This is a genomic window from Pseudomonas sp. R1-6, assembly GCF_051132115.1.
Classification (GTDB): Bacteria; Pseudomonadota; Gammaproteobacteria; order Pseudomonadales; family Pseudomonadaceae; genus Aquipseudomonas.
The window spans coordinates 57,672-173,014 of the sequence record NZ_CP071662.1 but is presented as its reverse complement, the minus strand read 5'-3'; the positions used below and the strand labels follow the sequence as shown (position 1 = coordinate 173,014).

Below are 115,343 nucleotides of genomic sequence, written 5' to 3'. Positions count from 1 at the left end.
GTGGAAGCAGCAGCCAGCATGCTGGCCAGGAATATTTTTTTCATGATTACTTACCTATGGAATGGGAGGGAGTGAAGTCATGCGATGGCTATCAGGGAAGGAAACCAGCCACCGGCAGCAATGCCTGCGTATCGTTGCCTACCAGATGGGATTTTTCTGTAGGAAAAGGCTCCTCGACGCGCCATGTTTTTCAGCAAAACGCGTGGCTCTCTTGGCCTTGGAGGCGGTGTCCCACACCCAAGGGGCACCGCATCTCGCAGGCATGACGGATCAAAAAGTCGTGCCATACTCCTTCGCAACGACCCGGGATGATTCGACTTGAAACCCCACGTTCCCCTGACTTTCGCTCTGTTGCTCGCCACGACTCTCTGCGGCTGCGCGAGCCTGGATATCACTCGCGAGCCCAGCCAGGCGCTAGCGGCGGAGCATTCGACCTTCGGTCGCTCAGTCCAGGCCCAAGCCGCTCTTCACGAGGGCCGCTCGGGCTTTCGTCTACTGTCGGACAGCTCCGAGGCCTTCACCGCCCGTGCCGAATTGATCCGCAACGCTCAAAGCAGCCTGGACTTGCAGTACTACATCGTCCATGACGGGATCAGCACGCGAATGCTGGTGGACGAGTTGCTCAAGGCCGCCGACCGGGGCGTACGCGTGCGCATCTTGCTGGATGACACCACCAGCGACGGGCAAGAGGAGACCATCGCGACGCTCGCTGCCCACCCCAACGTCCAGATCCGCCTGTTCAACCCTTTGCATCTTGGCCGCGCCACCGGCGTGACCCGCGGCCTCGGGCGGCTGTTCAACCTGTCGTTGCAGCATCGAAGGATGCACAACAAGCTTTGGCTGGCGGACAACAGCATGGCGATCGTCGGGGGCCGAAACCTGGGGGATGAGTATTTCGATGCCGAACCCAACCTGAATTTCACCGACATTGACCTGCTCGGTGTCGGGCCGGTGGCCGAGCAGCTGGGACATAGCTTCGACCAGTATTGGAACAGCGCCCTGAGCAAGCCCATCGAGCAGTTCATGTCCCATCGGCCCACTGCCCAGGACTTGGCCGACAGCCGCTTGCGCCTGCAAGCGTCCCTTGATCAGACGCACAAGGAAAACCAGGCGCTGTATCAGCAGCTGACCACCTACAAGACCCAGCCACGCCTGGACACCTGGCGCAGTCAATTGATCTGGGCCTGGAACCAGGCATTGTGGGACGCGCCGAGCAAAGTACTGTCAAGGGATGAGCCTGACCCCCAATTGCTGCTGACAACGCAACTGGGGCCGGAGCTGACCGGAGTGAGCAAGGAATTGATCATGATCTCGGCCTACTTCGTCCCCGGCCAGCCGGGCCTGGTGTACCTGACCAGTCGCGCCGATGCCGGCGTATCGGTGAGCCTGCTGACCAACTCCCTGGAAGCCACTGATGTGCCCGCTGTTCACGGCGGCTACGCGCCGTATCGCAAGGCCCTGTTGCAGCACGGCGTGCGCCTGTTCGAACTGCGACGCCAGCCGGGCGACAATGGCAGCAGCCCACATCTGTTCTATAGCAAGTCCTACGGCGAGTCGGACTCCAGCCTGCACAGCAAGGCGATCATCTTCGACCGGCAGAAGTCCTTCATCGGCTCGTTCAACTTCGACCCGCGTTCGGTCCTGTGGAACACCGAGGTCGGTGTCCTGGTGGACAGCCCGGAGCTTGCCGACCAGGTGCGCGAGCTGGCGTTACAGGGGATGGCGCCGACCCTGAGTTATCAAGCCCGGCTTGAAGAGGGAAGGATGGTATGGACCACCGAAGACAACGGCAAGCTACACGACTTGGACCGCGAGCCAGGCAGTTGGTGGCGCCGGTTCAATGCCTGGTTCGCCACGACGATCGGGCTTGAGAGCATGCTCTGAGGGTTGACTGCTTTTCTGGCAGTCCGCCTTTGTGGCGAGGGAGCAAGCTCCCTCGTCGCCGGCCTCTTCTAACTTCAGGCGGGCTGTGTCGCTCCGAACGCGCCTTGTCGCAACAACAGAATCACCAACCCGAACGCCCCCGCAGCCATGAACAGGGGCAGCGCGTGCCCGCTGATCCATTGGCTGCCCGCCCCCGCCAACAAAGGTCCAACCAGGCATCCAATGCCCCAAAGCTGGGCAATATGAGCGTTGGCCCGGACCAACGCATCGTCGCGATAACGCTCGCCGATCAAAATCAGCGACAAGGTGAACAGCCCTCCCGCGCTGGCACCAAACAGCACCCACAGCGGCCAGATGAAGAGCGTGTCGATCAGCAGCGGCACTGCCAGGCTGGACAACATCAAGACCACCGCGCAGCCAGTGAACAGCGAGCGACGCGAAAGGCGATCGGCCAGGGCACCGATGGGCAATTGCAGCAAGGCATCGCCGACCACCACTGTGCTGACCATCGCCAGCGCGACATCGGCGCTGAAGCCCTGGCGCAAGCAATAGACGGGCAGCAACGTCAGGATCATGGCTTCAAAGGCGGCGAACAACGACACGGCCCAACCAATCGCCGGCAAGCCCCGGCAAAAGCCCCAGAGATCCTTGAAGGTGACACTGCTGGCTTCACTGCTGGGCGCCCCGCTACGGCCAAGCAACAATAAGGGCGAGACCAGCAGCAGGCCGACGCCCACCCAGAAGCCATAGTCGTGGTCGGTCCCAAGGGCGCCGAGCAGCAACGGACCGGACAGTTGGCTCAACGCATAGCTGCTGCCGTACAGCGCGACCAACCGGCCGCGCCATTGTTCGACGACCAATTGGTTGATCCAGCTCTCGCCAAGGATGAATACCAGCGTCAGGACCACGCCGATCAACAGCCGCAGCAGCAACCACACCGGATAACTGGGCAACAGCGCCAGCAACCCGATGGACAGCGCCCCGCCCCAAAGGCACAGGCGCATCAATGCCGCCGTGCCGAAGCGCGCCGCCAGTCGGCTCGATACCTTGGCCCCGACCAGCACCCCAACGGCCGGCATGGCGGCCATAACGCCGATGGCGAACGAACCGTAACCCCAGCCCTCCAGGCGCAGCGACACCAGCGGCATGCTCACGCCCAGGGCCAGGCCGACACTCAGGACAGACGCCAACACGGCGAAATAAGTCGCCCAACGCATTTCCCTGCTCCTGTAGCAATCACTCAAAACCAATGCGGGAGCGAGCTTGCTCGCGATGGCGGCGCGACATTCAACGATGTCGTCGACTGTCATACCGCTGATCGCGAGCAAGCTCGCTCCCACAGGGGACTAGCGCTACTTGAGGGCCCGAACCGGATCCGGAGCCGTCATTTCATCATAGCTTGATCCAGGTCGCCTTCAGCTCTGTGTATTTGTCGAACGCATGCAACGACTTGTCCCGGCCGTTACCCGACTGCTTGAAGCCACCGAACGGCGCGGTCATGTCACCGCCGTCGTACTGGTTGACCCAGACGCTGCCGGCGCGCAGCGCCTTGGCGGTCAGGTGGGCCTTGGAGATGTCCTTGGTCCACACCGCGGCAGCCAAGCCGTATGGCGTGTCGTTGGCGATCTGGATGGCCTCTTCGGCGCTGTCGAAGGCGATGACGGACAATACCGGGCCGAAGATTTCTTCCTGGGCGATCTTCATTGCGTTGCTCACGCCATCGAAGATCGTCGGTTCAACGTAAGTGCCGCCGGTCTCTTCGAGGATCCGCTTGCCGCCCGCCACCAGCGTGGCGCCGTCGCTGTGACCGGCCTCGATGTAGGACAACACGGTATTCATCTGCTGGGTATCGACCAGGGCACCGACATTGGTGGCCGGGTCCAGCGGGTTGCCAGGCTTCCAGCCCTTGAGGGCCTCGATCACCAGCGGCAGGAAGGTGTCCTTGATGGAACGCTCCACCAGCAGGCGCGAGCCGGCGGTGCAGACTTCGCCCTGGTTGAAGGCAATGGCACTGGCGGCGGATTCGGCGGCGGCTTGCAGGTCCGGGGCATCGGCAAACACGATGTTCGGGCTCTTGCCGCCGGCTTCCAGCCAGACGCGCTTCATGTTGGACTCTCCGGAATAGACCATCAGTTGCTTGGCGATCCGGGTCGAGCCGGTGAATACCAGCGTATCGACATCCATGTGCAAGGCCAGCGCCTTGCCAACGGTATGGCCGTAGCCCGGCAGAACGTTCAGCACACCTTTGGGAATACCCGCCTCAATTGCCAGGGCGGCGATACGGATCGCGGTCAGCGGGGATTTTTCCGATGGTTTCAGCACCACGGAGTTACCGGTGGACAACGCAGGGCCGAGCTTCCAGCAAGCCATCATCAGCGGGAAGTTCCACGGCACGATGGCGCCGACCACGCCGACGGGTTCGCGGGTCACCAGGCCTAACTGATCGTGGGGCGTCGCGGCCACTTCGTCGTAGATCTTGTCGATGGCTTCACCGCTCCAGCTCAGCGCCTGGGCGGCCCCGGGCACGTCGATATTCAGCGAATCGCTGATCGGCTTGCCCATGTCCAGGGTTTCCAGCAGGGCCAGCTCCTCGGCGTTCTGCTTGAGCAGCCCGGCGAAGCGAATCATGGCGGCTTTGCGCTTGCTCGGCGCCAGGCGCGACCAGACGCCGGAATCGAACGTGGCACGAGCATTTTCGACGGCGCGTTGGGCATCGGCCACGTCACAGCTGGCGACCTTGCCCAGCAGGCGGCCATCGACCGGGCTGAGGCAATCGAAGGTTTCGCCGGACACCGCATCGGTGTATTCGCCGTTGATGAAAGCGCGGCCTTCGATCTTCAGGTCGCGGGCGCGCTGTTCCCAGTCGGCACGAGTCAGGGTGGTCATGCGAGTGTCCTCCTCTTATTGGGTAGGAACGCCGCGGCACCCGCAGCGCTCAAGAATTCTGCCCGGCCAGCCCGTTTTCGGCGCTGTTATCGGCACGGAACATCCGCCACCCTAAACCAGCCGCTGCTAATGTTTCAATATATTTGACATAACGCTGGCAAACGGCCTTGCGATGTTCGTTTTAATAAACATAGACTCGAGGCCTTCCACGCTATCTCCGGGGATCACTTGCATGAATATTCAGGACATCGTCGATTTCAGCCAGGCCAACACTACCCCCGAACGCTATCGCCCGGACCCCACCAAAATACTCAAGGGTGATCCTGAACAGGCGGTGTTCAATCATTACAACAGCCCATGCGGCCAGATGAATGCCGGGGTCTGGGAAGGTGCGGTCGGCCAGTGGACGGTCAACTATACGGAACACGAATACTGCGAAATCGTTCAGGGCGTATCGGTGCTGCGGGATGCCGAAGGCAATGCCAAGACACTTCGGGCGGGCGATCGCTTCGTGATTCCGGCCGGGTTCAAGGGCACCTGGGAAGTGCTGGAGCCTTGCCGCAAGATTTATGTGGTGTTCGAGCAGAAGGCCTGAGGGTTTTGTGCTGTCTGGGCTTGCTCGCGATGGCGCCCTGACAGACAAGACACCGGTAACAAAAAAGGCCCGTATCTCGCGATACGGGCCCTTTTCGTAAAGAAGAAAAATCAATTACTTGATTTTGCCTTCCTTGTAGATCACGTGCTTGCGAACAACCGGATCATATTTCTTGATCTCGATTTTGTCCGGAGTAGTACGCTTGTTCTTGTCGGTAGTGTAGAAGTGACCAGTACCGGCGCTCGAGATCAAACGAATCAATTCACGCATGATTAGCTCCCTTAAACCTTGCCATCGCGACGAAGTTCGGCCAGCACGACACTGATGCCACGCTTGTCGATGATGCGCATGCCCTTGGCAGATACGCGCAGACGTACAAAACGTTTCTCTTCTTCAACCCAGAAGCGGTGATGCTGCAGGTTCGGCAGGAAACGACGACGGGTTTTGTTGTTTGCGTGGGAAATGTTATTCCCAGTCACCGGACCCTTACCGGTAACTTGACAGACTCTCGACATGCCTCAGCCCTCTAAAACCACATGCCCAACCCGGCATGGGTTGGCCGCTTAATCTCTCAGTCATTTGGCGCCAGGCGCCGCGTTTCTTTAAGGGTCTTACCGGCTACACCTACAGTGAAGGAACCGGGCCCCTAGAAAAGAGCGCTGCTTTATACCAGAAAGACCCCAGCACAACAACAGCCGGTGTGATTTGTCTTCGTTGGAAATCATCAATCGGCAGCCCCGGGCGGCTGGGGCAAGGGCCGGCGATGGCCTTACCGCTCGTCGCGGCGCGCAGGTTTTTTTCAATCGATGCCGGGTTCCAACCCAGGGCACCTCCTGCGAAGCGCAGGAAAGAGTGCCGGAAAATGCAAAATGGGGATAGTCATTTGCAGGCGAGCCCACTAGGGTAGACCTTTTCCAGACTGCACTCGCAGATGGGCCTCCGACCTGCACAGGAAATCAAATCATGCGCCTCGCTGCCCTACCACTGATGCTCGCCCCTCTGCTGATCAGCCCGCTGGCCCAGGCCGCCGCCCTGAGCGTATGTACCGAGGCCAGCCCGGAAGGGTTCGATGTCGTTCAATACAACTCGTTGACCACCACCAATGCTTCGGCCGACGTGCTGATGAACCGCCTGGTGGACTTCGATACGGCCAGCGGGAAAGTGGTCCCGAGCCTGGCCGACAGCTGGGAAGTGTCGCCCGATGGACTGACCTATGTGTTCAAGCTGCGTCCTCGGGTCAAGTTCCACCACACCGACTATTTCACACCGCACCGCGACTTGACCGCCGAAGACGTCAAGTTCAGCTTCGACCGCATGCTGGATCCCGCCAACCCTTGGCATAAAGTGGCGCAGAGTGGCTTCCCACACGCTCAATCCATGCAATTGCCGTCGCTGATCACAAAAATCGACGCCCTGGACCCGCTAACGGTGCGATTCACACTGGACCATGCCGACTCGACCTTCCTGGCGACGCTGAGCATGGGCTTTGCGTCAATCTATTCAGCCGAATACGCAGACCAGTTGCTGAAGGCCGGCAAGCCGGAACAACTCAACAGCCAGCCCATTGGCACCGGCCCGTTCATTTTCAGCCGTTTCCAGAAAGACGCCTCGATCCGCTACAAGGCCAACAGCGAATACTTTGGCGGCAAGCCTCAGGTCGACCCCCTGATTTTCGCCATCACCCCGGACGCCAACGTTCGCCTGCAGAAACTGCGGCGCAATGAATGCCAGATCGCGTTGTCGCCCAAGCCGTTGGACGTACAGGCCGCCAAGCAAGAGCCTACGTTGAAAGTGGAACAGACTGACGCCTTCATGACCGCCTTCCTGGCGATTAATAGCCAGCATCCCCCCTTGGACAAACCTGAAGTCCGTCAGGCTATCAATCTCGCGTTTGACAAGCCCAGCTACCTCAAGACCGTTTTCGAAGGCACCGCCGAAGCGGCCAACGGTCCTTACCCCCCAAACACCTGGAGCTACGCCAAAAACCTGCCCGGCTATGCCCATGATCCGGCCAAAGCTCGGGACCTGCTGGCCAAGGCCGGGTTGAAAGAGGGCTTCAAGACCACCATCTGGACTCGCCCTTCCGGCAGCCTGCTCAACCCCAACCCGAGCCTTGGCGCCCAACTGCTGCAATCGGACCTGGCGGAAATCGGCATCCAGGCGGAAATCCGCGTGATCGAATGGGGCGAGCTGATCCGCCGCGCCAAGGCTGGCGAGCATGACCTGCTGTTCATGGGCTGGGCCGGTGATAACGGCGATCCGGACAATTTCCTCACGCCGCAATTTTCCTGCGCGGCGGTCAAGTCCGGCACCAACTTTGCCCGTTATTGCAACCCGGACCTGGACAAGCTGATCAGTGCTGGCAAGACCACTGGCGAGCAAGGTGTCCGCACCAAGCTCTACGAACAGGCACAGGCTCAGATCCAGCAGCAGGCCCTTTGGTTGCCGTTGGCGCACCCGACCGCCTTCGCATTGACCCGCAAGGATGTGCAGGGGTATGCGGTGAGCCCGTTTGGGCGCCAGGATTACTCCAAGGTCAGCTTCAAGTAACCCCAGCCCCACAGCCCCCCTGTGGGAGCGAGCTTGCTCGCGATAGCCGCGCATCAGACACATCAATGCTGACTGAGCAACCGCTATCGCGAGCAAGCTCGCTCCCACAAAGGGTCTTGTTCGTCAGATCGAACCTACATCCACCCATACTCCGCCATGGACAGTGGCTCCCCATCGCCAACGATGAAATGATCGAGCACCCGCACATCGATCAGCTCCAGCGCCTCCTGAAGCCGCTCGGTGAGCATTCGGTCGGCCTGGCTGGGCTCGGTGTTGCCGGAGGGGTGGTTGTGGCACAGGATCACGGCAGCGCAATTGTGGGCCAGGGCCCGCTTGACCACTTGCCGAGGGTGAACGGTGGCCGTGGCGATCGAGCCGCGAAACAGTGCTTCAAACGCCAGCACTTGGTGCCGTGAATCAAGGAACAGACAACCAAAAACCTCATGAGGCTCGTGGCGCAGCATTGACTTCAGATAGTCACGAACAGCCTGCGGATCCTCAAGCATTGATTTTTGCCGCATCCGCTCTGCCAGATGTCGCCGGCCCATTTCGAGAACTGCCCGTAACTGTGCGAATTTCGCCGGGCCCAGGCCCATCTGACTGCTGAACGTAACCTGGTCCGCTTCAAGCAGCGCGCGCAGGCAGCCAAATTGACTCAATAGGTGTCGCGCCAGATCCACCGCGCTTCTGCCCGCCACTCCCGTGCGCAAGAAAATCGCCAGCAACTCGGCGTCCGAAAGACTCTCCGCTCCCGATGCCAGTAACCTTTCCCGCGGCCGCTCGGCCACGGGCCAATCCCGAATACTCATGGCATCTCCCTGATAGTGGGCGCCGCTGTTCCATAGCGGACGCTGTGATATCTTAGCCCATCTTTTTTGCAGGCGATTTTCACCCAGGCAGCTCACGCCAAGGGTTTCGCTCTGCGCTGACCACTGAAATCGAAAGGCAGGCCTATGCAGCGGCTGTATCGGAAACGCATCGTTCTGGGCGTCGGCGGCGGCATTGCCGCCTATAAGAGCGCCGAGCTGGTTCGCAGGCTTATCGACCAGGGCGCGGAAGTGCGGGTCGTCATGACCCGTGGCGGCAGTGAATTCATCACGCCGCTGACCATGCAGGCCCTGTCCGGCCACCCGGTCCACCTGGATCTGCTCGACCCGGCGGCTGAAGCCGCCATGGGCCATATCGAACTGGCCAAGTGGGCCGACCTGGTGTTGATCGCCCCGGCCACGGCCGACCTCATCGCCCGCCTGGCCCAGGGCATCGCCAATGACCTGTTGACCACCCTGGTGCTCGCCACCGACGCGGTGGTCGCCGTGGCACCGGCCATGAACCAGGCCATGTGGCGCGACCCGGCCACCCAGGCCAATCTGGAACTGCTTGAAAGTCGCAACCTGAAAGTCTTCGGTCCAGCTTCCGGCAGCCAGGCCTGCGGCGATGTCGGGATGGGCCGCATGCTAGAAGCCACCGACCTGGCCCAATGCGCCGCCGACTGCTTCAAGCGCGAAGCCCTGACGGGCAAGCACGTATTGATCACCGCCGGGCCGACCCAGGAAAACATCGACCCGGTGCGCTACATCACCAACCACAGCTCAGGGAAAATGGGCTTCGCCCTGGCCGAAGCCGCCGTAGAGGCTGGCGCCCGGGTGACGCTGATTACCGGCCCCGTGCACCTGCCGACCCCAGACCGGGTTACGCGCATCGACGTCGTCAGCGCCCGGGACATGCTTGCCGCCTGCGAAGCGGCCATCCCGTGCGACCTCTTCATCGCCTCGGCGGCAGTGGCGGACTACCGGCCTGAAGTCGTCGCCCCGCAAAAATTGAAGAAAGACCCTACGAGCGGCGACGGCCTGCTCCTGCAAATGGTGCGCAATCCTGACATTCTGGCCACCATCGCCACCCGCCCCGACCGTCCGTTCAGCGTGGGTTTCGCCGCCGAGACCGAACACCTCCTCGATTACGCCGCGCGCAAGCTCAAGGACAAGAATCTGGACCTGATTGTCGCCAACGACGTCGCCAACCCGAGCATTGGGTTCAACAGCGAGGAAAACGCCTGCAGCGTGATCGACCGCCAGTTGCACGCCACGCTTTTCGCCCAGACCAGCAAGGGCAAGATCGCCCGCCAACTGATCACTTTCATCGCCGAACGGCTGAACCAGGTTTAATTTCAATGCACGCTCTACAAGCCAAGATCCTCGACCCACGCATCGGCAACGAATTTCCATTGCCGCAGTACGCCACACCGGGCTCCGCCGGCCTCGACCTGCGGGCCATGCTCAAGCAAGACACCGTCCTGGAGCCGGGCCAGACCCTGCTGATTCCGACCGGCCTGTCGGTCTATATCGGTGACCCGGGCCTTGCCGCGCTGATCCTGCCACGCTCGGGCCTGGGCCATAAGCACGGCATCGTGCTGGGCAACCTGGTCGGCCTGATCGATTCGGACTACCAGGGCGAACTGATGGTGTCCTGCTGGAACCGTGGCCAGACCGCTTTCAACATCGCAGTGGGCGAACGCATCGCTCAGCTTGTGCTGGTGCCAGTGGTCCAGGCCCACTTCGAACTGGTCCAGGAATTCGATGAAAGCCAACGTGGCGCCGGCGGCTTCGGGCATTCCGGCAGTCATTGATACTGCGTTGCAGCCGGGCACCTTGCCTGGCTGCTTTATTAAGCTTCTGTTTCAGGACGAAAAATGCGCAACGGCTGGCGACAAGGTTTCCCACCGGGAATCAAGGTTTTAGACGGTTCAGACCGGGATACCGCTGTCTCATGGCACGCTCCCACCGCGAACTCTCTGCCAAAAACGCCGTCATACCCTTCAGCTTGAGCCTGCCGACGCCCCTGTCGGCGTGTCCAGTCACTTTCCTGATAGAGCGCCCGCCCATGAACACCCCAGCCGCAATCGCCCCGATCTTTCCTGACAGTATCTTCCGCGCCTACGACATCCGTGGCGTCGTGCCGGAAACCCTGACGGCTGAAACCGCTTACTGGATTGGCCGCGCCATTGGTTCCCAGAGCCTGGCCCAGGGCGAACCGAACGTGAACGTCGGCCGCGATGGTCGTTTGTCCGGCCCGGAACTGGTCGAGCAATTGATCAAGGGCATTGCCGACAGTGGTTGCCATGTCAGCGACGTCGGCCTGGTGCCAACACCGGCGCTGTACTACGCCGCCAACGTGCTGGCTGGTAAATCCGGCGTGATGCTCACCGGCAGCCACAACCCGTCGAACTACAACGGCTTCAAGATCGTCATCGCCGGCGACACCCTCGCCAACGAGCAGATCCAGGCCCTGCACACCCGCCTCAAGACCAATGACTTGAGCAGCGGCCAGGGCAGCGTGACCAAGGTCGACATCCTCCCGCGCTACAACGATGAGATCGTCAAGGACGTGAAGCTCGCTCGCCGCCTGAAAGTGGTGGTCGATTGCGGCAACGGCGCGGCTGGCGTGATCGCCCCTCAACTGATCGAAGCCCTGAACTGCGAAGTTATCCCGCTGTTCTGCGAAGTCGACGGCAACTTCCCGAACCACCACCCGGACCCGGGCAAGCTGGAAAACCTGCAAGACCTGATCGCAAAGGTCAAGGAAACCAATGCCGACCTGGGCCTGGCCTTCGACGGCGACGGCGACCGCGTGGGCGTGGTGACCGAGACCGGTAGCGTCGTGTTCCCGGACCGCCTGCTGATGCTGTTCGCCAAGGACGTCGTGGCACGCAACCCCGATGCGGAAATCATCTTCGACGTGAAGTGCACCCGTCGCCTGGTGCCGCTGATCAAGGAATACGGCGGCCGTCCGCTGATGTGGAAAACCGGCCATTCGTTGATCAAAAAGAAAATGAAACAGAGCGGTGCCCTGCTGGCCGGCGAAATGAGCGGCCACATCTTCTTCAAGGAGCGTTGGTTCGGTTTTGATGACGGCATCTACAGCGCGGCACGCCTGCTGGAGATTCTGAGCAAGGAAAAATCCACTGCGGAAGAACTGTTCGCAACCTTCCCGAACGATATTTCTACGCCGGAAATCAATATCCATGTGACCGAAGAGAGCAAATTCAGCATCATTGATGCACTGCACGATGCCCAGTGGGGCGAAGGCGCCGAACTGACCACCATCGACGGTGTGCGGGTCGACTACCCACAAGGCTGGGGCCTGGTTCGCGCCTCCAACACCACGCCGGTGCTGGTGCTGCGCTTCGAGGCCGACAACGAGGCCGAACTGCAGCGCATCAAGGACGTGTTCCACACCCAACTCAAACGTGTTGCACCCGATCTCCAACTACCGTTCTGATTTTTGAATCACCACCGGAGCCCTGAATGACCCTCGAACGCGAAGCCGCCGCCAACACCGCCAAGGTCCTGTCCGAAGCGTTGCCTTATATCCGACGCTATGTCGGCAAGACCCTGGTGATCAAGTACGGCGGCAACGCGATGGAAAGCGAGGAGCTGAAAACCGGCTTTGCCCGCGACATCGTGCTGATGAAGGCCGTGGGCATCAACCCGGTGGTGGTGCACGGTGGTGGCCCGCAGATCGGCGACCTGCTCAAGCGCCTCTCCATCGAGAGCCATTTCATCGACGGCATGCGCGTCACTGACGCACAGACCATGGATGTAGTGGAAATGGTGCTCGGCGGCCAGGTCAACAAGGACATCGTCAACCTGATCAACCGTCACGGCGGCAGCGCCATCGGCCTGACCGGCAAGGACGCCGAGCTGATCCGCGCGAAGAAGCTCACCGTTACGCGCCAGACCCCGGAGATGACCCAGCCGGAAATCATCGACATCGGCCAGGTGGGCGAAGTGGTCGGCATCAACACCGACCTGCTGAATTTGCTGGTCAAGGGCGACTTCATCCCGGTCATCGCGCCAATCGGCGTGGGCGCCAACGGTGAGTCGTACAACATCAACGCCGACCTGGTGGCCGGTAAGGTCGCCGAGGCGCTGAAGGCCGAGAAGCTGATGCTGCTCACCAACATTGCCGGCCTGATGGACAAGACCGGCAAGGTCCTGACCGGCTTGTCGACCCAGCAAGTCGACGACTTGATCGCCGACGGCACCATCTACGGCGGCATGCTGCCGAAGATTCGTTGCGCGCTGGAAGCGGTACAGGGCGGTGTGGGAAGTTCGTTGATCATCGACGGTCGCGTGCCGAATGCGATCCTGCTGGAGATCTTCACCGATACCGGCGTGGGTACGTTGATCAGCAATCGCAAGCGTCCTTAAGCGATACCTGCAAAAAAAAGACCCCGCTCAACCTGGTTGAGCGGGGTCTTTTTTTACACCACTTTTTCAGATGATGCTTTTGTGGCGAGGGAGCTTGCTCCCGCTCGGTTGCGCAGCGACCGTAAAGATATTAGGGCCGCTGCGCAGCCCAGCGGGAGCAAGCTCCCTCGCCACAAGATCAAAATCATCCGGGCTTCTTAGACGCCGAACTGGGCGCGGTAGGCTTCCACCGCCGGCAGATGCTGCTTGAGCTGCGGATCATCGGCCAAGAATTCCAGCACCTGGTTCAGCGAGACAATGCTGATCACCGGGATGCCGAAGTCGCGCTCAACTTCCTGAATTGCCGAAAGCTCACCATTGCCGCGCTCCTGGCGGTTCAGGGCGATCAGCACGCCGGCGGCCTTGGCGCCTTCTTGCGAGGCGATGATCTGCATCACTTCGCGAATGGCGGTGCCGGCGGTGATGACGTCATCGATGATAAGCACATCGCCGGTCAGCGGCGCGCCGACCAGGCTACCGCCCTCGCCATGGGCCTTGGCTTCCTTGCGGTTGAAGCACCAGGGCAGGTCGCGGCCATGGTGTTCGGCCAGGGCGACGGCGGTGGTGGCGGCCAGCGGGATGCCTTTGTAGGCGGGCCCGAACAATACGTCGAACGGGATGCCGCTCTCGACGATGGCCGCGGCATAGAACCGACCCAACTGCGCCAGGGCGGTGCCGCTGTTGAACAGGCCGGCGTTGAAGAAGTACGGACTGGTGCGCCCGGACTTGAGAGTGAACTCACCGAAGCGCAGAACACCGCGATCGATGGCAAAGCGAATGAAATCGCGCTGATACGCCTGCATGAAAAAAAGCCTCAAATACCGCGGATTTAGCTAAATAGGTACACGGCGTGTATCATACACGCACGTGATTTTTGGGGCCATTTATGCGGATCATCAGTGTGAACGTCAATGGTATTCAGGCTGCAGTGGAGCGTGGTTTGCTCAGTTGGCTGCAAGCACAGAATGCCGACGTCATCTGCCTGCAGGACACCCGCGCCTCCGCCTTTGAACTGGACGATGCAGCCTTCCAACTGGATGGTTACTTCCTTTATGCCTGCGATGCCGAAGTCCCCGCCCAGGGTGGCGTGGCTTTGTACTCGCGGCTGCAACCGAAGGCTGTCATCAACGGTCTCGGTTTCGAGACGGCGGACCGCTACGGGCGCTACCTGCAAGCCGATTTCGACAAGGTCAGCATCGCGACCTTGCTGCTCCCTTCGGGGCAGAACGGCGATGAAGATTTGAATCAGAAATTCAAGTTGATGGACGACTTCGCCCGTTACCTTGATAAACAGCGGCGCAAACGTCGCGAGTACATTTATTGTGGCTCGCTGTACGTGGCGCAACAGAAGCTGGATATCAAGAACTGGCGCGACAGCCAGCAATCTCCTGGTTTCCTGGCGCCGGAACGGGCCTGGATGGACGAGATCATTGGCAACATGGGCTATGTCGACGCCCTGCGTGAAGTCAGCCGCGAAGGCGACCAGTACAGCTGGTGGCCGGACAACGAGCAGGCCGAGATGCTCAATCTCGGCTGGCGTTTCGACTACCAGTTGCTGACGCCTGGGCTGCGCCGCTTCGTACGCAGCGCCCGCCTGCCGCGCCAGCCACGGTTCTCGCAGCACGCGCCGCTGATCGTGGACTACGATTGGACGCTGACGATCTAAGCGTATCGACGAGCTGCTTCAGGCCGACCGGTCATAAAAAATACCCGTATCGCGAGATACGGGTATTTTTTTTGGAGCATGTTTCCGCTTCAGGCTTCAAGCCGCAGCAAATAACGGCAGGGCAAGGTACAGCTTGATGACGATGACGTTGACGATATCGATGAAGAACGCTCCCACCATGGGTACCACCAGAAACGCTATCTGCGAGGGTCCGTAGCGCTGGGTCACCGCCTGCATGTTGGCAATCGCCGTCGGCGTAGCCCCCAGCCCGAAACCGCAATGCCCTGCCGACAGGACCGCGGCGTCGTAGTGGCTACCCATCAGCCTGAACGTCACGAAAATCGCAAACAAAGCCATGATCAACGTCTGGACTGCCAAAATGATGAAGATTGGCAAGGCCAGTGACGCCAGGTCCCACAACTTGAGCGACATGAGTGCGATCGCCAGGAACAGCGACAAGCTGACGTTGCCAAGCACAGACACTTCACGCTCGAAAACCTGATACAAGCCAAGCGCCGAAAGACCGTTGCGCAAGATTACCCCCACGAACAGGACGCAAACGAACGTCGGCAACTCGAATGCAGTACCGTGGAGCTGCCCGTTCAGGAGCGTGCCAGCCAACAGGCTGACAGCGATAAGAGCAAGTGTCTCGATGAACGAGAACGGCGTGATCGAGCGTTCTTCGTTCGGCTGCTCGAACCCCTTGGGCGCGCGAGGGTTTTGCGACTCAAGGCAACCGGGCACTTGGACACGCTTGATGAGCAGGCGAGCAACCGGACCACCGATCAAACCGCCCAACACCAAGCCAAACGTCGCAGAAGCCATCGCGAGTTCGGAAGCGGAAGCCAGGCCGTATTTCTCACTGAACACCGTTCCCCACGCTGCGCCTGTTCCATGGCCGCCCGCCAAGCTAATCGAGCCGGTCAGCAATCCCATCAAGGGGTCGAGCCCCAGCGCTTTTGCCAGCCCGATGCCCATGGCGTTCTGGACCACCAGCAAGCCGGTCACCGCCAACAGGAAAATCCCCACCACGCGCCCGCCTCTTCTCAGGCTGGCGAAATCCGCACTCAGGCCGATCGTGGCGAAAAAAGCCAGCATCAATGGCGTTTGCAACGAAGTATCAAACCGGACTTCAATATCAAGTGCGCGCAAAGCCAAAAGAACCAAAGCCACTACCAGCCCGCCTGCTACAGGCTCGGGGATATTGTAGACACGCAGAAAACCAACACGGCCCACAAGCCCACGTCCCAGTAAAAGTACCAGGGAGGCGGCGACAAGCGTGCCGTAGAAATCGAGCTGAAACATGAATATCCATCTTTTCTGTATCTATTCAAGGGCGGACTTTTTACCTGGACACGCCACTTGAGCAGGTTGAATGCTCAACACTGATTGATCTTTAATTCAAATGCCTTCAATGGCTTGAATATATCGAAATATTTCACGGAGAATATTGCTTGGGGGGACTCTATCAACCGAAGACTATCGATGCCAAGCATATGGGCCACGCGAGCATCGCTCAGTTGTGACTAAAAGTTTAAGAGCGGCAATATACCGACAAGAGACAATGCGCAGCTGGACACGACGGCCGTTGCAATGAACGGTTTTGTGACATCAATCTCTGAGCTCTCAACTTCTTGTTTCGATACTTCCTTCAGTGATGGAATCACATCAAGCAAGAATCCATTTCTACGAAGCGTTATCAGACTTTTCCGATTGTTTTTATAGAAACACCAAGTTTCGCACCCCTAATAAAAATGCCCCGACAACCGGGGCATTTTTATATCGCAGCGCTGTTCGCTATTTAACCAACCGCCAGGTAAAGGGATATCGGTACGGCTGCCCCTCATTGGCTTTCACACCGCCAATAATGGTCAGCACCAGCGCACCGATGGCGACCAGGCCAAACAGGAAGAAACCGATCACCACGATCATCAGCAGCAAGCTGATCGCCGCAGCGATCGCCACAGTGATTTGGAAGTTCAGCGCTTCCTTGCCCTGGGCATCGATGAACGGGTCGGACTCACGCTTGAGCTGCCAGATGACCAGCGGCCCGATCAGCGAACCGAACGGAATGAAAATTCCCAACAGTGCAGACAGGTGACAAAACATTGCCCATTGCCGCGCTTCTTTGCTCGGTTGGGGCAACAGGACTTGCTCATCACTCATGACATTCTCCTTGTCTGAAGCGCACAACAATCAGTCGGCCAACGCGGCCTTTTGCAATTCGAAGATTTCGGTCATGCCTTTCTTCGCCAGCTCCAGCATAGCGTTCAATTCTTGCGGCTGGAACGGCGCGCCTTCGGCAGTGCCCTGGACTTCGATGAAGCCGCCAGCGCTGGTCATGACCACGTTCAGGTCGGTCTCGGCGGCGGAGTCTTCGAGGTAGTCCAGGTCCAGCACCGGCTCGCCCTGGTACATGCCCACCGACACCGCGGCGATCATTTGCTTGAGCGGGTCACCACCCTTGAGGCCACCGCGTTTCTTGATCACTTTCAAGGCGTCGACCAACGCAACCATCGCGCCGGTGATGGAAGCGGTGCGGGTGCCGCCGTCAGCCTGGATCACATCGCAATCGACATACAGCGTCACATCACCAAGCTTGGACATGTCCAGCGCAGCGCGCAGGGAACGGCCGATCAATCGCTGGATTTCCAGGGTCCGGCCGCCCTGCTTGCCACGGCTGGCCTCGCGCTGGTTCCGCTCGCCGGTGGCGCGCGGCAGCATGCCGTATTCGGCGGTCAACCAGCCTTGCCCCTGGCCCTTCAGGAAGCGAGGCACGCCGTTTTCGACGCTGACGGTGCAGATGACCTTGGTATCACCGAATTCGACCAGTACAGATCCCTCGGCGTGTTTGGTGTAGTTGCGGGTAATGCGGATCGAGCGAAGCTGATCGGCAGCGCGACCACTTGGACGTTTCATAGGGAACACCTGTACAGGGGACGGAAAACTGCTGGGCATTATAAAGCCGTGCGCTGCCATAAGGCAGGTCTAAAAATCCAACGCGACGGACGAACGCGCTCAAAGCCCCGGCCGACGGGCTGCAGCGCTTTGTTACCGGAGCTGTTTGGGCGCTTGCGTCGCACTGCGCTACAATCCTGCGCCTTTGCTGTCCTTCAGCATCAACCCACAGACCCCAGGCCCCACGACGACCGATTGTGGCCGGCTTGCATTGCGAGGAATCCCCATGGTGCACAGCATGACCGCCTTCGCCCGAGTCGAAAAGGCCGGCGCCCAAGGCACGCTGAGCTGGGAATTGCGCTCGGTCAACAGCCGCTACCTGGAGCCGCATCTGCGCCTGCCCGAATCCTTCCGCGATCTGGAAGGCAGCGTGCGCGAAGCGCTGCGCCAGGGCTTGTCCCGGGGCAAGTTGGAATGCACCCTGCGCTTCACCGAAGAAAGCAGTGGCAAGACGCTGCAGGTCGATCGCGAACGCGCTGCGCAACTGGTCGCGGCCGCAGAAACCGTCGCAGGCTTGATCAAGAACCCCGCCGCCCTCAATCCGCTGGAAATACTGGCCTGGCCAGGCGTACTGGTCGGCGATGCGAGCGATCCCCAAGCGCTGAATGCCGAGGCGCTGGCACTCTTCACTCAAGGGCTGAAGGAACTCAAGGCGGGTCGCGAGCGTGAAGGCGCGGAGCTGGCCCGTCTGATCAACGAGCGCCTGACTTCTATTGAAGAAGATGTCGTCACCCTGCGCGAACTGGTCCCGCAAATGCTCGCCACCCAACGCCAGAAAGTCCTCGACCGCTTCGCCGACATGCAGGCCGAGCTGGACCCGCAGCGCCTGGAACAGGAAATGGTCATGCTCGCGCAAAAAAGCGACGTGGCCGAAGAACTGGATCGCCTGAGCACCCACATCATCGAAGTTCGCCGGGTGCTCAAGTCCGGCGGCGCGGCCGGTCGCCGCCTCGACTTCCTGATGCAGGAGCTCAACCGCGAAGCCAATACACTGGGCTCCAAAGCCTTCGACCCGCGCAGCACGCAGGCGGCGGTCAACCTCAAGGTGTTGATCGAGCAAATGCGCGAACAAGTGCAGAACATTGAGTAAGGCTAACCCGACATGACCCACAGCACCGGCACTCTCTACATCATTTCCGCGCCCTCGGGCGCTGGCAAGACCAGCCTGGTCAAGGCATTGATCGATGCCGAGCCGCAGATCCGCGTCTCGGTCTCGCACACCACCCGCGCCATGCGCCCGGGCGAAGTGAATGGCGTGAACTATCACTTCGTTGACCGTGAAGAGTTCGTGAGGATGGCCGAGCACGGCGATTTCCTCGAGCGCGCCGAAGTCTTCGGCAACCTCTACGGCACTTCGCAGAGCTACCTCCAGCAAACCCTCGATGAAGGCCACGACCTGATCCTGGAGATCGACTGGCAAGGCGCCGAACAAGTTCGCAAGCTGATGCCCCAGGCCCGCTCCATCTTCATCCTGCCGCCGAGCCAGCAAGCCTTGCGCCAACGCCTGACCAACCGCGGCCAGGACAGCGATGAAATCATCGAAGGCCGGATGCGTGAAGCGGTCAGCGAAATGAGCCATTACGTCGATTACGATTATCTGATCATCAATGACGATTTTGCCCACGCGCTGGACGACCTGAAGGCGATTTTCCGCGCCAGCCAGCTGCAACAGAAGCGCCAGCAGCAACGTTTCGGCAAGCTTTTGGCCGAACTGCTGGGCTGAACAGCCCTTCCCAAAACCGCTGCGACGGCTTTACATTGGTACTCGCAGCGCGCCGAGGGGTTTGATCAAAAAATCAGCGCTTCCCTAAACGCTGGTGTTTTTTTAAACTGTTGAGTCCGCTCGCCCAACCGGGCAGCGCGCATATTGCATTCGCTCCGAGGAATACCATGGCCCGCGTAACCGTTGAAGACTGCCTAGAACACGTGGAAAACCGCTTTGAGCTGGTCATGCTCTCTACCAAGCGTGCCCGTCAACTGGCCACCGGCGGCAAAGAGCCATTGGTCCAGTGGGAAAACGACAAGCCTACCGTGGTAGCGCTGCGTGAAATCGCCGAAGGCCTGATGAGCTACGAGTTCATCGCCAACGCTGAAATCGTTGAAGACGAACCGCTGTTCGCAGCGTTCGAGGACGAGTCCAACGAGGCGGTCTAAGCCTATGCCTGGTCGACGTAGCACGGCGCGGGGTCACAGCAGACGGCAGGAGTCACTATCATGCCGAGCATAGACGCCCTCGCCGATCGCTTATCGGCCTACCTCGGCACGGACCAGGTCAACCTGGTCCGCCGAGCCTATTTCTACGCCGAACAAGCCCACGACGGCCAGCGCCGCCGCAGCGGCGAGGCGTACGTCACGCACCCGCTCGCGGTGGCGAATATTCTTGCCGACATGCACATGGACCATCAGAGCCTGATGGCGGCCATGCTGCACGACGTGATCGAAGACACCGGCATTGCCAAGGAAGCGCTGCAAGCGCAGTTCGGCGAAACCGTGGCCGAACTGGTCGACGGGGTCAGCAAGCTGACCCAGATGAATTTCGAGACCAAGGCCGAGGCCCAGGCCGAAAACTTCCAGAAAATGGCCATGGCCATGGCCCGCGATATCCGCGTGATCCTGGTCAAGCTCGCCGACCGCCTGCACAACATGCGCACGCTGGAAGTGCTGTCCGGCGAGAAACGCCGGCGAATCGCCAAGGAAACCCTCGAAATCTACGCACCCATCGCCAATCGCCTGGGCATGCACGCAATTCGTATCGAGTTCGAGGACCTGGGTTTCAAGGCGATGCACCCGATGCGTTCGGCGCGCATCAACCAGGCCGTCAAGCGCGCCCGGGGCAATCGCAAGGAAATCGTCAACAAGATCGAAGAGTCCCTGAGCCACTGCCTGGCCATCGACGGCATCGAAGGCGAAGTCAGCGGGCGGCAGAAACACCTGTACGGCATCTACAAGAAAATGCGCGGCAAGCGCCGGGCCTTCAACGAAATCATGGACGTCTATGCGTTCCGGATCATCGTCGACAAGGTCGATACCTGCTACCGCGTGCTGGGTGCTGTCCATAATTTGTACAAACCGCTGCCTGGGCGCTTCAAGGATTACATCGCGATTCCCAAGGCCAACGGTTACCAGTCGCTGCACACCACGCTGTTCGGCATGCACGGCGTACCGATCGAAATCCAGATCCGCACCCGTGAAATGGAAGAGATGGCCAACAACGGCATCGCCGCCCATTGGTTGTACAAATCCAGCGGCGACGAGCAACCCAAGAGCACTCACGCCCGCGCGCGGCAGTGGGTCAAGGGCGTGCTGGAAATGCAGCAACGGGCCGGCAATTCCCTGGAATTCATCGAGAGCGTGAAGATCGACCTGTTCCCGGACGAGGTCTACGTCTTCACGCCCAAGGGCCGGATCATGGAGCTGCCCAAAGGCTCCACAGCGGTGGATTTCGCCTACGCCGTGCACACCGACGTCGGCAACAGCTGCATTGCCTGTCGCATCAATCGTCGCCTGGCACCGTTGTCCGAACCGCTGCAAAGCGGCTCCACGGTGGAAATCGTCAGCGCCCCCGGCGCGCGCCCCAACCCGGCGTGGCTCAACTTTGTGGTCACCGGCAAGGCCCGCACGCATATCCGCCATGCGCTGAAGCTGCAACGTCGCTCCGAGTCCATCAGCCTGGGCGAACGCCTGCTGAACAAGGTACTGAACGGCTTCGACAGTTCCCTGGACAAGATCCCGGCCGAGCGCGTACAGGTCATGCTCCACGAATACCGTCTCGAATTGATCGAAGATCTGCTCGAGGACATCGGTTTGGGCAATCGCATGGCCTACGTCGTCGCCCGCCGACTGCTCGGCGAAGGCGAACAATTGCCGAGCCCTGAAGGTCCGCTGGCGATTCGCGGCACCGAAGGCCTGGTCCTCAGTTACGCCAAGTGTTGTACGCCGATTCCTGGCGATCCGATTGTCGGCCATCTGTCCGCCGGCAAAGGGATGGTGGTGCACCTGGACAACTGCCGCAATATCAGCGAAATCCGCCACAACCCGGAAAAATGCATCCAGCTTTCGTGGGCCAAGGATGTCACCGGCGAATTCAATGTCGAACTGCGCGTCGAGCTGGAGCACCAGCGCGGCCTGATCGCACTGCTGGCCAGCAGCGTCAACGCCGCCGACGGCAACATCGAGAAAATCAGCATGGACGAACGCGACGGTCGCATCAGCGTCGTCCAACTGGTGGTCAGCGTGCACGACCGCGTACACCTGGCCCGCGTGATCAAGAAACTGCGCGCCCTGACAGGGGTCATCCGCATCACTCGCATGCGCGCATAGCGTCTCACTCGCCCTCATTACAAGGAGTCATGAATGACCAAGACCGTTATCTCCAGCGACAAGGCCCCGGCCGCCATCGGTACTTATTCCCAGGCGATCAAGGCGGGCAACACCGTTTACATGTCGGGGCAAATCCCGCTGGACCCGAAAACCATGGAGCTGGTCGAGGGCTTCGAAGCCCAGACCGTGCAAGTGTTCGAGAACCTGAAAGCCGTGGCCGAAGCTGCCGGCGGCTCGTTCAAGGACATCGTCAAGCTCAACATCTTCCTCACCGACCTGAGCCACTTCGCCAAGGTCAACGAGATCATGGGCAAGTATTTCGACCAGCCTTACCCTGCCCGCGCTGCCATTGGCGTGGCCGCCTTGCCAAAAGGCGCCCAGGTCGAGATGGATGCCGTCCTGGTCATCGAGTAAAACGCCCGGCGCAGCCTTTCCCGCTGCGCCGTTTTCGTTCTGAAAGGATTCCACCATGCGCAAAGCGCTTGCTTTCTCCCTGCTCGCCCTGCTCCTGGGCGGCTGCGCCAGCGACCCTGCAGACCGTGACATCAGCGGCACCTGGATCAACCAGGCCGCCATCGACGCTGCCGCCAAAGGCGGCCCGCTTCGCGAAGCATTGCAGGCCTATGGCCCGAACCTGGAATGGGACGTCAACACCCGGGCTGGCCAGGCGCGTTACACCAATGGTTTTGAGAATGTCGAAGGCAAGTTGCTGGGCGAAGAAGACGGCGCCTGGAAAGTCGACTTCTACGGCAGCTCGGCCAGCGAACTCAAGCGCGACGGCGACCAGTTGAGCCAGGCCGCCACCGAAAACGAACCACAGCAAGTGTTCGACCGCGCCCAAGTACAGGTACCGGAAGGCGCGCCGATTGGCGCCAGTTTCGAGCGCGCCCTGTATTCGGCTTATCTCGGCGGCATCTGGAACATTGCCGAAGGTCCTGGCCAGGGCGCCACCGTGCAGTTCCAGCCCGATGGTCAAGTCAGCGGCTTGCCGGGCACTGATCGCTACGCCTTGTGCCTGGCTGGCGACTGCGCCTCCATGAGCGGTGGCAACGACAACATCTGGCTGCAACAGAACGGTCAGGGCAACACTTGGATTTTTTCCCGTGACGGCAAGAAACTGGAAATCTTCCAGACCGTGAACGCGGCGCTGGCGGATGAAATGCCGTCGTTCACGCCGGGTGATCGCAAATGGGTGCTTGAAAAGCAGTAACCCGGTGTGCCCCCTGTGGGAACGAGCTTGCTCGCGATGGCGGTGTAACGGTCAACCTTGATGTTGACTGTTAGCGCCTCATCGCGAGCAAGCTCGCTCACACAGTTGGTTTGGGGCTGTCAGGCGAATCAGCAACGACCTTCCAGAATCGCCGCATACCCCTCGCGAAAGCTCGGATAACGCGGCGTCCAGCCCAACGCCTTGGCCCGGGCGTTGCTGCAGCGCTTGCTGCCGGCGCGGCGCACGCTGGCGTCGTCGGCCCATTCGGTAACGCCCATGTAGTCACGCAACCAACCCACCACCTCGGCCAGCGGCGCGGGGGTGTCATCGACGCCGATGTAGCAGTCTTCCAGCGTCTTGCCCTGATGATCAGCTTTCAGCAGAAACGCCAGCAGGCCGGCGGCATCGTCGGCGTGGATGCGGTTGGCATAGAGCGGCGGGTCGATCACCACGCGATAGCCTTGGCGCACCTGGCTCAGCAGCCATTCCCGCCCCGGTCCGTAGATGCCGGTCAGGCGTATGCGACTGGCCGGGATGCCGCTGTCGAGTGCCACCTGCTCGGCTTCCAGCATCACTCGCCCGGAATAACCGCCCGCCTCGGTGGGCGAGCTTTCGTCCACCCACTCCCCGCCCTGCTGTCCATACACGCTGCTGCTGGACACAAAGAGCAATCGTTTGGGCCGCTGGCCATGCTGTTCCAGCCAGCCCAACACATGCTGTAACCCTTCGACATAAGCGGCACGATAGCCCGCCTCGTCATGATCGGTAGCGGCGGCGCTGTACACCAGATAATCCAACGACCCCACAGGCCAGCCGACGGGACACTGCGCACTGAACAGGTCCCCCGCGACGCCGACAACCCCGGCCGGCAGGTTCGAAACCGTACGCCGCAAGCCATGGACCCGCCAATGTTCGGCCACGAGCTGGCTCGCCAGGCGGCCGCCTATATCGCCACAACCGGCGATCAAAACAGAAGGCGCGGACATCAAGAACTCCTCTGGGAAAGCCGCAGACTAGCCTTCGCACTGGACGAGCGGCTAGCCATGAAGCAAAAAAAGTTACTGTATTACTTTTGTTAACAAGAATTACTTGCAATAATGCTCGCCACTTTTGTTCTCGGCCTCACGAGGCCTGGAAGAACATCAACCTTCTTTTATTCTCAGGTCCGGCCAGCATGACACGTTCTTTCTCTTCCGCTTCGCCAACCAACCGACCCCGCGCCTGGGGCGCCGTGGCAGCCTTGCTGCTCAGTCTGATGCTGGCGCCGAGCGCCGCCTTCGCTGATGCGCAGACGCCCGCATCGACCCCCGCCACCACGCCTGCTGCCACCCAGGCACCGGCCGACCCGGCCGCACCTGCTGCAACGCCCGTGGCCGCCGATCCGAGCCAGGCCGTCGAGGCCGAGGCGCCTCAAGTGCTCGAAGCCGACAATACCCTGGGCATGGCCCACGACCTGTCGCCGTGGGGCATGTACAAAAATGCCGACGTGGTCGTCAAAGCCGTGATGATCGGCCTGGCCATCGCCTCGATCATCACTTGGACGATCTGGATCGCCAAGGGCTTTGAACTGCTTGGCGCCAAGCGTCGCCTGCGGGGTGAAATCGCCGCGCTGAAAAAAGCCACCACTCTCAAGGAAGCCAGTGCCACCGCCGGCAAGGAAGGCACACTCGCCAACCTGCTGGTCCACGATGCGCTCGAAGAAATGCGCCTGTCGGCCAACAGCCGCGAGAAGGAGGGCATCAAGGAGCGCGTGAGCTTCCGCCTCGAGCGCCTGGTCGCGGCCTGCGGTCGCAACATGAGCAGCGGCACCGGCGTACTCGCCACCATCGGTTCCACTGCGCCGTTCGTCGGCCTGTTCGGCACCGTGTGGGGGATCATGAACAGCTTCATCGGCATCGCCAAGACCCAGACCACCAACCTTGCCGTCGTTGCCCCCGGTATCGCCGAGGCCTTGCTGGCGACCGCATTGGGCCTGGTCGCGGCCATCCCGGCGGTGGTTATCTACAACGTCTTCGCCCGCTCCATCGCCGGTTACAAGGCCCAGGTTTCCGACGCTTCGGCCGAAGTCCTGTTGCTGGTCAGTCGCGACCTCGATCACCTGCCGCCCGAGCGTGGCTCGCAACCACACATGGTGAAAGTGGGGTAATCGGCCATGGGCCTGCATTTGAAAGAAGGCGCAGACGACGATCTGGCCGAGAACCACGAAATCAACGTCACGCCGTTCATCGACGTGATGCTGGTGCTGTTGATCATCTTCATGGTGGCCGCCCCGCTCGCCACCGTGGACATCAAGGTTGACCTTCCCGCGTCCACGGCCAAGCCGTCGCCACGGCCCGAGAAACCGGTGTTCCTGAGCGTCAAGGCGGACCAGCGCCTGTTCCTGGGCGAAGAGGAAATCAAGGTCGAGAGCCTCGGCCCGACCCTCGATGCCAAGACCCAGGGCAAGAAAGACACGACGATCTTCTTCCAGGCCGACAAAGGCGTGGACTATGGCGACCTGATGAGCGTGATGGACGCCCTGCGCGGCGCCGGTTACTTGAAGGTCGGCCTGGTCGGACTCGAGACGGCGCCGAAGAAATGATCACGACGCGCCAAAAACTGACGCGTTACAGCGGTAGCCTCGCCGTGGTGCTGGGCGTTCACGCGCTTGCCATCGCGCTGGCGCTGAACTGGACGACGCGTCCGCCCCTCGAATTGCCGCCCCAGGCGATGATGGTCGAGCTGGCGCCGGTTCCTGCCCCGCCACCGCCTGCACCGCCGAAAGTCGTCACACCGCCGACGCCTCCGGAGCCGGTGGAAGAGCTGCCATTGCCAAAACTGGCCGAAGCACCGAAGGCGGAAATCGCCGTGCCCAAGCCGGTCAAGCCCAAGCCGAAGCCCCAGCCGCCCAAGCCCAAGCCGGTGGAGAAAAAACCGGAGCCGCCGAAGGAAACGCCGTCGGAGCAAAAGCCCGCCGACACTCAGCCCACCCAGGCGCCGACCGAAAAGTCCGCACAACCGGCCCCAGGCCCGTCGCCCGCGCAAATGGCGGCCAAGGCGAGCTGGCAAGGCACACTGCTGGCGCACCTGGGCAAATACAAGAAGTACCCGGCCAGCGCCCAGGCACGCGGCAAGGAAGGCATGAACCGCCTGCGGTTCGTGGTGGATGCCGAAGGCAACGTGTTGTCCTTCGAACTGGTGGGCAAGTCAGGCAACGCCGATCTGGACCGGGCCACCCTGGACATGATCCGTCGCGCCCAACCGCTGCCCAAGCCACCGGCCGACCTGCTGACCAACGGCACGGTCGAGCTGACAGCGCCGTTCCTGTACTCCATCGACAAGCGCCGCCGCTGACCTCTAATTGCAAGCCCCTGTTTCAGGGGCTTCTTATTTGTGGCGAGGGGATTTATCCCCGCTGGGGCGCGTAGCGGCCCTAAAAAAAAAGCTGACATGCCCCCCGGCTTTCCCGTCGCCAATCCTGTTTTTGGGGCCGCTTCGCAGCCCAACGGGGATAAATCCCCTCGCCACATCAGACATTCGACAGTGTCGCCGCGCGCCTCCAGTCTGATAACGTGCGTCTATCGATTGCAGCCGGTATGCTTGGCTCGCAACTTCACGGACGTTTCGCCATGACCCTCACAGAATTACGCTACATCGTGACCCTCGCCCAAGAGCAGCATTTCGGCCATGCGGCCGAGCGTTGCCATGTCAGCCAGCCGACACTGTCGGTGGGTGTGAAAAAGCTTGAAGACGAACTCGGTGTGCTTATTTTCGAGCGCAGCAAAAGCGCGGTGCGCCTGACCCCGGTCGGTGAAGGCATCGTGGCCCAGGCGCAAAAGGTCCTGGAACAGGCCCAGGGCATTCGCGAGCTGGCCCAGGCCGGCAAGAACCAGCTGACCGCCCCATTGAAAGTCGGCGCGATCTACACCGTCGGCCCGTACCTGTTCCCGCACCTGATTCCACAACTGCACCGGGTCGCCCCGCAGATGCCGTTGTACATCGAAGAAAACTTCACCCACGTGCTGCGCGACAAGCTGCGCAACGGCGAGCTGGACGCAATCATCATCGCCCTGCCGTTCAACGAAGCCGATGTCCTGACCCTGCCGCTCTACGACGAGCCGTTCTACGTCCTGATGCCGGCCCAGCACCCCTGGACCCAGAAAAAAACCATCGACGCCGGTCTGCTCAACGACAAGAGCCTGTTGTTGCTGGGCGAAGGCCACTGCTTCCGCGACCAGGTGCTGGAAGCCTGCCCGACGCTGACCAAGGGCAGCGAAGGTGCCAAGCACACCACGGTGGAATCCAGCTCTCTGGAAACCATTCGCCACATGGTTGCTTCCGGCCTGGGCATTTCCATCCTGCCGCTGTCGGCGGTGGACAGCCACCACTACTCTCCCGGCGTGATCGAAGTCCGCCCATTGACCGCGCCCGTGCCGTTCCGCACCGTTGCCATTGCCTGGCGCGCCAGCTTCCCGCGACCCAAGGCCATCGAGATCCTCGCCGACTCGATCCGCCTGTGTTCCGTGGCCAAGCCGCCCGCCGCCAAGTAAGCCGCTGCCATGACTGAGCTGTCGAAAGTTCCGGTCACGGCACTCAAGGGTGTCGGTGAAGCCATGGCCGAAAAGTTGGCCAAGGTCGGCCTGGAAACCCTCCAGGACGTGCTGTTCCACCTGCCGCTGCGTTATCAGGATCGCACCCGCGTGGTGCCCATCGGCCATTTGCGGCCTGGGCAGGATGCAGTGGTGGAAGGCACCGTCAGCGGCGCCGACGTGGTCATGGGCCGGCGTCGTAGCCTGGTGGTGCGCCTGCAGGACGGCACCGGCGGGCTCAGTCTGCGTTTCTATCATTTCAGCAATGCGCAAAAGGAAGGCCTCAAGCGTGGCACCCGCGTGCGCTGCTACGGCGAGGCGCGGCCCGGAGCCTCGGGGCTGGAGATCTATCATCCGGAATACCGCGCCATCACCGGCGACGAACCGCCGCCCGTCGCGGAAACCCTGACGCCGGTCTACCCGCTCACCGAAGGCCTGACCCAACAGCGCCTGCGCCAACTCTGCCAGCAGACCCTGACAATGCTCGGCCCCACCAGCCTGCCGGATTGGCTGCCCAAGGAGTTGGCCCGGGACTATCAGCTCGCGCCACTGGCCGACGCGATTCGCTATCTGCATCACCCGCCCGCCGATGCAGATGTGGAAGAGCTCGCTCTCGGACATCACTGGGCCCAGCATCGCCTTGCCTTTGAAGAACTGCTGACCCATCAACTGTCCCAGCAACGCCTGCGCGAAAGCCTGCGCTCGCTGCGCGCCCCGGCCATGCCCAAGGCGACGAAGCTGCCGGCCCGTTACCTGGCCAATCTCGGTTTCACCCCCACCGGCGCGCAGCAGCGGGTCGGCAACGAAATCGCCTACGACCTGAGCCAGCCAGAGCCGATGCTGCGGCTGATCCAGGGCGACGTCGGCGCCGGCAAGACCGTGGTCGCCGCCCTCGCCGCGCTGCAAGCGTTGGAAGCCGGTTATCAAGTGGCCTTGATGGCGCCCACGGAGATCCTGGCCGAGCAACATTTCATCACCTTCCAGCGCTGGCTCGAACCTCTGGGCATCGAAGTCGCCTGGCTGGCCGGCAAGCTCAAGGGCAAGAACCGCGCCGCCGCCCTCGCGCAAATCGCCGAGGGCGCGCCGATGGTGGTCGGCACCCACGCTCTGTTCCAGGACGAAGTGCAGTTCAAGAACCTGGCCCTGGTGATCATCGACGAACAACACCGCTTCGGCGTCCAACAGCGCCTGGCCCTGCGGCAGAAAGGCGTAGGCGGGCGCATGTGCCCGCACCAGTTGATCATGACCGCGACGCCGATCCCACGGACCCTGGCGATGAGCGCCTACGCCGACCTCGACACCTCGATCCTCGACGAACTGCCTCCCGGTCGCACGCCGGTCAATACCGTGCTGGTCACCGACACGCGGCGGGTCGAAGTGATCGAGCGCGTACGCAGCGCCTGCGCCGAAGGCCGGCAAGCCTATTGGGTGTGCACCCTGATCGAAGAGTCGGAAGAGCTGACCTGCCAGGCAGCCGAGACTACTTTTGAAGACCTCACCGCCGCCCTCGGCGAGTTGAAAGTCGGGCTGATCCACGGCCGCATGAAGCCTGCCGAAAAAGCGGCGGTCATGGCCGAGTTCAAGGCCGGCGTCCTGCAACTGCTGGTCGCCACCACCGTGATCGAGGTCGGCGTCGATGTTCCCAACGCCAGCTTGATGATCATCGAAAACCCCGAGCGCTTGGGCCTGGCGCAGTTGCACCAGCTGCGCGGCCGGGTCGGCCGGGGCAGTGCCGCCAGCCATTGCGTGCTGCTGTATCACCCGCCGCTGTCACAGATCGGTCGCCAGCGCTTGGGCATCATGCGCGAAACCAACGACGGTTTCGTGATCGCCGAAAAAGACCTCGAACTGCGCGGCCCAGGCGAAATGCTCGGCACGCGCCAGACCGGTCTGCTTCAATTCAAGGTGGCCGACCTGATGCGCGACGCCGACCTGCTCCCGGCGGTTCGCGACGCCGCCCAGGCGCTGCTGGAGCGCTGGCCCGACCATGTGAGCCCGCTGCTGGATCGCTGGCTGCGCCATGGGCAGCAATACGGCCAAGTGTGAGCACGCGCTCAGTTTTCTGGACGCGCCTTCTGGACAAGCTGGTTATACTGACCCACTTGTAGAATACGGACACCGACCATGACCGAAGCTGCCCTCGTCCCCGTAACCCCGCACGCTCCGTCTGTTATTCGGCAATTGCTCGAAAAACTGGGCATCGCCTTCGACGAAATCATCGAGCGACCGGGCCTGAATCCTGCTCGCAAAGTGCAAGCCGTGCTGCTGCACGATGCCGTCGGCGCGCTCATGGTCCTGTTTCCACAAAATCAGTTGCTGGACCTCAACCGTCTGGCCGAACTTACTGGCCGCAAACTCACGGCGGTGCCGACCGAGCGCCTGGAGCGCATGCTGGGCAAGCACAGCCTAAGCCTCCTGCCGGGCCTACCCGCGCTGACCAGCTCGCCATGCCTGTACGAAGAAGGCTTGCTGCGCGAGCCCAAGCTGCTGATCAACTCAGGCGAGCCGGGGCTGCTGCTGGAAGTCACCAGCGAAGCCTTCAAGACCATGCTCACCAAGGCCAGCGCCGCGACGTTTGGCGAACCCTTGGGCAATATCTCCCCGAACCTGGACCGCCCGGATGACGACCGCAAGGAAATCACCCAAGCCGTCCAGGCATTCACCGCCCGGCGTATCCAGCAACGGCTGGAAGAGACCATCGAGATCCCGCCGCTGGCCGAAACCGCGCAAAAAATCATCAAGCTGCGGGTCGACCCTGACGCCACCATCGACGACATCACCGGCGTGGTCGAAACCGACCCCGCACTGGCCGCCCAAGTGGTGAGCTGGGCCGCATCGCCGTATTACGCATCGCCGGGCAAGATTCGCTCGGTGGAAGACGCCATCGTCCGGGTGCTGGGCTTCGACCTGGTGATCAACCTGGCGCTGGGCCTGGCCCTGGGCAAGACCCTGAGCCTGCCCAAGGACCACCCGCAACACACCACGCCGTACTGGCAGCAATCGATCTACACCGCCGCCGTCATCGAAGGCCTGACCCGCGCCATGCCCCGCGCCCAGCGCCCGGAGGGCGGCCTGACCTACCTGTCGGGCTTGTTGCACAACTTTGGCTACCTGCTGCTGGCCCACGTCTTCCCGCCGCATTTCTCCTTGATCTGCCGGCACCTGGAAGTCAACCCGCACCTGTGCCACAGCTATGTGGAGCAACACCTGCTGGGCATCAGCCGCGAGCAGATCGGCGCCTGGCTGATGCGCTACTGGGACATGCCCGACGAACTGGCCACCGCCCTGCGCTTCCAGCACGATCCCCACTACGACGGCGAATACGCCGCCTACCCGAACCTGGTGTGCCTGGCCGTACGCCTGCTGCGCTCACGCAGCATCGGCTCCGGACCGGATGAGGACATCCCCGATGCCCTGCTCGAACGCGTTGGGCTGACTCGGGAAAAGGCCAATGATGTGGTGAGCAAGGTGCTTGAAGCCGAGGTGCTACTGCGGGAATTGGCTTCGCAGTTCAGCCATTGATTGCAGCGGCAGAGGGCTGTTGTGGCGAGGGAGCTTGCTCCCGCTCGGCTGCGCAGCAGTCGTAAAACCTGCCGACGCGGTCTGCCTGGAATATCGCATCAACCTTTTTGGGGCCGCTTCGCAGCCCAGCGGGAGCAAGCTCCCTCGCCACGGGGGTTCTTGACTAAGCCTTCTTGGCCTTCCTCGGCTTCAAGTACTTCATCAACCCCTGAAACCAGATCACCAGCGCCGGATTACCCTTGATCTGGATCGACTTGTCCTGGATCCCGGTCATGAACGCCAGTTGCTTGTTCTTCGCCTGCATCGTGGCGAAGCCATAGCCTGCGTCCTTGAAGGCGATGGCGAAGGCCGGCGTTGCATAAACACCCGACTGGCTGGTGATGCGCTGGTTTTTTACGGTGAAGTGCCGGGCAACCTTGCCGTCGAGAGTTTGCAGCTGGAACACCAGCGCCTTGTCGCCCAGTTGCTGCTGGAAGGCCGGATTGGTGCGGCTGGCCTTGCCCATCAACCACCCCAGCACCCACAGCAAGAAACGAAATTTCATTGGCACAGCCTCGTGAGAAAAAAGAACGGCTGGCGCAGTTTAGCGATTCTCCAGCGGAACGCCATCATCGAATCCGGTTTAAGGAAGATCGGCTATCTTTTGCGCATGATGACTGCCAAGTCATGTTTAGAAGCGGCATTCCATGGCCTTCAGACTCGTCGGAGATTTCCTTCAAAACGCCGGGCTGTTCATGAACTAGGCAGGGCAACCGAGCGCGGCTAACCTCTATTCGTCACCGCAAAAATCGCCGCAGACCTGGCCGACGACATCGACGAATCCCGCCGCTGTGTAGCCCTGGCGATCAGTCGAATGGCTGATGGGGTTCAGTTGTTGGTTGAGCGCGCGCTGGATCATTTGGAGACGAAGGGGGTGGCGGCGTCTGCAGCCAAGGGATAGGACGGACATAGTGGCAAGCTGAACCGACGCCTTCGCGAGCAGGCTCGCTCCCACAAGGGATCGGGGTTGTCGCAAATATTTCAGTCACCACAAAACAAATGTGGGAGCGAGCTTGCTCGCGAAAGCGGTCGATCAGTCGCTATCGATGCAAGCTGAACGGCCGCCTTCGCGAGCAAGCTCGCTCCCACAGGGGAAACGCGGTCCCACCGAGAGCCAGGTCGGCTTCAAGGCCGCCTCGGTTCGGCTTTTGATCTGTCAGGCCCCGTTAACCACGATGGCCGAACGCAGGCATTGTGGAGTGGGCAACCCGGCATGGATGCCGGGTTAGCCGCGCTGGGTCATGGATGACCCTTCGCGGCGGGCCCACGGAGCAATGCCGGAGTGAGGGCATGCCGAGCCTAGGCGAGGCACCGAGTGGTGAGGCCAAGCCTTTTTTGCTCACTTTTTTTGGCGTCTGAAAAAAAAGTGAGTCGCCGTAAGGGCGAAACCCTAAGCAGCCGTTACCGCAGCAACGGATATGCACCCAGAACAACTGTGGGAGCAAGCCTGCTCGCTCCCACAGCTTTGCAGCGGTGATCACTCAAGGGAAGTGATCAGCCGCCATCAATCAAACATTCGGGCAAGGCACCGGAGCCCAGTCGCCCAGGTCCGGGTTTTTGCACATGCTGTTCACCTGCGTAGTACCCGCGCTGGCAACCTGTTTGCTTTCATCCTGCTTGGCCTTGGCGGTCTGCAGGGTCTTCTCGGTAGCGACCGCTTCTTTCGGCACGGCTGGCAGTTCTTTCTTCTTCGCCGGCGTCACTTTCTTCTTGGTCTTGGTGCTGGTCTGCGCCGCCACAACCTGCGTGGTGTCAGCAGTGGCCACGGTCACCACGTCAGTACGCTGCACACCCACTTGCTGCAGGTCCTTCTCGTAGGCCTGGGTGTAGTTGTTCAGGTCTTCGGAAGCCTTGCCGTTCACCGCGACGATCAGGTCATTGGATTCTTTCAGGCCGGCAACGATTTCCGCCAGGCGCTTGCGGCCTTCGGTGTCGTTGACGGTCTTGGCCTTGCGGTCGGCGACCAGTTTGCTGAACGCGTTCTGGTAGCACTGTTGCGACGCCTTGGCGTAGGCGGTGCTGCGGTCGATGTCCGAAGCGCTCTTGCTGACGTCGGCGGCGTAGGAGGCGATGCGCATGTTGTCATCGGCGATCTGCTTCTGGCGCTCGGTGTAGTAACCGGTAGCGCCACCGGCCAAGGCGCCGCCCGCGGCACCGATGGCGGCGTTACGGCCACGGTCTTCCTTGTCGGCGGTCAAGGCGCCCAGCAGCGCACCACCGACGGCACCGACGGCTGCGCCGGTGACGACCGACTTGGTCATGTTCCCTTCGGTGGAGCGCAGGTGCTGTACCGGCTCGTAGCAGTTGGGGTAGTACTCGACCTTGGTGCTCGAAGCGACCTTGGACGTCGGCGACGAAGCGCAGCCAGTCAGTACGGTGCTGAAGCCCACAGCAACCATCAGCAAATGACGCTTGGAAACCGAAGCAAAAGGTTTACGGGAGAAAAGCATAGTTGTGTTCTCGTTTAAGTTTTGACCAGCTCAGCACGGCCCCATCGCCGCCTGAGTCCCTTCCAAGCTCGCTGACAACGAACACTCAAGACCGCTGAGCGCTCGATGCGAGCAATTGCTTCAATATCGCCGCCGGGTCGGCTCGTTTCTGCTGACGATAATCCCCGACATGGCGAACGAATAACGTTGCACGCGCCACCAGGCTCTTGCCCAGTACCGGTTTGCGCTCAAGCTCTTCCTTGATGCGCTGGAATTGCGCCTGGATCACGGCATCGGTGTAGCGCGTGCCGGTCGCCAGGTTGTCGATGTAGATCGCCACCGCGCCGTCCAGCGCACTGCGACCATTTTCAATGGCCGTGGCAAACAGCGTGGCGCTGGCGTCGTCCTTGGCATCCAGGGCCGCCTGCCGACTGTTCTGCAGGTTGGTCAGGCGAATGTTGTAGTTGTTGATGGTCTCGGCCACCAGGGCCGAAGACTGGATCAGGTTGCCCGCCGCTTCCTCGCGCTGTTGGGCGATGAGCGAGACGTTGCGCTTGAGCTCTTCGTTGACCAGGCCCAACTCCGCTTGAAGGCGCGGGTCGGCGCTGGCGGCAATGATGCTGTCCAGACGCTTGGTCGGGTCTTCGGCGTCGTCGATGGCGTCGGTCAGGGACGCGAGCCGGCCCTCTTTCTGCCACTGGGCGAACAGTTCCTTGTAGCGCGAACGCGGCGCCGACAACGCGCCGACAGCCACGCGGAAACCGGTGGTTTCGTTGTTTTGCTCGGTGCCGTCCGCGGCGAACAACGGGTACTCGCGGCGCATGCCGGTGAACAACGTGCCCTCGCCTTCCAGGTAGTTGCCGCCCTTGACCACGAAGCCGCCATAGGCGCCCTGACGGCGACCGGCGTGCACCAGTTGGAATGATTCCTGGACCATTTCGGCGGCGTTGCCCACCACGTCGAACAGGCCGATGGGGTTCGGCAACTTGGTGCCGATGGGCATCAAACGCGCCGCTTGGCCCGTGCCGCCGGCGACTTGGTTGAACACTGCCCAATCGGCCAGCGGCCCGTCGCTTTCACTGCCTTCAAGGCGCCGGGGGAACAAGCGCCCTTCCAGGTCCTGACGGCTCACAGCTTGCCCACCTCGGGCGGCGAATTCCCACTCCACTTCGGTGGGCAGACGCACGAAGCCCAGGCCGCCGTCTTCGGCGGATGCGCCGCGACCGCTCACTGGCAGCAGGTCCTTGTGGTATTTCATCAGCCAGGCGCTGTACACCGCCGCAAAGCGCTCGGCCTCGAATTTCGACAGTTTCACCTTCGGCAAGCGCCCGGCCATACCCTGGGGCAACTCGGCTTGCAAGGCTTCGCAGGCCGGCGCCGGCTCGCCGCTGGCCAGGGATTGCGCCTGGGCCATGACCTGAGCGTACTGGCGAGCGGTGACTTCGTATTTGCCGATGAAGTACAGCATCGGCTTGAGCGGCGTCTTGGCGTCGGTCTTGGGCATCAACGGCGTGATGGTCTTGTTCCAGTCCTTGGGCAAATCCTTGAGGGTGAACTGACCATTGATGAAGTCACGCCGGTAGCCGGAAATGAACGACTGCTGGTAGCCGGCCTCGCCTTCGCTGAATGGGTAGCCGAGGCTGATCTCGCGGTCGTCCAGGGTCCCTTGGGCAAGAATGTAGACGTAGCGAAACACCATTTGCCCTTCACACGGCAGCGGCAGGCTGACGTCGTCGGGCAACGGCTTGGGGTTGTCCAGCTTGTCTGTGCCTTCATCGGCACAGACCAGTCCGGCCAGGCTCAGCGCCACGGCGGCGCCCAATAACTTATACATCGCGAATTCCTTCACATGCCTGGATGCGCGCCACCCGCCAGCCGCCACACGCCGCCGCGACGGCGCTGATGCCGAGCACGGCCACCAGGGCCAAGGTGTAATGACGCACCAGCAGATGACTGGCGTACTCGCCGGGCATCTGCGCAAATAAATAATTGAGCCCCGACTGCGCCAGGCCATACAACCCGGCGCTCAGCAGGGCCGCAAACGTGGCGCTGTAGAGCGCCTGCAACACCACGAACAACAACAGCGCCGCCGTGGACACGCCCAGCAGGCGCAGCACCGACAGCTCCCGACGCTTGCGCTCCACCGCTGCCAGGGCCCCGGCAAAAATCGCTGCGAACGCGCCGGCCAACGCCAACCCGGCGATGATCCAGAACACGATCGACAGGTTGCGGCTCAACGATTGCACCTGTGCGATGGTCTGGGCCTGGGTCGACACCAACAGGTTCTGCCCGGCGAAGTACTGGCGCAGCGGCTCGACATCACCAAGGTTGCGCGCGTACAGGCGGAACGCCGGATAGACCCGCTGCCCAACCTCGCCCACTGCATCGCCCGGCCAGCCGAACGCGGGCACGGCACGGCCGTCGCGGTAATCCTCGGCGGCCTCCAGCAACGCCAGCGGGGCAAACAGGCCGTCCCGGGCGAAGGCTTCCAGTGGCAGCACATGCATCACCTGCACGCGAGTGCGCTGCGCCTCGCTGCGACCGGCCACTTGCCGGCCGAAACCGGCCTGCAACCAATCACCGGCCTTGGCGCCGAGTTTCTCGGCGGCGGTCTGGCTGAGCACCACTTGATCCAAGCCCTGCGGTACCGGCAGGCGATCGAACAAAGGGTCGCCAGCGGCCGTGGGAATCATCTCGACCGTGACGGCGGCAGCCTCGCTGCTCAGATCCGCCGTGGCCGCGATCTGTCGGGTGCGCGGCAAGGCGAAGGCGACGTCGCTGCGCTGTCCCAATTGCTCGACGAAGGCGGCACTGAAACGGCCACCGCCCAACGGGATGATTTCCCGGGTAGCCGGGTCGTTCTGCAAACGTTCGGTCAGGCTGCTGACCAGGCCGAACTTCAGGCCGAACAGCACCAGCAACGGCGCCACCACGGCCACCAACGCCAGCACCGAACACGCCGACAGCCAAGCGTCGTTGCGGTAATCCTGCCAGGCCAGGGAAGCCACCAGCGCGCCGCGCATCAGCAGGCCTCCCCGAGCGTAGCGGTGACGCCGCCGTCGGCATCGCGGCGGCAACTGATGCGTCGCAGTTGCAAGCCGCTGGCGCGGGCCAGCGCCTCGTCATGGGTGGCGACCACACAGCAGACACCCTGCTCGCGGGCCTGGGTGACCAACAACTGCATGACGCGCTCGGCGTTCAGCGGGTCGAGGGCGGCGGTCGGTTCGTCGGCCAGCAGCAGGCGCGGGCCATGGGCCAAGGCGCGGGCGCAACTGACCCGCTGGCGCTGGCCGACGGAAAGATCCGCGGGTTTCTTGTCCAGTTGATCGGCAATGTCCAATTGTCCGGCCAGGCGCTTCACGCTGCCGTCATCCTTCAAGCCCAGCAGTTTGCGCGACAACGCGATGTTGCCGCGTACGTCCAGGAAGCCCAGCAGGCCACCGGTTTGCAGAACATAGCCCAGGTGGCGGCTGCGCAACTCAGCCAAGGTGCCTTGTTGCGACGTGCGCCACAGTTTGGCGATGTCCAGCGGCGCGTTGGCCGGCGTGAAGTCGAACTGCCCCGCCTGATCCGGCGCCAGCACCAGCGCCAGCAAGTCCAGCAAGGTGCTCTTGCCGCAGCCGCTGGGACCGACCACCGCCAGTTGTTCACCGGCGCGCAGTTGCAGCCTTGGAATCACCAGGCTGTAGCGTTGGCCACCGGCGCCCCGGCTCTTGTGCACTGCGCTCAGGTTCAGCATCACGGCAGCGTCGACAACGGAACGCGGTACAAGGCGTCGCCCGGCTCGGCATCGCCGAAGCGCACCCAATTGGCGAGGTCGTTGTGGAAGGTTTCGTAGAGGCGGATCTTTGATTCCAGCTCGTCGATGAAATCCTCCTGCTCGGCCACGCTCAACGACAGCCACAAATCCTGGGTCATGTTCAGCGATTTGCTGCGGTACGGCAGCCCTTCCAGGTACTCGCCGAGAATCCCACCCGTGGCGAGGTTGCCCCCTTTGCGCAGGGCCGATGGGTCGCGGCTCATATAGGCGCTGGCGCTGGCGATTTCCTGGAAGAAATCCTTGGGCGAGCTCTGGGTTTTGCGGGCCGCGTCGACGATGAGTTTCAGCGATTGCTGCAGGTCGTTGAGTTGCAGCTTGGTCAGCATCACGCAGACCTGGAATGCCGGCAGCGCCGGGTTGGTCAGGTCGCGGTCGGCGGTCCAGGCGCTGACCAATTGCGGCGCCTGGCTGGCGGCTTTGCGCCCCAGGAAGTCCATGTGCATCGCGTAGCCGACCGCTGCCGATTTGTCGGCCAGGCTCGGCGCGGCGCTGAGCAGCGGCACGCTTTGCGGCTTGTTGCTGCGCACCTGGTGGACGAGGTCGGCGAACACCGAGCCGATTTCGTCGACCCGATCACCGAACTTACGTACGTCGGCACCCGGCACCGCAATGTACAGGTCACCGATTTGCGGGTTGGCGTCGGCAGTCAGTGTGCGGTATTGGGACTGTGCGCCGGCGTGGGTTTTCTTGCCGGCGTCGCTGAGCAGGTGCAGGGCGTATATCTTGATTTGCTTGCCCAACGCCGCCTGGCGCACTTCGGCCTCGTTCATTTGCGTGGCGGCAAATGGGTCGTTCTTGCGCAGCGCACCGGCGTCGGTGACGAGCAGGATCAGCCGGCCGCCGTAGCCGGACCAGTCCATCCCTTCCACCGCCTCCATGACACCGGCAAACGCATCTTCATTAAACGAATGGCTCGACACGGTAGATGCCTTGACCTGCCGCGCCATCTCCAGGAAGCGTTGCGGGTCGCGGCCCTGTTCCAAGGTGATCAAGGTCTTGGCGGTGTATTCCAGGCCTGGGGTTTTCTTGATGCTGCTGCGAAAACCCACCATGCCGAAACTGACGCTATCAAGCTCGCCACGTTCGCCGATGCGAGTCTGCAATTGATGCACCACGTCACGGACCTGATCGATGTAGGGCTGCATGGACACGGTGGTGTCCACCACCAGCACCACGGCGGTACGGAACGCGTCGGCGTTGGCGGCGGTGACCGGCGTGTTGGTCGCAGCCTTTTGGGCGGTGCCAGGGTCGATGGACGCCACGTTCAGCAACTGCACCGGCTGTCCGTTATCGTCGAAGCTCTCGCGGGAATCGAAGATTGGCAGCAGATAGAACTGATTCTGCGGCACGGCGCTGGCGGCCGGCTCCAGAGCCAGCACTTGCTGATCGTCCTGGGGGTTCTGCTGAGCTTTGAGCAACGCGTTTTTGGCGGCGGCCGGGTTGGCCAGTAGCTTTTCCACTTCGCCGGGCTGACGCAGGAACATCACCGGCGCACGGCCGGAGCGCTCGGTGAACTTGAGCACCAGGCTCTGTTTCCAATCGCTGACCTGAGCGGCGGGCAACCAGCCGTCGCTGCGCCCGTCGGTGGCGGCGCCGACGCGCACCCAGGCGCTGCCGTCCACGTCCTTGCGCTGGTAGACGTACAGCACGGAGAACGCCGGCAACGCCTTGCCCGGCGCAGCGCCAGGCTCGGCGGCCAACTTGGCCCCCGGTTTGCTGAGCACGCGCTGGAACAGGGTCTTCTTGCCAGCCATCAGCAGCGGACGCTGGCCGCCATCGGCATCGGTCGCCACGGGCGGCTTGACCGCAGGTACGTCAGGGGCTTTCGGCGGGGTGACTTCCGGGGGCTTGGCCGAGGTCGTCTTGGCAATCGGCGTTTTCATCTCTTTGCCGTCATTGCCAGACAACCACCAATAACCCGCGCCACCCAGCGCCAACGCCACGGCCACCGCAACAGCCGCGAGGGCAAACACCGGACCCTTGCGTTGCTCCGAAACCGTGGATTGCGCTGTTGGCTTGAGCGGCGGTGGCACAGGCTTGGGTTGTGGCGGCGAGTAAGCCGGGCCGCTGGGAATGTCGATGGACATGGGCGTCAAGCCCGCCAGGTCATCCACCGCAGGCGGCACGAGCGGCAGTTCAAACGACAACGGCCGGATCAGCGTCGCTTCCGACGATTGCTCCGGCAAGTTATCCAGCGCCCGCAGCAGCGCCGCCGCATCCGGGAAACGCTCTGCCGGATCCTTCGCCAGCAACTTGCGCAGCACGTCCTGGTAACGGCCATGGTGCACCGGCAGTTCCGGCAAGGGCTCGGTCAGGTGCGCCAGGGCCGTGGACAGTGCATCGTTGCCGGTGTACGGCAACTTGCCGACGAGGATTTCATAGAGCACCACGCCCAAGGCGTACAGGTCGGCGCGACCGTCGATGTCTTGCCCACGGGCCTGTTCCGGGCTCATGTAGCTCGGTGTGCCAACGGCGAAACCGGCTTGGGTGAACTGGGTGCGGTCGTCCAGGGATTTGGCGATGCCGAAGTCCGACAGCACCGCCGTGCCGTCGGCGCGAAAGAGGATGTTGGCCGGCTTCACGTCGCGGTGGACCAACCCCAAGCCGTGGGCATACCCAAGGGCCGAGGCGATCTGGCGAATGTAGGTCAGGCCCTGCTCCGGCGTCAGGCCCGCGGCGATGCGTTCCTTGAGCGTGCCGTTGGGCAGGTATTCCATCGCCATGTAATACAGCTCACCGACGTTGCCGATGTCATGGATGGTGACCGTGTGCGGGTGGGACAAGCGCGCCAGGGTCTTGCCTTCGCGCAGGAAACGCTCGCAGAACGTCGGGTCGGCGGCCAGGGCTGCCGCCATGACTTTCAATGCCACCTTGCGCTCCAGCGAACGCTGGGTCGCCAGGTACACGCTGGCCATCGCGCCTTCGCCGATCTCGCCGTCGATGTCGTAACCGGGGATGACAAGGTTAAGGGTCAAGCTCATGACGGCACCTTCACGACGACCACGGTGATGTTGTCCGGCGCGCCGCGCATCAGGCCCAGGGACACCAGGCTACTGGCGATCTCGCCGGGCTCGTCGTGGCTCAATACTTCACGGATTTCCTCGTCCTCGACGGTCTTGGTCAGGCCGTCGCTGCACAGTAGGTAGCTGTCGCCGGGCACCAGCAGCAATTCGGCCAGCGCCAGGTTCAGTTGCGCCTCGACGCCGATGGCGCGGGTGACGATGTTGGCGCGTGGATGCACGCGGGCTTCGGCTTCGCTGAGCAGGCCGCTGTCTTGCAAGTCCTGGACGTAGCTGTGGTCCCGGGAAATGCTTTCGAGCACGCCATCGCGCAGGCGATACAACCGGCTGTCACCGGCCCACAGGCACATGCCGCGCAGGTCGCGGGCGGCCAGTACCACCACGGTGCTGCCCATCATGGTCACGCCACGGTTGGCGGTTTCTTCGCGCACGGCGGCGTTCACCCGCAACAGGTCGCTTTGCAGTGCCGCGATGTATTCATCCAGGGAACGGCCCACGGCAATGCTGCGCAGGCTGTCGATGATCAGGCTGCTGACGTAGTCGCCCGCCGCGTGCCCGCCCATGCCATCGGCGACCACCCACAGGCCGTTTTCAGGCATGTCCAGGCAGGCATCTTCGTTGACCTGGCGGACCATGCCGACGTGGCTCTTGCTTGCAGACTTGATTGCTTTTCCGGCACTTGGACGCATCTACACAACACCTTCTTGGCCGAGCAAAAATTGCGCAAAATCAGCCGCCGCCGGTAATCCCTGGCAGCGCATCAAACCGGGCGCGATGCGCTCCGAACCCAGGCCCCACCACAGGCTTGCGCCTTCACAGGCCGACTCGGCCAGGGCGCTCATCCTTCGCTGCGGATCGGTGGCATCGAAACGATGCAGGCTGGCGAAGCGACTGCTCAAGGTGCGCGGCAGGCACATTGGGCTGCCAAGGGTTTCAAGCTCTTCGCTGAACGCTTCGAAACTGGCTTCCACGCTCAATGTGCTCAGCAACAGGTTCTCCACTCGCTCGAACCAGTCGTCCGCGCCACCGACCACCGAGGCTGGGTCCGCCTCCGCGTCCATCAATACCGCGACGGTCAGCGGGAAATAGCGCCCGACCCGGTCGATGCTGGGCATCACCACCCCGACGGCAGCGTCCGGGCCGCACACGCCGGGCGCGACCATGAAGCGCCATAGCGGGCTGACCAGATAGGCGTCCAACCAACGCTCGCCGAGGCTGCTCTGGCTGGCGAGCAAACCCGCCGCCAGCCAGGAGTCCCACGGTTTGATAAAACTCTGGGGCAAGCCTCGGCTGACGAAATCCCCGCGGCTGGCCAACTTTCCATAGAAGCCCGGCGTACTCATAGACGCTCCGGCAGGCTGAAGCCGCTGAGCACGCGGCTCTTGAACGGGTTGAAAGCACTGTTGGCCCGCAGCTCATAAGAGGCGCTTGCGCCATCGACCCGCAGGCGCAGGTTGAAGCGATCCGGCGAATTGCCGGCGGTCAGGTCCGATTGTTCCAGCAGGCGGAACCAGGCCCATGGCCCATCCAGGGTGATACCGGAACGACCGCTGGAGGAAGGTGGCATGATCGAAATCCGCACCACGCCGATGCTGCCGGGGTTCGGCCACTGCAGCGCGGTCGGGCGGCTCGGGCCGTGGTCGTAGCTCAGCTGCTGACCGTCGAGGTCGAGCAGGAACTGGGTGATGGTCGAATCCATCGCCACCGGCTTGAGCTCGAAGCGCACCATCGGCTGGGTGCCGCCGGAGCGGAAAAACGCATCGCGGATGGTCGCCGCGCGCTGGAAGGTCTGCAACACGCCAGGAGAAATCCCGAGCTTCTGCGCCGCGCCCGGCTGCCAGCGCCAGGTTTGCGTCGAGGTATCCACGTACGGTTGCAGGTACTTGCGGAAGTAGTTGTCCATCACCCCGCCGACGCCGAAGAACTGGCCGAAGTCATCAAGGGTGGCGTCCCGCGCACTGCCTGGCGACATCGGGTAACGTCCGGCCAGGGACTGGCGGTAGATGTTCACCACTTCGCTGGTCCAGGCCGCGTTCAGTTGATTGCGCACCCCGCCCATCATGGTGTTGGTGGTGGAATTGACCACTGACTTGACCAAGCCCTGCACAAGTGGCGGCTGGCGTTCGGCGTTGAGGCTCACCCGGGTAGCGGCGGCCGACGCCTGGTTCTTGGCCTCGCCGAGCAAGGCATCGCCGCTGGCACCGACCATGGCGCTGACTTGCACGTACAGCGCGTTCATGTCGGACAACAGGCCGTCGATGGCCGCCGGTTCGCCTTCGTTCTTGTTGACGATGCTGTTGAGCTCGGCGAAATGCGCGGTGATCGGATCATCGCTCGCCGTCGGCGCGTTTGACGTCGCCTGTTCCTGGCCGAGCAGGCTGCCGAGGCGCTCCTTGAGCTTGTCCACGCTGCCCTCCACCGGCGCGCCTTGGGCGGCCAGCAGGCGCTCATCCTGTTGCAGGTCGGTTTCCTTTGCCACTGCCACTAGCAGTTTTTTCAGCGGCGAGGTCGGGCCGGAAATCACCCGCAGCACATCGGCGGCCTGGGCCACGCTGGTGATCGGCACGAAGTCGATGTCGGCCAGCAAGGCGTCCCATTGGCGCACGTAGTCCTGGAAATACAGGCGACGCACATCGGCGGCCAGGCTGGCGACGTTCTGTTGGTCGGCCTCTTCATGGCCCAGCACCCATTGCTCTTCAGCCAAGGTGCCAGTCTGGCTCAGGCTGCTGAGCAAAAAGCCCTGGCGATACCCTTTGACCGTGAAGAGCCCACTCAACGGTTCGCCCAACGGCTTGCCGCTCTTGCGGCTGAACACCAGCGCAGCGTCACGCCCGGCGGCTTCGTTGATGCGGAAGTCCGGAATGCCTTCTGGCAGCTTCTGGCGCTTGATGCGGTCGTAGACGCGCTGGGCCACCGGCAACTGTTGCAACTGGCGGCGCAGGTCTTCGATCAGCCGTGGGTCCAGGCGCGCGGTCGGCGGACGCCGTTCGAACAGTGCCTGCAAATGTCCGGTCAGGGCTTGGCGCTGCTCGGCTGGCAAGTCCCGTGGCAAGCTGCGATCCCAATCCAAAGCGATCCAGGCCTTGATGAAGTCGGCGTCGTAATGCTCGTTATCGGCGAGCATCAGATAGGCCTTCAAGCCTTCGTAGAGGAAGTCCGAATTGCCGCCGCTGTGCAGTTGCTCTTCGATGCGCGTCAGCAGGCGTGGCGCGAACACCGCGATCAACAGCTTGCGGTAGACGCTACCGGACTCGGCTTCCAGCATGTCGCCCTGATAGAGGCCCAAACCTTCAGCCCAATCGGGGGCGTCGTCGGCCAGGTGTTTCACGGCGTTGAGCAGCGGCAACACCGCAAGCACGTCGCGCTGGGCCGGGCTGAGGTTCTGCACGGTCTGGCCCAGCGGCGCGACCTTCTGGTCGACCTGGGCGATGTAGGCCTGGTTGGCGCGATAGCTGACCCACCACAACGTGCTGACCACCAACACCAGCACGACGGTTGACGCGAGCACGCCACGAGCGATCCACTTGCGCCGGCGCTCGACTTTCGGGTCCACCCCCACCAGCCCGCGCTCGGCAAACGCCACGGCGCTGAACAGTTTTTCGATGAAGTAGCTGCGTCCGGTGCCGGTCTGGCGCGCCAGGTGCTGGCGGTCCAGGTTCATGCTCTGGGCCATGGAGCCGATCAAACGATCGATCGGGCTGCCTTCCTGGGTGCCGCTGGTGAAGTACACACCGCGCAGCAATACCCGCTCTTCAAAGGCGTTGGGTTTGAACACGCCGTCAAGGAAGCTTTGCAGGCAATCCTTCAACGCACCGAACTGCTGCGCGAAGCCGTAGATCAGGTCGCGCCGCGCCGGGTCGCGCTCTTGTTGCAAGCGCTCGACCAAGCGGTCGTTCAGGCGCTGTTCCAACAGGGTGAATTCGCTTTGCAGGTGCGCCAACGGACTGTCGTTGCTCTTGCCATCGTCCAGGGCGAAGGTCATGCCCCAGACCTGGGCGCGTTCTTCCTTGCTGAGGCTATCGAAGTACTCCATGAAGCCTGGCACCAGGTCGAGCTTGGTGAGCATGAGGTAGACCGGGAAACGCACGCCCAGTTGGGTGTACAACTCCTGGATCCGCAAGCGAATCGCCGCGGCGTGGGCGGCGCGTTCGGCGTCGCTGCCCAGCAGCAGGTCCGAGAGGCTGATGGCGATGAACGCGCCGTCGATGGGGCGACGTGCCCGTTGTTTTTTCAGCAGGCCGAGGAAGCCCAGCCATGCTGCCTTGTCGACGGCCGCGTCACTGTCCTGGGTGGTGTAGCGGCCAGCGGTGTCGAGCAGCACGGCCTGGTCGGTGAACCACCAGTCGCAATTGCGCGTACCGCCGACGCCGCGCACCGCACCGGCGCCGAGCTGCGCGGCCAACGGGAAATGCAGGCCGGAGTTGACCAGCGCGGTGGTCTTGCCGGAACCGGGCGGGCCGATGATCACGTACCACGGCAGCTCGTAGAGGTTGCGCCTCTCGTCACCGCCGAGCTTGGCTTTCTTGAGCAACGCCAAGGCTTCGTCCATGCGCTGGCGCAGGGTTTCGAGTTCCTCGGCGGTGGCGATGCTGGTGGGGTCCGGCGGCGTCTGCGCGGCCAGGCTGCGCATCACTTCGGCGGCTTGGCGCCGAGCCTGGATAATGCGCAACACCCGGTAGGCGATCCACACTGCGAACACCAGAATGATCAACGCCCAGCGGCGGCCTTCAGGCACCAGCCAATCGAGCAGCGGGCCAACGAACCAGATGATCAGGCTGAGGGCGATCAGGCCCAGCAATGGAATGACCCAGCGGATCATGAAACTGAAAAACGCCTTCACTCGACCCCCTCCGCCAACACTGTGATTTCAACCCGTCGATTGCGCGCGCGCCCCTCGGTCGTGGCGTTGGACGCCAGCGGCTCGGTGTCGCTGCGGCCCTCGGCACTGAAGCGCTCGGGTTGGCCGGTCTTGGCCGAAAGAATGTCCAGCACCGACCGGGCACGCGCCTCGGACAAGGCCCAGTTGGACGGGAATCTCAGGGTGGCGATCGGGCGATTGTCGCTGTGGCCAGTCACCAGCACCTGGCCCTTGACCTTGCGCACCGCGTCAGCGATGCGCAGCATCAGCGGTTGGAAATCGTCTTTGATGCTGGCGCTGCCGGAGGCGAACAGTTCATCGCCACGGATGGTCACCACCGAGCGATCGACGGCGTCTTCCACGGCCACCTTGCCGGAGCGGATTTCATCGGCGAGGAAACCGGCCAGGCGTGGGCGCTCGACCACTTTGGGCTGGACCACGGGACGGTCGATGGTCTGCACCGGGATTTCACCGAGGAAGTGGATGTTCTTGAACACCGGCTCGGCGTCGGAGGCCAGCTTCATGCGCAGGCCGAACAGCAGCGCCAGCAGCAGCGCCGCGCCGATGGCCAGGGCGATCCACGGCGGCATGAATTGCGCCAGGCGATCACGGGCCACGGTGACACCGCGCCAGTGCGGCGACAGCTCGCGCTCGTAGTCGCCACGAGCGCTGCGAATGACGCCCGCGGTACGCTCGCGCAACGCCTCCAATTGACTGCGCCCGTCGTTCATTACCCGATAACGGCCTTCGAACCCGAGGCACATGCACAGGTACAAAAGCTCCAGCAGATACAAGCGCTCGCGCGGGCTTTGCAGGCAGTGCTCCAGCAACTGGAACACCTTCTCGCCGCCCCAGGCTTCGTTATGCACGGTGATCAAAAGGCTTTGCTTGCCCCAATCGCTGGTGCCACCCCATGGGGTGCTCAACACCGCTTCATCCAGGGCGGTACACAAGGCGTAGCGGGCCAGCAACACGTCGTTGCGCACCACGCCGGCGGCCTCGGCGCGCTCTTCGAACTGGCGCAGGTAGGCCAACAGTTGCGCGCGCAAGCTGGCCGGCGCCGGGTGGGCGATGGTGTTGCGCAAGCGCGTCAGCAGGGCCAGCAACGGGCCGGCGGCGCTTTCCAACGGGTTGAGGCCCTGGGCCTTGCCGGTCAGGACCGGCGCGGCCGGCATCGACAACGGCGCGGGCGTCGGCTGTTGGCGTGCCGGGTCCGGACGGAACGGATCCGCGCCGCGGCCACCGGGCGTCGGCATGAACTGGGTACGATCGTCGTTGCTCATCGCGGTTTATCCTCGGATCGCCCAGAACGCCAGGTTCAGCCCCGGGAACTGGCCGGCGATGTGGAACGCAAAGCCGCCGGAGTTGCTCAACTGCTGCCAGTGATCGCTGCCCCGGTCGAGCTCGTAATAGGTGGAACCGGCGTGGTACGGCAGTTGGCGTGGCGCTACCGGCAACGGCAGCAGGCCGATGCCCGGCAATTGCAGGTTGACCAGGTCGCGGATGTGCTCCACCGAGCCGACCTTGCTCTGCTGGCCGAAGCGGCCGCGCAGGGTTTCGGCGGGCACGTCGGCGCGTACCACCAGGATGAAACTGGCGCTGTCGAGCAGGGTTTTGTCGGCCAGCATCGCCACGTGAATGCCGTAGGCTTTTTCAACAATCGGGATCGGCGTGGCCTTGCTGTCGATCAACATCGACAGGGCCTCACGCAAGGCCTGCATCACCGGCGCGTAGCTGAGCGCCAGGTCATCGTGCTGGTACTGCGGATAGGGCTGCGGCCGCCGTGCTGACGCGGTAAAGGTCGAGAATTCTCCCGCCAGGCTGACCAGTTCGCTGTAGAAGCGCTCGGGGTGCAGCGGCGTCAACTGGCTCAGGTGCTGGATCAGCGGCTGGGCGCGGTTGACCAGTTGCAGCAGCATGAAATCAGCGATCTCCGAGGCGCCACCGGCCCCCGAGGCCACCACCCGCCCGGCCAAGGCTTCACCGCGTTGATGCAGCAGGCCCAGCAGTTCGCTGCGAAATGCCGCCAGTGGCTTGGAAGCCGCCACATCCAGCAGCGGTGGAATGTAGCTGTCGTCGAGGACCAGGGCCCGGTCGGCGCGTTTTTCCTTGATGCGCACCACGCCAATCGCGGCGTAGTCGCCGATGCCATCCTGTTCGGTCAACAAGCGCAACGCCCGGGAACCCACGGCCACCGGCGCGCGGTTTTCGAACGGCGCGTTGTCGTCGCGCACTTCACACACCTGGCTGACATAACGCGCAGCACCGAGGTCTTCACCTTCGTCCACGGTGTCGCGGGCACCGGCGCGCTTGAGCGGCAACGCCAGGTACACCACGCCATCGCGCAGGTTGTCGTCGATGTTCAGTGGGGTCGGCGCCAAATCATCCTGGGGAATGTTGAACGGCGTGCCGTCCGGCAGCAGGCCCCGCGCCGAGAGGATGGCCAGCTTGCCCTGGGCCAGCAGGCCCTGGTCGATCAGCAATTCGGAAAAACCCCAGGCACCGGCCGACAAGGGGCGGCTGCGGGCGTCGATGAGGTTTTCCAGGTAACGGTCATGCTGCTGGAAGTGCTGCGTTCCAATGAACATGCCTTCCGACCAGACCACGCGATTGTTCCAGGACATGGGGGCTCCGATTCCTTATTGGGCAGGGCTGGATGGGGGAACGACGAGGGCGCTGCGCACGGCGCGCACGTCGAGGCTGATCTGGTATTCGGTGTATTCGCGCGCCGGTACATTCATCACCGTGCGCCATAGCGACTGGTCCAACTCGCGATAGCCCACCAGTATTCCGATGTGCCGAGTGGCCGGGTCGAGCTCACGTTTCAGGCTCAATTGCTGGTCCGGCGGGATCAGCACTTCGTCCTGGTCGATCAGGTCCGCACCGAGCGTCGCCTGGGCCCGCTCGGCCAAGGCGAAATAATCGGCGCGGCCAAAAGTGGCCGCATTCTTTAGTTCAAAAATACGCACCCGCACCGGCGCTGGCTGGCCGGTGGCTCCGGGGTTGAGCCCGGCGATGGAGTGGAAGTGCAACTCGACGGCGGCGGTGTCGGCCTCAGCTTCTTCGGGCTGGGGTTGGGCCGCATCCTTGGCGCACGCCGTCAGCAGAAGCGCTACGGCGACTGCGAGTAAAAACCTGGGGATCATCCTGCGTCCTCAATGACGTTTGAGCTATCCGTTGTTGTCTTGATCAGTATCGTTAAGGCGGCGCCGCTCAACGGCGTCGCTGTCGTGTGCTGTGCTCTTCGTAAGCGCGGCTGAACTCACGACCGAACAGGTCCTGGAAATCCTCTTGGGCTTCCCGGGAAATATTGCTGTAGAGCTCGGTGAATTGCTGCCAGTACTGGGCCTGTCGCGAGCCGCTGAAAATGCCTGAAAGTCCACCAGGCTTGGCCATGCGTTCTTCCAGTTGCGCCGGCTCGAAGCGCGCCAGCAAATGCTTGATCGCCGCTTCCACGCCGGCCATGACCGCCAACTGGTGGGCGCGCAGATCATCGAAACTGTCACGCACCGCCACGTCCGGGGCCATGAATGCCTGGTTGCCATGGCGCAACAGCAACAGCAGGGCTTCATCGACATTGGGGGCGAACTTCAGCGGGTTGTTTTCCACCGGCTGGATCATCGTCTGCTGGATGCGGAATTCACCCTTGAGGCTGCTGCGGGCGCGCAGTACATCGATCAGCCCTTCGACCATCAAGCGATAACTGCGCCCGATGCTCTCCATCTGCGCCTCGGCGTTGGCCTTGTCCAGGCGCAACTGATCCAGCCCGGCGCCGCGCAGGAAAGCCTGGAGCAGGTCGGGTTGAGAGGTTTGCACCGGGGAGGTCGTCGGTTCGACGCGGCTGACGGGCGCTTCTGGTCGCGGCGTGGATTCAATCGGCGCAACGACCTCAACCACAGGGATTGCCGGTACGGGAACCGGCTCGGGCAGCGGCGCGACGGGAATCGGTGCCACGGGCGCTGGCTTGTCGCTGAACAGATCCCAGTCTGCCGGAATGACCGGGGCCGGCGTTCCCGCCACTGGCTCGAACACCGGCTCAGCCACAGGCGGGGGGTTCGGGCGGGGGATCGGCGTAGGCGCACGGAAATCGTGCTGCTCGGCCGGCACATGATCCGGCTGGGTCGCCGGCGGGACGCTGGGCGGGGTGAGGAAGTCGAACAGGTCCGGCAGTGTGTCCATGGACGATACGCCCTGGAAGTGGGCCGGCATGGCGACGGGCATCGGCGAAGGCGTATTCACGGATGCGCTCTGACGGCCCATCAAGGCTTCGAAACTGCTGGGGGCTTCGGCGAACGGATTGCTGTCGGTCATCGGCAGGTCGAAGTCGACCCGCGCCTGGATCTCATAATCGCCAATGCGGATGATCTCGCCGTCCTGCAACGGCTCGCTATTGCCTTTGCGCAGGCGAATACCGGCCTTGACCAACTCCACACCGTTAGTGCTGTTATCGGTCAAGTAATAACGCCCGTCCTTGTATTGGATAACGCAATGCTTGCCCGAGACCAGGCGTTCCGGATCCGGCAGAACCCAATCATTATCGGAACTACGGCCAATTGCCATCACACCCTGACCCAAGGTCTTTTCAGAACATTGTCCGGGGGTAATCTTGTGATAACTAGTGATAGTCAAACACAGCGGCATCTCGCCTCCTTGCTGAATACTTCTTGTCGCTGGCGATACATAAGAACGGGGCCCCGTCGATGCGACATGGGATCCTTGCCTGCGACCGGAACGGCTTTTTGCCAGCATGATCGCTGATCTTAACCGGCCTGCGTGACAAAAAAACCTGTTCCAGTGCCTGCTTCGACCTACGAGTCGCGCGGGTTGTTAAGCACCTCACAACTGTCACATCGGCGAAATAGCTTACCTTGACAACGGATAAGTACTACACCAAAAATGCACAACTTCTTGAATATACATGATGGCACTTTAAGATCACCTCGCTCTTATAGCGCCATTATCCTCAAGGAACATGTGAAGTTTCATCCGAAACTTGCGTGTGCACTGCCCGACTTCTTCAGCGGGTGATAGGGAGATCGATCCAAGTGGATGTGCCTTTGTTGCTCGCCGCCGTTTCCGTGAATTCGCCTTGCGGTGAAGACCTGGAATATGACGCGGATTTCTTGCGCCTGGAACGTGATTCCCGAGGCCAGCCCGAACGCAGCATGGGCGATTCGATCCTGCCCGCCGAACCCCCTGAATGGCGCAGCATCCAGCAGCAGAGCCTGGACCTGTTGCAGCGCAGCAAAGACCTGCGCATCACTCATTTCCTGTTGCAGAGCTCCCTGGCCCTGGAAGGCATTCCCGGCCTCGCCCGCGCATTGACGCTGATCAGCGAGTTGCTCAAGCAATACTGGGCCGACCTGCACCCGCGCCTGGACGCCGATGACGACAACGACCCCACCGTGCGCATCAATGCCCTCGCCGGCCTGACGTCGGACGTCACCATTCGCCTGTTGCGCGAGAGCATACTGGCCCGCTCGCGAACGTTCGGCGCCGTCAGCCTGCGCGCCGCCGCCAATGCCAGCGGCTTGCAAAGTTTCCCCGATGAAAGTCTCGGCGCCGAACAGCTCGCCGGCGCCCTGCTCGACAGCGACCCCGAGCAGCTGGAAGTCATCCGTACCGCCCTGCTGGAAGCCCGCAGCGCCGCCGAATCCATCGAACAGCAGGTCAGCGACCAGGTCGGTTCCGCCCAAGGCGTGGACCTCGGCCCGTTGAAGCAGCCGCTGAAAATGGCGTTGCAGATACTCGGTCAGTTCGCCCCGCAGAGCGGCGACAGCGACCTTGCCGATCCTGTCGAAACCGACGACACCGCACCCGTCGAATACACCAGCTCACCAGGCGCGCCCCGCAGTACCGTCCCGGGGGAAATCAACAACCGTGACGACGTGCTGCGCAGCCTGGACCGGATCCTGGCGTACTACACCCGCCATGAGCCCTCCAGCCCGCTGCCGGTGCTGTTGAATCGGGCGAAGAATCTGGTGCACGCCGACTTCGCGGCGATCGTGCGCAATCTGATTCCCGACGGCATGAGTCAATTTGAAAACCTGCGCGGCCCGGAAAGCGAATAAAAAGCGAGCGGATCACGCAGTCACGTCATAGGTACCTCCCGATGACGCCAACACCGTCGCTCAAGCGACCAGGAGCAGCAACGTGGCGAAGCAAAGTTCTCAGAAATTCATCGCGCGCAACCGCGCGCCTCGAGTGCAGATCGAGTACGACGTCGAGCTCTACGGCGCCGAGAAAAAGGTCCAGTTGCCCTTCGTCATGGGGGTAATGGCCGACCTCGCCGGCAAGCCCGCCGAGCCTCTGGCACCGGTGGCCGATCGCAAGTTCCTCGAGATCGACGTCGACAATTTCGACTCGCGCCTCAAGGCCATGCAGCCGCGCGTGGCGTTCCATGTGCCTAACGAATTGACCGGCGAAGGCAACCTGAGCCTGGACCTGACCTTCGAAAGCATGGACGACTTCAGCCCGGCAGCCGTGGCGCGCAAGATCGACTCGCTGAACAAGCTGCTCGAAGCGCGTACCCAATTGGCCAACCTGCTGACCTACATGGACGGCAAGACCGGCGCCGAGGAAATCATCATGAAGGCGATCAAGGACCCAGCGCTGTTGCAGGCCCTGGCGAGCGCGCCGAAGCCCGCCGACGCAGAGCCCAAGGCTTAAGGACTAACAATCATGAACGATTTGGTACGCGACAATCAGCCCCAGAACCTGGGCGCCACCGAAGAAACCAGCGAGTTCGCCTCGCTGCTGCTGCAAGAATTCAAACCCAAGACCGAACGTGCCCGCGAAGCCGTCGAGACCGCCGTGCGCACCCTGGCCGAACAGGCCCTGGCGCAGACCGACCTGGTGTCCAACGACGCCATCAAGTCGATCGAGTCGATCATCGCCGCCATCGACGCCAAGCTCACCGCCCAGGTCAACCAGGTCATCCACCACCCGGATTTCCAGCAATTGGAAAGCGCCTGGCGTGGCCTGCACTACCTGGTCAACAACACCGAGACCGATGAGCAGCTCAAGATCCGCGTGCTCAACATCTCCAAGCCTGACCTGCACAAGACCCTGAAGAAATTCAAGGGCACCGCGTGGGACCAGAGCCCGATCTTCAAGAAGATGTACGAAGAAGAATACGGCCAGTTCGGCGGCGAGCCTTACGGCTGCCTGGTGGGCGACTACTACTTCGACCAGTCGCCACCGGACGTGGAACTGCTGGGCGAACTGTCGAAAGTCTGCGCCGCGATGCACGCGCCGTTCATTGCCGCTGCCTCGCCAACCGTGATGGGCATGGGCTCCTGGCAGGAACTGTCGAACCCGCGCGACCTGACCAAGATCTTTACCACGCCGGAATACGCCGGCTGGCGTTCGCTGCGTGAGTCGGAAGACTCGCGCTACATCGGCCTGACCATGCCGCGCTTCCTGGCGCGCTTGCCGTACGGCGCCAAGACCGACCCGGTGGAAGCCTTCGCCTTCGAAGAAAACACCGACGGCGCCGACAGCTCCAAGTACACCTGGGCCAACGCGGCCTACGCGATGGCGGTGAACATCAACCGTTCCTTCAAACACTTCGGCTGGTGCTCGCGCATCCGTGGCGTGGAGTCGGGCGGTGAAGTGGAAAACCTGCCGGCCCACACGTTCCCGACCGACGACGGTGGCGTGGACATGAAGTGCCCGACTGAAATCGCTATCTCGGACCGCCGTGAAGCGGAACTGGCGAAGAACGGTTTCATGCCGCTGCTGCACAAGAAAAACACCGACTTCGCCGCGTTCATCGGCGCCCAGTCCCTGCAGAAACCGGCCGAATACGACGACCCGGACGCCACCGCCAACGCCAACCTGGCCGCGCGCCTGCCGTACCTGTTCGCCACCTGCCGTTTCGCCCACTACCTCAAGTGCATCGTGCGCGACAAGATCGGCTCCTTCAAAGAGAAGGACGAAATGCAGCGCTGGTTGCAGGACTGGATCCTGAACTACGTCGACGGTGATCCGGCGCACTCCACCGAGACCACCAAGGCCCAGCACCCGCTTGCTGCCGCCGAAGTGATCGTCGAAGAAGTCGAAGGCAACCCGGGGTACTACAACTCCAAGTTCTACCTGCGTCCGCACTACCAGCTCGAAGGGCTGACCGTGTCGCTGCGCCTGGTATCGAAACTGCCTTCGGCCAAGGGCGCTTAAAAACCCACTGAACGTACGCAATAGAACATGTGGGAGCGAGCCTGCTCGCGATGGCAGTGGATCAGTCGCCACCTGCGTTGCCTGACCCGCCGCCATCGCGAGCAGGCTCGCTCCCACAAGGGATCTTCAGCAGTTTGGAGATCACCTTAGTTCCGCTCGGCAAAACAGATTTCGCAAGGTCAGCGTCAACCAAACAACGTGGTAGAGACCACACAGGGAGAAAACATGGCTGTTGATATTTTCATCAAGATCGGCGACATCAAGGGCGAGTCCATGGACAAGGTCCACAAGGACGAGATCGACGTCCTGAACTGGAGCTGGGGCATGTCCCAGACCGGTAACATGCACGTGGGCAGTGGCGGTGGCGCGGGCAAGGTGAGCATCCAGGACCTGTCTCTGACCAAGTACGTCGACAAGGCTTCACCGAACCTGATGATGCACTGCGCCAGCGGCAAGCACGTCGACAAGGTCAAGCTGACCGTGCGCAAGGCCGGCGGCGAAAACCAGGTCGAGTACATGATCATCAACCTGGAAGAAGTGCTGATCACTTCCCTGAGCACCGGCGGCTCGGGTGGCGATGATCGCCTGACCGAAAACGTCACCCTGAACTTCGCCAAGGTGCTGGTGGACTACCAGCCGCAGAAAGCCGACGGCACCAAGGAAGGCGGCCCGGTCAAGTTCGGCTGGAACATCCGTCAGAACGTCAAGGTGTAATCGAACACGCCCCTGGCGCCACGCGCCGGGGGTGTTTGGTGCTTGCTCGCATCCCATCCTTTCCTGCCCGGTGTCTGAGTCATGGCCAAGCCTGCGTTTATCAATTTGTGGAAAGCGTATTCCGATTTGCGGATAACCCATCCCGATGCAAAGCCTTGCGACGGTCCGTGGGCCAACCAGTGCGCCATACGCATGAGCGTGACGCTCAATGCCGAGAAGACTATCAAAGTCAATAAATTCACCTACACCGAACCCAAGTGTGCCCATGAACACGCCAGGGGCGCCGAATCGTTGGCGAACTGGTTGTGGAAGCACCATCTGGGGCGTCCTACCATCCTCAGCAATAGCGCCGCCGACCGGCAGAAGTTGATGAGCAAGACCGGGTTGATATTCTTCAAAGACTGTTATCGGCAACAGGGCCAGACCGAGGAAAACCGCACCGGCGATCACATCGATCTATGGAACCGGGGCGTGACTCAAACCGGTGATCTTTTCTACAGGTCCAAGGCTGTCTGGTTCTGGGAGCTGACATGATGAAAAAGCACCTGCTCGCTGCTTGCCTGGCGATGAATCTGGTTTGCCTGAGCGCATGTGCCGAACATACCGAGACGACGGCAACCCGAGCTGTTTTCGTTGGGCAAGCACTTAGCCTGATTGACGATCAAGGCCAGTGCGCACTGCTCAAATCCGACCAGAGCCGCATGCAATTGGATATGGAATGGCCCTGCAGCTTTATGTTGGACAAGCAGCAGCTGCGCGTGGAGAAGTTCAACGAAGTACCGATATTTGCGGTTTGGCGTAGCGAGCACATGCCCGCGCCCAGTCGCGATTGCATCACCAAGATGCAGGCTATCCGTCAGATGCCGCAGGGCTTTGAAGCAGCTCCGGTAAGCATTTATGCATTCTGCGGCCCGGGAGCGGACCAGAAAATGTACGTAGCGCCATTCACGTGGTAACCGAAATCGCCACCCGCGATCGCTTGCAACCGTCCCTGCTGGACCGGCTGACCGACGACGATCCGACCAACCCCAAGGAAAGCGCCGACAAGCGCGTGCTTTCTCTGACGCAATTGAAAGCCTCGGTGCTGCGTGACCTGGCGTGGCTGCTCAACACCACCTCGCTGCTCGACGGCGATGCCACGCTGCACACGCCGGCGGGCACGTCGGTGGTGAATTTCGGCCTGCCGGCGCTGGCGGGCAACAGCGCGTCGAACGTCGACGTCGCCGCCCTGGAAACCTTGATCCATCAGGCCATCGCCACGTTCGAACCGCGCATCCTGCGTCACACGTTGCGCGTGCGAGCCCGGGCGACGGCCGAGATGAACCACAACGCCCTGAGCTTCGAGATCGAAGGCGACCTCTGGGCGCAGCCGGTGCCGCTGCGCCTGATGCTGCAAACCGACCTGGACCTGGAAACCGGCCACGTGCGCGTCGTCAACGCCGACCAGCGGAGACGCCCATGAACCCGCGCCTGCTGGAACTGTACAACCAGGAACTGCACCACGTGCGCGAAAGCGCCGCGGAGTTCGCCAAGGAATACCCCAAGATCGCCAGCCGGCTGACCTTGGCCGGGATGGACTGCGCCGACCCGTATGTCGAGCGCCTGCTGGAAGGCTTCGCCTATCTGACGGCGCGGGTACAACTCAAGCTCGACGCCGAGTACCCGACCTTCACCCACAACCTGCTGGAAATCGTCTACCCGCACTACCTGGCGCCGACGCCGTCGATGACCGTGGTGCAAATGCAGGCCGACCCGGACGAAGGCTCGCTGAGCAGCGGTTTCCCGCTGCCCCGCGATACCGTACTGCGCGCCGCCCTGGGTCGCGAATCCCAGACTTGCTGCGAGTACCGCACCGCTCACCCGGTGACGTTGTGGCCGTTGCAGGTCAGCCAGGCCGAATATTTCGGCAACCCGTCCGCCGTGCTCGGGCGCCTGGCCGCCAGCGAACCGAAAGCCAAGGCCGGCCTGCGCCTGACCCTGCGCACCGGCGCCGAGCTGCCGTTCAACAGCCTGGCCCTGGACAACCTGCCGCTGTACCTCAGCGGCGCCGACGAACAGCCCTTCCGCCTTTACGAACAGCTGCTGGGCAACGCCTGCGCGGTGTTCGCGCGCCAGCCCGGCGGCAATTGGGTCGAACGGTTGCCCCAGGATGCATTGCGTTCTCAAGGCTTCGATGACGCCGAGGCCGCATTGCCGGTGGTGTCGCGGGCGTTCCAGGGCTATCGCCTGTTGCAGGAATACTTCGCCCTGCCCCATCGTTTCCTGTTCGTCGACTTCACCCAGCTCAGCCGTGCGGTCAAGCGTTGCGAAGGCCAGGAGCTGGAATTGATCGTGCTGTTCGACCGTCACGATCCGAGCCTGGAAGGCAGCGTTGGCGCTTCGCAGTTCCTGCCGTTCTGCACCCCGGCGATCAACCTGTTTCCCAAGCGTCTGGACCGCATTCACTTGTCGGACCGCGTCAACGAACATCACGTGATCGCCGACCGCACCCGGCCGATGGATTTCGAAGTGCATTCGCTGACGGGGCTGACCGGCCACGGCACCGGGCCGGAGCAACCGTTCCTGCCGTTCTACGCCGTGCGCGATCCGTCCCGCTATGGCCGCGACAAAGCCTATTACACGGTACGCCGTGAGCCCCGCGTGCTGTCCAGCGACCAGCGCCGCAACGGCCCGCGCTCGACCTACGTCGGCAGCGAGACCTTTGTCAGCCTGGTGGACAGCCAGCAAGCGCCCTATCGCCACGACTTGCGCCAGCTGGGGGTGACCGCGCTGTGCACCAACCGCGATCTGCCGCTGTTCATGAGCGTGGGCAACGGCAAGACCGATTTCACCCTGGCCGACAGTGCGCCGGTGGGCGCGGTGCGTTGCGTGGCAGGTCCCAGTCGCCCACGGGCCAGCCATGCCCATGACGCCAAGGCCTGGCGATTGATCAGCCAGTTGTCCCTGAACTACCTGTCGTTGAGCGAACAGGGCCAAGGCGCCGCCGCCCTGCGTGAGCTGCTGCGACTGTACGGCGACAGCAACGACGCCGCGCTGCAATTGCAGATCGAAGGCTTACGGGAGGTCAGCAGCAAGGCGTGCACCCGCCGCCTGCCGATGCCCGGCCCGATCGTCTTTGGGCGTGGCCTGGAGATCACCCTGGAATTCGATGAAAACGCGTTTCGCGGCACCGGGGTGTTCCTGCTCGGCGCGGTACTGGAGCGCTTCCTGGCACGCTACGTGTCGATCAACAGTTTTACCGAGACGGTGATCCGTACCACCGAACGCGGCGAGATCATGCGATGGAAAGCCAAGCCCGGACGTCGTCCGACCCTTTGAGTACCCTGGAGGCGATGCACCAGGAACCCTGGGAATACGACTTTTTCCAGGCGTTGCGGCGCATCGAATGTGAAACCCCCGAACTGCCGCGCCTGGGCCATTCCCTGCGCCTGGCCGATGACCCGTTGCGCCTCGGGCAACAGGCCGACTGTACCTTCGCCCCGGCGACCCTGGCCTCGGTGCAACCGGGCGTGGACGGCGCGCCGGCGCGCCTGGAGCAGTTCTTTTTCGGTCTCGGCGGCCCTAACGGCCCGATGCCGCTGCACATCACCGAATACGTGCGCGAACGCCAGCGCAACAATGGCGACAGCACCAGCAAGCGCTTCCTCGACGTGTTCCACCATCGCCTGCTCAGCCTGTTCTACCGGGCCTGGGCCGAAGCGCGGCCGACCGTCAGCCACGATCGCCCGGACGATGACTACTGGTCGGCGCGCCTGGCGGCACTCAGCGGCCGGGGCATGCCGAGCCTGCTCAACCAAGGATTGATCCCCGACACGGCGAAGCTGCACTACAGTGGCCACCTCTCGGCGCAAACCCGTTATCCGGACGGCCTGAAGGCGATCCTCAGCGAGTATTTCGGCCTGCCGGTGGAAATCGAAGAATACGTCGGCCAGTGGCTGGAACTGCCGGAGCGCAGCCGCGTCGGTGTCAGCGCCCATCAGTTGGGCGTGGACTTCTGCCTGGGCCGTTTCGTGTGGGACCGCCAGCACAAATTCCGCATTCGCCTGGGCCCGCTCAAGCTCGATGACTACATGGGCATGCTGCCCGGCAGCCAACCGTTCAACGAGCTGGTGGCCTGGGTCGCCGAATACCTGGGACACGAGCTGGACTGGGACCTGAACCTGGTGCTGGAACAGCCCGAAGTGCCCCCACTACAACTCAATGGCCGTTTCCGCCTGGGCTTCAACACCTGGCTGGGACGACCTGAAAAAGATGCCAACGATCTAATACTGGCCCGGCATTACGCCGAACAGGCCAACACCTCACAGACCTCAAGGAGCCATGAGCATGGGTGAAATCAGTCGCGCCGCGTTGTTCGGCAAACTCAACAGCGTGGCCTACAAAGCCATCGAAGCCGCCACCGTGTTCTGCAAATTGCGCGGTAACCCTTATGTGGAGCTGGCCCACTGGTTTCATCAATTGCTGCAACTGCAGGACTCGGACCTGCACCGCATCATCCGCCAGTTCAACATCGAGCCGGCGCGCCTGGCCCGTGACCTGACCGAGGCACTGGATCGTTTGCCACGCGGTTCGACATCGATCACCGACCTGTCCTCCCACGTTGAAGAAGCCGTGGAACGTGGCTGGGTCTACGGCAGCCTGATGTTCGGCGAAAGCCAGGTGCGCACCGGTTATTTGGTGCTGGGCATCCTCAAGACGCCGAGCCTGCGCCACGCGCTGCTGGGCCTGTCGTCGGAGTTCGACAAAGTCAAGGTTGAAGCCTTGAGCGAACGCTTCGATGAATACGTTGGCGACTCGCCGGAAAACGCCCTGGCCGCCAGCGACGGTTTCAACGCCGGCGCGGTGCCGGGCGAGGCCAGCGGCGCGATGGCCCCTAGCGCCATGGGCAAGCAGGAAGCGCTCAAGCGCTTTACCGTCGACCTCACCGAGCAGGCCCGCAGCGGCAAGCTCGACCCCATCGTCGGCCGTGACGAAGAGATCCGCCAACTGGTGGACATCCTCATGCGCCGTCGGCAGAACAACCCGATCCTCACCGGTGAAGCCGGCGTGGGCAAGACCGCCGTGGTCGAAGGCTTTGCCTTGCGCATCGTCGCCGGCGACGTGCCGCCGTCCCTCAAGGACGTGGAGTTGCGCAGCCTCGACGTGGGCCTGTTGCAGGCCGGCGCGAGCATGAAAGGCGAATTCGAACAACGCCTGCGCCAGGTCATCGAAGACGTCCAGGCCTCGCCCAAGCCGATCATCCTGTTCATCGACGAAGCCCACACCCTGGTGGGTGCCGGTGGCGCCGCCGGTACGGGCGACGCGGCCAACCTGCTCAAGCCGGCCCTGGCCCGCGGCACCTTGCGCACCGTAGCCGCCACGACCTGGGCCGAGTACAAGAAGCACATCGAAAAAGATCCCGCCCTGACCCGCCGCTTCCAAGTGGTGCAACTCGCCGAACCGTCTGAAGACAAAGCCCTGCTGATGATGCGGGGCGTGGCCTCGACCATGGAAAAACACCATCAGGTGCAGATCCTCGACGAAGCCCTGGAAGCCTCGGTCAAGTTGTCCCACCGCTACATTCCCGCGCGCCAGTTGCCGGATAAATCCGTGAGCCTGCTGGACACCGCCTGCGCCCGCGTCGCCATCAGCCTGCACGCCGTGCCCGCCGAAGTGGACGACAGCCGCCGCCGTATCGAAGCGCTGGAAACCGAGCTGCAAATCATTGCCCGCGAGCACGCCATCGGCGTGGCCATCGGCAGCCGCCAGACCCAGAGCGAAAGCCTGCTGGGCGCCGAGCGTGAGCGTCTGGCGGAGCTGGAAAGCCGCTGGGCCGAAGAGAAAACCCTGGTGGACCAATTGCTGGAAACCCGCGCCACCCTGCGCGAACGCGTCGGCGCGGTGGACAGCGAAGACCGCAGCGAAGCTTCTGACAACGAAAGCCACGCCCTGCGCGAGAAACTGGTGGACCTGCAACAGCGCCTGACCGCCCTGCAAGGTGAAAACCCATTGATCCTGCCGACCGTGGATTATCAGGCCGTGGCCTCGGTGGTTGCCGATTGGACCGGTATCCCGGTGGGCCGCATGGCCCGCAACGAGCTGGAAACCGTGCTCAACCTCGACCAGCACCTGAAAAAACGCATCATCGGCCAGGACCATGCCTTGCAGATGATCGCCAAGCGCATCCAGACCTCCCGCGCCGGCCTCGACAACCCGAGCAAGCCGATTGGTGTGTTCATGCTCGCTGGCACCTCCGGCGTGGGCAAGACCGAAACCGCCCTGGCCCTGGCCGAAGCCATGTACGGCGGCGAGCAGAACGTCATCACCATCAACATGAGCGAGTTCCAGGAAGCCCACACCGTGTCCACCCTCAAGGGCGCGCCACCGGGCTACATCGGCTACGGCGAAGGCGGCGTGCTGACCGAAGCCGTGCGGCGCAAACCGTACAGCGTGGTGCTGCTGGACGAGGTTGAAAAAGCCCACCCGGACGTACATGAGATCTTTTTCCAGGTATTCGACAAGGGCGTGATGGAAGACGGCGAAGGCCGGGTGATCGACTTCAAGAACACCCTGATCCTGCTGACCACCAACGCCGGCACCGAGCTGATCGCCCAGGTCTGCAAGGACCCGCAGAACGTGCCCGAGCCGGAAGAGATCGCCAAGGCCCTGCGCCAACCGCTGCTGGAGATTTTCCCGCCGGCGCTGCTGGGTCGCCTGGTGACGATCCCGTATTACCCGCTCAGCGACGAGATGCTCAAGGCCATCACCCGCCTGCAACTCAACCGCATCAAGAAGCGCGTGGAGAGCACCCATAAAGTGGCCTTCGACTACGACGACGCGGTGATCGACCTGATCGTCTCGCGTTGCACCGAAACCGAAAGCGGCGGGCGCATGATCGACACCATCCTGACCAACAGCCTGCTGCCGGACATGAGCCGCGAGTTTCTCACCCGCATGCTCGAAGGCAAGGCCATGGCCGGCGTGCGGATCAGCGCGGTGGACAATGAACTGAAGTACGATTTCAGCGATGCGGCCTGACTTCAGGTAACACCGCACGACCCTGTGGGAGCGAGCCTGCTCGCGAATGCAATCTGTCAGTGACATCCTTGTTGACTGACACACCGCTTTCGCGAGCAGGCTCGCTCCCACAAGGGCTATTCGGTTCCGTCAGTTATTACCCTTTACATGAGATCACCGATGCTATTCAACCAAGCCTCACGCCTGGCCAAGATCACCAGCCCGCTGGGGCCCGAGGTGTTGTTGCTCAAGGACATGGGCGGCGGCGAAGAGCTGGGGCGGCTGTTCAACTATGAGTTGCAGCTGCACTCGCTGGACAACGCCATCGACCTCAATCAGGTGCTCGGCAAACCGATGTGCGTGAGCGTTCAGCTGGACGGTGGCGGCGAAAGGCATTTCCACGGCATCGTTGCGCGCTTCAGCCAGAACGTCGACCAGGGCCAGTTCGCCAGTTACCAGGCCACGCTGCGCCCTTGGTTGTGGTTGCTGACACGCACCTCCGACTGCCGGATTTTCCAGAACCTGACCATCCCGCAGATCATCAAGCAGGTGTTTCGCGACCTGGGTTTTTCCGACTTCGAAGACACCCTCAGCCGCCCGTATCGCGAGTGGGAATACTGCGTCCAGTACCGCGAGACCAGCTTCGATTTCGTCAGTCGACTGATGGAACAGGAAGGCATCTATTACTTTTTCCGCCATGAACAGGGCCGTCATGTGCTGGTGCTGGCCGACGCCTACGGCGCCCACACCACGGCGCCCGGCTATGGATCGGTGCCTTACTACCCGAAGAACGAGCAGCAGCGCGAGCGCGACCATATCCACGACTGGCACCTGGCCCAGGAAGTCCAGCCGGGTTCGCTGGAGCTTAACGACTATGATTTCCAGCGCCCCAGCGCGCGCATCGACGTGCGCTCGGCCATGCCCCGCCCGCACGCTGCCGGCGACTATCCGCTGTTCGATTACCCGGGCACCTACGTGCAAAGCGAAGACGGCGAGCACTACGCCCGCACCCGAATCGAAGCCTTGCAGACCCAGCACGAGCAGGTCGAGCTGGCGGGCAACGCCCGGGGCCTGGGGTCGGGGCATCTGTTCAGCCTCACCGGCTTCACCCGACAGGACCAGAACCGCGAATACCTGATCGTCGGCGCGCGCTATTACATCTCCCAGGAAAGCGGCGAGAGCGGCGTCGGCGCGCCTTCGGCACAGTTCGAAAGCAGCCTGACCTGTATCGACGCCCAACAGAGCTTCCGGCCGATGGCGATCACCCACCGGCCCATCGTCAAGGGACCGCAGACCGCGTTGGTGGTCGGCCCCAAGGGCGAGGAAATCTGGACCGATCAGTTCGGCCGGGTGAAGGTGCACTTCTATTGGGACCGGCACGACCAATCCAACGAAAACAGCTCGTGCTGGATTCGCGTGTCGCAGTCCTGGGCCGGCAAGAACTGGGGCTCGATGCAGATTCCGCGCATCGGCCAGGAAGTCATCGTGAGCTTCCTCGAGGGCGACCCTGACCGGCCGATCATCACCGGTCGTGTCTACAACGCCGAGCAGACCGTGCCCTACGACCTGCCTGAAAATGCCACCCAGAGCGGCATGAAGAGCCGTTCGAGCAAAGGCGGCACGCCGGCGAACTTCAACGAAATCCGCATGGAAGACAAGAAAGGCGCCGAGCAGTTGTACATCCACGCCGAGCGCAACCAGGACATCGTGGTCGAGGTGGACGAAAGCCATTCGGTGGGCCACGACCGCAACAAAAGCATTGGCCACAACGAAACCGTGACCATCGGCAACAACCGCCTGCGCATCGTCAAGCAGGAGGACATTTTGTCGGTGGGCCAGCGCAAGACCGACAGCATCAGCCAGAGCTACGTCATCGAAGTGGGCGAGAACCTGCGCCTGGTGTGCGGTGAAAGCATCCTGGAGCTCAACGCCAGCGGCCAGATCAACCTGACCGGCGTGCAAATCAGCTTTTACGCCAGCGGCGATGCCGAATTCAACACCGGCGGCGTGCTGCACCTGAACAATGGCGGCGGCCCCGGCGCCACGCCGGACGGCCAGGGCGTCAAGGCCAGCATCGACGCGAACGTCGCCGCCGCGTTCCCGGCGCCCAAGGGCTAATTCAGAGAACCAAGCACCATGACTTACCGCCTCAACGAATTCCAGCTGCAACTGCCGCCCGCCGAGTTGCTCGACGCCTCGATCAATATCCTCAAGTTCCCTGAACTGGGCACGTCGCTGATCGTCAGCCGCAGCCTGCTGGCCGAGGGTGAAACCTTGCAAAGCAATCTCGACGAGCAGCTCAAGCGCTTGGAGAAACAAGTCCAGGACCTGCGCTGCCAGCCGGGCGCCACCCTGCGCGTGGGTGCGAACCAGGAAGTCGAAGCCATTGAATTACGCAGCCAGTTCAACAAGGGCAACGAGAAGGTCTTCCAGTATCAACTGGCGCTGGTATTGCCGGGCACGCGCAAGATGCTTGCCTTGAGCTATGTAAAAGCCCAGAAGCTGGGCGATGCCGAGGCAGCGCACTGGGCGACGATCAAGGGCTCGTTGACGTTTTGATGCGCAGGCGTGAACCCCTCGCTACAGAGCGGCTTCGTACCTGCGATGTCGGCTTTTTGTCCTGACCAGGCAATGGCCGGCTCAGATATTGGCCGGCACGAAATCCGGCCCGCCCAACTTGTCCCGCACCATCACCGCCGAACGCATCAAGGGCGTCCACATGCCGTCCGGGCTGTTCCACGCCGCACCGGCCCACCGCGTATCGGCCACCAGTTCGGCCTTGTGGTTTTCCAACAGGCGCTTGAGGGCCAAGGCGACGCCGCCCATGTCCACGTCGAACAGATCGCCGTAGGGGCCCAGCGGCTGCTGGCGCTGCTTGTCCTGGCAGAAACGGTAATACCAGACCCAATCGGCAGCGATGTAGATCGCCCGTGTCCGGTCTGGATATGTCGCCAGCATCCGCAACAGGCCCGCCACGAATCGCGCCGGGAAACTCGGGTCATGGGTCTGGAGCCAGTAGGGCATGATCAACCGGTCGAACGCCGCGACTACGTTTTGGGGCTCGTCGTTGTCGTTCTTGGCCTCGAGAAAGTAGAACGGCTCGCCCACCAGGAATTTATCCAATTCATCATTGGCGAGGGCCAACAGCAGCACGTTGTCTTGCGGGTTGTTCATTGGATTCTCACTACGTCTCGGGTCGTCATCAGCGCATTGATGTCGTTGCCGTGGGCGATGGGCACGTTGTCCAGCACGGCTTCGCGCATGCCGCCTGGATGGGTCAGGCCGCCAGGTCGCCATAGGGAGTTCACGCCGCCCTCGTTGCCGGTCGGCATCAGCACCTTGGGCTTGTCCAGGTTCATCATGTAGATGTCCTTGCCCACCAGCGACCCCGGATCGTAACCCAAGGCCGATTCCAGTACCGAAACGTCACCGGTTTTTTTGTACTCGGCGACCACCGCGTTCAGGTCCGACTTCGCCATGACGAACTTGTTCGGGTTGAACGACCCGTATTTGGGGTTGGAAATATCGTCGGCGGTGAAGAGGAAACTGCCGCCCTCATCCTCGAAGGTCTTGAGGTGCTTGTCGATGTATGGGCCTTCGAGATAGTCGCTCGGCGGTGGCCGGCTGCCCTTGGGGATCGCCATGATATCGGCCTCGGTCGTGCCCGGCTTGTAGGCCGCGACACGCGGTTTTGGCCCCGCGCCGAGACGCGCCATTTTCGGCCCCAGCCCCAGCAGCGCCATGCCGGCGATGCCTTGAAGCAGATCGCGATAACCGGGGCCGAGGCGGTCGCCCAGGTCGCCCAGCAGCGCCATGCCGCCCATCATGGCGCCACCGATGACCACGAACCCGGCAAAAGCCGCCGCCCCGGCCATCGCAGCCAACACGGCGGCAGCGCCCATGGCCACCAACCCCAATGCTTCGAGTCCGGTGTGCAGCCAGCCTTCGATGTCGAGAACAAACGCCACCGAGACCGTCGGCCCGCCGATGAACGTATTCGCGCTGCCAGTCTTGATGTGGGCGCCGCAGACCATCTTGCTCTGCAACCGCGCCGCCGGTTTCCCATTGATGTAGACCGTGGCGCTGCCTTCGGCGATCAGCACCGGGAACGGCCAGATCGGATGGTTCATTGGCAGCCCCGTGCAACCGGCCGACATGTCGACGCCAGCGCGCATGGCATTGCGTCGGTTGATGTGCACGTTGAGACTGCCCATGATCAACGCCCCTGTCGTGGGCTCGGGCAAGTTGAAAATGGTGTTCAGGCCCTTGAGGATCTGGAACATCGACAACCCGCCGGCGGCAATCGAACCGGCCATGATTGCCAGCGCCACGCCCCCGGTCGCCACGGTGGCCGCCACAACCGCCGCGCCGATCAATGCCCCGGCCACGGCACCGGCGACCATCGCGGCGACACCAAAACCGTGGGCTATTTCATCGCCAAGGCGCGCAGCAGCCAGCATGTCCATTGCGTTGTCTTCTTCCTGGAATGATCAGGCGGTCGCCGGCAAGACCTTGAAGGAATGCATGGCCGCTTTCCAGGCCGGCTCGTGAAACACGAGATCGTTCGGCGTTGTCGTCAGCGTGGTAATCAGCCCCACGGGCTGGCGGTCGATAAACACCTGGCGCAGCATCAACTCTCGCCCTTCGCGCTGCCAGCTGTAATCAAGCAACACTGCGGCGCGCTCGTGCAGCAAGAAATCCCAACGCTTGATCAGCTTGAAACCCGGTAACTGCTGTTCGGCGCTCGCCAGTTGTTGGTCGACATAGTCGTTGAACGGCGTATCGCCCCGGCTCGGATCGCGGCTGATGACGAAACTGGCTTCCTTGGCACCGCCAACGGCAGGCAGCTTGAAGATATTGATGCTCTGGTCCTGCCAACTGTCAGGGATGTCGAGATCGGCTTCGTGGAGGCGGTAGAGCGTCATGATTCGGGTCGTTTCCAGGCAGAGGGAGGCATCAACGAGCGAGAGATCTTCAAGCAATGAATGGCAACAATCAAGGTGCCTGGAGAGAGCGTTTTCGAGGCCATGACGCCAGTCTCATTTTTAGGTAGCACCCAGAGGGACGGCCCAACGACGCCCTCGGTCCCGTGACGAGCGAGCTTGCTCCCGCTCGGTTGCGCAGCGAACGCAAGATTATTAGGGCCGCTGCGCGGCCCAGCGCGAGCAAGCTCCCTCGCCACGGGCCCTAGGCAAGCTGTCAGGCTTTGTCGATGTCTTGATCACGTTCGCAGGAATGCCCGGTGCAGCTCATCCAACGTCTGGAAGTGGTGCACCGGGTTTTCCGCGCTCAATTCCTCGAAACTGCCAAACCCATACCCCACTGCTGCCGCGTCCAGGCCGTTGCTGCGGGCACCGATCAGGTCGTGTTTGCGATCGCCGATCATCAGGGTGGCGGCCGGGTCCAGGCTTTCTTCGGCCATGAGATGGGCGATGAGCTCGACCTTGTCGGTGCGGGTGCCGTCCAGTTCGCTGCCGTAGATCACTTTGAAGTGCTTGGCGAAGTCGAAATGGCGGGCAATTTCCCGGGCGAAAACCCAGGGCTTGGACGTGGCGATGTACAGCTGCCGATTTTGGTCGGCGAGGGTTTCCAGCAGCGGCAGGACGCCATCGAACACGCGGTTTTCGTACAGGCCGGTGACCTTGAAGCGCTCGCGATAGAAAGACACCGCCTCCCAGGCTTTCGCTTCATCGAAGCCGTAGAACTGCATGAAAGCCTGCAACAGAGGCGGGCCGATGAAGTGTTCGAGGCGGGTCAGGTCGGGTTCGTCGATGCCCAGTTTGCTCAGGGCGAACTGGATCGAACGGGTGATGCCTTCCCTGGGGTCGGTAAGGGTGCCGTCGAGGTCGAAGAGTACAGTCTGGTAGTGCATGAAAATTCCTGGGCAGTGGCGGGACGGTTCAGGGCTGGTCGTAGCCTTCGGCCAGATGCAGGTCCTTGAGCTTTACGTAGTTCGCCGCGCTGTAGGTGAAGAATGCGCGTTCCTTGTCGGTCAGGGGGCGGACCTGTTTCACCGGGCTGCCGACGTACAGGAAGCCGCTCTCCAGGCGCTTGCCCGGCGGCACGAGGCTGCCGGCGCCAATGATGACGTCGTCCTCGACCACCGCGCCGTCCATGACGATGCTGCCCATGCCGATCAGAATTCGACTGCCGACGGCGCAACCATGGAGCATGACTTTGTGGGCGATGGTCACGTCATCGCCGATCAATAACGGAAAGCCATCGGGGTTGAACGGGCCGGCGTGGGTGATGTGCAGCACGCAGCCGTCCTGGACGCTGGTGCGCGCGCCAATACGGATGCGGTGCATGTCGCCGCGGATGACCGTCAGCGGCCAGACGGAGCTGTCTTCGCCGATTTCGACGTCGCCGATCACCACCGCGGTGCTGTCGACAAAAGCCCCACGGGCAAGCCGCGGGCTGTGATTCTGGTACGTGCGAAGGGTCACGATAGGCTCTCTCTTATCGGGTGATAGGCGCTGCTAGCTGCGGTGAACGCCGATTGTAATTAAGATGGGCCGATGTTTCTTCCAGCGAAGGTGTCAACCGTGAGCGTGAACAACCCTCTTTTGCAGCCCTACGACCTGCCGCCATTCTCGGCGATCCGCGCCGAACACGTGCAACCGGCCATCGAGCAGATCCTGGCTGACAACCGTGCCGCCATCGCCGAAATCCTCAAGACCCAAGTCAAGCAGCCTACCTGGGCCGGCCTGGTATTGGCGATGGACGAGCTCAACGATCGCCTCGGCGCGGCCTGGAGCCCGGTGAGCCATCTGAACGCCGTGCGCAACAGCCCCGAACTGCGCGAAGCCTACGAGGCGTGCCTGCCGGCGCTCAGTGCCTACTCCACCGAACTGGGCCAGAACCGCGAGCTGTTCCAGGCCTTCGAGGCCCTGGCGAACAGCCCCGAGGCGGCCGGTTTCGATGTGGCGCAAAAAACCATCCTGGAACATTCCCTGCGCGATTTCCGCCTGTCGGGCATCGACCTGCCGCCCGAGCAGCAGAAGCGCTACGCCGACGTGCAAAGCAAGTTGTCCGAGCTGGGCAGCCGCTTTTCCAACCAATTGCTCGACGCAACCCAGGCCTGGACCAAGCACGTCACGGACGAGGCCGCCCTCGCCGGCCTGACCGACTCGGCCAAGGCGCAAATGGCTGCCGCCGCCCAGGCCAAAGGGCTGGATGGCTGGCTGATCAACCTGGAATTCCCTAGCTATTACGCCGTAATGACCTACGCCGAAGACCGCGCCCTGCGCGAAGAAGTCTACGCGGCCTACTGCACCCGCGCCTCGGACCAGGGCCCGAACGCCGGTCAGAACGACAACGGCCCGGTGATGGAACAGATTCTCGACCTGCGCCAGGAACTGGCCCACCTGCTGGGCTTCGCCAATTTCGCCGAGTTGAGCCTGGCGACCAAGATGGCCGAGTCCAGCGATCAGGTGCTCAGCTTCCTGCGTGACTTGGCCAAGCGCAGCAAACCGTTTGCCGCCCAGGACCTGGAGCAACTGAAAGCGTTCGCCGCCGAACAGGGCTGCCCCGACCTGCAAAGCTGGGACAGCGGCTTCTATGGTGAGAAACTCCGCCAGCAGCGTTACAGCGTCGCCCAGGAAGCCCTGCGCGCCTACTTCCCGATCGATAAGGTGCTGAGCGGCCTGTTCACCATTGTGCAGCGCCTCTATGGGATCGAGATCGCCGAGCTGAAGGGCTTCGACAGCTGGCACCCGGATGTGCGCCTGTTCGAGATCAAGGAAAACGGCCAGCACGTCGGCCGGTTCTTCTTCGACCTCTATGCCCGCGCCAACAAGCGTGGCGGCGCCTGGATGGACGGCGCACGTGATCGCCGCCGCACCGTCGACGGCGTCTTGCAAAGCCCGGTCGCCAACCTGGTGTGCAACTTCACCCCGGCCGACAGCGGCAAGCCGGCGCTGCTGACCCACGACGAAGTCACGACGTTGTTCCACGAGTTCGGCCATGGCCTGCATCACCTGTTGACCCGCGTCGAACATGCCGGCGTGTCCGGCATCAACGGTGTGGCTTGGGACGCCGTGGAGCTGCCTAGCCAGTTCATGGAAAACTGGTGCTGGGAACCCGAAGGCCTGGCGCTGATTTCCGGCCATTATGAAACCGGCGAACCGCTACCCCAGGACCTGCTGGAGAAAATGCTCGCGGCGAAGAATTTCCAGTCCGGCCTGATGATGGTTCGCCAGTTGGAGTTCTCGCTGTTCGACTTCGAGCTGCACGCCACCCACGGCGACGGCCGTAACGTATTGGAAGTGCTCGAAGGCGTGCGCGACGAGGTGTCGGTGATGCGTCCGCCGGCCTACAACCGCTTCCCCAACAGTTTTGCGCACATCTTTGCTGGCGGCTACGCGGCGGGTTACTACAGCTACAAATGGGCGGAAGTGCTGTCGGCCGATGCGTTCTCCAAGTTCGAAGAGGACGGTGTGCTCAACGCCGACACCGGTCGCGCCTTCCGCGAAGCGATCCTGGCGCGCGGCGGCTCCCAGGAGCCAATGGTGCTGTTCGTCGACTTCCGTGGCCGCGAGCCGTCGATTGACGCACTCTTGCGTCATAGCGGCCTGAGCGAGGACGCGGCAGCATGAGCGAGGGGCCTGTGATTACCAAACGACGCTTTATTGCCGGGGCGGTCTGCCCCGCGTGCAGCGAGCCGGACAAGTTGATGATGTGGAACGAAGACGGCGTGCCCCATCGCGAATGCGTGGCCTGCGGTTATTCCGACACGCTCAACGAGCAAGGCCTGTCGGTGCCCAAGGAATTGGGCACCCGGGTCAACACATCGGCGCTCAAGACGCCCGATGCGAAAGTCCAGGCGGTGCAGTTTTTTCCCAACCCGAAATTGAAGAAAAAACCCGACTGACATCTTCGGCATCACCTTCCGGGCCGCTCGGCCCGGAAGCGATACATAGTTACCGCAAGGTTGCCCCCTTTCCTGATCAGACTGACCTGACACGTCCGACTGACAGGAAGCCCCCATGCAACACGCTGATAACCCCCTGCTGCAGCCTTACGACCTGCCGCCCTTTTCGAAGATCCAGGCCGAACACTTCTCCCCGGCCCTTGACCAGATTCTTGCCGAGAGCCGGGCCAAGGTCGCCGAGATCATCGAGACCCAGGCCCCCTTCCCGACCTGGGACGACCTGGTGCTGGCGATGGACGAAATCCACGGGCGACTGAAAGGCTTCGGCTATGTACTGGACCGCATGGCATCCACCAGAAGTGGCGAGGCCTGGGCGCGGGCTTCACTCGACTGCGAGGAGTGCCTGGATGATTTCCAGCGATCGCTGCTGCGCAATACCCAATTGTTTCAACTTTACCAGCGCCTGGCGGACAGTGAGATCGCCGTGCATTTTTCCCCGGTCAGGAAAAGAACGCTGAAAAAAATCCTGCGGCAGTGGCACCGGGACGGGATGGGCTCCGCCGCGCAGGAAACCCTGGAAGATTTGAAGGCGCGTATGGAGGGTGCGCGAAGCCTCTTCTTGGAACACTTGCATGAGGCAAACAAGGCCTGGAGCAAGTCCTTCCAGGATGAAGCAGCACTGGGCGGGCTGCCCGTTGCGTTCAAGCAGCAAATGGCCAGGCAAGCGCGCGAACAGGGCCAGTCCGGTTGGTTGCTGACACTTGACGATGAATCGTTTCGCATCGTCACCCGCTATGCCGACGACTCCAGCCTGCGCAAGCAAATGTACGTCGCCTACAGCACGCGCGCTTCGGATCAAGGACCCCATGCCGGGATTTATGACAACGACGGAGTGCTGCGCCAGTTGCTCAAGGATCGCCATGAATTCGCGACGCTGCTCGGCTATTCGAATTACGCGCAGATGGCGATCGAGCCGGAGCAAGCACAGTCACCAGAGGAGGTCCTGACATTTCTCAACGGGCAGCTCGAACAGCACCAAGCCTCGTTCGACGAGGACAAGAAGCAGCTCGATGCATTCGCCAGGACGCAAGGCTTCAGCAAGGTGGAGCCTTGGGATTATCTCTACCTGGCCCAGCAGCTTCGTCGGCAAACGGCCGGCGTTTCGGAACAGGACGTCAGCGCCTGGTTCCCGTTGGAGCCGACGTTCGCACGGTTGCTTTTGGTCGCCCGGGACCTGTTTGGCGTGGATATCATCGAGCGTGCGGACGTGACGACCTGGCACCCGCAGGTGCGGCTTTACGAGGTCAGCGAGCGAGGCGAAACCGTTGGCTATTTCTATTTCGACCCTTTCGAACACGCGGACCAGAATGGCTTTCCACAAACCAGCACCCTGCGAAACCGCCGCATCACCGCCGAGGGGCGGCCTCGTTATCCTGTGGCAGTGCTGAACGGCTGGTTGCCACAAGGCTTTGCTGCGACCCCGCTGTTGCTGGACCATCGTCAGTTACGAGTGCTTTTTCACGAATTGGGACATTGCCTGCACCATGTGTTGAGCCGGGTCGAATACCGCGACGTGTCGGGCATCATCGAGCTCAGTCGGGACGCCGCCGAATTCGCTGGCGAACTGTTCGAACGGTGGTGCTTCTCCAAACAATTTCTGATCCGAGTATCGAAGCACCACCAGACCGGGGCATCGTTGCCGAACGAAGTCGCCGACCGATTGCTGACGTATCTGAAGACCCAAACCAGTTGGGTCGATGCGGGGCTTTTGCGCGCTGCGGTATTCGACATGGAGCTGCACCGCAGCCACGGCGACGGGCGGACGCCCCAGCAAGTGTTCGATCAGGTCCGCGAGCAAGTCGGCCATTTGCCGGCGTTCGAGAACGAACGCTGGCCCAATGGCCTGGATTACATGGTCACGGGCTATGACGCCGGGATTTATGCCTACGCCTGGTCCCGAACCCTGGCCAAGACCATATTCAAGCGGTTCAAGCGCAACGGGTTGTTTGACCGAAAGACCGGCAAGGCGCTACGCGAAACGATATTGGAACGCGGCGATTCACGGCCACTGTCCGAATCCATCGCCCATTTCTTGCAGGCGACCGATCAACGGGAAGGAACAAGCGTCTGAGGGTCGAGATGATGCGCCGTCGTCGTCGAGTTGACCCAGCTCTTGAGCGAGCACAGGGCAAAAACGCTGGTGCTGCAATCGCCGTTCTTCAATGCCGTGCGCAGTTTCTCCACGTCAACCCGCATGACGTAGCGGACCCCGTCCTTGAAAGAGTGACTGTCACCGAAGCCGCCCTCGGTCATCTCGTCCAGCGCGTCCTCCTTGCTCCAGCCCTGGACGACAATCCTGTACATGGCGGCCACTAAGCCGGTGCGGTCCGAGCCATGCTTGCAATGCATGAGCACCGGGCCATGAGCCTCGGCATCCTCGATGGTTCGAAGGGCCTTTAGAATATCGCTGTCGTCGACGTGATTGGTGCGATAAGGCAATTGAACCCGCTCGATGCCCGGAGCCGCCAGCCAACTGGCATCCGAATCGGGCAAGAAGTTGATGACCGTGCCGATATTAAGTCTTTTTAGCAGGGAGACGGCGCCTTCATCCGGCAACGCGCTGCGGTATAGCGTCGGGGACATCTGGTAGAGGTTGTACTGCTTTCCCACCAGCTGGGCCCATTCGGCAGGCCGCGCCTGCGTCGTCTCCGCAGCCTGGGTTGCGGGGGCGGCGAGCATCAGCAGCAGAACCAGGCAGGACACGGGGTGAAGACGGAACTTGAGCATGGGGCGGCGACCGGAAGACCACGGGGGCTAAGGCGGTCAGTTTCCGGCGGCGTCGGTTAAAAAGCCGTGAGCGGGACGTCAATGTGGCGTGAAGGCTCGATGTTGTTCAAGGAAGCTTGCTCCCGCTCGGTAGCGCAGCGACCGCTGGATTGTGGGGCCGCTTCGCCCGAAGCGTCGGACCGGCCCAGCGGGAGCAAGCCTCCACAAGCGCAATCTGAACGCCGAAGGTCATTTAGTCTTGGCCACTTTCCATGCACCGTCCATCTTGCCGTCGCCAGTCATGTCTCCGGCCTTCTTGTCCATTACGAAGGTGTACAGTGGTTTACCCTTGTAGGCCCACTGCATCGAGTCATCGTCACGCTTGATCACGGTCCAGTCCCCCTTGGATTCATCTCCTTTCTCGGCCATCAGCGGCGGCCAATTAACCGCGCACTGGCCATTGCATGCGGACTTGCCGGCCGAGTCCTTGGCAAAGGTATAAAGGGTCATACCCTTGTGGTCAGTGAACATGCCATCCTCCTCCATTGCAGGCTCGGCAGCCATCGCCAATCCAGGCAGAACCAGGGCAGCAGATATCAGCAGGGCTTTGAGAGAAACATTCACGCGCGTCATGGAAACCTTCCTTTGCAGTTGTCAGGATTCGGACTCAAAGCGTAGTCCAGAATCCCCTTTGCTGCCGCCTCAGGAAATAACTGTCACACGACTGCAATAATTCCGTTATCTAATGCGGCGCAAGACAGTTAAATGACAAGAGGATTAACCCATGGTTGGCAGGAGCATTCTGATCGTCGACGACGAGGCGCCCATTCGCGAGATGATCGCCGTTGCGTTGGAGATGGCCGGCTATGACTGCATGGAAGCAGAGAACTCCCAACAGGCCCACGCCATCATCGTCGACCGCAAGCCGGACCTGATTTTGCTGGACTGGATGCTGCCCGGCACGTCTGGCATCGAATTGGCGCGGCGCCTCAAGCGCGATGAGCTGACCGGCGACATTCCGATCATCATGCTCACCGCCAAGGGCGAAGAGGACAACAAGATCCAGGGCCTGGAAGTCGGCGCCGACGACTACATCACCAAGCCGTTTTCCCCTCGGGAACTGGTGGCGCGCCTCAAGGCCGTGCTGCGTCGTGCCGGGCCGACGGATGGCGAAGCGCCCATCGAAGTCGGCGGCCTGTTGCTCGACCCGATCAGCCACCGGGTGACCATCGACGGCAAGCCCGCCGAGATGGGCCCGACCGAATACCGCCTGCTGCAATTCTTCATGACTCACCAGGAGCGCGCCTACACCCGCGGGCAGCTGCTGGACCAGGTCTGGGGCGGCAACGTGTACGTCGAGGAACGCACCGTGGACGTACACATCCGGCGCCTGCGCAAGGCCCTCGGCGATGCCTACGAGAATCTGGTACAAACCGTGCGCGGCACCGGGTATCGTTTCTCGACAAAGGCCTGATACGAGCCCTTACCGCCCGACAAGCTGACAAGGACGCGCGTTCACGTGAATCAAAACTGGCATGGCACCCTCATCCGCCATATGTTGTTGCTGGTTACCGGATGCCTGTTGATCGGCCTGATCACCGGATATTACGGCTGGAGCCTGGCCGTGGGGCTGGCGCTTTACCTTGCCTGGACCCTCAAGCAATTGCTGCGCCTGCATGAGTGGCTGCGCCTGCACCAACCCGACGAAGCCCCGCCCGATGGCTACGGCCTGTGGGGCGAGGTGTTCGACAGCATCTATCATCTGCAACGGCGCGACCAGCGCGTTCGTGGCCGCCTGCAAGCGGTGATCGACCGCGTCCAGGAATCCACCGCGGCGCTCAAAGACGCGGTGATCATGCTCGACAGCGAAGGCAACCTGGAGTGGTGGAACCGCGCCGCCGAAACCCTGCTGGGCCTCAAGACCCCCCAGGACAGTGGCCAACCGGTGACCAACCTGGTTCGCCATCCGCGGTTCAAGGAATATTTCGAGCAGGACAACTACGCCGAACCGCTGGAAATCCCTTCGCCCACCAACGATCGATTGCGCATCCAGCTCTACATCACCCGCTACGGCAACAACGAGCATTTGATGCTGGTGCGGGACGTGACGCGCATCCATCAGCTGGAACAGATGCGCAAGGATTTCATCGCCAACGTGTCCCACGAGCTGCGTACCCCGCTGACGGTGATCTGCGGTTACCTGGAAACCTTGCTCGACAACGTCGAGGAAGTGAACCCGCGCTGGAGCCGGGCCTTGCAGCAGATGCAGCAACAAGGCGGGCGCATGCAGACCTTGCTCAACGATTTGCTGCTGCTGGCGAAACTGGAAGCCACCGATTACCCGTCGGACAACCAGCCGGTACCCATCGACGAACTTCTGCAGATCATCGTCGAGGATGCACAGGAACTGTCCGGCCCCAAGCAACAGGCCATCACCCTCGAAGCCGACCCGGCCGTCCAGCTCAAAGGCAGCGAGGCGGAACTGCGCAGCGCGTTTTCCAACCTGGTGTTCAACGCGGTCAAGTACACGCCCGAACAAGGACGGATCCACGTCCGCTGGTGGGGCGATGAACAGGGCGCGCACCTGAGCGTGCGCGATTCCGGTATCGGCATCGACAGCAAGCACCTGCCGCGCCTGACCGAACGCTTCTACCGGGTCGACTCCAGCCGCAACTCCAACACCGGCGGCACGGGGCTGGGACTGGCCATCGTCAAACACGTCTTGCTGCGCCACCGTGCACGCATGGAAATCAGCAGCGTGCCCGGTCACGGCAGCACCTTCACCTGCCATTTCGCTCCAGCACAGGTGGTTCGGGCGCGCCTTCCCAACCGCGACGAGTGACGCCGACCAGCCCTTCCCTCTAGGCAATCGCCAAGTCAGCCGCTACATTGGCTGACTTATGCCTGCCTTTTCAGGCACTGATTTCGAACCTTACGCACTTACGGAACCTGCAAAACTCCATCATGGACCCTTCCCCTGGCTTGTCCCTCGTTACGCTCTTCGCCGAATTCGGCATGATTCTCTTTGCTTTGATCCTGGTCCTGCTCAACGGATTTTTCGTTGCGGCGGAGTTCGCCATGGTCAAGCTGCGCTCGACCCGGGTCGAGGCCATCGCCGAGCAGCATGGCTGGCGTGGGCATATCCTGCGCACTGTCCATAGCCAGCTCGACGCCTACCTGTCGGCTTGCCAGCTGGGTATTACCCTCGCCTCCCTGGGCCTGGGCTGGGTCGGTGAGCCGGCGTTCGCCCATATCCTCGAGCCGTTGCTGGGCGCGATCGGCGTCGAGTCGCCGGAAGTGATCAAGGGCGTGTCGTTCTTCACTGCGTTCTTCATCATTTCCTACCTGCACATCGTGGTCGGCGAGCTGGCGCCCAAATCCTGGGCGATTCGCAAACCCGAGCTGCTGTCCTTGTGGACGGCCGCGCCGTTGTACCTGTTCTATTGGGCCATGTACCCGGCGATCTACCTGCTCAATGCCAGCGCCAACGCCATCCTGCGCATCGCCGGCCAAGGCGAGCCCGGGCCTCATCATGAACACCACTACAGCCGCGAAGAGTTGAAGCTGATCCTGCACTCCAGCCGTGGCCAGGACCCAAGCGACCAAGGCATGCGCGTGCTGGCTTCCGCCGTGGAAATGGGCGAGCTGGAAGTGGTGGACTGGGCCAACTCCCGGGAAGACCTGGTGACGCTGGAGTTCAACGCGCCGCTCAAGGAAATCCTGGCGATGTTCCGCCGCCACAAGTTCAGCCGTTATCCGGTGTACGACAGCGAGCGCCAGGAGTTCGTCGGCCTGCTGCACATCAAGGACCTGCTGCTGGAACTGGCGGCCCTGGATCACATTCCCGAATCGTTCAACCTGGCCGAACTGACCCGGCCATTGGAGCGCGTGTCGCGGCACATGCCGTTGTCGCAATTACTGGAACAATTCCGCAAGGGCGGCTCGCACTTCGCCGTGGTCGAAGAGGCCGATGGCAACATCATCGGCTACCTGACCATGGAAGACGTGCTGGAAGTGCTGGTGGGCGACATTCAGGACGAACACCGCAAGGCCGAGCGCGGCATCCTGGCCTACCAGCCGGGCAAGCTGCTGGTGCGCGGCGACACGCCACTGTTCAAGGTCGAACGCCTGTTGGGGATCGACCTGGACCACATCGAGGCCGAGACCCTGGCCGGGCTGGTCTATGAAACCCTCAAGCGCGTGCCGGAAGAGGAAGAAGTGCTGGAAGTCGAAGGCCTGCGGATCATCATCAAGAAGATGAAGGGGCCCAAGATCATCCTGGCGAAGGTGTTGATGCTCGATTGACCGTCCCGGCGGGCCTCCTGTGGCGAGGGAGCTTGCTCCCGCTCGGCCGGTCCGACGCTTCGGGCGCAGCAGTCGTCGCTTTTGGCGCCGCTTCGCGGCCCAGCGGGAGCAAGCTCCCTCGCCACGAAAAGCCCCCGCGAACGTCTACTGCTTACCCACCGCAAAATTGGGCAGGTCGCCCACCGGTTGGTTGAACTGGTAGGGAATCGACACCAGCCCCAACCCGGTATTGCGCTGTACCACGAAATGCAGGTGCGGGCCGGAGCTGTTGCCGGTGTTTCCCGAGAGCGCCAACGGCGTACCGACCGCCACCCGCTGCCCTTCCCGTACGCTCACCGAGCCCTTTTGCAGGTGCAGATAGACGCCCATGGTCCCGTCGTCATGCAGCACGCGCACGAAGTTGCCGGAAGGGTCGGTGCCGCGTCCGGTCTGCGAGTTTTCGGTCTTGACCACCACGCCGCCCCGCGCCGCGATGATCGGCGTGCCCTCGGGCATCGCGATGTCCATGGCGTAGCGGTTCTTGGGACCGTAGTGGCTGTATTGGCCATTGGCACCCTGGCTCAATCGAAACGGCCCGCCGACCCAGGGCAGCGGGTAGCGATACGCCTGCGCGGTGCCTGCCGGGTCGCCCAGGGAATATTCGAACCTTGGGGTGTACACGAGGGGCCTGCCGGGCCGGGTGGCGGTGAGCAGCGCCAGGCGCAGGTTGCTGCGCGCCGGCATCACCCGACGAATCGGCCGGCTCGGCGCCCCGCTGACGTTGCGCAACCCGACGAAACTCAGCTCGATCTCGACGGGCGCATACAGGTCATTGCGCACGTAAACCGCGTCCGCGCCCTTCTGCTTCTTGATATCGAGGAACACCTGCCGCTCCAGGCGTTCGACCATCCGATCACGGAACACGAACACCTGGGCGCCTTTGCTGGGGCGGTCGCTATAGGAAACCACGCCATTGGCATCGGTGGATTTGTAGATGGTCATGGCCAGGGCCGGGGTGGCGGCCAGGACGAGACCACAGGCGAACAACAACGGCACGAGCATGGGCAAGAATTCTGTCGAAATGAAGGCCTGCAAAGCAGCCTAGCAGCTGGGATGGACCAGCGTAGTCGGCAGATGTTTCAAAAATGGATCAGCGGTCGGTGTTGGAGCTGATGGCCTCTTCGCGAGCAGGCTCGCTCCCACAAGGGATCTGCTGCGGACACAAATTTTGTGACAAACACAGATCAGTGTGGGAGCGAGCTTGCTCCGGGCGGCGATCCGACGAAAGCGGACTGAGGGGCGCCGCCGTATCAGGCGCCCGGTACGAAGTGCTTCTGGGCGGTGCCGCGGGCGATCAGGCGGGAGATGTAGTCGAGTTTCTGCGGGTCTTTGTCGACGAAGCGGAAGGTCAGTTGCAACCATTCGCTGTCGGGCGTCTGCTCATGGGCGACGATGGCGTGCAGGTAGCCGTTCAGACGAGCGGTCTCGGCGTTGTCGCCCTGTTCCATATCCAGTACCGAGCTTTCCAGCACTTGCGGCAGCGTATCGGTGCGCTTGACCACCAGCAGCGCTTCCTTGAGGCTCAGGGCCTTGATCACGCATTGCTGGGTGCCGCTGGACAGGCGCAACTGGCCTTGGCCACGGTTGGTCGGCGAAGTGGTGGCGGCCGGTGCCTTGACCGGCGGGCTGTTGAGCAAACCACGGGCTGGAGCAGCTGGGGCGGGCACAGGGGCGGCGGGGGCCGACGCAACAGCCGCCGTCGGGGGCTTGCCACCGGTCAGGGCGCTGAGGGAGTCATTGCCAAACGCCGAGTTCATCTTGGTCGGCGCGCTGTTCATGAGGGTGTCGAGCTTACCGACCTTGTTCAGGGCCTGTTTGACCTTGGTCAGCAGCTGTTCATTGGTGAAAGGCTTGCTGACGTAGCCAGATACGCCGGCCTGGATGGCCTGGACCACGTTCTCCTTGTCGCCACGGCTGGTCACCATCACGAAGGGCATGCCTTTGAGGTTGTCCTGCTGGCGGCACCAGGTCAACAGTTCCAGGCCGGACATCTCCGGCATTTCCCAGTCGCACAGCACCAGGTCGAACGCTTCACGGGCCAGCAGGGCCTGGGCTTTCTTGCCGTTCACCGCATCTTCGATGCGGATACCTGGGAAGTAGTTGCGCAGGCACTTCTTCACCAAGTCACGAATGAACGAAGCATCGTCCACGACCAACACACTGACCTTACTCATCCAGATACACCTCTAAAAAATCCCGGCAAGCATACCGCCTTACTGATGGCATATTGCCAAAAAGCTTCAGTCACGCCGGGACTTTTCGTTCGCGGGGTGCTGCTTTCGACTAAAAAAAGCGCAAAAAAAAGCCCGACCAGAAGGCCGGGCGCTTTTCTTGGCAATCTTACTTATCGTCAGTTTCACCGGGAACATTAGCGGTTTCGGACGGGGTGCCCTCCACTTCTTCCTTCATCCGCTTGAGCCCCATGTGGCGCACATCGGTGCCACGCACCAGGTAGATGACCAATTCGGAGATGTTGCGCGCATGATCGCCGATACGCTCCAGGGAACGCAGCACCCAGATGATGCTCAACACCCGCGAGATAGAGCGTGGGTCTTCCATCATGTAGGTCGCCAGTTCACGAAGGGCGGTCTTGTATTCGCGGTCGATGATCTTGTCGTACTGCGCCACCGACAGCGCCAGGTCGGCGTCGAAACGGGCAAAGGCGTCCAGCGCGTCGCGGACCATGTTGCGCACCTGGTCGCCAATGTGCCGAACCTCGACGTAACCGCGCGGGGCTTCGCCTTCTTCGCACAATTGGATGGCACGACGGGCGATCTTGGTGGCTTCGTCGCCGATCCGCTCAAGGTCGATCACCGACTTGGAGATGCTGATGATCAGGCGCAGGTCGGAAGCGGCCGGCTGGCGACGGGCAAGGATGCGCAGGCACTCTTCGTCGATGTTGCGTTCCATCTGGTTGATCTGGTCATCGATCTCGCGCACCTGCTGGGCCAGGCCGGAATCAGCCTCGATCAGCGCGGTCACCGCGTCGTTGACCTGCTTTTCCACCAGCCCGCCCATCGCCAGCAGGTGGCTGCGCACCTCTTCAAGCTCGGCGTTGAATTGCGCGGAAATGTGATGAGTGAGGCCTTCCTTCGAAATCATGGTTTTGCTCCGCAAAAGCTGTGAGCTGCAAGCTTCAAGCTGCAAGCTGATGTGTGTCGTTACTCGGATCGCTTTTTACTTGCCGCTTGCAGCTTGACGCTTGCGGCTCTAGGGCTAGCCATAGCGACCTGTGATGTAGTCCTCGGTCTGCTTCATGGCCGGATTGGTAAACAAGGTATCGGTGTCACCGAACTCCACCAGCTTGCCCATGTACATGAACGCGGTGTAGTCGGACACACGCGCCGCCTGCTGCATGTTGTGGGTCACGATGACGATGGTGAACTTGGACTTGAGCTCGTAGATCAGCTCCTCGACCTTCAGTGTCGAGATCGGGTCCAGTGCCGAGCAAGGTTCGTCGAGCAGCAGGACTTCCGGCTCCACCGCGATGGTGCGGGCGATGACCAGACGTTGCTGCTGACCGCCGGACAGGCCCAGGGCCGAGTCGTGCAGGCGATCCTTGACCTCGTCCCACAGCGCCGCGCCCTTGAGGGCCCATTCCACGGCTTCGTCGAGGACCCGCTTCTTGTTGATGCCCTGGATGCGCAGGCCGTAGACCACGTTCTCGTAGATGGTTTTCGGGAACGGGTTGGGCTTCTGGAACACCATGCCAACGCGGCGGCGCAGCTCGGCCACGTCTTCGCCCTTGCGGTAGATGTTGTTGCCGTAGAGGTTGATCTCGCCTTCGACGCGGCAACCGTCCACCAGGTCGTTCATGCGGTTGAAGGTGCGCAGCAAGGTCGACTTGCCGCAGCCCGACGGGCCGATGAACGCGGTGACGCGCTGTTTCGGGATGTTCAGGCTGACGTCGTACAACGCCTGCTTCTGGCCGTAGAACAGGTTCAGGCCGGGCACTTCGATGGCGACGGTTTCCTGAGCCAGGTTCAAGCTCTGCTTGTCGCGGCCCAGGGCCGACATGTTGATGCCGTGTGTGTGTGCTTCGTGTTGCATGGGAGGCTCCCTGTGCTAACAAATTCGGTTCGGTTGGCCAATGAGTGGCCAGGCCAATCTGTGTATGGGTGGGAGCGAGCCTGCTCGCGATTCAGGCGACTCGGTCTGATTTTAGAACCGAGGTGATGCCATCGCGAGCAGGCTCGCTCCCACAGGAAATCAACGTGTAATCAACTATCCAGTGCTTTGTACTTTTCGCGCAGGTGGTTACGGATCCACACCGCCGACAGGTTCAGGATCGCGATCACCAGCACCAACAGCAGCGCCGTGGCGTAGACCAGCGGGCGGGCTGCCTCGACGTTCGGGCTCTGGAAGCCGACGTCATAGATATGGAAGCCCAGGTGCATGATCTTCTGGTCCAGGTGCAGGTACGGGTAGTTGCCATCCAGCGGCAGCGACGGCGCCAGTTTCACCACACCCACCAACATCAACGGCGCAACTTCGCCAGCGGCACGGGCCACCGCGAGGATCATGCCGGTCATCATCGCCGGGCTCGCCATCGGCAGGACGATTTTCCACAGGGTCTCGGCCTTGGTCGCGCCGAGGGCCAAAGAGCCTTCGCGCACGGTACGTGGAATCCTTGCAAGACCTTCTTCGGTGGCGACGATTACCACCGGCACCGCCAGCAACGCCAGGGTCAACGATGCCCAGAGCAGGCCTGGGGTACCGAAAGTCGGCGCCGGCAAGGCTTCGGGGAAGAACAGTCGGTCAACCGAACCGCCCAGCACGTAGACGAAGAAGCCCAGGCCGAACACGCCGTAGACGATGGCCGGGACACCGGCGAGGTTGTTCACCGCAATGCGGATCAGACGGGTCATCGTCCCCTGGCGCGCGTATTCACGCAGGTAAACCGCCGCCAGCACGCCGAACGGCGTCACGATCATTGCCATGATGAGGGTCATCATCACGGTGCCGAAAATCGCCGGGAAGATACCGCCTTCGGTGTTGGCTTCACGCGGATCGTCGCTGAGGAATTCCCAGACCTTGCTGAAATAGAAACCCAGCTTGGTGAGCGTGCCCATGCCGTTTGGCTGGTAGGCATGCACCACTTTGCCGATTTCGATTTCCACTTCCTTGCCGTTGGCATCGCGGGCCGTCAGGCTGTCGCGATTGAACTGGCCATGCAGGTCGGCCAGGCGCGCCTCGATGTCCTTGTAGCGAGCGTTGAGTTCGGCGCGTTCGCTTTCCAGATCGGCCTGGGCGGCGGCGTCGAGCTTGCCGTCCAGCTCCAGCTTGCGACCGTGCAGGCGGATGCGCTCCAGGCCAGCGTTGATCGCGCCGATGTCGGTTTTTTCCAGGGTCTTGAGCTCGTCGGCCAGTTGGTTGACCCGCTCGATACGCGCCTGCAACTGCGGCCACGCCGCTTCGCCCTCGGCGATGACCTTGCCTTGTTCCTTGACGTTGACCAGGTAGCCGTAGAAATTGCCCCACTCGCGGCGTTCAAGGGCCATCAGCTCCGGTGGTGTGGTCTGGTTGGTCAGCCAGTCGCCGACGATCCAGGTGAAGTCGGTGCCGTTGAGGTCACGGTTGCCGACCTTGACCAATTCACGGGTCATGAACTCAGGGCCTTCGTCCGGCACCGGCAGGCCAGCACTTTTCAGGCGCTCGCGAGGCACTTCTTCTTTCTGTACGACTTCGCCTACCACCAGGTGCGCAGGCATGCCCGGCACGTTGTAATTGGCGTGGATCAGGTCCGCCGGCCAGAAGTGGCCGAGGCCGCGCACGGCAATCACCGCCAGCAGGCCAATGGTCATGATGACCGCGATGGACACCGCGCCACCGCTGATCCAGACGCCAGGGGCGCCGCTCTTGAACCATCCTTTCAGGGAGTTCTGTTTCACAGACTTCTACCTTTCTTAAAGCGACGAATATTTCTTGCGCAGACGCTGACGGATCAGCTCGGCGAGGGTGTTCATGACGAAGGTGAACAACAGCAGCACCAAGGCCGACAGGAACAGCACGCGGTAATGGCTGCCCCCGACTTCGGACTCAGGCATTTCAACCGCCACGTTGGCCGCCAGGGTGCGCAGGCCTTCGAACAGGTTCATCTCCATGACCGGCGTGTTACCGGTGGCCATCAGCACGATCATGGTCTCGCCCACCGCGCGACCCATGCCGATCATCAGCGCCGAAAAGATGCCCGGGCTGGCGGTGAGGATCACCACGCGAGTCATGGTCTGCCACGGCGTGGCGCCGAGGGCCAGAGAGCCCAGGGTCAGGCCGCGCGGCACGCTGAACACGGCGTCTTCGGCAATCGAGTAGATGTTCGGGATGACAGCGAAGCCCATCGCCAGGCCCACCACCAAGGCGTTGCGCTGGTCGTAGGTGATGCCCAGGTCATGGGAAATCCACATGCGCATGTCGCCGCCGAAGAACCAGGCTTCAAGGTACGGGCTCATGTACAGCGAGAGCCAACCCACGAACAGGATCACAGGGATCAACAGCGCGCTTTCCCAGCCATCCGGCACCCGCAGGCGAATGGATTCCGGCAGGCGGCTGAAGACGAAGCCGGCGACGAGGATGCCGATCGGCAGCAACATCAGCAGGCTGAAGATGCCCGGCAGGTGCCCTTCGACGTACGGCGCCAGAAACAGGCCGGCGAAGAAGCCGAGGATCACCGTCGGCATCGCTTCCATCAGCTCGATCACCGGTTTGACCTTGCGGCGCATGCCCGGCGCCATGAAGTAGGCAGTGTAGATCGCGGCGGCAACCGCCAGCGGCGCGGCCAGCAGCATCGCGTAGAACGCGGCCTTCAAGGTGCCGAAGGTCAGCGGCGAAAGGCTCAGCTTGGGTTCGAAGTCGGTGTTGGCGGCGGTCGATTGCCAGACGTATTTGGGTTCGTCGTAGTTTTCGTACCAGACCTTGCTCCACAACGCACTCCAGGACACTTCCGGGTGTGGGTTATCCAGCATCAACGGTTGCAGCTTGCCGCCCTGCTCCACGATCAGGCGGTTGGCCCGTGGGGACATGCCGAACAGACCTTGGCCGTCGACTACCTGGTCCACCAGCAAGGTGCGGTGGGCGGTGCTGTGGAACACGCCGAGCTTGCCGGCGGTGTCGAGGGCCACGAAACCCTTGCGGCGTTCCTCGGCGCTGATCTCGACGATAGGCGCGCTGCCCATCTGGAAAGTACGAATCTGTTTGAAGCGCGATTCACCGTCCGGATCGCGAGCCATGAACCACTGGGCCAGGCCACCCTTGGAGTCGCCGATGATCAGCGAAATTCCCCCTACCAACTGGGCGGCCGCCGTGACTTGGGCATCGGCGTTCTCCAGCAGCTTGTAGCGACCGTTCAGGCTCTTTTCCCGCAGGCTGAACACGTCGGCCTGGGCGCGACCGTTGACCACGTACAACCACTGCTGGCGCGGGTCGACGAAAATGTTCTTCACCGGCTCGGTCATATGCGGCAGGTCGATACGCGTCTGCTCGCTGGTGATTTCGCCGGTCATCATGTTTTCTTCGCTGGTCAGCGACAGCACATACAGCTGCGCGCCACTGGAGCCGGCCAGCAGCAGCGTCGAATCGGTGGCGTTGAGGCTGACGTGTTCCAAAGCCGCGCCCTGCTCGTTCAGCGCGATCGGCGCCTCGCCGTACGGGTATTCGATCGCGGGCGAAATGGTTTTCTTGCCATCGGGGTAACTGACTTTATAAGTGTGGCGGAACACCAGGGCCTGGCCGTTGGACAGGCCGATCGCCACCAATGGGCTGCCGGGCTGGTCTTCACCAATGGACGTCACACTGACGCCGGCCGGAACCGGCAGGTCGACGCGGCGCAGTTCGGCACCGCTGTCGAGGTTGTAGAACAGCGCCTGGCCCTTGTCGGAGACCCGCATGGCCACTTGGTTCTGCTCTTCGATGGCGATCATCAGCGGCTTGCCGGCGTCTTGCATCCAGGCTGGGGTGATCGAATCCTTGGCGGTCAGGTCCGCGCCCTGGAACAGGGGCAGCACCACGTAGGCGAGGAAAAAGAAAATCAGGGTAATGGCCGCCAGGACGGCGAGGCCGCCCACCAGCACGTACCAGCGGGTCAGGCGATCCTTGAGCGCACGAATGCGGCGCTTGCGTTGCAGCTCAGGCGTATTGAAGTCAATGCGCTTGGGGGGGGAAGTCGTAGTCATTGTGGAGTTGGCCAGATCATTCATGCGCACACCCTAGCGATCCTGTATGACAGAAAGATGACAGTGAAGTGACGCAACAAATCCGCCGCCAGCTAGAAGCGGCAGCGGATGGGAAAATTGGGCGGTGGCAGTGGTCTGCACTCCCACCGCAGCCCGGGCGTTGGCCCGGGCTCAGGTGTTACTGCTTGGCGACGTTGCCGCCTTCCTGCAGGCCCAGGTCAGCCAGTGCCTTGGCGGCAACTTTGGCTGGAACCGGGATGTAGCCGTCCTTGACCACGACTTCCTGGCCTTGCTTGGACAGGATCAGCTTCACGAACTCGGCTTCCAGCGGGGCCAGAGGCTTGTTCGGCGCCTTGTTGACGTAGACGTAGAGGAAACGCGACAACGGGTATTTGCCGTTCAGGGCGTTTTCTTCGGTGTCTTCGATGAATTCGCCGCCTTCTTTCTTGGCCAGGGCAACGGTTTTCACGCTGGCGGTCTTGTAGCCGATACCCGAGTAGCCGATGCCGTTAAGCGAGCTGCTGATCGACTGCACAACCGAAGCCGAACCCGGCTGCTCGTTGACGTTTGGCTTGTAGTCGCCCTTGCACAGGGCTTCTTCCTTGAAGTAGCCGTAGGTGCCGGACACCGAGTTGCGACCGAACAGCTGGACTGGCTTGTTGGCCAGGTCGCCGGTCACGCCCAGGTCGCCCCAGGTCTTGACGTCAGCCTTGGCGCCGCACAGGCGAGTCGAGGAGAAGATCGCATCGACCTGGGCCATGGTCAGGTGCTTGATCGGGTTGTCCTTGTGCACGAACACGGCCAGGGCGTCCACGGCAACCGGGATAGCGGTTGGCTTGTAGCCGTACTTCTGTTCGAAGGCCTGCAGCTCGTTGTCTTTCATCTTGCGGCTCATCGGGCCCAGGTTGGCGGTGCCTTCGGTGAGTGCGGGTGGCGCGGTGGAGGAACCGGCGGCCTGAATCTGGATGTTTACGTTCGGGTATTCTTTCTTGTAGTTCTCGGCCCACAAGGTCATCAGGTTGGCCAGGGTATCGGAGCCGACGCTGGACAGGTTGCCCGACACACCAGTGGTCTTGGTGTAGCTCGGGATCGCAGGGTCAACAGCGGCAACCGCGTTGGCAGTCGCAACGCCAGCAGCGACAAAGGTCATTGCCGCCATCAAACGCTTCAGTTTCATGCCTTACTCCTAGCAGATAGGTGTGTTAAGTCGGCCAAGTATTGGGAAGCCGTGTGAACACTCTATGGCTGAAATATGACAATTGGATGAAAGGCCAGCATTGAGGTTTGCAGGATGTTGTGGCGAAGGGATTCATTCCCTCGCCACAGGGCTGTTCGGCGCCGCTTAGCGGCCTTTCTTCCAAAGATACCCACCGATCACCATCCCGATGCCGCAGATGATCGCGACGTAATACGCCGGCCCCATCGGGCTTTCTTTCAACAGCAGGGTCACGATCATTGGCGTCAAACCGCCGAAGATTGCGTAGGCCAGGTTGTAGGAAAACGATAGCCCACTGAAGCGCACCACGGCCGGGAAGGCATTGACCATGACGTAGGGCACTGCGCCGATGGTGCCCACCAGCAAGCCACTCAAGGCGTAGAGCGGGAACAGCCACTCAGGGTGAGTGAACAGGCTGTGATAGAAGGTCCAGAACGTGATCAACAACAAACCGCTGCCAAACACGAACACCCGGCCGGCACCAAAGCGGTCGGCCAATACACCGGCGCCAATGCAACCGAAACTCAGGAATACGATTGCCAGGCTATTGGCCTGCAACGCCGTGGTCGGGCTGAAGTGGTGCACCGTCTGCAACACCGTCGGGGTCATCAGGATGACTACGATGACGCCGGCCGACAGCAGCCAAGTCAACAGCATGGAAATGACAATGGCTCCACGATGGTCGCGCAGCACGGCGCGCAACGGCACTTCTTCGGCCAAGGCCTTGCGCAATTGCAGTTCGGCAAACACCGGGGTTTCGTGCAGCCAGCGACGCAGGTACACCGAAAACAGGCCGAACACGCCGCCCAGCAGGAACGGGATTCGCCAAGCGTAATCCGCCACTTCCACCGGCGTATAAATGCTATTGATGGCGGTGGCGACCAACGAACCCAACAGAATCCCCGCCGTCAGGCCGCAGGTCAGGGTGCCGCAGGCGTAGCCGATGTGGCGCGCCGGCACGTGCTCGGAAACGAATACCCAGGCCCCCGGTACCTCGCCACCGATCGCCGCCCCCTGGATCACGCGCATCAGCAACAAGAGAATCGGCGCCCACATGCCGATCTGCGCGTAGGTCGGCAACAAACCCATGATCAGGGTCGGCACGGCCATCATGAAAATGCTCAGGGTGAACATTTTCTTGCGCCCCAGCAGGTCGCCGAAGTGAGCCATGATGATCCCGCCCAGCGGCCTGGCCAGATATCCGGCGGCAAAAATGCCAAACGTTTGCATCAGGCGCAGCCATTCGGGCATTTCAGCAGGGAAGAACAGCTTGCCGACCACGGTGGCGAAGAACACGAAAATAATGAAATCGTAGAACTCCAGCGCGCCGCCCAGGGCAGAAAGCGACAGGGTCTTGTAGTCGTTACGGGTCAGCGGACGGGCGGGTTGTGCGGGCGTCGCCGTGCTCGAAGGCGCAGTGGTCATGGCAAGGGTTTCTCTTATAGTCGGTTCTCGGCCCGACAACACTGATGAGAGCCCGGGCAGGTTCGGCACGATAGCAAATTGTTCGAAAAAGCACATAGAGGCGCGTAATTGACAGTCAAAATCAGAACCCAGTGGTCGTCTCGACGTCTATCGCCCGATATACTCGCAACCTTGCGACACTCTGTAAGGGGTTGCTGTGCGAAAACGCCGTTGGTGATGTAGTACAAGATCAGCCGGTTTCGCAGAGTTTCCCTTTGGCGCGCCTTTACGAAAAACGTGACGAACGTGGCAGTTCGGGCTGAATCGTTTTTTACAAAGACGGCTATTCACCTGAAAGACAAGACAGAGTTACGGGTCAGAGGCACCCCCGGCATGATAGAGCTCGAACAAGAAGATCCAATCCCGCAAGGCGACCTGGCCCTGCAAATCACCGCGCTTCCCCGTGATACCAACGGCTTCGGCGACATTTTCGGCGGCTGGCTGGTGTCCCAGATGGACCTGGCGGGCACTGCGATGGCCAGCAAGGTGGCGGGCGGCCGCGTGGCGACCGTTGCGATTGATCGCATGGCGTTCCTGGTACCGGTGGCGGTGGGTGCGCAGTTGTCCTTCTATACCCAGGCGTTAGAGATCGGCCGCAGCTCGATCCAGATGATGGTCGAGGTGTGGAGCGATGATCCGTTGTCCAGCGAATGGCGCAAGGTCACCGAAGCGGTGTTCGTCTTCGTCGCCATCGACGGCAGTGGCCGCACTCGCTCGGTTCCACCACGCGCCCGTTAAACGCGGGGGCCGTTTTGCGGTCCATTGCAGTCCATGTTCCTGAACGAGATGCGTCCCATGCCTACGCCCAATGTCGAAGCCGTCAAACTGGATGAACTGAACGGTTGGCGCATCCGCCACGGTCAGGCCGAGTTGCTGGTGGCCCAGCAAGGCGCGCATATCCTCAGCTATCAGGTGGATGGCCAGCCGCCGCTGATCTGGCTCAATGACCAGGCTACGTTCAAGGCGGGCAAGAGCATCCGCGCCGGTGTGCCGGTGTGCTGGCCCTGGTTCGGCAACCTGACCCGCAACCCCGACAGCATCCAGGCCATGCGCGTCAGCAATGAACCGGCCACGGCCCACGGCCTGGTGCGAGCGATGGATTGGGAATTGAAAGGCATCGAGGCCGTGGGCGAGCGCCTGAACATCGAATTCGTGCTGCCCTACCCGGAAAACGGCCTGCCTGGGTGGCCCCATCAGGTCGACCTGACGCTGACCATCGTGATGGATGAGCAACTGCATATCCGCCTCACCAGCCATAACCGAGGCAGCGAGACCGTCAGCCTCAGCCAGGCGCTGCACAGCTATTTCGCGGTCAGCGATGTGCGCAACGTACAGGTCGACGGGGTCGACGGCCTGGACTACATCGAGACGCTGGACGACTGGAATACACACACCCAGGCGGGCGACCTGCGCTTCGTCGGTGAAACCGACCGTATCTATCTCGATACCCCACCGACACTGAGCATCGTCGACCCCCATTGGAATCGACGCATAGAACTGACCGCTAGCGGATCACGCTCGGCGGTGATCTGGAACCCCTGGACCGAGCGCGCCAAGGCCTTCAGCGACATGGCCGACGATGGCTGGCAGCGCATGCTTTGCATCGAGACGGCCAACGTGATGGATGATGCGGTGACGTTGTTGCCGGACGCCAGCCATACCCTTGGCGTGAGTATTTGCAGCAAGCCGCTCTGACACCGCAAGGCTACTGTGGGAGCGAGCTTGCTCGCGATAGCGGATTGACAGTCAACACCTGCGTCGACTGACGCATCGCCATCGCGAGCAAGCTCGCTCCCACAATTGGAACTGTGTCAGGTCAACCGGCCGGTCACAAATCCGCCTCCTGCACCACCCTCACCTTCTCCGCATCCAGCGCATACGCCGCGCTCGCCAGGTCGTTGTCGACCTTCTCGATCTTCAGGGTGCCGGTGACCCACAGCGGCGTATAGATGTCGTCGAGCTTCACGCCCTTGGGATAGCGCACCAGTACCAATTGATTGGGCGGCGGCGGGGGAACGTGGATGCAGGCGCCCGGGTAAGGCACCAGGAAAAACAACGTGCTGCGGCCTTTGGCGTCGGTCTCCAAAGGAACCGGATAGCCGCCAATGCGCAGGTGCTTGTCATTCATCGACGCCACGGTCTTGGTCGAGTACATCACCGCCGGCAAGCCTTTGCTTTGCTTCAAGCCACCTTTTTCAGTGAAGGTGCCACTGGCTTCGGGGGAGTCGTGATCGATCTCGGGCATCGCCTCGAGGGCTTTCTGGTCCGACTTGGGCATCAGTTCGAGCCAGTCGGTTTCCGGTAGCTCGGCGGCGTGGGCCAGGCCACTGCCCAGCAAAAGAAGGGTCAACACTAGACGGCGCATGAAAGGGCTCGGCAATGAATGGAATGAAACGCCGGGCAGTTTAGCCCTCTCCGTGCGCCGCGCGGAGAGGGCTTCATCAGGTTTGATCAGTTTCTTTTGATCAGGCCGTAGATCACCAGCAACACGATGGCACCCACCAGGGCGCCGATGAAGCCCGCGCCTTCGCCGGCCTGATAGATGCCCAGGGCCTGGCCGCCGTAAGTGGCCGCCAACGAACCGCCGATACCGAGCAGGATAGTCATGATCCAGCCCATGCTGTCATCGCCGGGCTTCAGGAAGCGTGCGAGCAGGCCAACGATCAAGCCGATTAAAATGGTTCCGATGATTCCCATGGCATTTCCCTCTGATTGAACGCTAAGCCAAAACCCTGATCGGGTTTTGGCACTTAGCCATGAGAGAGGTTAGCCGATGAATGGTTCCACCGCCGTTGCAGACTATTGTTCGGCGATCAGCGTTTCGACCTTGATGATCTGCTGGGCCAGCGTGGCACGGTCGGCGCAACGCAGGTTGGCGTGGCCAACCTTGCGCCCCACTTTGAAAGCCTTGCCATAGTGATGCAGGTGGCAGTCGGCGATTGCCAGGACTTTTTCGGTGTCCGGCACTTTGCCGATGAAATTCAGCATCGCGCTTTCACCGACCTTGGCGGTCGACCCCAGCGGCAACCCAGCGACCGCCCGCAGGTGGTTTTCGAACTGGCTGCACTCGGCGCCTTCAGTGGTCCAGTGCCCGGAATTGTGGACACGCGGGGCGATTTCGTTGGCCTTGAGGCCGCCGTCCACTTCGAAGAACTCGAACGCCATTACACCAACGTAGTCAAGCTGCTTGAGCACGCGGCTGGAGTAGTCTTCGGCCAGGGCTTGCAGTGGATGGTCGGTGCTGGCGACGGACAGCTTGAGAATACCGTCCTTGTGGGTGTTGTGCACCAGCGGGTAGAAGCGGATTTCACCGTCGCGGGCACGCACGGCGATGAGCGAGACTTCACCGGTGAACGGCACGAAACCTTCCAGCAGGCAGCCGACGCTGCCCAGCTCGGCAAAGGTGCCGGCGACATCTTCAGGGTTGCGCAGGACTTTCTGGCCCTTGCCGTCGTAACCCAGGGTACGGGTTTTGAGCACGGCCGGCAGGCCGATTGAAGCGACCGCGGCTTCCAGGTCAGCCTGGGACTGGATGTCGGCAAAGGCCGGCGTCGGGATGCCCAGGTCCTTGAACATGTTCTTTTCGAACCAACGGTCGCGGGCGATACGCAGGGCTTCGGCGCTCGGGTAGACCGGGACGAACTGGGACAGGAAGGCCACGGTTTCAGCCGGGACGCTTTCGAACTCGAAGGTCACCAGGTCGACCTCATCGGCCAATTGGCGCAAGTGATCCTGGTCGCCATAATCGGCCCGCAGGTGTTCACCCAAGGCAGCGGCACAGGCGTCCGGCGCCGGGTCCAGGAAAGCGAAGTTCATCCCCAGCGGCGTACCCGCCAGGGCCAACATGCGACCCAACTGGCCGCCACCGATTACACCGATCTTCATTCTTCAACAACCTCAGGCAATGCGTGGGTCCGGATTGTCCAGGACGCTGTCTGTCTGCTCAGCGCGGAATTTTTTCAGCACGGTATGAAATTGGGGATGCTTGGCGCCCAGGATACTCGCCGACAGCAGGGCGGCATTGATCGCGCCGGCCTTGCCGATGGCCAGGGTAGCGACCGGAATGCCGGCCGGCATCTGCACGATCGATAGCAACGAATCGACACCCGAGAGCATCGAGGACTGCACCGGCACGCCCAGTACTGGCAAATGAGTCTTGGCCGCGCACATGCCTGGCAAGTGGGCCGCACCACCGGCGCCGGCGATGATCACTTCGATGCCACGCGCGTCGGCTTCTTCGGCGTACTGGAACAGCAGGTCCGGGGTACGGTGGGCAGACACCACTTTCACCTCGTAAGGGATGCCGAGCTTTTCCAGCATATCGGCGGTGTGGCTAAGGGTGGACCAATCGGACTTGGAGCCCATGATCACGCCAACCAGTGCACTCATCGTCGTGCCTCTTCTCTCTGGGCGCCCTGGGGCGCGTCAAAAAACAACAAGCCACGCAGGAAACCGGCGTGGCTTGTTGTACGAATGATGGCCGGATGAACCGACCGAAGGCCGGGCAGTATACCGAAAACGAAGGATTAAACGCACTTTCGCCGACCATCTGCCTTTTGTGCTGAAGCGGTGGTTTTATTGACTTAGAAGTCAATCTTGCAGCACTGCAAATCCCTGTGTGGGAGCGAGCCTGCTCGCGATAGCGGTGTATCAGTCGAGCAAGTATTGCCTGCAAGTCCGCCATCGCGAGCAGGCTCGCTCCCACAGGGTTTGCAGTGCTATCAAGATCCCGTGACACCCTGCACCACCCCACCCTCGAGCTTGCGCCACAGCAACCGCACATTGGCCTTGCGCACCAGGGCGCAGCGGTACAGGCGGATCTCCAGCGGGACATGCCATTGCGCCCCGCCGCAGATCACCAGCTCGCCCCGGGCCAGTTCGTTGCGCACGCTCAGGTGAGGCACCCAGGCGATGCCCAGCCCTTCCAGGGCCATGCTTTTCAGGCTGTCGGCCATGGCCGTCTCGTACACCGTGGTAAAGCGCAGCGCACGCTGGCGCAGCAATTGGTTCACCGAACGCCCGAGAAATGCCCCCGCGCTGTAGGCCAACAGCGGCACGCTGGCTTCGCCTTCGAGGTCGAACAACGGCCTTGCGTGTGGATCGGCCGCGCACACCGGCAACATCTCGGTCTGGCCCAAGTGCAACGAAGGGAAAATCTCTGGATCCATCTGCATGGCTGAATCGGGGTCATAAAAAGCCAGCATCAAGTCACAACCGCCCTCGCGCAAGGCGTGCACGGCATCGCCGACGTTCGTGGCGACCAGCCGCGTGGCGATGTTCATGCCTTCGTTACGCAGTTGAGCGATCCAACGGGGAAAGAAGCCCAGCGCCAGGGAGTGGGCCGCCGCCACCTGGATGACTTCTCCCTGCCCGCCTTCGAGATGATGCAGATGCCGCAGCACTTCGCCTAACTGCTCGACCACCGTGCGCGCCGTCACCAGAAACAACTGCCCCGCCGCCGTCAATTCGATCGGCGTGCGCGAGCGGTTGACCAGCGTCAGCCCCAGCGCCGCTTCAAGGCTGCGGATCCGTCGGCTGAAGGCCGGTTGCGTCACGAAGCGGCGTTCGGCCGCCTGGGAAAAGCTGCGCGTCGCGGCCAAGGCACTGAAGTCCTCGAGCCATTTGCTTTCTAGATTCATTACCGTCCTCCCGAGGGACGCACCAAAACAGGTCACACGCTCGCCGCACTGTCGGCGTCACACGGGCATTATGCCGAATATGCATAGGCCAGTGTTTAACAGCATTGGCCCAAATTTTTCTGAAAGCCTAGGATTCACAGCGTTCCGGCTCTGACCGGGTCCTTATTGAGATGATTTCCATCATGTCCTCCGCTGCATCATTCCGCACAGAAAAAGACCTGCTTGGCGTACTCGAAGTACCGGCGCAAGCGTATTACGGCATCCAGACCCTACGAGCGATCAACAACTTTCGTCTCTCCGGTGTCCCGATCTCGCATTACCCTAAACTGGTGGTCGGTCTGGCAATGGTCAAGCAAGCCGCCGCTGACGCCAACCGTGAGTTGGGCCAGCTCAGCGAAGCCAAGCACGCCGCGATCAGCGAAGCTTGTGCACGGTTGATCCGCGGAGATTTCCACGAAGAATTCGTGGTGGACATGATCCAGGGCGGCGCCGGCACGTCGACCAACATGAATGCAAACGAAGTCATCGCCAACATCGCGCTGGAGGCCATGGGTCACCAGAAGGGCGAATACCAGTACCTGCACCCCAACAACGACGTGAACATGGCGCAGTCCACCAACGACGCCTACCCGACCGCGATCCGCCTGGGTCTGCTGCTGGGCCACGACGCGTTGCTGGCCAGCCTCGACAGCCTGATCCAGGCGTTTGCCGCCAAGGGCGAGGAATTCAGCCACGTCTTGAAAATGGGCCGCACCCAACTGCAAGACGCCGTGCCGATGACCCTCGGCCAGGAATTCCGTGCCTTCGCCACCACCCTGAGCGAAGACCTGGCGCGCCTGAAGACCCTGGCGCCCGAGTTGCTGACCGAGGTGAACCTGGGCGGCACCGCCATCGGCACCGGCATCAATGCCGACCCACGCTATCAGGCCCTGGCCGTACAGCGCCTGGCAACCATCAGCGGCCAGCCGCTGGTGCCGGCCGCCGACCTGATCGAAGCCACCTCCGACATGGGCGCCTTCGTGCTGTTCTCCGGCATGCTCAAGCGCACCGCGGTCAAGCTCTCGAAGATCTGTAACGACCTGCGCCTGCTGTCCAGCGGTCCACGCACCGGCATCAACGAAATCAACCTGCCGGCCCGCCAGCCAGGCAGCTCGATCATGCCGGGCAAGGTCAATCCGGTGATTCCGGAAGCGGTCAACCAAGTGGCATTCCAGATCATCGGCAACGACCTGGCCCTGACCATGGCGGCCGAAGGCGGCCAACTGCAACTGAACGTGATGGAGCCGCTGATCGCCTTCAAGATCTTCGACTCGATCCGCCTGCTGCAACGGGCCATGGACATGCTGCGCGAGCACTGCATCGTCGGCATCACCGCCAACGAAGCGCGCTGCCGCGAGCTGGTCGAGCACTCGATCGGCCTGGTCACCGCCCTGAACCCGTACATCGGCTATGAAAACGCCACCCGCATCGCCCGTGTTGCCCTGGAAAGCGGCCGCGGCGTGCTGGAGCTGGTGCGCGAAGAAGGCTTGCTCGACGACGCCATGCTCGACGACATCCTGCGCCCGGAAAACATGATTGCTCCGCGTCTGGTCCCGCTCAAGGCTTGATCGACGCCACCACCGCTCACCAGGTCGAGGGACTAGACACCTCTCACCTTTTGAGGGCTTGGGGACTCGTACCCCAAGCCCTTTTTTTTAACCGTCAACTGAGGCGCCAGCGAAATTTGTAGGAACAAGCCTGCTCGCGACAAACAACGACGCGCTGCCGTTGTACCCCGCGTCGCCAGCCATCGCGAACCGGCTTGCTCCTTCAGGAACCTGACCGAAAGGCCAGGAGATAAAAGGGTTCGTTTCGTCGTATGCACCACAACTGTGCAGACGGGCGTCGCACTGATAGGTATAGTGCCGCCCCTCTTCGCATGGGTGGTCGTCGTCAACGAGGCCTCGAAACATGCGAAAACCGAACTAATAACAAACCCGCGAAGTGGACCGGGACGAAACATCGCCCCCTCTGTCGAGCCGCGTGCCGACGGATGTAACACGATGTTTCCAAATGGCCAGCATTTGCTTTTAACAAAAAACAGCGAGGAATACTCATGCTCGAAGTCATCAACGACTTCCTCTCAGGGAAAGTGCTGATCGCGCTCATTGTCGGGCTCGGTGGCTACTTCACGATCCGCTCGCGTTTCGTCCAGTTCCGTCATTTCTTTCATATGTTCGCGGTGTTCCGTGACAGCCTGAAAAGCAGCACCGACCAGCTCAGTTCGTTCCAGGCCTTGATGCTCAGCCTGGCCGGCCGCGTCGGCGCGGGCAACATCGCCGGTGTCGGCATTGCCGTGACCCTCGGTGGTCCGGGTGCGGTGTTCTGGATGTGGGTGACCGCGCTGGTCGGCATGTCCAGCAGCTTCTTCGAATGCTCCCTCGGCCAGCTCTACAAGCGCTGCGACTCCGAAGGCCAGTACCGTGGCGGCCCGTCCTATTACATCCAGCACGGCCTGCAGAAGCGCTGGTTGGGCATGATCATGGCATTCCTGCTGCTGATCACCTTTGGCTTCGCCTTCAACGGCCTGCAAGCCCACGCCGTGACTCACTCGTTGAACAACGCCTTTGGCCTCGACACCACCTACACCGGCCTGGGCCTGGCGGTATTGCTGGGCCTGGTGTTCATCGGCGGGATCAAGCGTATCGCCAAAGTGGCCGACCTGCTGGTACCGGTCAAGACCCTGGCGTATATCGCCGTGACCCTCTACGTGATCGTGCTGCAGTTCGAACACGTGCCGGGCATGCTGGCGACTATCGTCAGGAGCGCCTTTGGCCTGGACCAGGCTTTCGGTGGCCTGATTGGCAGCGCCATTGTCATGGGCGTCAAGCGTGGCGTATTCGCCAACGAAGCCGGCCTGGGCAGCGCGCCTAACGTCGCGGCCGTTGCGTCCGTCGAGCACCCGGTCGCCCAAGGCGTGGTCCAGGCGTTCAGCGTGTTCCTGGATACCTTCGTGATCTGCACCTGCACCGCGCTGCTGATCCTGTTGTCGGGCTTCTACACTCCAGGCTTCGAAGGCGACGGCATTGCCCTGACCCAGAACTCCCTGGCGGCCGTGGTCGGTGACTGGGGTCGGGTCTTCATCTCCGTGGCCCTGTCGTTGTTCGTCTTCACCTCGATCCTCTACAACTACTACCTGGGCGAAAACAACCTGCGCTTCATGCTGGGTGAAAACCGCAAGGCGCTGATGGCGTATCGCACCCTGGTCCTGGCACTGATTTTCTGGGGCGCCATCGAGAACCTGGGCACCGTGTTCGCGTTCGCCGACATCACCATGACCCTGCTGGCGTTCGTGAACCTGATCGCGCTGTTCCTGCTGTTCAAAGTCGGCATGCGCATCCTGCGCGACTACGACGACCAACGCTCGGCCGGCATCAAGGTGCCTGTCTTCGATTCGAGCAAGTTCCCTGACCTGGACCTGGACCGCAAAGCCTGGCCAGCGAGCCCGTCGGCGCCTGCCGCCGATTCCGGCAACGCTCCGGCAAGCCTGGCTGCAGCGCAACGCTGATCAACGGTCTATTGGAAAAAAACCGGGCGCATCCCCTGCGTCCGGCGTGACACAACATAAGGTCGGCGTCATGCTCGACCTTATGTTGCGGCAGCGAGTGAAGCTGCTGTTTTCGTCCTCGGAGAACTTCCCATGAATGCCTCGACCTATCCTGCCGCCCAGCACGTCATGGTGCTCTACACCGGCGGCACCATCGGCATGCAAGCCAGCGCCAACGGCCTCGCCCCGGCATCCGGCTTCGAAGCGCGGATGCGCGACTACCTGCACAGCCAACCCGAACTGGTCGTGCCCCAGTGGCGCTTCCGGGAAATGGCGCCGCTGATCGACAGCGCCAACATGACGCCAGCGTACTGGCAGCAACTGCGCGAAGCGGTGGTCGATGCCGTGGATGTGCAAGGCTGCGACAGCGTGCTGATCCTCCACGGCACCGACACGCTGGCCTACAGCGCCGCCGCGATGAGCTTCCAGTTGCTGGGCCTGCATGCGCGGGTCTGCTTCACCGGTTCGATGCTGCCCGCCGGCGTGACCGACAGCGATGCCTGGGAAAACCTCAGCGGCGCGCTGGTCGCCCTGGGCCAAGGCCTGGCGCCGGGCGTACACCTTTATTTCCACGGTGAACTGCTGGCGCCGACCCGTTGCGCGAAAGTGCGCAGCTTCGGCCGTCATCCGTTCAAGCGTCTGGAACGTCAGGGCGGGGGCATCAAGGCGGCTTCCCTGCCAACCCAGCTGAATTACAACCAGCCCAAACACTTGGCGAATGTCGCGGCGCTGCCGCTGTTTCCCGGCATCGGTGCCGAGATCATCGATGGCCTGCTGGGCAGCGGCATCCAGGGCCTGGTGCTGGAGTGCTACGGCAGCGGCACCGGGCCGAGCGACAACCCGGCGTTCCTCACCAGCCTGGCACGGGCGCGGGACAGCGGCGTGGTGGTCGTGGCGGTGACGCAGTGCCATGAAGGCGGCGTCGAGCTGGACGTGTACGAAGCCGGCAGCCGTTTGCGCGGCGTTGGCGTGCTGTCCGGCGGCGGCATGACCCGCGAGGCGGCGTTCGGCAAGTTGCAGGCATTGATTGGCGCGGGGTTGCCGGTGGATGAGGTTCGCCGGTTGGTTGAGCTGGATCTGTGTGGTGAGTTGATCTGACGCTCTGTTAACCCTGTGGGAGCGAGCTTGCTCGCGATAGCGGCAGCCAGTCGACGTCTGCCTCGACTGACACACCGTCATCGCGAGCAAGCTCGCTCCCACAAGGTTTAGTGGCCGCTTTGCGGTCCTGGGCCGGCATACAACTTGCTCCGTCTCCCGTCTCCCCAGGCTGGAAACGGACCATGTTGCATTCCCACCTCACCACCCTCAACGCCGTCTCTCTGGTACTCGATGCCTTCAAGCACGATGGCCTGCCCAGTGATGCATTGCTGGCCGGCAGCGGCATCAGCACGGCGGACTTGAGCCGGGCCGACACGCGCATCACCACCAACCAAGAGATGCAGGTCTGTGCCAACGCCGTGGCCCTCAAGCGCGACATTGGCTTGGAATTGGGGCGCAACATGCACGTTTCTTCCTACGGCATGCTGGGATACGCCCTGCTCACGAGTGCCACCTTAGGTGACGCTTTGCGCCTGGCGTTGCGCTACCCGGCGCTGTTGGGAACACTCTTCGAGCTGGCCTTGGAGGACGACGGCGAGCACATCTGGCTCAGCGCCGGCGACTACCGGGAGAACCCGGCCCTGGCGGTGTTCAACGCCGAGTTCTGCATGGTGTCGCTGAAGGTGATCTGCAACGACCTGCTCGGTCACCCGCTGCCCTTGCGCGCGGCGCGCTTCGAACACTCCGCGCCGGACTACCAGGCGCGCTATGCCTACCTGTTCGACTGCCCGGTGCGCTTCGACAGCTTCGACAACGCCTTCGCCTTCGATCGCCACTGGCTGGAACAACCCTTGCCGCTGGCCGACCCCATCACCCATCAAGCCATGGCCGAACGTTGCCGGCGGCAAAACACGGAATTCACCGGCCGCCAAGCCTGGCTGGGACGAATCCGCCAACTGCTCGGCGCGCAACTGGACGCCGCCCCGGGCCTGGAAGGCCTGGCCGAGCAAATGAACTGCTCGGCGCGCACCCTGCGCCGGCACCTCAAGGACCTGGGTTGCAGCTATCAAGAACTGCTCGATGAACTGCGCTTCGAGCGGGCCAAGCAGATGCTCTGCGAGGATCAGCTGCCGATCTACCGGATCGCCGAACTGCTTGGCTTTAGTGAAACAGCGAGCTTTCGCCATGCCTTCGTGCGCTGGAGCGGCGTGGCGCCGAGTCGGTTCAGGGCGTGAAAGTTGGCTTCAACACGATCCCCGTGGCGAGGGAGCTTGCTCCCGCTCGGCGGCGTAGCCGTCGCAAACCGGCTGACGCGGATTAACTATAGAAGCGCGTTGGATCGGTTGGGGCGGCTTCGCCCCCCAGCGGGAGCAAGCTCCCTCGCCACGGGTTGTGAAACTGCGAACCCGTCCACGCCCCGAATCGGCTCACACCCGCGCCAACAAGGGGCGATTTACGGTCAAACCTTTTGGCCATTTCGATCCCCTTTTGGCCTCTCCTGCCGTTCTCCGAAACGCTTCGCGCCGCAAGACTGTGTTCCAACGAATCAGCCCTGCGGAGAACAAGAATGCTGACGATCTACTCAGACGATCACCACCTGCACCACGGACGCTGCGAATTACTGGATGGGCAGTTGATGCCCTGTTTCGAAATGCCGTCCCGGGCCGACCATGTGTTGGAGCGGGTCAAGGCTCGGGCGTTGGGGCCGGTGGAGGCGCCGAAGGACTTCGGCCTCGCGCCGATCCAGCGTGTCCACAGCCCGGCGTACCTGGAATTTTTCAAGGGCGCCTGGGAGCGTTGGACCGAGTTCAATCGCGACGGTGACCTGCTGCCCTACACCTGGCCGGCCCGCACCTTGCGCTCGGTGATCCCGACCAGCCTGCACGGCCAGCTCGGCTATTACAGCTTTGATGGAGGAGCGCCGATTACCGCCGGTACCTGGCAAGCGGCGTACAGCGCAGCCCAGGTCGCCCTCACCGCCCAGGCCGACATCCAGCGTGGCGCCCGTAGCGCCTTCGCGTTGTGTCGCCCACCGGGACACCACGCTGCAAGCGACTTGATGGGTGGTTATTGCTACCTCAACAATGCCGCCATCGCAGCACAGGCCTTTCTTGACCAGGGGCACAAAAAGGTTGCGATCCTCGACGTGGACTACCACCACGGCAACGGCACCCAATCGATTTTCTACGAGCGCAGCGACGTGCTGTTCGCGTCGATCCACGGCCACCCGGAGGCCGAGTTCCCATTCTTTCTGGGCTACGAAGATGAGCGCGGCGAAGGTGCCGGCGCGGGCTTTAACTTCAACTACCCTTTGCCGGCGGGCTCGGGTTGGGAAACCTGGAGCGCCGCGCTGGTACAAGCCTGCGGCGAAGTCCATCGCTACGACGCCGACGTCATCGTCGTGTCCCTGGGCGTGGACACGTTCAAGGACGACCCCATCTCGCAATTCAAGCTCGACAGCCCGGACTACCTGGCGATGGGCAAACGCATCGCGGCGCTCGGCAAGCCGACGCTGTTCGTGATGGAAGGCGGCTACGCGGTGGCAGAAATCGGCATCAATGCCGTGAACGTTCTTGAAGGTTTCCAAAGCGCCCAATGAGGAACAACAGCATGAACAGACTCAAGCGATTGATGGCCCCGGCCCTGTGCGCCGCGCTGCTGTGTGGCGCCGCTCAGGCCGAGGAGCGCACGTTGCGCGTCTACAACTGGTTCGACTACATCACGCCCAAGGCCTTGGATGACTTCAAGGCGCAGAACAGCCAGGTCAAGCTGATCTACGACATCTTCGACACCAACGAAGCCCTGGAGGCCAAGCTGCTGACGGGCAACGCTGGCTACGACGTGGTGGTGCCGTCCAACGTGTTCCTGGCCAAGCAGATCGAAGCCGGGGTGTTCCAGCCCTTGGATCGCAGCAAGCTGCCGAATTGGAACCACCTCGATCCCAAGCTGATGAAGCTGATCGAGGCCAACGACCCAGGCAACAAATTCGCCGTGCCTTACATGTACGGCACCATCCTGATCGGCTTCAACCCGGACAAGGTCAAGGCCGCGCTGGGTGAAAACGCGCCGGTGGACAGCTGGGACCTGATCTTCAAGGAAGAAAACATCAGCAAGCTCAAGCAGTGCGGCGTGGCCTTGCTCGATTCGCCGTCGGAAATCCTGCCCCTGGCCTTGCAGCACCTGGGCCTGGACCCCAACAGCAATAAGCCGGCGGACTACGCCAAGGCCCAAGCGCTGCTGTTGAAGATTCGGCCCTACATCACCTATTTCCACTCCTCCAAATACATGGCGGATATCGCCAACGGCGATATCTGCGTGGCCGTCGGTTATTCCGGCAGCTTCTCCCAGGCGGCCAACCGCGCCAAGGAAGCCAAGAACGGCGTGACGGTGGACATGCGCCTGCCCAAGGAGGGCGCGCCGATCTGGTTCGACATGCTCGCCATTCCTAAAGGGGCGAAAAACCCGGACGACGCCTACACCTTCATCAATTACTTGTTGCAACCGCAGGTGATCGCGCCGATCAGTGATTTTGTCGGTTATCCGAACCCGAACAAAGACGCTACCGAAAGCGTCGACCCAGCGATCCGCGGCAACTCCAACCTGTACCCGACCGAAGCGGCCATGGCGACGCTGTATACGCTTCAACCGTTGCCGAGGGATGCCGAGCGCGCACGCACGCGAGCCTGGACGCGAATCAAATCCGGCCAGTAACCACGTCGTATCGGCGCCAAGGTCATACGTCGGCCTATACATAGTTACCACCTGCCCCAGTCCGTGCCTCCCTAGCATGAAAAACCCGAAGCGTTCGGCTTCGGGTTTTCATGTTCAAGGAGGGACACGCAAATGACACTCGACTCGACTGACACAGGCCCTACGTCCGACGCAAGCATCAAGGCAGCATTGCTCAACCAATTGCTTGCAGGCCCCACCTACCCGGAAGTGGCCGCCGGACTCCTGCAAGGTGCGCTCAAGGACCTTTATCCGTCCTTGGACCTGGACCCCTACACAACCGTCCTCGCCGAACCGGCCTGGGACATCGTCGGCGGCGAAATCGTAGCGTTGCCAACCCGTTATGAGTCACTGAGCAACTTACTGGCCGATCAGATCGACCAGGAACATCCGACCTTGTTGATTGAGGGTTTGCACTTCCTGACCCGGCTGCCGATTACCGAACCCGAAGTGCATTTGCCGGTGCGCATCGAGCAGATCGGAAGGTTGATCAATGAGCTGGCGCCCGCGATGTTGAAGGCCAACCAGGAACAACAACTGGCTTACTGGAACATGCCATTCGGTCATTACGGTGCCCGCTGGCATGAGCTGTCCAATACATTGCGCAAATTCTGGGACGTGCGGCAACTCAAGGGCTGGACGGCGGACGAATGTGCCATGGCCAGGCAACTTTACCTGTACCCCGACCCGCAAGACCGTAAGGATAAATTCCAAAGCCACGCGTACCTGGTCGACGTCGATGCAGTCGCTGACACTCAGGTCACTCGCTTGAACGAGAACTCGCTGGTCGTCCTGATCGGTCAGATCGATGACAAGGAGGTCATCCTTACGCACTCGTTGTACAGCGGTTATGAGAAGTTCGAGACACGTGACGCATTGGGCCAGTCCCTTACCGATCATCTGTCGCTCTCTCACCCCACCACCGCGATACGCTGGCGGCTCTATGAACCGCGCGCAAACATTTTCGACAGCAAGGCCTGTGGACTTATTGGTGTGCAAGTCAGGGTGCTCGGAAACCCTCGTGCGGACTCGGACGCTGTCGCTGCTGAGCCCGAAATACCCATCAGTGGAATCGCGGTCGGACCAGGCGAGGCGTGGTTCAAGCAGCAGATACCCGATTGGTTACGCAACGCACCAGTAGCCGACCAGACGTTGTTCGCTCAATACATGAAAAACCTGTCGGCGCTGGGCAGTTCCCACGCCGGCGAAACCTACCTGGACGATATCCCTTCGATCAAGGACTACGCGTCAAATGCCTTGAAAACCCAGATGCAATCCGACCACAGCGATGTTTCGACTCTGAAACCGGAAACAATCGTCATCGAGATAACAAGCCCGGTGGTCTGGGGGACCTTTGTCGTTCCGTTCAAGTTCGACACAACCGAGTTCAACTTAATCGATCTCGCCTTGCAAAACCTGATTGCGCTTCCACAGGGCAACAAAACCGTGAAGTCCGTGGACGGGACCGAGCTCCCCGAATGGGTGACGGTGGACTACCTTGAGCGCCTTATTACCCAGGTCGATATCGGTCGCGTCTATCCAGAGCTGATCAAACGAAAACTACTCGACGATCCAACGCAATCGTCCCGTCGAGAGCGCCTGTTCAGTTCACAGCTACGCATACAACTGCCCCTGCTTGCGCTGGAAAGTAAATTGAAGGGGTTGGGCAATATCGATGATCGCGGCTGTCGTTACGTCGCGGCGCTGATGGAGCCGCTGGAAGCCGACCGCAAGGTTGATGGGCAAGCCATTGTCCTGCGCAAGCTGGCGTTCGTGCCAGAGTTGCAGCTCGGTATTTCCGAGGACATCGTGGCCAATATGTTTGTGATCGGCCCGCAGACACCCAGCGCCGGCCCCTGTCTGCTCTACCGCCCTCTACTCGAACCGCAGCTGTGCCAGTTCCCCTCGTTCAGCAATTTGCTCTATGCCATCAAGCAGTCAGCCACGTTGCGCCAATCGGTACTGGCGTGGCTGCCCGATGGGGTGCGGGACACTTACAGCCGACTGGTCTTCCCGGGCGCCCTGCCTTCGCCCTGGGCCGTTTTGGAGTTCGTGGCGACCCCCATCACATCATTAGCCAACGCGGGGCCCATCACCTTAAGCGACGAATCCTTGGGAGCCGATTTCATGCCGCTGTTGTTCAAGGCCAACGCCAACGCCCTGGTGACACTCGCCGATAAACAATCGGTTTCCAACAGCGAGAGCCGTTGGGAGTCGTTCAAACAGGCGGGGTGGTTGATTTTCAATCTGGCGTTGCCCTATCTCGGCACCACGGCGAACACCGCGACCTGGCTCTGGCAGATACTGGAGGACTTGGAACGGTTAGCGCAGGACGACGGAGAGCGCAAGGACCAGACCAAGTGGGAGGCCGTCGTGGATTTGCTGTTAAACGTGGCGTTAGGCGTGGTCAATATTGCTATCGATCGCTCCAAAGCAGGCAGCCGCGAACGACCAACACAAGCGCCTGAAGTAGCCCCGAAACAAAATGTGCCAGCACCACTTTCCAAACCAAGCATCGAGACACTTTCGCCACTCCTGCAAAAAGAACTGTCACAAGAGCACTACGAGTTCATCCATACCAGTGGCGCCTTGATGGGTAAATCCGGCAGTCACGCCGGGCTTCTCGCTAGCTTCAGCATCGATGCGCCCGATAACCTCGGGCAACCCGAGAGCGAAGGCGTGTTCAAAGGCCTCTACCCGAAAAATGGGAAGTGGTATGCAAAGCTGGCGAGCCAGTGTTTTGAAGTCAGCGTCGAGGGCGAGCAGGTCAGCATCATCAAGGACACATGCTCCGGCCCCCCCTTGCTCCGGGACGAGCGTGACCAGTGGAGAATCGATAGTCGCTTGCGATTAAAGGGCAGCGGATCGAAAGGCGTCAGGCAGAAAGTCGTCGTCGCGGCACAACGCCGCAACATTGAATTGCTTGCCGAACTCAATAAATTTGAAGAAAGCAGAACGTATAACGAATGGGCGCTGAATATCGGTGCTCAAAACATGGAGCGGGCATCGGCCGATACCAGGGACATTTTTGCTGAAGCTTATAGAGTCTCCCTGCAAACGCAGCGGCAAAACTATGAACGGGCATTGAGCGCTTTGATGGAGTGGCCGGTCTTCCAGGCGAGGCCGGATGCTCCGCGCGTGAGCCTTGGTTACCTGAACGCGCAAATAAATTTCACTTTCGCTGACATGGACATATTGCGGGAACAATTTCTGCCCGCCATGGCGCAGGCGAGGGACATGATCACCCCTCGCTTCCAAATGCGCGAGCAACGACACGTCGATGCTGCCAACAGCATGATTCAGCTCGGTGACAACATGATCGAGCGTCTGGAATATATTGAGACACGCTTTTCCAAGCTCAAGAAACTCGGGCTCGGCGGCTTTGAGTTTGTGCGCGAATACCGCAGAAAAATGCCTTCCTACACCAGCGACGATCTACGAATTCTTCAATTGGAAATGTATCGCCACCTCTGCCTGACCCTCGATAGCGTTAAAACAATGCCCGAAGGTTGGCTGGAGATTGACCGACTGATCGACAATGCGATGGTGGCCTTCCAAACCTTGCGCGAGGCGCTCGATGAAACAACCAGGATCCGGCTGGACGAACAAATCGATGCACTCGGCAGCCTGACGGAACAGTTCACGGCCATCCAAGAGCACCTGGACTACATGGGAAACGAATATCAGGACAGCGCTAACACTCAACAACTCAAGCATCTGGGTAATCGAATAACCAAGGCAAAAGAGCGAGCGTTGCGTCATTTGGCCAAGGCCCTCGACGAGCGAAGCAATAAACGACAATCGCTGACTGTGCATGAGGAACGCCCCCGCTCCAGGAGGAAGTTCATCAGAGGCCGCTTCTGGGGAGTCGTCAGCGGCGTGGCTCGCCTGACCAGCTCGTACGAAGAAACGGGTTGGGTCGAGGTGAGGAATCCGTTATCCGGTGAAATGATCGCTTTGTTCCACCGTAAGGAAACCGGTGAATGGGTCCCCCATATCGAGGCCAACGAACCTCCGGCGATCCCCGCTCTGAAAACCAGCGTCAAGAAAGGCAAAGCCCTGATCAAAGGACTCTCTGCCTTCAAAACACAAGTCCAAAATGACCTGCAGCAGCCAGACCGTACACCGTCCGGTATTTCATTGATCATGGGCGCCCATGCGAGCCGGTTCGATACAGTCGCCAATGCAATCGAAAAGGCGCTCGACCGGGCCAGGAACGAAACGGTCGAACTTGCGCCAGAAGAACGGAGTTCCGCCGAATCCTTGCGATTACAGCTCAAGAGCGAAGCGACGGCGCTACGCGCCGAGGAGCACGAGACCGTACTGGGGCTCATCAAACGAAGCCCGCCCAACATGAGCGGCGTCACTTGGCTGAACGAACGAAACCTCATCCACGTGACTAAACGAATCAACCGAAAGCGCATCAAGACCCCGGCGGGAAAGCGATACCTCGACCGGTATGAAATTCAGGACAAGCAAAGCGGCAAGCCGCTATGGTTCGCGGACTTTCACTACTCCACCTTTTGGGGGGTCGACCTCAAGTTTCTTTCGGCACACCTGAGAACCCCTGAGCAGGTCAAGTCAGGCATGGCAGACATCTCCTTGGATGGATTGAACCAACGTCAATTGATTGATCGTTACCGCAGCGAAATCGCCGTGGATCAGGCCATACAGGTGTTCTTTCCAAAGAAACGGCCATGAAGCCGAGCCTGGCCTGCGATTGATGTCCCGGCCGCGGGCCGTCAGACATCCCAGGCCTTAGCCAGGCTCGCCAGCGCCGTGCCGATCGCCGCGGGCGGGACTGCCGCGAACCCCAGCACCAGCCCGGCGCGGACCTGCGCAGGCGTGGTAGGCAACCAATAGCCGCTCAGGCCATTGATCTCCACGCCGACGCTGGCCGCCTTGGCAATCAGCTCCCGTTCACGCTCGATGCTGTCCACAGGTACCGTGACATGCAGCCCGGCGACGACCGTGGGCATGGCGCCAACACCCTCGACAGCCTTGGGCCAACCCGCCAACAACGCATCCCGCCGAGCCAGGGCCGCCCGACGCATGCGCCTGATGTGTCGCTGGAAATGCCCGGCGGACATGAACTCGGCCATCACGGCCTGGGTGCTGACTTCGGAGTGGCGAACATCCACGGCGCGTCGTCGGGCGAAGGCGTCGACCAGGCCCGGCGGCAGCACCAGATAACCCAGGCGCAGGGCCGGGAACGCCACCTTGCCGAAGGTGCCGACGTAAAGTACCCGACCCTGGCGATCCAGCGCGGCCAACGGCGCCAGCGGCGCGCCGCTGTAGCGGTATTCGCCGTCGTAGTCGTCCTCGACGATCCAGCCGTCGTTGCGTTCGGCCCAACCCAGCAGCTCCAGCCGTCGCGCAAGGCTCATGACCACCCCGGTCGGGTATTGATGGGAGGGCGTGACATAGGTCAGCCGACAATGGCTCAACGCCGCGAGCGCCGCGCAATCCAAGCCATCGCTGTCCACCGGCACGCCTCGGACGTCGGCTCCAGCCACCGCAAACGCGTGCCCCGCTGCGCGATAACCTGGGTTTTCCACCGCCACCACGTCACCGGGATCTACCAATAGCTGTGCACAAAGGCTGATGCCCTGCTGCGCGCCGCTGGTGATCACAATTTGTTCAGCCGTGCACTGCAGGCCCCTCGAACTGCGCAGGTAAGCCGCAATCAGGCCACGCAAGCGTTCGTCTCCTTGAGAATCGCCGTAGCACAGCTGTTGAAGATCCGGCTTGCGCCAGAAAGCCCCGTTCAGCTTGGCCCAGACATCAAAAGGGAACTGGTCGAAGGCCGGCACACCCACCCGGAATGCACGCGGTGGTCCCGCCGGCGGCTGGGCCAGATGATGCTTTTCGACACGTAGCAGCGCGTCGCTGTGGATAACTTTACTGGATGGGCCCACAGGTAAATCGCGCCATTCTGTGGATAAACCTGTGGGTAAGCCTGTTGAAAAGCCTGTGGATGCTTTTGTGGATAATTTCTTCAGCGGCAACGCCACTGCGGACAGATTCGCCACATAGGTTCCGTCACCGACGCGTCCTTCGATAAAACCTTCGGCATAGAGCTGGTCGTACGCACGCACCACGCTGTTGCGGGAAATGGACAAGGCCGCCGCCAGGTCGCGGCTAGCTGGCAGACGCGTGCCGCTTGCAAGGCGACCATCCAGGACGCGGGCCCGCAATGCCTGATAAAGCTGCCGGCTGAGCCCGTGGCGGCGATCCAGTTCGATTCCAGCGGGGTTGAACGACAGCGGCGGCACGGGGTTGTTCATCACACAGCCTCAGGAATGGACCTATCAAACTGGCCTGGAGTGGCTCTTACAACAGACCAATAGCCTGCCTAGGATGCTGGCATTCGCCAAGGAAAAACTTTCATGTACAACCCAAAAGCCTTCGCCGTCCAAGACATACCCCAGTTACATCAAATGATGAACGAGTGCCGCTTGGCCGTACTGGTCACCCAGGGTGAACACGGCCTACAGGCCAGCCACTTGCCGCTGCTGCTGGATACGCGACAGGGTCCCCACGGAAGCCTGCGCGGGCACATGGCCCGGGCCAATCCGCAATGGCGCGACCTGGAGGCCGGGGCCGAGGCCCTGGTGATATTTCCCGGCGTCGATGCTTACGTCAGCCCGGGCCTGTACCCCAGCAAGGCCGAACACGGCAAAGTGGTGCCGACCTGGAACTACCTGGCCGTACACGCCTATGGCAAAGCCGAAGTTTTCAGCGACGCCCATCGCCTGCGCGAAGTGGTCGGCGCCCTCACCGAACGTCACGAAACCGGCCGCGCCCAACCCTGGACACTCGATGATGCACCGGCCGAGTACGTCGAAGCGATGCTCAAGGCCATCGTTGGTTTTTCGCTGCCTATCCAGCGCCTGGAAGGCAAACGCAAGCTCAGCCAAAACCGCAGCCCCGAAGATATCGCCGGAGTGCGCAACGGTCTCGCCACGAGCACCGATCCGCAAGATCAGGCGCTGTCACGCCTGATGCCTGATGCATCCACCAAGGAGTGAACATGAGCCACACCGAGATCCGCCTCGTCACTGCTGAAGACCACGCTGCCTGGCTGCCGCTATGGCAGGCTTACCTACGGTTCTACAACACCGAACTGCCGGAAGCGGTGACCCACAGCACCTGGCAGCGCCTGCTCGACGATCGCGAACCAACCCACGGCGCCCTCGCCTGGCACGGCGATACGGCGGTGGGCCTGGTGCATTTCATTTACCACCGCTCGAACTGGAGCATAGAGAACTCCTGCTACTTGCAGGACTTGCTGGTGACCGAGCAAAGTCGGGGCACCGGTGTTGGTCGGCAATTGATCGAATTCGTCTATGCCACGGCCAAGGCCGACGGTTGTGCCAAGGTTCACTGGCTGACCCACGAGACCAACGCGACCGCGATCAAACTCTACGAACGCATCGCCGAACGCCCAGGCTTCATTCAATTTCGCAAAGCCTTGTAAGGAGCACTGCATGTCGACCCCGCTTACCGATTGGAAAGGTGTCTCGGCGCCATCTAAGCGCTTGCTCGAAGGGCGATTCATCCGCCTGGAAAAACTCGACCCGGCGCGTCATGCCGAGGGTCTTTGGCAAGCCCTCGAAGGCCCCGGGGCCGATCCGAAACTCTGGGACTACTTGCCCTACGGTCCCTTCAAGGTTCGTGGCGACTTCGACGCCTGGCTGGACAACCATGCAGCCAACACCGACCCGTATTTTTTCAGCGTGATCGATCGTGCCAGCGGCGAGGTGCAAGGGATCCTCAGCCTGATGTCCATCGTGCCGGCCCACGGCCGCATCGAGATCGGCCACGTCACTTTTGGCGCGCCGATGCAGCGATCGCCGAAAAGCACCGAGGCGGTTTATCTGCTGGCCAAGGAGTCGTTCGCCCTCGGCTACCGTCGCCTCGAATGGAAGTGCAACAACGGCAACGCCCGCTCCAAATATGCCGCCGAGCGGCTGGGCTTCACGTTTGAGGGGGTGTTCCGCCAGCACATGGTCGTCAAGGGCCAGAACCGCGACACGGCGTGGTATTCGATGCTCGACTCGGAGTGGCCGGCGATCGGAGCGGCATTTGAACAATGGTTGAGCGAAGAAAATCAACGCGAAGGCGGACAGGTCCGAAGCTTGGCTGCTTGCCGTTGAGCAAGAGCAGATGGCTATCGCGGGTGGCCTTGCGATAGCCATCGTTGCGTCACTCTTTATATATTTTGTATTGCCATGCCCAGTCCGGTATCCGGTTATAACAACCCACGTATTCGGCAAACATCAAAAGACTGTGTTCCGCTCGATTCGCAGTAAAGTCGAAGCGATAGAGATGATTCAGTACCTGCGCCGAGGTCGTGGGATCGGCAAAGACTCTGTCAATCAGCTGATGCGCGCGTGCCACATCCTGCTGCAGAGCATTGATCAATGCCGATGTGAAATTCGCTTCGGAGTTCAATGGGCGAACCTGCCCAAGCGCGTCGTAAATATTCAAGTCACTGTAGTACGGGCTGATCAACTCTCTCCAAATACTCCTGGCCTCCTCGCGGGTAAAATTATTGGTCAGATTAGCCAACAAGTTAGGGATGTCGAGCAGCATAACGATTCTGGAGTTCGACGGAACGCCATCAGAGCCGCTTAGCAGCTTGGCGATACTCGCCATACCGATATCTCTGGCGCTTGCCGGCTCCAAGAAACGGATAAAAGCCGCCAGAGATCCTGAATGCATTTCGATATTTCTCAGCGTCTTGTCCGTGAACAAGTGGATCCACCGGATATCGATATTGCCGGTATCCAATAGCTCCTGAGCACGGGTGTCGGCATACCTGGCAATAAAATCCAGCTTCGCTGAACCGAGGGACGGATGACTTATCCACCTTGAAAATACAGATACGGGCAAAGCACCGCCAAGATTGGTTGCGATCACGCGAGAAACCAGAACTCGCTCAGCCCTGGCCAATAACCTGCTTCTGTTGCGAAGCGCACCTCGAAGCAAGCCGACGGTTCGTCCGACCATTTTTTTATAACGAAAGAACTCTATCAACTCATTGATCAGGCTTCCCTCGCCCCGATTTACCTTGAGGGTATTGGCGATCTCGGCCAACTGATGTGGGTGTACCAGTTCCCTGCCGTTAAGGAGCCCCCGCACATCCCCGGCAGCCGCCTCGCTGCTCGGAATATATGCTTTCGGGTTCTTGGGATAGAACTTATGCCACTCGTCGATATCGACGCCGTACTCAAGCAAGATATGAATCGAATCCCGGTTCAACTGAAAATAGCCATCCCTGGCCAGAAGATCGATCGTTCTCCCACCCACGCTGCTGACCAGCGTCATATCCAGGAGCTCTTCGACAACGCTTCTTTCGGCGGGCGTGTAGGGGGTGAAAGAGGTTGCCAATCCATACAAAGGCCGGGCCGGAGTCAGTTGCTCGATTTGCCTCCAGAGCTCCGACGAGGAGACACCGACGGCTGTCAAGCCTGCACGCAGCGACAGATGTAGCCGAGGCGATCCAAACAATTTATATGGGTTGCGCGCGCCAGCGATCAGGCTCGTTAAAACTTCCACGGTCTCCCTGCCCAGGAGATTTTCAAGCGCGGCCTCCGTTTTCGCTAACACCTGTTTCGCCTTTGCGACCGCCTCCTCGCTCTGACCAGCCGGTTGCCGCATTGGGCGGGAGGTGTCCTGAAGCTCCAAGTGGCGAAACGATTCGAGGTTTTGGCGAATGTATCCTGCCGACGCCAGGCGCAACTCTGTTGGGGTGAAAACGACCCTCCCCTCAAGTTCGTCCAACCCCTGGGTAACAGCCGAGAAGAAACAGTCACCGGGGCTTCGAATTGTGATGACACGATCTGCCTGGACCAGATCATAGTGGTTGTCGCTCGACCGTCTCACCACGACATCCGTGGCGTAATCCGGACTGCTCGACAAACGTTCCGGGCCTGCCTGGCGCGAGAGCCGCAAGGTGGAAGGGAGCCTCCCGGGCCTGACATCCATGATGACCAAGCCCCTGTTCTGCGGCCAGCCTGGAATATGGGGCACGAGTTCAGGAACGATATCCATCAGGAGAAAATCCCATTGGCCGGGCTGTTCCAGCACAGAGATCATGTCCTCGAGCGTCTGGCCACCCGTTCTCGAACCTGAGGGGCCCTGCCGCGTTGGACGTTCCCCGCCACCTCCGCGGCCGAACCCGACCGCACGCCATTCCCCATCTGGCATGCGTGCCACGGTGCTCCTCATCACACCACTGGAGCGGATACTCGACCCTGAGACTGGATCGACCAAAGTCGCCTCGGCTGCGTTCAGCTTCGTACTGTCGTGCACGCGGAGCACCATTGCCCCCGGTTGTCGCACATACACTGGGCGAGCGGTGACGACGCCTGTCGCTGCATCCCGAACGGTAACGCGGTAAAACCCACCAGCGTCCGGGGTCAGCCCTCGTATAACCGTTGCATCCTTCACCGCGTAGGGGCCGTAGATTGCTTGTTCCAATGGCAACCCAATCGGTTTTTCCTGTTGGTTTAGACGGGCCAATACCTCCCGGGAAAACGATCTATTTCGTGAGGTGCCCATCGCACCGCCGATAGGTCGCGGCGCGATGCCGGAGCGGATCAGATATTTGACGATGTTCAGGTGAAGCGGGATTTGGCCGGTCTTGGCGACCATCAAGTACAGCTGCAACGCGGCGTAAGCGGGTGCCAGAAACGAAACCACGTCCAGGAGCGTTTCGAACGCCATCACGGTCAGGTTGAAAATGGTTTGGTGCAGGATGTTGCGGTTGCTATTGGAACGATGATCGGCATGGGCAATTCGAAATCTCACATGCGCCCCATGGAGCGCTTCAGACAGATCGCCGCCGATCAACGAGCCACGCGCCAACGGTCGACCGCTTCGCGTCCCGAAAATCTGCTTCAGTTCTTGAGGATTGTTGGTGGCGATGCGGGAAGCGAAATAGACCTGCCATTCCTCCCGTTGAAGAAGATCCGCGACACCATCATTGAGATTGGCAAACTCATGCAGATCATCTCCACCGGGACTGTCCGGAAAATAGACGCCAACGGTTCCCTGTATTGTCGGCCCGTCCTGATCTGAAAAAATCAGCACACCGTCGACACTGGTCGCGTTGCCCAAGGTGCCGTGCTGTCCTCCCGCGCCTACGGTCCCGCCCAGCAGCAGACCGTAAACATGTACCTCCCTTCCCTGTACTCTTACGCGATCCTTTGCCTTCGATGATTGGATAACCGCATCCTGCCAGAGAACAACCCGTTTTTCGGTGCGTGCTGGATGGACACTGACATCCGTCACGGTCTCTTTGAGTACATCATCACCTTTGAGGACGGCTTCGTAGCCCTTGAGGGACATATTGGCCAGGTAAGCATCCCACCAGGCCTCCTTGTAGTCCGGCGCATTCATCTTTTCCTTGAGGTACGTCTCGTAACGGTCACCGATATCAAGACTCGTCGCCATCCTGGCAAGCTCAGGCCCCGTTAAAAGAATCAAAAGACGGGTCAGCGGGTGACTGATCGGTTGGCCGTCCTTATCGACAAGATAGACCGGCCGGATTTCCTTCATTGCATTCGGGTACTGCGCAGGGCGCGTATTGTCGATCATCAATTGGGTCAAGCTGGTCAGTCGCGAGTCGTTCAACGTACAGGCGCGACCTTGAAACAAGGTAATCAATGTCCGGTCTGGATCGGGATCAATCTCCTTGTGCAGTTGCTCCCGGAGATAGGCGACGATTTTTTCGCGACTGAATTCCGATATTGTCTGAACGCGTCTTTTGGCAATTTCACTTTCAGCCGTCAGCGCCTGCTCTTCCAAGATGCGATAGATGCGTTTGTGCACAATCGTCGCGGCTCTGTAGGCGTCCGGGCGACTGTTTTTGAGCAAGGTTTCGCTTCGGGCGACCAGCACACCGTCAAGCGCCAGCATCGGAAGCTCCAGCGCTTTCTCAGCATCCAGAGCAAAGCGGGCCAAATCGAACTGCACAAGTTCCGGTGCTTTCAGAACGGCTTGTAACGACGCGTACTGAAGATCAAGCAGGTCTTTGGCTGCCCGCTCGAAAACATGCTCAGGAAGCGCCTGATCAATACTTTTGATTTTGCGCTCCTGCCCTTGATAGACCGGGGTTACCGAATTCACCAACTCCCGGAACTCATCGAACCGCTCTATACCCCTCTCCATGGAGTACAGGAATAAAGCCGGCTGGTCACGTTGCTTTATCACCATCGCGGCCGGCCACTTCTGCGACAAGTCGCCCTCCATTTCAAGCATGACCTTATATACATGGGGAAGATGCTCTTTCCTCATCAAACTTCCCCTGGCCGCCTCTGAAGGGTGGGTCGTGATGATGCTCAGCAGGCGATCCTCGTCATTGCGCAGGTTCCGCTCCCCATGGGTTAGCCGTGCAGTGGGATCTCGATCGGCTTTGTATAAATCCAATAAATACAGGAATCGTTGGGAAAGTCTGAGGACCAGCTCATCTTGCGCGGTGGAGGGGATAACCGGGTCGAGCGCGTCTCTCAGGGTCTCCTTCGTGCGAAATGCGGCCAGGTCATCAAGGAACTGACGCCTCAGGTGGTTATTGGTTGTAGGGTTCTCAATACGGAACGCCGACGTCATGGCCGCCAGGATTCGAGCATCCATCGGGTCGACGAATAGGCTGTCGGTGTCTTGCACCGTGTCCGAGCGAGTGAAAAAACCCACGCTTCCCTGGGCGTATACAGGAGACTCATCAGTGGACAAACAGTCCATCATGACTTCGCTGAAACTCAATGAAGAAACCAATGAGCGCGCCCCAAGTGAATCTGTCGTGAAGTGATTCACATAACAATTGTCCGGGTCGATCGCCTGTCGCGCTGCGCCACGGAATTTGTCCGGCTCGATTTTTTTCCTGATCGAATCGACCAGCAGATTCTTCAACGCCGTGTCGAACGTGGGCAAGCCTGCAAACAAACGATTCAGGTCAGCTTTATGGGTGGCCAGACGTTTCAGCTGTTTATGGCGAGCTTCTTCCTGAGGGGCCAGCGAGGCGTCTTGACTGACGGAGTCGGCCTCAAAAGCGAG

Annotated in this window: 95 protein-coding genes and 2 pseudogenes (2 of these 97 cut by a window edge); 51 read left to right on the top strand and 46 right to left on the bottom strand. The window is 61.6% G+C overall.

Annotation, left to right across the window (positions count from 1 at the left end; translation table 11 throughout):
* Window positions 1–44: the 5' end (the start) of a DUF1120 domain-containing protein gene (locus tag J3P81_RS00725; RefSeq protein ID WP_434561637.1), read on the bottom strand. 607 nt of this gene lie to the left of the window's left edge; the window shows 44 of its 651 coding nt (coding positions 1–44); it begins with the start codon at window positions 42–44; its stop codon lies beyond the left edge, outside the window.
* Between the two features lie 274 nt (window positions 45–318).
* Here J3P81_RS00725 and J3P81_RS00720 point away from each other — a divergent pair, with 274 nt between their 5' ends.
* Complete coding sequence (locus J3P81_RS00720) at window positions 319–1,884, top strand: phospholipase D family protein (RefSeq protein ID WP_420767164.1); 1,566 nt, start codon at window positions 319–321, stop codon at window positions 1,882–1,884.
* Window positions 1,885–1,958: 74 nt separating this feature from the next.
* Here J3P81_RS00720 and J3P81_RS00715 read toward each other — a convergent pair whose 3' ends face one another.
* Together J3P81_RS00715 and J3P81_RS00710 are read right to left on the bottom strand one after the other, a co-directional pair.
* Window positions 1,959–3,101, bottom strand: coding sequence for an MFS transporter (locus J3P81_RS00715; protein ID WP_420767163.1), 1,143 nt, complete (start codon window positions 3,099–3,101; stop codon window positions 1,959–1,961).
* Between the two features lie 175 nt (window positions 3,102–3,276).
* Window positions 3,277–4,770, bottom strand: a complete 1,494-nt coding sequence (locus J3P81_RS00710) for an aldehyde dehydrogenase (RefSeq protein ID WP_420767162.1) — start codon at window positions 4,768–4,770, stop codon at window positions 3,277–3,279.
* A gap of 232 nt (window positions 4,771–5,002) precedes the next feature.
* Between J3P81_RS00710 and J3P81_RS00705 the strand changes: the two genes are divergently transcribed.
* Complete coding sequence (locus J3P81_RS00705) at window positions 5,003–5,365, top strand: cupin domain-containing protein (protein ID WP_434561635.1); 363 nt, start codon at window positions 5,003–5,005, stop codon at window positions 5,363–5,365.
* 114 nt (window positions 5,366–5,479) lie between these two features.
* Here J3P81_RS00705 and rpmG read toward each other — a convergent pair whose 3' ends face one another.
* Together rpmG and rpmB are read right to left on the bottom strand one after the other, a co-directional pair.
* Window positions 5,480–5,635, bottom strand: coding sequence for a 50S ribosomal protein L33 (gene rpmG / locus J3P81_RS00700; protein WP_003177274.1), 156 nt, complete (start codon window positions 5,633–5,635; stop codon window positions 5,480–5,482).
* An 11-nt stretch (window positions 5,636–5,646) separates the two neighbouring features.
* Window positions 5,647–5,880 carry a 50S ribosomal protein L28 gene (rpmB, locus tag J3P81_RS00695; protein ID WP_003177273.1) on the bottom strand — a complete coding sequence of 78 codons (234 nt, stop codon included), beginning with the start codon at window positions 5,878–5,880 and terminating at the stop codon, window positions 5,647–5,649.
* A 448-nt stretch (window positions 5,881–6,328) separates the two neighbouring features.
* On the opposite strand from rpmB, the gene J3P81_RS00690 reads away from it, so the two are divergent.
* Window positions 6,329–7,915 carry an ABC transporter substrate-binding protein gene (locus J3P81_RS00690; RefSeq protein WP_434561633.1) on the top strand — a complete coding sequence of 529 codons (1,587 nt, stop codon included), beginning with the start codon at window positions 6,329–6,331 and terminating at the stop codon, window positions 7,913–7,915.
* Window positions 7,916–8,049: 134 nt separating this feature from the next.
* On the opposite strand, the gene radC is transcribed toward J3P81_RS00690, so the two are convergent.
* On the bottom strand, window positions 8,050–8,724 hold the full coding sequence (radC, locus tag J3P81_RS00685) for a RadC family protein (RefSeq protein WP_420767176.1): 675 nt from the start codon (window positions 8,722–8,724) through the stop codon (window positions 8,050–8,052).
* Between the two features lie 144 nt (window positions 8,725–8,868).
* Between radC and coaBC the strand changes: the two genes are divergently transcribed.
* The 4 genes and pseudogenes from coaBC (at window position 8,869) to argB (ending at window position 13,122) form a co-directional block, all read left to right on the top strand.
* Window positions 8,869–10,077, top strand: coding sequence for a bifunctional phosphopantothenoylcysteine decarboxylase/phosphopantothenate--cysteine ligase CoaBC (gene coaBC, locus J3P81_RS00680; RefSeq protein ID WP_420767159.1), 1,209 nt, complete (start codon window positions 8,869–8,871; stop codon window positions 10,075–10,077).
* A 5-nt stretch (window positions 10,078–10,082) separates the two neighbouring features.
* A complete protein-coding gene (gene dut, locus J3P81_RS00675; RefSeq protein WP_030138214.1) occupies window positions 10,083–10,538 on the top strand; it encodes a dUTP diphosphatase in 456 nt (151 codons plus the stop codon).
* Between the two features lie 236 nt (window positions 10,539–10,774).
* Window positions 10,775–12,190, top strand: a pseudogene (locus J3P81_RS00670) (phosphomannomutase/phosphoglucomutase); the annotation flags it as partial.
* A 26-nt stretch (window positions 12,191–12,216) separates the two neighbouring features.
* A complete protein-coding gene (gene argB / locus J3P81_RS00665) occupies window positions 12,217–13,122 on the top strand; it encodes an acetylglutamate kinase (RefSeq protein ID WP_030138216.1) in 906 nt (301 codons plus the stop codon).
* A 197-nt stretch (window positions 13,123–13,319) separates the two neighbouring features.
* On the opposite strand, the gene pyrE is transcribed toward argB, so the two are convergent.
* Window positions 13,320–13,964 carry an orotate phosphoribosyltransferase gene (pyrE, locus tag J3P81_RS00660; RefSeq protein WP_060740059.1) on the bottom strand — a complete coding sequence of 215 codons (645 nt, stop codon included), beginning with the start codon at window positions 13,962–13,964 and terminating at the stop codon, window positions 13,320–13,322.
* Between the two features lie 83 nt (window positions 13,965–14,047).
* Here pyrE and J3P81_RS00655 point away from each other — a divergent pair, with 83 nt between their 5' ends.
* The gene (locus J3P81_RS00655; protein ID WP_013694557.1) at window positions 14,048–14,827 is read left to right on the top strand and encodes an exodeoxyribonuclease III; all 780 of its coding nucleotides are present in this window, start codon (window positions 14,048–14,050) and stop codon (window positions 14,825–14,827) included.
* A 96-nt stretch (window positions 14,828–14,923) separates the two neighbouring features.
* Here the strand turns inward: J3P81_RS00655 and gltS are convergent, their stop codons facing one another.
* The 3 genes from gltS to rph form a co-directional block, all read right to left on the bottom strand.
* The gene (gene gltS, locus J3P81_RS00650) at window positions 14,924–16,132 is read right to left on the bottom strand and encodes a sodium/glutamate symporter (RefSeq protein WP_434561631.1); all 1,209 of its coding nucleotides are present in this window, start codon (window positions 16,130–16,132) and stop codon (window positions 14,924–14,926) included.
* A gap of 492 nt (window positions 16,133–16,624) precedes the next feature.
* On the bottom strand, window positions 16,625–16,993 hold the full coding sequence (locus J3P81_RS00645; protein WP_186615200.1) for a DUF4870 domain-containing protein: 369 nt from the start codon (window positions 16,991–16,993) through the stop codon (window positions 16,625–16,627).
* Window positions 16,994–17,023: 30 nt separating this feature from the next.
* Window positions 17,024–17,746 carry a ribonuclease PH gene (gene rph / locus J3P81_RS00640; protein WP_434561629.1) on the bottom strand — a complete coding sequence of 241 codons (723 nt, stop codon included), beginning with the start codon at window positions 17,744–17,746 and terminating at the stop codon, window positions 17,024–17,026.
* 265 nt (window positions 17,747–18,011) lie between these two features.
* Between rph and J3P81_RS00635 the strand changes: the two genes are divergently transcribed.
* From J3P81_RS00635 to J3P81_RS00610, 6 genes are all read left to right on the top strand, one after another.
* Window positions 18,012–18,875 carry a YicC/YloC family endoribonuclease gene (locus J3P81_RS00635; protein WP_420767156.1) on the top strand — a complete coding sequence of 288 codons (864 nt, stop codon included), beginning with the start codon at window positions 18,012–18,014 and terminating at the stop codon, window positions 18,873–18,875.
* A gap of 12 nt (window positions 18,876–18,887) precedes the next feature.
* The gene (gene gmk / locus J3P81_RS00630) at window positions 18,888–19,508 is read left to right on the top strand and encodes a guanylate kinase (RefSeq protein ID WP_047735756.1); all 621 of its coding nucleotides are present in this window, start codon (window positions 18,888–18,890) and stop codon (window positions 19,506–19,508) included.
* A gap of 167 nt (window positions 19,509–19,675) precedes the next feature.
* The gene (gene rpoZ, locus J3P81_RS00625; RefSeq protein ID WP_003177259.1) at window positions 19,676–19,939 is read left to right on the top strand and encodes a DNA-directed RNA polymerase subunit omega; all 264 of its coding nucleotides are present in this window, start codon (window positions 19,676–19,678) and stop codon (window positions 19,937–19,939) included.
* A 60-nt stretch (window positions 19,940–19,999) separates the two neighbouring features.
* Window positions 20,000–22,105, top strand: coding sequence for a bifunctional GTP diphosphokinase/guanosine-3',5'-bis pyrophosphate 3'-pyrophosphohydrolase (spoT, locus tag J3P81_RS00620; protein ID WP_030142176.1), 2,106 nt, complete (start codon window positions 20,000–20,002; stop codon window positions 22,103–22,105).
* 33 nt (window positions 22,106–22,138) lie between these two features.
* A complete protein-coding gene (locus J3P81_RS00615) occupies window positions 22,139–22,519 on the top strand; it encodes a RidA family protein (RefSeq protein WP_434561627.1) in 381 nt (126 codons plus the stop codon).
* 55 nt (window positions 22,520–22,574) lie between these two features.
* Window positions 22,575–23,315, top strand: coding sequence for a hypothetical protein (locus J3P81_RS00610; protein WP_434561625.1), 741 nt, complete (start codon window positions 22,575–22,577; stop codon window positions 23,313–23,315).
* A gap of 128 nt (window positions 23,316–23,443) precedes the next feature.
* On the opposite strand, the gene J3P81_RS00605 is transcribed toward J3P81_RS00610, so the two are convergent.
* Window positions 23,444–24,301 carry an SDR family oxidoreductase gene (locus J3P81_RS00605; RefSeq protein WP_434561623.1) on the bottom strand — a complete coding sequence of 286 codons (858 nt, stop codon included), beginning with the start codon at window positions 24,299–24,301 and terminating at the stop codon, window positions 23,444–23,446.
* 188 nt (window positions 24,302–24,489) lie between these two features.
* Here J3P81_RS00605 and exbB point away from each other — a divergent pair, with 188 nt between their 5' ends.
* The 6 genes from exbB to J3P81_RS00575 all read left to right on the top strand — a co-directional run bounded on the left by exbB (window position 24,490) and on the right by J3P81_RS00575 (window position 31,405).
* Window positions 24,490–25,461 (top strand): tonB-system energizer ExbB, encoded by a 972-nt coding sequence (exbB, locus tag J3P81_RS00600; protein ID WP_434561621.1) that lies wholly within the window; start codon window positions 24,490–24,492, stop codon window positions 25,459–25,461.
* A 6-nt stretch (window positions 25,462–25,467) separates the two neighbouring features.
* Window positions 25,468–25,896: a TonB system transport protein ExbD gene (exbD, locus tag J3P81_RS00595; protein WP_030142181.1), complete on the top strand. Its 429-nt coding sequence runs from the start codon at window positions 25,468–25,470 to the stop codon at window positions 25,894–25,896.
* Complete coding sequence (locus tag J3P81_RS00590; RefSeq protein ID WP_434561619.1) at window positions 25,893–26,648, top strand: energy transducer TonB family protein; 756 nt, start codon at window positions 25,893–25,895, stop codon at window positions 26,646–26,648. Before exbD ends, J3P81_RS00590 begins: the two co-directional genes overlap by 4 nt.
* Before the next feature lie 275 nt (window positions 26,649–26,923).
* Complete coding sequence (locus J3P81_RS00585) at window positions 26,924–27,844, top strand: hydrogen peroxide-inducible genes activator (RefSeq protein WP_039593629.1); 921 nt, start codon at window positions 26,924–26,926, stop codon at window positions 27,842–27,844.
* A 9-nt stretch (window positions 27,845–27,853) separates the two neighbouring features.
* Entirely contained in the window at window positions 27,854–29,929 is a 2,076-nt protein-coding gene (gene recG / locus J3P81_RS00580) for an ATP-dependent DNA helicase RecG (protein ID WP_420767151.1), read from the top strand.
* A 78-nt stretch (window positions 29,930–30,007) separates the two neighbouring features.
* On the top strand, window positions 30,008–31,405 hold the full coding sequence (locus tag J3P81_RS00575) for an aminoacyl-tRNA deacylase and HDOD domain-containing protein (RefSeq protein ID WP_420767150.1): 1,398 nt from the start codon (window positions 30,008–30,010) through the stop codon (window positions 31,403–31,405).
* A 163-nt stretch (window positions 31,406–31,568) separates the two neighbouring features.
* On the opposite strand, the gene J3P81_RS00570 is transcribed toward J3P81_RS00575, so the two are convergent.
* A complete protein-coding gene (locus tag J3P81_RS00570; protein WP_434561617.1) occupies window positions 31,569–31,949 on the bottom strand; it encodes a helicase in 381 nt (126 codons plus the stop codon).
* 240 nt (window positions 31,950–32,189) lie between these two features.
* Between J3P81_RS00570 and J3P81_RS00565 the strand changes: the two are divergent.
* Window positions 32,190–32,345 (top strand): annotated as a pseudogene (locus J3P81_RS00565) (DUF6124 family protein); the annotation flags it as partial.
* Between the two features lie 607 nt (window positions 32,346–32,952).
* Here the strand turns inward: J3P81_RS00565 and tagQ are convergent.
* From tagQ to tagH, 12 genes are all read right to left on the bottom strand, one after another.
* Window positions 32,953–33,894, bottom strand: coding sequence for a type VI secretion system-associated lipoprotein TagQ (gene tagQ / locus J3P81_RS00560; protein WP_420767147.1), 942 nt, complete (start codon window positions 33,892–33,894; stop codon window positions 32,953–32,955).
* Window positions 33,895–33,979: 85 nt separating this feature from the next.
* Complete coding sequence (locus J3P81_RS00555) at window positions 33,980–35,707, bottom strand: formylglycine-generating enzyme family protein (RefSeq protein WP_434561615.1); 1,728 nt, start codon at window positions 35,705–35,707, stop codon at window positions 33,980–33,982.
* Window positions 35,700–36,896, bottom strand: a complete 1,197-nt coding sequence (locus J3P81_RS00550) for an ABC transporter permease (protein WP_434561613.1) — start codon at window positions 36,894–36,896, stop codon at window positions 35,700–35,702. Before J3P81_RS00550 ends, J3P81_RS00555 begins: the two co-directional genes overlap by 8 nt.
* Window positions 36,896–37,612 carry an ABC transporter ATP-binding protein gene (locus J3P81_RS00545; RefSeq protein ID WP_434564174.1) on the bottom strand — a complete coding sequence of 239 codons (717 nt, stop codon included), beginning with the start codon at window positions 37,610–37,612 and terminating at the stop codon, window positions 36,896–36,898. Before J3P81_RS00545 ends, J3P81_RS00550 begins: the two co-directional genes overlap by 1 nt.
* Window positions 37,612–40,674 carry a serine/threonine-protein kinase gene (locus tag J3P81_RS00540; RefSeq protein WP_434561611.1) on the bottom strand — a complete coding sequence of 1,021 codons (3,063 nt, stop codon included), beginning with the start codon at window positions 40,672–40,674 and terminating at the stop codon, window positions 37,612–37,614. Before J3P81_RS00540 ends, J3P81_RS00545 begins: the two co-directional genes overlap by 1 nt.
* Entirely contained in the window at window positions 40,671–41,402 is a 732-nt protein-coding gene (locus tag J3P81_RS00535; protein ID WP_434561609.1) for a PP2C family protein-serine/threonine phosphatase, read from the bottom strand. Before J3P81_RS00535 ends, J3P81_RS00540 begins: the two co-directional genes overlap by 4 nt.
* On the bottom strand, window positions 41,403–42,056 hold the full coding sequence (gene tagF / locus J3P81_RS00530; protein WP_420767142.1) for a type VI secretion system-associated protein TagF: 654 nt from the start codon (window positions 42,054–42,056) through the stop codon (window positions 41,403–41,405).
* The gene (gene tssM, locus J3P81_RS00525; RefSeq protein ID WP_434561607.1) at window positions 42,053–45,553 is read right to left on the bottom strand and encodes a type VI secretion system membrane subunit TssM; all 3,501 of its coding nucleotides are present in this window, start codon (window positions 45,551–45,553) and stop codon (window positions 42,053–42,055) included. Before tssM ends, tagF begins: the two co-directional genes overlap by 4 nt.
* Entirely contained in the window at window positions 45,550–46,854 is a 1,305-nt protein-coding gene (locus tag J3P81_RS00520; protein WP_434561605.1) for a DotU family type VI secretion system protein, read from the bottom strand. Before J3P81_RS00520 ends, tssM begins: the two co-directional genes overlap by 4 nt.
* A 6-nt stretch (window positions 46,855–46,860) precedes the next feature.
* Entirely contained in the window at window positions 46,861–48,195 is a 1,335-nt protein-coding gene (tssK, locus tag J3P81_RS00515) for a type VI secretion system baseplate subunit TssK (RefSeq protein ID WP_420767139.1), read from the bottom strand.
* 15 nt (window positions 48,196–48,210) lie between these two features.
* The gene (gene tssJ / locus J3P81_RS00510; protein WP_434561603.1) at window positions 48,211–48,717 is read right to left on the bottom strand and encodes a type VI secretion system lipoprotein TssJ; all 507 of its coding nucleotides are present in this window, start codon (window positions 48,715–48,717) and stop codon (window positions 48,211–48,213) included.
* A 67-nt stretch (window positions 48,718–48,784) separates the two neighbouring features.
* Complete coding sequence (tagH, locus tag J3P81_RS00505; RefSeq protein WP_434561601.1) at window positions 48,785–50,212, bottom strand: type VI secretion system-associated FHA domain protein TagH; 1,428 nt, start codon at window positions 50,210–50,212, stop codon at window positions 48,785–48,787.
* A gap of 404 nt (window positions 50,213–50,616) precedes the next feature.
* Between tagH and tssA the strand changes: the two genes are divergently transcribed.
* The 12 genes from tssA to J3P81_RS00445 all read left to right on the top strand — a co-directional run bounded on the left by tssA (window position 50,617) and on the right by J3P81_RS00445 (window position 64,018).
* Window positions 50,617–51,642, top strand: a complete 1,026-nt coding sequence (gene tssA / locus J3P81_RS00500; RefSeq protein ID WP_434561599.1) for a type VI secretion system protein TssA — start codon at window positions 50,617–50,619, stop codon at window positions 51,640–51,642.
* A gap of 82 nt (window positions 51,643–51,724) precedes the next feature.
* On the top strand, window positions 51,725–52,240 hold the full coding sequence (gene tssB, locus J3P81_RS00495; RefSeq protein WP_186633609.1) for a type VI secretion system contractile sheath small subunit: 516 nt from the start codon (window positions 51,725–51,727) through the stop codon (window positions 52,238–52,240).
* 12 nt (window positions 52,241–52,252) lie between these two features.
* On the top strand, window positions 52,253–53,749 hold the full coding sequence (tssC, locus tag J3P81_RS00490; protein ID WP_030138240.1) for a type VI secretion system contractile sheath large subunit: 1,497 nt from the start codon (window positions 52,253–52,255) through the stop codon (window positions 53,747–53,749).
* 225 nt (window positions 53,750–53,974) lie between these two features.
* Window positions 53,975–54,463: an Hcp family type VI secretion system effector gene (locus J3P81_RS00485; RefSeq protein WP_420767135.1), complete on the top strand. Its 489-nt coding sequence runs from the start codon at window positions 53,975–53,977 to the stop codon at window positions 54,461–54,463.
* An 81-nt stretch (window positions 54,464–54,544) separates the two neighbouring features.
* Window positions 54,545–54,997, top strand: a complete 453-nt coding sequence (locus tag J3P81_RS00480; RefSeq protein WP_420767134.1) for a T6SS effector amidase Tae4 family protein — start codon at window positions 54,545–54,547, stop codon at window positions 54,995–54,997.
* Window positions 54,994–55,419 carry a hypothetical protein gene (locus tag J3P81_RS00475; protein ID WP_420767133.1) on the top strand — a complete coding sequence of 142 codons (426 nt, stop codon included), beginning with the start codon at window positions 54,994–54,996 and terminating at the stop codon, window positions 55,417–55,419. The genes J3P81_RS00480 and J3P81_RS00475 overlap by 4 nt, the downstream gene beginning before the upstream one ends.
* Window positions 55,413–55,925, top strand: coding sequence for a type VI secretion system baseplate subunit TssE (gene tssE, locus J3P81_RS00470; protein ID WP_420767132.1), 513 nt, complete (start codon window positions 55,413–55,415; stop codon window positions 55,923–55,925). The genes J3P81_RS00475 and tssE overlap by 7 nt, the downstream gene beginning before the upstream one ends.
* On the top strand, window positions 55,922–57,781 hold the full coding sequence (gene tssF / locus J3P81_RS00465; RefSeq protein WP_434561596.1) for a type VI secretion system baseplate subunit TssF: 1,860 nt from the start codon (window positions 55,922–55,924) through the stop codon (window positions 57,779–57,781). Before tssE ends, tssF begins: the two co-directional genes overlap by 4 nt.
* The gene (tssG, locus tag J3P81_RS00460; RefSeq protein ID WP_434561594.1) at window positions 57,745–58,797 is read left to right on the top strand and encodes a type VI secretion system baseplate subunit TssG; all 1,053 of its coding nucleotides are present in this window, start codon (window positions 57,745–57,747) and stop codon (window positions 58,795–58,797) included. Before tssF ends, tssG begins: the two co-directional genes overlap by 37 nt.
* Window positions 58,790–61,480 (top strand): type VI secretion system ATPase TssH, encoded by a 2,691-nt coding sequence (gene tssH, locus J3P81_RS00455; protein WP_434561592.1) that lies wholly within the window; start codon window positions 58,790–58,792, stop codon window positions 61,478–61,480. The genes tssG and tssH overlap by 8 nt, the downstream gene beginning before the upstream one ends.
* A gap of 159 nt (window positions 61,481–61,639) precedes the next feature.
* Window positions 61,640–63,577 (top strand): type VI secretion system tip protein TssI/VgrG, encoded by a 1,938-nt coding sequence (gene tssI, locus J3P81_RS00450; RefSeq protein WP_420767128.1) that lies wholly within the window; start codon window positions 61,640–61,642, stop codon window positions 63,575–63,577.
* 18 nt (window positions 63,578–63,595) lie between these two features.
* Window positions 63,596–64,018, top strand: a complete 423-nt coding sequence (locus J3P81_RS00445) for a DcrB-related protein (RefSeq protein ID WP_434561590.1) — start codon at window positions 63,596–63,598, stop codon at window positions 64,016–64,018.
* A gap of 81 nt (window positions 64,019–64,099) precedes the next feature.
* Here the strand turns inward: J3P81_RS00445 and J3P81_RS00440 are convergent, their stop codons facing one another.
* The 5 genes from J3P81_RS00440 to J3P81_RS00420 form a co-directional block, all read right to left on the bottom strand.
* Window positions 64,100–64,633 carry a hypothetical protein gene (locus J3P81_RS00440; RefSeq protein ID WP_420767126.1) on the bottom strand — a complete coding sequence of 178 codons (534 nt, stop codon included), beginning with the start codon at window positions 64,631–64,633 and terminating at the stop codon, window positions 64,100–64,102.
* Window positions 64,630–65,925, bottom strand: coding sequence for a PAAR domain-containing protein (locus J3P81_RS00435; protein WP_420767125.1), 1,296 nt, complete (start codon window positions 65,923–65,925; stop codon window positions 64,630–64,632). The genes J3P81_RS00440 and J3P81_RS00435 overlap by 4 nt, the downstream gene beginning before the upstream one ends.
* A 24-nt stretch (window positions 65,926–65,949) precedes the next feature.
* On the bottom strand, window positions 65,950–66,384 hold the full coding sequence (locus J3P81_RS00430; RefSeq protein ID WP_420767124.1) for a DcrB-related protein: 435 nt from the start codon (window positions 66,382–66,384) through the stop codon (window positions 65,950–65,952).
* A 296-nt stretch (window positions 66,385–66,680) separates the two neighbouring features.
* Window positions 66,681–67,331 (bottom strand): HAD family hydrolase, encoded by a 651-nt coding sequence (locus J3P81_RS00425; protein ID WP_420767123.1) that lies wholly within the window; start codon window positions 67,329–67,331, stop codon window positions 66,681–66,683.
* 28 nt (window positions 67,332–67,359) lie between these two features.
* The gene (locus J3P81_RS00420) at window positions 67,360–67,905 is read right to left on the bottom strand and encodes a gamma carbonic anhydrase family protein (protein ID WP_420767122.1); all 546 of its coding nucleotides are present in this window, start codon (window positions 67,903–67,905) and stop codon (window positions 67,360–67,362) included.
* A gap of 99 nt (window positions 67,906–68,004) precedes the next feature.
* Here J3P81_RS00420 and prlC point away from each other — a divergent pair, with 99 nt between their 5' ends.
* The 3 genes from prlC to J3P81_RS00405 all read left to right on the top strand — a co-directional run bounded on the left by prlC (window position 68,005) and on the right by J3P81_RS00405 (window position 72,462).
* Window positions 68,005–70,056: an oligopeptidase A gene (gene prlC / locus J3P81_RS00415; RefSeq protein WP_434561588.1), complete on the top strand. Its 2,052-nt coding sequence runs from the start codon at window positions 68,005–68,007 to the stop codon at window positions 70,054–70,056.
* Entirely contained in the window at window positions 70,053–70,331 is a 279-nt protein-coding gene (locus J3P81_RS00410) for a YheV family putative zinc ribbon protein (protein WP_420767120.1), read from the top strand. The genes prlC and J3P81_RS00410 overlap by 4 nt, the downstream gene beginning before the upstream one ends.
* Before the next feature lie 115 nt (window positions 70,332–70,446).
* Window positions 70,447–72,462 carry a M3 family metallopeptidase gene (locus tag J3P81_RS00405; protein ID WP_434561586.1) on the top strand — a complete coding sequence of 672 codons (2,016 nt, stop codon included), beginning with the start codon at window positions 70,447–70,449 and terminating at the stop codon, window positions 72,460–72,462.
* On the opposite strand, the gene J3P81_RS00400 is transcribed toward J3P81_RS00405, so the two are convergent.
* Complete coding sequence (locus J3P81_RS00400) at window positions 72,438–73,118, bottom strand: dual specificity protein phosphatase family protein (RefSeq protein ID WP_434561584.1); 681 nt, start codon at window positions 73,116–73,118, stop codon at window positions 72,438–72,440. The two genes, J3P81_RS00405 and J3P81_RS00400, sit on opposite strands and share 25 nt — an antisense overlap.
* A gap of 228 nt (window positions 73,119–73,346) precedes the next feature.
* Window positions 73,347–73,730, bottom strand: a complete 384-nt coding sequence (locus J3P81_RS00395; RefSeq protein WP_434561582.1) for a COG4315 family predicted lipoprotein — start codon at window positions 73,728–73,730, stop codon at window positions 73,347–73,349.
* 151 nt (window positions 73,731–73,881) lie between these two features.
* Between J3P81_RS00395 and phoB the strand changes: the two genes are divergently transcribed.
* From phoB to J3P81_RS00380, 3 genes are all read left to right on the top strand, one after another.
* On the top strand, window positions 73,882–74,571 hold the full coding sequence (gene phoB, locus J3P81_RS00390) for a phosphate regulon transcriptional regulator PhoB (protein WP_003177195.1): 690 nt from the start codon (window positions 73,882–73,884) through the stop codon (window positions 74,569–74,571).
* 81 nt (window positions 74,572–74,652) lie between these two features.
* A complete protein-coding gene (phoR, locus tag J3P81_RS00385) occupies window positions 74,653–75,939 on the top strand; it encodes a phosphate regulon sensor histidine kinase PhoR (RefSeq protein WP_420767174.1) in 1,287 nt (428 codons plus the stop codon).
* A gap of 122 nt (window positions 75,940–76,061) precedes the next feature.
* A complete protein-coding gene (locus J3P81_RS00380) occupies window positions 76,062–77,402 on the top strand; it encodes a hemolysin family protein (protein WP_420767116.1) in 1,341 nt (446 codons plus the stop codon).
* Between the two features lie 144 nt (window positions 77,403–77,546).
* Here the strand turns inward: J3P81_RS00380 and J3P81_RS00375 are convergent, their stop codons facing one another.
* The 8 genes from J3P81_RS00375 to J3P81_RS00340 form a co-directional block, all read right to left on the bottom strand.
* Entirely contained in the window at window positions 77,547–78,443 is an 897-nt protein-coding gene (locus tag J3P81_RS00375; RefSeq protein WP_420767115.1) for a peptidoglycan DD-metalloendopeptidase family protein, read from the bottom strand.
* Between the two features lie 248 nt (window positions 78,444–78,691).
* Window positions 78,692–79,615: a response regulator gene (locus J3P81_RS00370; RefSeq protein WP_420767114.1), complete on the bottom strand. Its 924-nt coding sequence runs from the start codon at window positions 79,613–79,615 to the stop codon at window positions 78,692–78,694.
* Window positions 79,616–79,781: 166 nt separating this feature from the next.
* A complete protein-coding gene (phoU, locus tag J3P81_RS00365) occupies window positions 79,782–80,543 on the bottom strand; it encodes a phosphate signaling complex protein PhoU (protein WP_030139132.1) in 762 nt (253 codons plus the stop codon).
* 114 nt (window positions 80,544–80,657) lie between these two features.
* The gene (gene pstB, locus J3P81_RS00360) at window positions 80,658–81,491 is read right to left on the bottom strand and encodes a phosphate ABC transporter ATP-binding protein PstB (protein ID WP_420767113.1); all 834 of its coding nucleotides are present in this window, start codon (window positions 81,489–81,491) and stop codon (window positions 80,658–80,660) included.
* A gap of 170 nt (window positions 81,492–81,661) precedes the next feature.
* Window positions 81,662–83,332: a phosphate ABC transporter permease PstA gene (pstA, locus tag J3P81_RS00355; protein ID WP_420767112.1), complete on the bottom strand. Its 1,671-nt coding sequence runs from the start codon at window positions 83,330–83,332 to the stop codon at window positions 81,662–81,664.
* Window positions 83,333–83,347: 15 nt separating this feature from the next.
* Window positions 83,348–85,381 (bottom strand): ABC transporter permease subunit, encoded by a 2,034-nt coding sequence (locus J3P81_RS00350; protein ID WP_434564173.1) that lies wholly within the window; start codon window positions 85,379–85,381, stop codon window positions 83,348–83,350.
* Window positions 85,382–85,787: 406 nt separating this feature from the next.
* Window positions 85,788–86,786, bottom strand: coding sequence for a phosphate ABC transporter substrate-binding protein PstS (locus tag J3P81_RS00345; RefSeq protein ID WP_053127032.1), 999 nt, complete (start codon window positions 86,784–86,786; stop codon window positions 85,788–85,790).
* 165 nt (window positions 86,787–86,951) lie between these two features.
* Window positions 86,952–88,250, bottom strand: coding sequence for an MFS transporter (locus J3P81_RS00340; protein WP_420767109.1), 1,299 nt, complete (start codon window positions 88,248–88,250; stop codon window positions 86,952–86,954).
* A gap of 372 nt (window positions 88,251–88,622) precedes the next feature.
* On the opposite strand from J3P81_RS00340, the gene J3P81_RS00335 reads away from it, so the two are divergent.
* Window positions 88,623–89,027, top strand: a complete 405-nt coding sequence (locus tag J3P81_RS00335) for an acyl-CoA thioesterase (protein ID WP_030139126.1) — start codon at window positions 88,623–88,625, stop codon at window positions 89,025–89,027.
* Between the two features lie 57 nt (window positions 89,028–89,084).
* Window positions 89,085–89,984, top strand: a complete 900-nt coding sequence (locus J3P81_RS00330) for a D-hexose-6-phosphate mutarotase (protein WP_434561580.1) — start codon at window positions 89,085–89,087, stop codon at window positions 89,982–89,984.
* Between the two features lie 133 nt (window positions 89,985–90,117).
* Here J3P81_RS00330 and J3P81_RS00325 read toward each other — a convergent pair whose 3' ends face one another.
* The 5 genes from J3P81_RS00325 to J3P81_RS00305 all read right to left on the bottom strand — a co-directional run bounded on the left by J3P81_RS00325 (window position 90,118) and on the right by J3P81_RS00305 (window position 93,928).
* Window positions 90,118–90,654 (bottom strand): DUF3299 domain-containing protein, encoded by a 537-nt coding sequence (locus tag J3P81_RS00325; protein WP_082112055.1) that lies wholly within the window; start codon window positions 90,652–90,654, stop codon window positions 90,118–90,120.
* An 86-nt stretch (window positions 90,655–90,740) separates the two neighbouring features.
* Window positions 90,741–90,986: a GlsB/YeaQ/YmgE family stress response membrane protein gene (locus tag J3P81_RS00320; RefSeq protein WP_186611365.1), complete on the bottom strand. Its 246-nt coding sequence runs from the start codon at window positions 90,984–90,986 to the stop codon at window positions 90,741–90,743.
* A gap of 102 nt (window positions 90,987–91,088) precedes the next feature.
* On the bottom strand, window positions 91,089–92,174 hold the full coding sequence (locus tag J3P81_RS00315; RefSeq protein ID WP_420767107.1) for a 5-(carboxyamino)imidazole ribonucleotide synthase: 1,086 nt from the start codon (window positions 92,172–92,174) through the stop codon (window positions 91,089–91,091).
* 12 nt (window positions 92,175–92,186) lie between these two features.
* On the bottom strand, window positions 92,187–92,678 hold the full coding sequence (gene purE, locus J3P81_RS00310; protein WP_420767106.1) for a 5-(carboxyamino)imidazole ribonucleotide mutase: 492 nt from the start codon (window positions 92,676–92,678) through the stop codon (window positions 92,187–92,189).
* Window positions 92,679–93,010: 332 nt separating this feature from the next.
* Window positions 93,011–93,928 carry a LysR substrate-binding domain-containing protein gene (locus tag J3P81_RS00305; protein WP_420767105.1) on the bottom strand — a complete coding sequence of 306 codons (918 nt, stop codon included), beginning with the start codon at window positions 93,926–93,928 and terminating at the stop codon, window positions 93,011–93,013.
* 182 nt (window positions 93,929–94,110) lie between these two features.
* Here J3P81_RS00305 and aspA point away from each other — a divergent pair, with 182 nt between their 5' ends.
* The 7 genes from aspA (at window position 94,111) to J3P81_RS00270 (ending at window position 106,982) form a co-directional block, all read left to right on the top strand.
* Entirely contained in the window at window positions 94,111–95,535 is a 1,425-nt protein-coding gene (aspA, locus tag J3P81_RS00300; RefSeq protein ID WP_030139110.1) for an aspartate ammonia-lyase, read from the top strand.
* 488 nt (window positions 95,536–96,023) lie between these two features.
* Window positions 96,024–97,475: an alanine/glycine:cation symporter family protein gene (locus tag J3P81_RS00295; RefSeq protein WP_420767104.1), complete on the top strand. Its 1,452-nt coding sequence runs from the start codon at window positions 96,024–96,026 to the stop codon at window positions 97,473–97,475.
* Window positions 97,476–97,607: 132 nt separating this feature from the next.
* Window positions 97,608–98,612, top strand: a complete 1,005-nt coding sequence (locus J3P81_RS00290; protein WP_434561578.1) for an asparaginase — start codon at window positions 97,608–97,610, stop codon at window positions 98,610–98,612.
* A gap of 182 nt (window positions 98,613–98,794) precedes the next feature.
* Window positions 98,795–99,787, top strand: a complete 993-nt coding sequence (locus J3P81_RS00285; RefSeq protein WP_420766119.1) for an AraC family transcriptional regulator — start codon at window positions 98,795–98,797, stop codon at window positions 99,785–99,787.
* Between the two features lie 332 nt (window positions 99,788–100,119).
* Window positions 100,120–101,151, top strand: coding sequence for a histone deacetylase family protein (locus tag J3P81_RS00280; RefSeq protein WP_434561576.1), 1,032 nt, complete (start codon window positions 100,120–100,122; stop codon window positions 101,149–101,151).
* Window positions 101,152–101,162: 11 nt separating this feature from the next.
* Complete coding sequence (locus J3P81_RS00275; protein WP_434561574.1) at window positions 101,163–102,263, top strand: polyamine ABC transporter substrate-binding protein; 1,101 nt, start codon at window positions 101,163–101,165, stop codon at window positions 102,261–102,263.
* Window positions 102,264–102,395: 132 nt separating this feature from the next.
* Window positions 102,396–106,982, top strand: a complete 4,587-nt coding sequence (locus J3P81_RS00270; protein ID WP_434561572.1) for a dermonecrotic toxin domain-containing protein — start codon at window positions 102,396–102,398, stop codon at window positions 106,980–106,982.
* Between the two features lie 41 nt (window positions 106,983–107,023).
* Here J3P81_RS00270 and J3P81_RS00265 read toward each other — a convergent pair whose 3' ends face one another.
* Window positions 107,024–108,568, bottom strand: a complete 1,545-nt coding sequence (locus tag J3P81_RS00265) for a PLP-dependent aminotransferase family protein (protein ID WP_434561570.1) — start codon at window positions 108,566–108,568, stop codon at window positions 107,024–107,026.
* Window positions 108,569–108,670: 102 nt separating this feature from the next.
* On the opposite strand from J3P81_RS00265, the gene J3P81_RS00260 reads away from it, so the two are divergent.
* From J3P81_RS00260 to J3P81_RS00250, 3 genes are read left to right on the top strand one after another with little or no spacing between them, the layout of a single operon-like run.
* On the top strand, window positions 108,671–109,312 hold the full coding sequence (locus J3P81_RS00260) for an FMN-binding negative transcriptional regulator (protein ID WP_434561568.1): 642 nt from the start codon (window positions 108,671–108,673) through the stop codon (window positions 109,310–109,312).
* A gap of 2 nt (window positions 109,313–109,314) precedes the next feature.
* The gene (locus J3P81_RS00255; RefSeq protein WP_434561566.1) at window positions 109,315–109,761 is read left to right on the top strand and encodes a GNAT family N-acetyltransferase; all 447 of its coding nucleotides are present in this window, start codon (window positions 109,315–109,317) and stop codon (window positions 109,759–109,761) included.
* Between the two features lie 10 nt (window positions 109,762–109,771).
* Window positions 109,772–110,440 carry a GNAT family N-acetyltransferase gene (locus J3P81_RS00250; protein WP_434561564.1) on the top strand — a complete coding sequence of 223 codons (669 nt, stop codon included), beginning with the start codon at window positions 109,772–109,774 and terminating at the stop codon, window positions 110,438–110,440.
* A gap of 49 nt (window positions 110,441–110,489) precedes the next feature.
* On the opposite strand, the gene J3P81_RS00245 is transcribed toward J3P81_RS00250, so the two are convergent.
* Window positions 110,490–115,343, bottom strand: the 3' portion of a protein-coding gene (locus tag J3P81_RS00245; protein WP_434561562.1) for a dermonecrotic toxin domain-containing protein. Its footprint extends 444 nt past the window's final position; only the last 4,854 of its 5,298 coding nucleotides appear in the window; its start codon lies beyond the right edge, outside the window — the gene reads right to left on this strand; its stop codon occupies window positions 110,490–110,492.

What these genes read in the sequence shown, in the direction of transcription:
- J3P81_RS00320 (WP_186611365.1), bottom strand. Translation starts at nt 90,986, where the DNA reads ATGGGAATCATCGGAACCATTTTAATCGGCTTGATCGTTGGCCTGCTC.
- phoU (WP_030139132.1), bottom strand. Translation starts at nt 80,543, where the DNA reads ATGATTTCGAAGGAAGGCCTCACTCATCACATTTCCGCGCAATTCAAC.
- J3P81_RS00540 (WP_434561611.1), bottom strand. Translation starts at nt 40,674, where the DNA reads ATGAGCTTGACCCTTAACCTTGTCATCCCCGGTTACGACATCGACGGC.
- tssC (WP_030138240.1), top strand. Translation starts at nt 52,253, where the DNA reads ATGAACGATTTGGTACGCGACAATCAGCCCCAGAACCTGGGCGCCACC.
- rpoZ (WP_003177259.1), top strand. Translation starts at nt 19,676, where the DNA reads ATGGCCCGCGTAACCGTTGAAGACTGCCTAGAACACGTGGAAAACCGC.
- tagQ (WP_420767147.1), bottom strand. Translation starts at nt 33,894, where the DNA reads ATGCTTTTCTCCCGTAAACCTTTTGCTTCGGTTTCCAAGCGTCATTTG.
- J3P81_RS00295 (WP_420767104.1), top strand. Translation starts at nt 96,024, where the DNA reads ATGCTCGAAGTCATCAACGACTTCCTCTCAGGGAAAGTGCTGATCGCG.
- rph (WP_434561629.1), bottom strand. Translation starts at nt 17,746, where the DNA reads ATGAAACGTCCAAGTGGTCGCGCTGCCGATCAGCTTCGCTCGATCCGC.
- tssG (WP_434561594.1), top strand. Translation starts at nt 57,745, where the DNA reads ATGGAAAGCCAAGCCCGGACGTCGTCCGACCCTTTGAGTACCCTGGAG.
- J3P81_RS00340 (WP_420767109.1), bottom strand. Translation starts at nt 88,250, where the DNA reads ATGACCACTGCGCCTTCGAGCACGGCGACGCCCGCACAACCCGCCCGT.
- J3P81_RS00275 (WP_434561574.1), top strand. Translation starts at nt 101,163, where the DNA reads ATGAACAGACTCAAGCGATTGATGGCCCCGGCCCTGTGCGCCGCGCTG.
- tssJ (WP_434561603.1), bottom strand. Translation starts at nt 48,717, where the DNA reads ATGATCCCCAGGTTTTTACTCGCAGTCGCCGTAGCGCTTCTGCTGACG.
- rpmG (WP_003177274.1), bottom strand. Translation starts at nt 5,635, where the DNA reads ATGCGTGAATTGATTCGTTTGATCTCGAGCGCCGGTACTGGTCACTTC.
- rpmB (WP_003177273.1), bottom strand. Translation starts at nt 5,880, where the DNA reads ATGTCGAGAGTCTGTCAAGTTACCGGTAAGGGTCCGGTGACTGGGAAT.
- J3P81_RS00480 (WP_420767134.1), top strand. Translation starts at nt 54,545, where the DNA reads ATGGCCAAGCCTGCGTTTATCAATTTGTGGAAAGCGTATTCCGATTTG.
- J3P81_RS00370 (WP_420767114.1), bottom strand. Translation starts at nt 79,615, where the DNA reads ATGAGTAAGGTCAGTGTGTTGGTCGTGGACGATGCTTCGTTCATTCGT.
- spoT (WP_030142176.1), top strand. Translation starts at nt 20,000, where the DNA reads ATGCCGAGCATAGACGCCCTCGCCGATCGCTTATCGGCCTACCTCGGC.
- J3P81_RS00280 (WP_434561576.1), top strand. Translation starts at nt 100,120, where the DNA reads ATGCTGACGATCTACTCAGACGATCACCACCTGCACCACGGACGCTGC.
- J3P81_RS00325 (WP_082112055.1), bottom strand. Translation starts at nt 90,654, where the DNA reads ATGCGCCGTCTAGTGTTGACCCTTCTTTTGCTGGGCAGTGGCCTGGCC.
- J3P81_RS00475 (WP_420767133.1), top strand. Translation starts at nt 54,994, where the DNA reads ATGATGAAAAAGCACCTGCTCGCTGCTTGCCTGGCGATGAATCTGGTT.
- gltS (WP_434561631.1), bottom strand. Translation starts at nt 16,132, where the DNA reads ATGTTTCAGCTCGATTTCTACGGCACGCTTGTCGCCGCCTCCCTGGTA.
- J3P81_RS00440 (WP_420767126.1), bottom strand. Translation starts at nt 64,633, where the DNA reads ATGAACAACCCGCAAGACAACGTGCTGCTGTTGGCCCTCGCCAATGAT.
- J3P81_RS00445 (WP_434561590.1), top strand. Translation starts at nt 63,596, where the DNA reads ATGACTTACCGCCTCAACGAATTCCAGCTGCAACTGCCGCCCGCCGAG.
- J3P81_RS00485 (WP_420767135.1), top strand. Translation starts at nt 53,975, where the DNA reads ATGGCTGTTGATATTTTCATCAAGATCGGCGACATCAAGGGCGAGTCC.
- J3P81_RS00555 (WP_434561615.1), bottom strand. Translation starts at nt 35,707, where the DNA reads ATGTATAAGTTATTGGGCGCCGCCGTGGCGCTGAGCCTGGCCGGACTG.
- J3P81_RS00335 (WP_030139126.1), top strand. Translation starts at nt 88,623, where the DNA reads ATGATAGAGCTCGAACAAGAAGATCCAATCCCGCAAGGCGACCTGGCC.
- J3P81_RS00545 (WP_434564174.1), bottom strand. Translation starts at nt 37,612, where the DNA reads ATGCTGAACCTGAGCGCAGTGCACAAGAGCCGGGGCGCCGGTGGCCAA.
- J3P81_RS00710 (WP_420767162.1), bottom strand. Translation starts at nt 4,770, where the DNA reads ATGACCACCCTGACTCGTGCCGACTGGGAACAGCGCGCCCGCGACCTG.
- J3P81_RS00315 (WP_420767107.1), bottom strand. Translation starts at nt 92,174, where the DNA reads ATGAAGATCGGTGTAATCGGTGGCGGCCAGTTGGGTCGCATGTTGGCC.
- J3P81_RS00425 (WP_420767123.1), bottom strand. Translation starts at nt 67,331, where the DNA reads ATGCACTACCAGACTGTACTCTTCGACCTCGACGGCACCCTTACCGAC.
- tssI (WP_420767128.1), top strand. Translation starts at nt 61,640, where the DNA reads ATGCTATTCAACCAAGCCTCACGCCTGGCCAAGATCACCAGCCCGCTG.
- J3P81_RS00305 (WP_420767105.1), bottom strand. Translation starts at nt 93,928, where the DNA reads ATGAATCTAGAAAGCAAATGGCTCGAGGACTTCAGTGCCTTGGCCGCG.
- J3P81_RS00405 (WP_434561586.1), top strand. Translation starts at nt 70,447, where the DNA reads ATGCAACACGCTGATAACCCCCTGCTGCAGCCTTACGACCTGCCGCCC.
- J3P81_RS00430 (WP_420767124.1), bottom strand. Translation starts at nt 66,384, where the DNA reads ATGACGCTCTACCGCCTCCACGAAGCCGATCTCGACATCCCTGACAGT.
- coaBC (WP_420767159.1), top strand. Translation starts at nt 8,869, where the DNA reads ATGCAGCGGCTGTATCGGAAACGCATCGTTCTGGGCGTCGGCGGCGGC.
- J3P81_RS00605 (WP_434561623.1), bottom strand. Translation starts at nt 24,301, where the DNA reads ATGTCCGCGCCTTCTGTTTTGATCGCCGGTTGTGGCGATATAGGCGGC.
- dut (WP_030138214.1), top strand. Translation starts at nt 10,083, where the DNA reads ATGCACGCTCTACAAGCCAAGATCCTCGACCCACGCATCGGCAACGAA.
- J3P81_RS00715 (WP_420767163.1), bottom strand. Translation starts at nt 3,101, where the DNA reads ATGCGTTGGGCGACTTATTTCGCCGTGTTGGCGTCTGTCCTGAGTGTC.
- J3P81_RS00260 (WP_434561568.1), top strand. Translation starts at nt 108,671, where the DNA reads ATGTACAACCCAAAAGCCTTCGCCGTCCAAGACATACCCCAGTTACAT.
- J3P81_RS00375 (WP_420767115.1), bottom strand. Translation starts at nt 78,443, where the DNA reads ATGCTCGTGCCGTTGTTGTTCGCCTGTGGTCTCGTCCTGGCCGCCACC.
- J3P81_RS00570 (WP_434561617.1), bottom strand. Translation starts at nt 31,949, where the DNA reads ATGAAATTTCGTTTCTTGCTGTGGGTGCTGGGGTGGTTGATGGGCAAG.
- J3P81_RS00410 (WP_420767120.1), top strand. Translation starts at nt 70,053, where the DNA reads ATGAGCGAGGGGCCTGTGATTACCAAACGACGCTTTATTGCCGGGGCG.
- J3P81_RS00635 (WP_420767156.1), top strand. Translation starts at nt 18,012, where the DNA reads ATGGTGCACAGCATGACCGCCTTCGCCCGAGTCGAAAAGGCCGGCGCC.
- J3P81_RS00380 (WP_420767116.1), top strand. Translation starts at nt 76,062, where the DNA reads ATGGACCCTTCCCCTGGCTTGTCCCTCGTTACGCTCTTCGCCGAATTC.
- J3P81_RS00265 (WP_434561570.1), bottom strand. Translation starts at nt 108,568, where the DNA reads ATGAACAACCCCGTGCCGCCGCTGTCGTTCAACCCCGCTGGAATCGAA.
- J3P81_RS00400 (WP_434561584.1), bottom strand. Translation starts at nt 73,118, where the DNA reads ATGCTCAAGTTCCGTCTTCACCCCGTGTCCTGCCTGGTTCTGCTGCTG.
- pstB (WP_420767113.1), bottom strand. Translation starts at nt 81,491, where the DNA reads ATGCAACACGAAGCACACACACACGGCATCAACATGTCGGCCCTGGGC.
- aspA (WP_030139110.1), top strand. Translation starts at nt 94,111, where the DNA reads ATGTCCTCCGCTGCATCATTCCGCACAGAAAAAGACCTGCTTGGCGTA.
- J3P81_RS00575 (WP_420767150.1), top strand. Translation starts at nt 30,008, where the DNA reads ATGACCGAAGCTGCCCTCGTCCCCGTAACCCCGCACGCTCCGTCTGTT.
- tagH (WP_434561601.1), bottom strand. Translation starts at nt 50,212, where the DNA reads ATGCCGCTGTGTTTGACTATCACTAGTTATCACAAGATTACCCCCGGA.
- tssF (WP_434561596.1), top strand. Translation starts at nt 55,922, where the DNA reads ATGAACCCGCGCCTGCTGGAACTGTACAACCAGGAACTGCACCACGTG.
- phoR (WP_420767174.1), top strand. Translation starts at nt 74,653, where the DNA reads ATGTTGTTGCTGGTTACCGGATGCCTGTTGATCGGCCTGATCACCGGA.
- J3P81_RS00585 (WP_039593629.1), top strand. Translation starts at nt 26,924, where the DNA reads ATGACCCTCACAGAATTACGCTACATCGTGACCCTCGCCCAAGAGCAG.
- J3P81_RS00285 (WP_420766119.1), top strand. Translation starts at nt 98,795, where the DNA reads ATGTTGCATTCCCACCTCACCACCCTCAACGCCGTCTCTCTGGTACTC.
- J3P81_RS00610 (WP_434561625.1), top strand. Translation starts at nt 22,575, where the DNA reads ATGCGCAAAGCGCTTGCTTTCTCCCTGCTCGCCCTGCTCCTGGGCGGC.
- J3P81_RS00435 (WP_420767125.1), bottom strand. Translation starts at nt 65,925, where the DNA reads ATGGACATGCTGGCTGCTGCGCGCCTTGGCGATGAAATAGCCCACGGT.
- J3P81_RS00250 (WP_434561564.1), top strand. Translation starts at nt 109,772, where the DNA reads ATGTCGACCCCGCTTACCGATTGGAAAGGTGTCTCGGCGCCATCTAAG.
- J3P81_RS00705 (WP_434561635.1), top strand. Translation starts at nt 5,003, where the DNA reads ATGAATATTCAGGACATCGTCGATTTCAGCCAGGCCAACACTACCCCC.
- J3P81_RS00615 (WP_434561627.1), top strand. Translation starts at nt 22,139, where the DNA reads ATGACCAAGACCGTTATCTCCAGCGACAAGGCCCCGGCCGCCATCGGT.
- tssH (WP_434561592.1), top strand. Translation starts at nt 58,790, where the DNA reads ATGGGTGAAATCAGTCGCGCCGCGTTGTTCGGCAAACTCAACAGCGTG.
- J3P81_RS00645 (WP_186615200.1), bottom strand. Translation starts at nt 16,993, where the DNA reads ATGAGTGATGAGCAAGTCCTGTTGCCCCAACCGAGCAAAGAAGCGCGG.
- exbD (WP_030142181.1), top strand. Translation starts at nt 25,468, where the DNA reads ATGGGCCTGCATTTGAAAGAAGGCGCAGACGACGATCTGGCCGAGAAC.
- exbB (WP_434561621.1), top strand. Translation starts at nt 24,490, where the DNA reads ATGACACGTTCTTTCTCTTCCGCTTCGCCAACCAACCGACCCCGCGCC.
- J3P81_RS00330 (WP_434561580.1), top strand. Translation starts at nt 89,085, where the DNA reads ATGCCTACGCCCAATGTCGAAGCCGTCAAACTGGATGAACTGAACGGT.
- J3P81_RS00535 (WP_434561609.1), bottom strand. Translation starts at nt 41,402, where the DNA reads ATGCGTCCAAGTGCCGGAAAAGCAATCAAGTCTGCAAGCAAGAGCCAC.
- J3P81_RS00290 (WP_434561578.1), top strand. Translation starts at nt 97,608, where the DNA reads ATGAATGCCTCGACCTATCCTGCCGCCCAGCACGTCATGGTGCTCTAC.
- J3P81_RS00255 (WP_434561566.1), top strand. Translation starts at nt 109,315, where the DNA reads ATGAGCCACACCGAGATCCGCCTCGTCACTGCTGAAGACCACGCTGCC.
- J3P81_RS00655 (WP_013694557.1), top strand. Translation starts at nt 14,048, where the DNA reads ATGCGGATCATCAGTGTGAACGTCAATGGTATTCAGGCTGCAGTGGAG.
- J3P81_RS00270 (WP_434561572.1), top strand. Translation starts at nt 102,396, where the DNA reads ATGACACTCGACTCGACTGACACAGGCCCTACGTCCGACGCAAGCATC.
- tssK (WP_420767139.1), bottom strand. Translation starts at nt 48,195, where the DNA reads ATGTCCTGGAACAATCGCGTGGTCTGGTCGGAAGGCATGTTCATTGGA.
- J3P81_RS00690 (WP_434561633.1), top strand. Translation starts at nt 6,329, where the DNA reads ATGCGCCTCGCTGCCCTACCACTGATGCTCGCCCCTCTGCTGATCAGC.
- purE (WP_420767106.1), bottom strand. Translation starts at nt 92,678, where the DNA reads ATGAGTGCACTGGTTGGCGTGATCATGGGCTCCAAGTCCGATTGGTCC.
- J3P81_RS00395 (WP_434561582.1), bottom strand. Translation starts at nt 73,730, where the DNA reads ATGACGCGCGTGAATGTTTCTCTCAAAGCCCTGCTGATATCTGCTGCC.
- J3P81_RS00550 (WP_434561613.1), bottom strand. Translation starts at nt 36,896, where the DNA reads ATGCGCGGCGCGCTGGTGGCTTCCCTGGCCTGGCAGGATTACCGCAAC.
- radC (WP_420767176.1), bottom strand. Translation starts at nt 8,724, where the DNA reads ATGAGTATTCGGGATTGGCCCGTGGCCGAGCGGCCGCGGGAAAGGTTA.
- J3P81_RS00520 (WP_434561605.1), bottom strand. Translation starts at nt 46,854, where the DNA reads ATGAGCAACGACGATCGTACCCAGTTCATGCCGACGCCCGGTGGCCGC.
- tagF (WP_420767142.1), bottom strand. Translation starts at nt 42,056, where the DNA reads ATGAGTACGCCGGGCTTCTATGGAAAGTTGGCCAGCCGCGGGGATTTC.
- J3P81_RS00350 (WP_434564173.1), bottom strand. Translation starts at nt 85,381, where the DNA reads ATGCAAGACGCCGGCAAGCCGCTGATGATCGCCATCGAAGAGCAGAAC.
- recG (WP_420767151.1), top strand. Translation starts at nt 27,854, where the DNA reads ATGACTGAGCTGTCGAAAGTTCCGGTCACGGCACTCAAGGGTGTCGGT.
- argB (WP_030138216.1), top strand. Translation starts at nt 12,217, where the DNA reads ATGACCCTCGAACGCGAAGCCGCCGCCAACACCGCCAAGGTCCTGTCC.
- gmk (WP_047735756.1), top strand. Translation starts at nt 18,888, where the DNA reads ATGACCCACAGCACCGGCACTCTCTACATCATTTCCGCGCCCTCGGGC.
- J3P81_RS00590 (WP_434561619.1), top strand. Translation starts at nt 25,893, where the DNA reads ATGATCACGACGCGCCAAAAACTGACGCGTTACAGCGGTAGCCTCGCC.
- J3P81_RS00345 (WP_053127032.1), bottom strand. Translation starts at nt 86,786, where the DNA reads ATGAAACTGAAGCGTTTGATGGCGGCAATGACCTTTGTCGCTGCTGGC.
- phoB (WP_003177195.1), top strand. Translation starts at nt 73,882, where the DNA reads ATGGTTGGCAGGAGCATTCTGATCGTCGACGACGAGGCGCCCATTCGC.
- pyrE (WP_060740059.1), bottom strand. Translation starts at nt 13,964, where the DNA reads ATGCAGGCGTATCAGCGCGATTTCATTCGCTTTGCCATCGATCGCGGT.